The sequence below is a fragment of the Actinomyces respiraculi genome (assembly GCF_014595995.2).
GTDB lineage: Bacteria > Actinomycetota > Actinomycetes > Actinomycetales > Actinomycetaceae > Actinomyces > Actinomyces respiraculi.
The window spans coordinates 459858-575200 of sequence record NZ_CP063989.1 but is presented as its reverse complement, the minus strand read 5'-3'; the positions used below and the strand labels follow the sequence as shown (position 1 = coordinate 575200).

94 protein-coding genes, 3 tRNA genes and 2 pseudogenes (2 of these 99 cut by a window edge) are annotated in these 115343 nt (G+C 71.4%); 31 read left to right on the top strand and 68 right to left on the bottom strand.

The genetic code is table 11. The features are described from left to right. Window positions 1-128: the 5' end (the start) of a mannose-6-phosphate isomerase, class I gene (gene manA, locus ID810_RS02380; protein WP_166856210.1), read on the bottom strand. Its footprint begins 1063 nt before the window's first position; 128 of the gene's 1191 nt are visible here — the first part of the coding sequence; its start codon is at window positions 126-128; the stop codon falls past the left edge of the window. A 179-nt stretch (window positions 129-307) separates the two neighbouring features. On the opposite strand from manA, the gene rfbA reads away from it, so the two are divergent. From rfbA to ID810_RS02340, 8 genes are all read left to right on the top strand, one after another. Continuing rightward, window positions 308-1180: a glucose-1-phosphate thymidylyltransferase RfbA gene (rfbA, locus tag ID810_RS02375; RefSeq protein WP_166856213.1), complete on the top strand. Its 873-nt coding sequence runs from the start codon at window positions 308-310 to the stop codon at window positions 1178-1180. Between the two features lie 181 nt (window positions 1181-1361). Then, window positions 1362-2654 (top strand): ATP-binding protein, encoded by a 1293-nt coding sequence (locus ID810_RS02370; RefSeq protein ID WP_235931557.1) that lies wholly within the window; start codon window positions 1362-1364, stop codon window positions 2652-2654. Window positions 2655-2775: 121 nt separating this feature from the next. Beyond that, window positions 2776-4560, top strand: a complete 1785-nt coding sequence (locus ID810_RS02365) for a phosphotransferase (protein WP_166856217.1) — start codon at window positions 2776-2778, stop codon at window positions 4558-4560. A gap of 6 nt (window positions 4561-4566) precedes the next feature. After that, window positions 4567-5550 (top strand): DMT family transporter, encoded by a 984-nt coding sequence (locus ID810_RS02360; RefSeq protein ID WP_166856219.1) that lies wholly within the window; start codon window positions 4567-4569, stop codon window positions 5548-5550. A 57-nt stretch (window positions 5551-5607) separates the two neighbouring features. Further along, entirely contained in the window at window positions 5608-6480 is an 873-nt protein-coding gene (locus ID810_RS02355; RefSeq protein ID WP_166856220.1) for a LicD family protein, read from the top strand. Window positions 6481-6495: 15 nt separating this feature from the next. After that, a complete protein-coding gene (locus ID810_RS02350; protein ID WP_166856222.1) occupies window positions 6496-7362 on the top strand; it encodes a LicD family protein in 867 nt (288 codons plus the stop codon). Between the two features lie 4 nt (window positions 7363-7366). After that, window positions 7367-8644, top strand: a complete 1278-nt coding sequence (locus ID810_RS02345) for a lipopolysaccharide biosynthesis protein (protein ID WP_188232560.1) — start codon at window positions 7367-7369, stop codon at window positions 8642-8644. Between the two features lie 26 nt (window positions 8645-8670). Then, window positions 8671-9780, top strand: a complete 1110-nt coding sequence (locus ID810_RS02340; protein WP_166856224.1) for a glycosyltransferase family 4 protein — start codon at window positions 8671-8673, stop codon at window positions 9778-9780. 29 nt (window positions 9781-9809) lie between these two features. On the opposite strand, the gene ID810_RS02335 is transcribed toward ID810_RS02340, so the two are convergent. The 7 genes from ID810_RS02335 to ID810_RS02305 form a co-directional block, all read right to left on the bottom strand. Next, window positions 9810-10205, bottom strand: a complete 396-nt coding sequence (locus ID810_RS02335; protein WP_166856226.1) for a DUF2304 domain-containing protein — start codon at window positions 10203-10205, stop codon at window positions 9810-9812. Beyond that, window positions 10202-10942, bottom strand: a complete 741-nt coding sequence (locus ID810_RS02330) for a glycosyltransferase family 2 protein (protein ID WP_166856228.1) — start codon at window positions 10940-10942, stop codon at window positions 10202-10204. Before ID810_RS02330 ends, ID810_RS02335 begins: the two co-directional genes overlap by 4 nt. Then, complete coding sequence (locus ID810_RS02325; protein WP_235931558.1) at window positions 10939-12408, bottom strand: DUF2142 domain-containing protein; 1470 nt, start codon at window positions 12406-12408, stop codon at window positions 10939-10941. Before ID810_RS02325 ends, ID810_RS02330 begins: the two co-directional genes overlap by 4 nt. A gap of 101 nt (window positions 12409-12509) precedes the next feature. Next, window positions 12510-13943: a sugar nucleotide-binding protein gene (locus ID810_RS02320; protein WP_166856232.1), complete on the bottom strand. Its 1434-nt coding sequence runs from the start codon at window positions 13941-13943 to the stop codon at window positions 12510-12512. 76 nt (window positions 13944-14019) lie between these two features. After that, window positions 14020-15315 (bottom strand): DUF2142 domain-containing protein, encoded by a 1296-nt coding sequence (locus ID810_RS02315; protein WP_166856234.1) that lies wholly within the window; start codon window positions 15313-15315, stop codon window positions 14020-14022. Between the two features lie 6 nt (window positions 15316-15321). Then, complete coding sequence (locus ID810_RS12630; protein WP_166856236.1) at window positions 15322-16278, bottom strand: transglycosylase family protein; 957 nt, start codon at window positions 16276-16278, stop codon at window positions 15322-15324. A 127-nt stretch (window positions 16279-16405) separates the two neighbouring features. After that, complete coding sequence (locus ID810_RS02305) at window positions 16406-17542, bottom strand: glycosyltransferase family 4 protein (protein ID WP_166856238.1); 1137 nt, start codon at window positions 17540-17542, stop codon at window positions 16406-16408. A gap of 64 nt (window positions 17543-17606) precedes the next feature. Between ID810_RS02305 and ID810_RS02300 the strand changes: the two genes are divergently transcribed. Both ID810_RS02300 and ID810_RS02295 read left to right on the top strand, forming a co-directional pair. Then, window positions 17607-18749 carry a glycosyltransferase family 4 protein gene (locus ID810_RS02300; protein ID WP_235931559.1) on the top strand — a complete coding sequence of 381 codons (1143 nt, stop codon included), beginning with the start codon at window positions 17607-17609 and terminating at the stop codon, window positions 18747-18749. Then, entirely contained in the window at window positions 18746-19723 is a 978-nt protein-coding gene (locus tag ID810_RS02295; protein ID WP_166856240.1) for a glycosyltransferase, read from the top strand. Before ID810_RS02300 ends, ID810_RS02295 begins: the two co-directional genes overlap by 4 nt. A gap of 664 nt (window positions 19724-20387) precedes the next feature. On the opposite strand, the pseudogene ID810_RS02290 reads toward ID810_RS02295, so the two are convergent. The 8 genes and pseudogenes from ID810_RS02290 to ID810_RS02255 form a co-directional block, all read right to left on the bottom strand. Further along, window positions 20388-21613: pseudogene (locus tag ID810_RS02290) on the bottom strand (IS110 family RNA-guided transposase). A 274-nt stretch (window positions 21614-21887) separates the two neighbouring features. Next, the gene (locus ID810_RS02285) at window positions 21888-23135 is read right to left on the bottom strand and encodes an ABC transporter ATP-binding protein (RefSeq protein WP_235931560.1); all 1248 of its coding nucleotides are present in this window, start codon (window positions 23133-23135) and stop codon (window positions 21888-21890) included. Window positions 23136-23137: 2 nt separating this feature from the next. Continuing rightward, window positions 23138-24004 (bottom strand): ABC transporter permease, encoded by an 867-nt coding sequence (locus tag ID810_RS02280; protein WP_166856242.1) that lies wholly within the window; start codon window positions 24002-24004, stop codon window positions 23138-23140. A 4-nt stretch (window positions 24005-24008) separates the two neighbouring features. Then, complete coding sequence (locus tag ID810_RS02275) at window positions 24009-25127, bottom strand: acyltransferase family protein (RefSeq protein WP_166856244.1); 1119 nt, start codon at window positions 25125-25127, stop codon at window positions 24009-24011. After that, entirely contained in the window at window positions 25124-27010 is a 1887-nt protein-coding gene (locus ID810_RS02270) for a rhamnan synthesis F family protein (RefSeq protein ID WP_166856246.1), read from the bottom strand. The genes ID810_RS02275 and ID810_RS02270 overlap by 4 nt, the downstream gene beginning before the upstream one ends. Before the next feature lie 71 nt (window positions 27011-27081). Next, window positions 27082-27924, bottom strand: a complete 843-nt coding sequence (locus ID810_RS02265; RefSeq protein ID WP_166856248.1) for an NAD-dependent epimerase/dehydratase family protein — start codon at window positions 27922-27924, stop codon at window positions 27082-27084. Window positions 27925-27948: 24 nt separating this feature from the next. After that, entirely contained in the window at window positions 27949-29808 is a 1860-nt protein-coding gene (locus ID810_RS12625; RefSeq protein ID WP_166856250.1) for a rhamnan synthesis F family protein, read from the bottom strand. An 8-nt stretch (window positions 29809-29816) separates the two neighbouring features. After that, entirely contained in the window at window positions 29817-32834 is a 3018-nt protein-coding gene (locus ID810_RS02255; protein ID WP_166856252.1) for an N-acetylmuramoyl-L-alanine amidase, read from the bottom strand. 311 nt (window positions 32835-33145) lie between these two features. Here ID810_RS02255 and rfbB point away from each other — a divergent pair, with 311 nt between their 5' ends. Beyond that, complete coding sequence (gene rfbB / locus ID810_RS02250; RefSeq protein WP_166856253.1) at window positions 33146-34141, top strand: dTDP-glucose 4,6-dehydratase; 996 nt, start codon at window positions 33146-33148, stop codon at window positions 34139-34141. 273 nt (window positions 34142-34414) lie between these two features. Here the strand turns inward: rfbB and ID810_RS02245 are convergent, their stop codons facing one another. Further along, window positions 34415-34897, bottom strand: a complete 483-nt coding sequence (locus ID810_RS02245; RefSeq protein ID WP_166856255.1) for a hypothetical protein — start codon at window positions 34895-34897, stop codon at window positions 34415-34417. A 93-nt stretch (window positions 34898-34990) separates the two neighbouring features. Further along, the gene (locus ID810_RS02240; RefSeq protein WP_166856257.1) at window positions 34991-36049 is read right to left on the bottom strand and encodes a helix-turn-helix domain-containing protein; all 1059 of its coding nucleotides are present in this window, start codon (window positions 36047-36049) and stop codon (window positions 34991-34993) included. 53 nt (window positions 36050-36102) lie between these two features. Between ID810_RS02240 and ID810_RS12310 the strand changes: the two are divergent. Continuing rightward, window positions 36103-36249: pseudogene (locus tag ID810_RS12310) on the top strand (dTDP-glucose 4,6-dehydratase); the annotation flags it as partial. A gap of 170 nt (window positions 36250-36419) precedes the next feature. On the opposite strand, the gene glf reads toward ID810_RS12310, so the two are convergent. The 6 genes from glf to ID810_RS02210 all read right to left on the bottom strand — a co-directional run bounded on the left by glf (window position 36420) and on the right by ID810_RS02210 (window position 46002). Then, window positions 36420-37625, bottom strand: a complete 1206-nt coding sequence (glf, locus tag ID810_RS02235; protein WP_166856259.1) for a UDP-galactopyranose mutase — start codon at window positions 37623-37625, stop codon at window positions 36420-36422. Between the two features lie 52 nt (window positions 37626-37677). Continuing rightward, window positions 37678-39759, bottom strand: coding sequence for a DUF6541 family protein (locus tag ID810_RS02230; protein ID WP_166856456.1), 2082 nt, complete (start codon window positions 39757-39759; stop codon window positions 37678-37680). A gap of 53 nt (window positions 39760-39812) precedes the next feature. Then, entirely contained in the window at window positions 39813-41108 is a 1296-nt protein-coding gene (locus ID810_RS02225; protein WP_166856261.1) for a nucleotide sugar dehydrogenase, read from the bottom strand. Between the two features lie 156 nt (window positions 41109-41264). Then, window positions 41265-43412 (bottom strand): DUF6541 family protein, encoded by a 2148-nt coding sequence (locus ID810_RS02220; RefSeq protein ID WP_166856262.1) that lies wholly within the window; start codon window positions 43410-43412, stop codon window positions 41265-41267. Further along, window positions 43409-44686: a glycosyltransferase gene (locus tag ID810_RS02215; RefSeq protein WP_235931561.1), complete on the bottom strand. Its 1278-nt coding sequence runs from the start codon at window positions 44684-44686 to the stop codon at window positions 43409-43411. The genes ID810_RS02220 and ID810_RS02215 overlap by 4 nt, the downstream gene beginning before the upstream one ends. Then, window positions 44683-46002: a glycosyltransferase gene (locus ID810_RS02210; RefSeq protein WP_235931562.1), complete on the bottom strand. Its 1320-nt coding sequence runs from the start codon at window positions 46000-46002 to the stop codon at window positions 44683-44685. The genes ID810_RS02215 and ID810_RS02210 overlap by 4 nt, the downstream gene beginning before the upstream one ends. Window positions 46003-46110: 108 nt before the next feature. Here ID810_RS02210 and ID810_RS02205 point away from each other — a divergent pair, with 108 nt between their 5' ends. Further along, entirely contained in the window at window positions 46111-47709 is a 1599-nt protein-coding gene (locus tag ID810_RS02205) for an asparagine synthase-related protein (protein WP_166856265.1), read from the top strand. Between the two features lie 137 nt (window positions 47710-47846). On the opposite strand, the gene ID810_RS02200 is transcribed toward ID810_RS02205, so the two are convergent. Next, window positions 47847-48962, bottom strand: a complete 1116-nt coding sequence (locus ID810_RS02200) for a glycosyltransferase family 4 protein (RefSeq protein ID WP_166856267.1) — start codon at window positions 48960-48962, stop codon at window positions 47847-47849. A gap of 74 nt (window positions 48963-49036) precedes the next feature. Between ID810_RS02200 and wecB the strand changes: the two genes are divergently transcribed. Continuing rightward, a complete protein-coding gene (gene wecB / locus ID810_RS02195; RefSeq protein WP_166856269.1) occupies window positions 49037-50113 on the top strand; it encodes a non-hydrolyzing UDP-N-acetylglucosamine 2-epimerase in 1077 nt (358 codons plus the stop codon). Between the two features lie 876 nt (window positions 50114-50989). On the opposite strand, the gene ID810_RS02190 is transcribed toward wecB, so the two are convergent. From ID810_RS02190 to ID810_RS02170, 5 genes are all read right to left on the bottom strand, one after another. Next, complete coding sequence (locus tag ID810_RS02190) at window positions 50990-52312, bottom strand: glycosyltransferase (RefSeq protein ID WP_166856271.1); 1323 nt, start codon at window positions 52310-52312, stop codon at window positions 50990-50992. Beyond that, window positions 52309-53673 (bottom strand): lipopolysaccharide biosynthesis protein, encoded by a 1365-nt coding sequence (locus tag ID810_RS02185; protein WP_235931563.1) that lies wholly within the window; start codon window positions 53671-53673, stop codon window positions 52309-52311. The genes ID810_RS02190 and ID810_RS02185 overlap by 4 nt, the downstream gene beginning before the upstream one ends. An 80-nt stretch (window positions 53674-53753) precedes the next feature. Continuing rightward, entirely contained in the window at window positions 53754-54752 is a 999-nt protein-coding gene (locus tag ID810_RS02180) for a Gfo/Idh/MocA family protein (RefSeq protein ID WP_166856464.1), read from the bottom strand. A 2-nt stretch (window positions 54753-54754) separates the two neighbouring features. After that, the gene (locus ID810_RS02175; protein ID WP_166856273.1) at window positions 54755-55894 is read right to left on the bottom strand and encodes a DegT/DnrJ/EryC1/StrS family aminotransferase; all 1140 of its coding nucleotides are present in this window, start codon (window positions 55892-55894) and stop codon (window positions 54755-54757) included. Further along, window positions 55894-56517, bottom strand: a complete 624-nt coding sequence (locus tag ID810_RS02170; RefSeq protein WP_166856275.1) for an acyltransferase — start codon at window positions 56515-56517, stop codon at window positions 55894-55896. The genes ID810_RS02175 and ID810_RS02170 overlap by 1 nt, the downstream gene beginning before the upstream one ends. 111 nt (window positions 56518-56628) lie before the next feature. On the opposite strand from ID810_RS02170, the gene ID810_RS02165 reads away from it, so the two are divergent. Then, entirely contained in the window at window positions 56629-57354 is a 726-nt protein-coding gene (locus ID810_RS02165) for a glycosyltransferase family 2 protein (RefSeq protein WP_413227880.1), read from the top strand. 21 nt (window positions 57355-57375) lie between these two features. Continuing rightward, window positions 57376-57816, top strand: coding sequence for a DUF2304 domain-containing protein (locus tag ID810_RS02160; RefSeq protein ID WP_166856277.1), 441 nt, complete (start codon window positions 57376-57378; stop codon window positions 57814-57816). 81 nt (window positions 57817-57897) lie between these two features. On the opposite strand, the gene ID810_RS02155 is transcribed toward ID810_RS02160, so the two are convergent. Then, window positions 57898-58770, bottom strand: a complete 873-nt coding sequence (locus ID810_RS02155; protein WP_166856279.1) for a glycosyltransferase family 2 protein — start codon at window positions 58768-58770, stop codon at window positions 57898-57900. A gap of 165 nt (window positions 58771-58935) precedes the next feature. Between ID810_RS02155 and ID810_RS02150 the strand changes: the two genes are divergently transcribed. Together ID810_RS02150 and ID810_RS02145 are read left to right on the top strand one after the other, a co-directional pair. After that, on the top strand, window positions 58936-60228 hold the full coding sequence (locus tag ID810_RS02150) for an LCP family protein (RefSeq protein WP_235931564.1): 1293 nt from the start codon (window positions 58936-58938) through the stop codon (window positions 60226-60228). Window positions 60229-60848: 620 nt separating this feature from the next. Then, on the top strand, window positions 60849-61955 hold the full coding sequence (locus ID810_RS02145; protein WP_235931565.1) for an LCP family protein: 1107 nt from the start codon (window positions 60849-60851) through the stop codon (window positions 61953-61955). Window positions 61956-62029: 74 nt separating this feature from the next. On the opposite strand, the gene galE is transcribed toward ID810_RS02145, so the two are convergent. From galE to ID810_RS02130, 3 genes are all read right to left on the bottom strand, one after another. Next, on the bottom strand, window positions 62030-63028 hold the full coding sequence (galE, locus tag ID810_RS02140) for a UDP-glucose 4-epimerase GalE (protein WP_166856283.1): 999 nt from the start codon (window positions 63026-63028) through the stop codon (window positions 62030-62032). A gap of 652 nt (window positions 63029-63680) precedes the next feature. Next, entirely contained in the window at window positions 63681-64199 is a 519-nt protein-coding gene (purE, locus tag ID810_RS02135) for a 5-(carboxyamino)imidazole ribonucleotide mutase (protein WP_166856285.1), read from the bottom strand. Between the two features lie 29 nt (window positions 64200-64228). Continuing rightward, window positions 64229-65587: a 5-(carboxyamino)imidazole ribonucleotide synthase gene (locus tag ID810_RS02130; RefSeq protein ID WP_413227881.1), complete on the bottom strand. Its 1359-nt coding sequence runs from the start codon at window positions 65585-65587 to the stop codon at window positions 64229-64231. A 34-nt stretch (window positions 65588-65621) separates the two neighbouring features. On the opposite strand from ID810_RS02130, the gene ID810_RS02125 reads away from it, so the two are divergent. The 3 genes from ID810_RS02125 to ID810_RS02115 all read left to right on the top strand — a co-directional run bounded on the left by ID810_RS02125 (window position 65622) and on the right by ID810_RS02115 (window position 68397). Further along, a complete protein-coding gene (locus ID810_RS02125) occupies window positions 65622-66893 on the top strand; it encodes a hypothetical protein (RefSeq protein WP_243856578.1) in 1272 nt (423 codons plus the stop codon). A 102-nt stretch (window positions 66894-66995) separates the two neighbouring features. Then, on the top strand, window positions 66996-67580 hold the full coding sequence (locus tag ID810_RS02120) for a GtrA family protein (protein WP_188232557.1): 585 nt from the start codon (window positions 66996-66998) through the stop codon (window positions 67578-67580). Between the two features lie 97 nt (window positions 67581-67677). Then, on the top strand, window positions 67678-68397 hold the full coding sequence (locus tag ID810_RS02115) for a DedA family protein (protein ID WP_413227882.1): 720 nt from the start codon (window positions 67678-67680) through the stop codon (window positions 68395-68397). Between the two features lie 20 nt (window positions 68398-68417). Here the strand turns inward: ID810_RS02115 and ID810_RS02110 are convergent, their stop codons facing one another. The 4 genes from ID810_RS02110 to ID810_RS02095 all read right to left on the bottom strand — a co-directional run bounded on the left by ID810_RS02110 (window position 68418) and on the right by ID810_RS02095 (window position 72454). After that, the gene (locus ID810_RS02110) at window positions 68418-69482 is read right to left on the bottom strand and encodes a sensor histidine kinase (RefSeq protein ID WP_413227884.1); all 1065 of its coding nucleotides are present in this window, start codon (window positions 69480-69482) and stop codon (window positions 68418-68420) included. A 100-nt stretch (window positions 69483-69582) separates the two neighbouring features. Continuing rightward, window positions 69583-70251 carry a response regulator transcription factor gene (locus ID810_RS02105; protein ID WP_166856289.1) on the bottom strand — a complete coding sequence of 223 codons (669 nt, stop codon included), beginning with the start codon at window positions 70249-70251 and terminating at the stop codon, window positions 69583-69585. 117 nt (window positions 70252-70368) lie between these two features. Then, the gene (locus ID810_RS02100) at window positions 70369-71457 is read right to left on the bottom strand and encodes an adenylate/guanylate cyclase domain-containing protein (protein ID WP_235931566.1); all 1089 of its coding nucleotides are present in this window, start codon (window positions 71455-71457) and stop codon (window positions 70369-70371) included. A 34-nt stretch (window positions 71458-71491) separates the two neighbouring features. Continuing rightward, window positions 71492-72454: a biotin--[acetyl-CoA-carboxylase] ligase gene (locus ID810_RS02095; RefSeq protein WP_166856291.1), complete on the bottom strand. Its 963-nt coding sequence runs from the start codon at window positions 72452-72454 to the stop codon at window positions 71492-71494. On the opposite strand from ID810_RS02095, the gene ID810_RS12275 reads away from it, so the two are divergent. The 3 genes from ID810_RS12275 (at window position 72441) to ID810_RS02085 (ending at window position 77257) form a co-directional block, all read left to right on the top strand. Continuing rightward, window positions 72441-72563, top strand: coding sequence for a type II toxin-antitoxin system RelE/ParE family toxin (locus ID810_RS12275; protein WP_218958479.1), 123 nt, complete (start codon window positions 72441-72443; stop codon window positions 72561-72563). The two genes, ID810_RS02095 and ID810_RS12275, sit on opposite strands and share 14 nt — an antisense overlap. A gap of 114 nt (window positions 72564-72677) precedes the next feature. Then, the gene (locus ID810_RS02090; protein WP_166856293.1) at window positions 72678-73403 is read left to right on the top strand and encodes a Maf family protein; all 726 of its coding nucleotides are present in this window, start codon (window positions 72678-72680) and stop codon (window positions 73401-73403) included. After that, window positions 73400-77257 carry a carboxyl transferase domain-containing protein gene (locus ID810_RS02085; protein WP_195858794.1) on the top strand — a complete coding sequence of 1286 codons (3858 nt, stop codon included), beginning with the start codon at window positions 73400-73402 and terminating at the stop codon, window positions 77255-77257. The genes ID810_RS02090 and ID810_RS02085 overlap by 4 nt, the downstream gene beginning before the upstream one ends. Before the next feature lie 342 nt (window positions 77258-77599). On the opposite strand, the gene ID810_RS02080 is transcribed toward ID810_RS02085, so the two are convergent. From ID810_RS02080 to ID810_RS02055, 6 genes are all read right to left on the bottom strand, one after another. After that, the gene (locus tag ID810_RS02080; protein WP_235931567.1) at window positions 77600-78157 is read right to left on the bottom strand and encodes a MarR family winged helix-turn-helix transcriptional regulator; all 558 of its coding nucleotides are present in this window, start codon (window positions 78155-78157) and stop codon (window positions 77600-77602) included. 91 nt (window positions 78158-78248) lie between these two features. Then, the gene (locus tag ID810_RS02075; protein WP_166856297.1) at window positions 78249-79046 is read right to left on the bottom strand and encodes a hotdog family protein; all 798 of its coding nucleotides are present in this window, start codon (window positions 79044-79046) and stop codon (window positions 78249-78251) included. A gap of 27 nt (window positions 79047-79073) precedes the next feature. Continuing rightward, entirely contained in the window at window positions 79074-79244 is a 171-nt protein-coding gene (gene rpmG / locus ID810_RS02070) for a 50S ribosomal protein L33 (protein WP_166856299.1), read from the bottom strand. Window positions 79245-79294: 50 nt separating this feature from the next. Further along, window positions 79295-79368: transfer RNA gene (locus ID810_RS02065), tRNA-Met, on the bottom strand. A 42-nt stretch (window positions 79369-79410) separates the two neighbouring features. Continuing rightward, window positions 79411-79482 (bottom strand) — tRNA-Thr (locus ID810_RS02060). 119 nt (window positions 79483-79601) lie between these two features. Beyond that, a tRNA-Tyr gene (locus ID810_RS02055) sits at window positions 79602-79686 on the bottom strand. Window positions 79687-79877: 191 nt separating this feature from the next. Here ID810_RS02055 and ID810_RS02050 point away from each other — a divergent pair. Beyond that, window positions 79878-80375 carry a YajQ family cyclic di-GMP-binding protein gene (locus tag ID810_RS02050; protein ID WP_166856301.1) on the top strand — a complete coding sequence of 166 codons (498 nt, stop codon included), beginning with the start codon at window positions 79878-79880 and terminating at the stop codon, window positions 80373-80375. Window positions 80376-81168: 793 nt separating this feature from the next. On the opposite strand, the gene htpX is transcribed toward ID810_RS02050, so the two are convergent. The 21 genes from htpX to ndhC all read right to left on the bottom strand — a co-directional run bounded on the left by htpX (window position 81169) and on the right by ndhC (window position 103992). Further along, the gene (gene htpX / locus ID810_RS02045; protein WP_279586934.1) at window positions 81169-82023 is read right to left on the bottom strand and encodes a zinc metalloprotease HtpX; all 855 of its coding nucleotides are present in this window, start codon (window positions 82021-82023) and stop codon (window positions 81169-81171) included. Between the two features lie 128 nt (window positions 82024-82151). Next, on the bottom strand, window positions 82152-83267 hold the full coding sequence (ald, locus tag ID810_RS02040; RefSeq protein ID WP_166856303.1) for an alanine dehydrogenase: 1116 nt from the start codon (window positions 83265-83267) through the stop codon (window positions 82152-82154). 85 nt (window positions 83268-83352) lie between these two features. After that, window positions 83353-83886 carry a hypothetical protein gene (locus tag ID810_RS02035; RefSeq protein WP_166856305.1) on the bottom strand — a complete coding sequence of 178 codons (534 nt, stop codon included), beginning with the start codon at window positions 83884-83886 and terminating at the stop codon, window positions 83353-83355. Beyond that, complete coding sequence (locus ID810_RS02030; protein WP_166856307.1) at window positions 83883-84209, bottom strand: hypothetical protein; 327 nt, start codon at window positions 84207-84209, stop codon at window positions 83883-83885. The genes ID810_RS02035 and ID810_RS02030 overlap by 4 nt, the downstream gene beginning before the upstream one ends. 24 nt (window positions 84210-84233) lie before the next feature. Further along, window positions 84234-85724, bottom strand: coding sequence for an FAD-dependent oxidoreductase (locus tag ID810_RS02025; RefSeq protein ID WP_166856310.1), 1491 nt, complete (start codon window positions 85722-85724; stop codon window positions 84234-84236). A 186-nt stretch (window positions 85725-85910) separates the two neighbouring features. Continuing rightward, window positions 85911-86066 (bottom strand): hypothetical protein, encoded by a 156-nt coding sequence (locus ID810_RS02020; protein ID WP_166856312.1) that lies wholly within the window; start codon window positions 86064-86066, stop codon window positions 85911-85913. 317 nt (window positions 86067-86383) lie between these two features. Beyond that, on the bottom strand, window positions 86384-87493 hold the full coding sequence (locus tag ID810_RS02015; protein WP_166856314.1) for a polyprenyl synthetase family protein: 1110 nt from the start codon (window positions 87491-87493) through the stop codon (window positions 86384-86386). After that, window positions 87490-89061 (bottom strand): NADH-quinone oxidoreductase subunit NuoN, encoded by a 1572-nt coding sequence (gene nuoN / locus ID810_RS02010; RefSeq protein ID WP_166856317.1) that lies wholly within the window; start codon window positions 89059-89061, stop codon window positions 87490-87492. Before nuoN ends, ID810_RS02015 begins: the two co-directional genes overlap by 4 nt. Then, window positions 89058-90605: a complex I subunit 4 family protein gene (locus tag ID810_RS02005; RefSeq protein WP_166856319.1), complete on the bottom strand. Its 1548-nt coding sequence runs from the start codon at window positions 90603-90605 to the stop codon at window positions 89058-89060. The genes nuoN and ID810_RS02005 overlap by 4 nt, the downstream gene beginning before the upstream one ends. A gap of 13 nt (window positions 90606-90618) precedes the next feature. After that, the gene (gene nuoL / locus ID810_RS02000) at window positions 90619-92625 is read right to left on the bottom strand and encodes an NADH-quinone oxidoreductase subunit L (RefSeq protein ID WP_166856321.1); all 2007 of its coding nucleotides are present in this window, start codon (window positions 92623-92625) and stop codon (window positions 90619-90621) included. 14 nt (window positions 92626-92639) lie between these two features. Continuing rightward, complete coding sequence (nuoK, locus tag ID810_RS01995) at window positions 92640-92945, bottom strand: NADH-quinone oxidoreductase subunit NuoK (RefSeq protein ID WP_166856323.1); 306 nt, start codon at window positions 92943-92945, stop codon at window positions 92640-92642. Beyond that, entirely contained in the window at window positions 92942-93961 is a 1020-nt protein-coding gene (locus tag ID810_RS01990; RefSeq protein ID WP_166856325.1) for an NADH-quinone oxidoreductase subunit J, read from the bottom strand. The genes nuoK and ID810_RS01990 overlap by 4 nt, the downstream gene beginning before the upstream one ends. Then, window positions 93961-94650 (bottom strand): NADH-quinone oxidoreductase subunit NuoI, encoded by a 690-nt coding sequence (gene nuoI, locus ID810_RS01985; RefSeq protein WP_166856328.1) that lies wholly within the window; start codon window positions 94648-94650, stop codon window positions 93961-93963. The genes ID810_RS01990 and nuoI overlap by 1 nt, the downstream gene beginning before the upstream one ends. Further along, on the bottom strand, window positions 94643-96037 hold the full coding sequence (gene nuoH / locus ID810_RS01980; protein ID WP_166856330.1) for an NADH-quinone oxidoreductase subunit NuoH: 1395 nt from the start codon (window positions 96035-96037) through the stop codon (window positions 94643-94645). Before nuoH ends, nuoI begins: the two co-directional genes overlap by 8 nt. Next, window positions 96034-98739, bottom strand: coding sequence for an NADH-quinone oxidoreductase subunit G (locus ID810_RS01975; RefSeq protein WP_166856332.1), 2706 nt, complete (start codon window positions 98737-98739; stop codon window positions 96034-96036). Before ID810_RS01975 ends, nuoH begins: the two co-directional genes overlap by 4 nt. A 3-nt stretch (window positions 98740-98742) precedes the next feature. Beyond that, window positions 98743-100029: an NADH-quinone oxidoreductase subunit NuoF gene (nuoF, locus tag ID810_RS01970; protein ID WP_166856485.1), complete on the bottom strand. Its 1287-nt coding sequence runs from the start codon at window positions 100027-100029 to the stop codon at window positions 98743-98745. Between the two features lie 74 nt (window positions 100030-100103). Then, window positions 100104-100820, bottom strand: coding sequence for an NADH-quinone oxidoreductase subunit NuoE (nuoE, locus tag ID810_RS01965; RefSeq protein ID WP_188232555.1), 717 nt, complete (start codon window positions 100818-100820; stop codon window positions 100104-100106). Then, entirely contained in the window at window positions 100820-102208 is a 1389-nt protein-coding gene (locus tag ID810_RS01960; RefSeq protein ID WP_166856334.1) for an NADH-quinone oxidoreductase subunit D, read from the bottom strand. Before ID810_RS01960 ends, nuoE begins: the two co-directional genes overlap by 1 nt. Further along, window positions 102208-102957 carry an NADH-quinone oxidoreductase subunit C gene (locus ID810_RS01955; protein WP_166856337.1) on the bottom strand — a complete coding sequence of 250 codons (750 nt, stop codon included), beginning with the start codon at window positions 102955-102957 and terminating at the stop codon, window positions 102208-102210. The genes ID810_RS01960 and ID810_RS01955 overlap by 1 nt, the downstream gene beginning before the upstream one ends. Next, window positions 102954-103583, bottom strand: coding sequence for an NADH-quinone oxidoreductase subunit B (locus ID810_RS01950; RefSeq protein ID WP_188232554.1), 630 nt, complete (start codon window positions 103581-103583; stop codon window positions 102954-102956). The genes ID810_RS01955 and ID810_RS01950 overlap by 4 nt, the downstream gene beginning before the upstream one ends. A 49-nt stretch (window positions 103584-103632) precedes the next feature. Further along, a complete protein-coding gene (gene ndhC, locus ID810_RS01945; RefSeq protein WP_166856339.1) occupies window positions 103633-103992 on the bottom strand; it encodes an NADH-quinone oxidoreductase subunit A in 360 nt (119 codons plus the stop codon). Between the two features lie 375 nt (window positions 103993-104367). On the opposite strand from ndhC, the gene ID810_RS01940 reads away from it, so the two are divergent. The 3 genes from ID810_RS01940 to ID810_RS01930 all read left to right on the top strand — a co-directional run bounded on the left by ID810_RS01940 (window position 104368) and on the right by ID810_RS01930 (window position 106939). Then, window positions 104368-104811 carry a bleomycin resistance protein gene (locus ID810_RS01940; RefSeq protein ID WP_166856341.1) on the top strand — a complete coding sequence of 148 codons (444 nt, stop codon included), beginning with the start codon at window positions 104368-104370 and terminating at the stop codon, window positions 104809-104811. Between the two features lie 7 nt (window positions 104812-104818). Beyond that, window positions 104819-105517, top strand: a complete 699-nt coding sequence (locus tag ID810_RS01935; RefSeq protein ID WP_166856342.1) for a demethylmenaquinone methyltransferase — start codon at window positions 104819-104821, stop codon at window positions 105515-105517. 63 nt (window positions 105518-105580) lie between these two features. Next, window positions 105581-106939 carry an isochorismate synthase gene (locus tag ID810_RS01930; RefSeq protein ID WP_166856491.1) on the top strand — a complete coding sequence of 453 codons (1359 nt, stop codon included), beginning with the start codon at window positions 105581-105583 and terminating at the stop codon, window positions 106937-106939. 23 nt (window positions 106940-106962) lie between these two features. Here ID810_RS01930 and ID810_RS01925 read toward each other — a convergent pair whose 3' ends face one another. The 3 genes from ID810_RS01925 to ID810_RS01915 all read right to left on the bottom strand — a co-directional run bounded on the left by ID810_RS01925 (window position 106963) and on the right by ID810_RS01915 (window position 111530). After that, complete coding sequence (locus ID810_RS01925) at window positions 106963-108474, bottom strand: S1C family serine protease (protein ID WP_166856344.1); 1512 nt, start codon at window positions 108472-108474, stop codon at window positions 106963-106965. A gap of 117 nt (window positions 108475-108591) precedes the next feature. After that, window positions 108592-110451 carry a 2-succinyl-5-enolpyruvyl-6-hydroxy-3-cyclohexene-1-carboxylic-acid synthase gene (gene menD / locus ID810_RS01920; RefSeq protein WP_328703755.1) on the bottom strand — a complete coding sequence of 620 codons (1860 nt, stop codon included), beginning with the start codon at window positions 110449-110451 and terminating at the stop codon, window positions 108592-108594. Then, window positions 110448-111530, bottom strand: a complete 1083-nt coding sequence (locus ID810_RS01915; RefSeq protein ID WP_166856346.1) for an o-succinylbenzoate synthase — start codon at window positions 111528-111530, stop codon at window positions 110448-110450. Before ID810_RS01915 ends, menD begins: the two co-directional genes overlap by 4 nt. Before the next feature lie 345 nt (window positions 111531-111875). Here ID810_RS01915 and ID810_RS01910 point away from each other — a divergent pair, with 345 nt between their 5' ends. From ID810_RS01910 to ID810_RS01900, 3 genes are all read left to right on the top strand, one after another. Then, entirely contained in the window at window positions 111876-112832 is a 957-nt protein-coding gene (locus ID810_RS01910; protein WP_413227885.1) for a MerR family transcriptional regulator, read from the top strand. Next, entirely contained in the window at window positions 112825-113784 is a 960-nt protein-coding gene (locus ID810_RS01905) for an ABC transporter ATP-binding protein (protein ID WP_235931568.1), read from the top strand. Before ID810_RS01910 ends, ID810_RS01905 begins: the two co-directional genes overlap by 8 nt. Before the next feature lie 89 nt (window positions 113785-113873). Then, a protein-coding gene (locus ID810_RS01900; RefSeq protein ID WP_166856352.1) for a Tat pathway signal protein crosses the window boundary here: on the top strand, window positions 113874-115343 show its 5' portion. The gene runs 126 nt beyond the window's last position; the window shows 1470 of its 1596 coding nt (coding positions 1-1470); the start codon lies at window positions 113874-113876; its stop codon lies beyond the right edge, outside the window.

The following is a 115343-nucleotide window of genomic DNA, read 5'->3' as shown; positions in this document are numbered from 1 at the left end:
CCGGCCGGGTGGGCGCCGTACCACAGCTCCGCCCAGGGCTCGCCGTCGGGATCGATGCCGAGGAACTCGGGCACGGCCGTGGTGGAGCCCCAGTCGTAGGTCTGTCGCGCGGGTACGAGGCGTTCCATACGCCGAACCGTAGCCTGCCTGTGGCCCTCGCCCGGGCGCCGGGGGCGTGGGGACGGCGGGGCTGGCGGCAGGATGACCAGTGGACGCCCGGCACCTGCTCGTGAACCGCCGTCGTCGTGAGCGCGCCACGCGCCCGATTCCTCCCACACCCGAAGGGCTCTTCGGGGACACTGTGCTCATGCGTGGCATCATCCTGGCCGGAGGCTCCGGCACCCGTCTGAACCCGATCACCCTGGGCACCTCCAAGCAGCTCGTGCCCGTGTACGACAAGCCGATGGTCTACTACCCGCTGAGCACGCTCATGCTCGCGGGCATCCAGGACGTCCTGGTCATCACGACCCCTCACGACGCGGCGAGCTTCCACCGCCTGCTGGGCGACGGCTCGCAGCTGGGCGTCAACCTGTCCTACACGGTCCAGGAGGTCCCCAACGGCCTGGCGCAGGCTTTCGTGCTAGGCGCGGACTTCGTGGGCAATGAGCCCGCCGCCCTGGTGCTGGGTGACAACATCTTCTACGGCCCCGGCATGGGCACCCAGCTGCGCCGCCACACCAACCCCGACGGCGGCGTGGTCTACGCCTACCAGGTGGCGGACCCGACCGCTTACGGCGTTGTCGAGTTCGACGCCGACCGCAAGGCCGTGTCCATCGAGGAGAAGCCCGCGCACCCGAAGTCCGACTACGCCGTGCCCGGCCTGTACTTCTACGACAACGACGTCGTGGAGATCGCGCGCAGCCTCCGGCCCTCGGCGCGCGGGGAGTACGAAATCACGGACGTCAACCGCACCTACCTCGAGGCCGGACGCCTGACCGTCGAGGTCCTGCCCCGCGGCACCGCCTGGCTCGACACCGGCACCTTCGACTCGCTGGCGGACGCCACGGCCTTCATCCGCACCATCCAGCACCGTCAGGGTCTCAACATCGGCTGCCCCGAGGAGATCGCCTGGCGCATGGGCTTCATCGACGACGACGGCCTGCGCGAGCGGGCCGAACCGCTGGTGAAGTCCGGCTACGGCCAGTACCTGCTCGACATCCTCGCGCGCGAGCGGCGCTGAGGGCACGGCGTCCGGACGACGGCGGACCGCGCCCTCGCACGCCCCGCCGTCGCCGACGCGGAGCACCGGACTCGAGCGGACCGGCTTCCGGCAGGATGACCGGCAGAAGTTCGGCAGGATGTACAGTAGAGTCTCGGCAGGACGACCGGTAGAAGGTGTCGCGAGCGAGAGGCGAACATCCGTGCTGACAGACCCCCCGTCCAGCCGTAAGCCAGCGGACAAGTCGAGCGGCTACCTCACGCGCTACGTCGACATCGAGCTCAAGGAGATCCTCACTCACCTGCCCGCGGCGGCGATCGACGGCGCGAAAGGGGTCGGCAAGACGGAGACGGCCTCACGTCACGTCGACCGCGTCCTGCGCCTCGACGCCCCCGACACGCACGACATCGTCGCCATGGACACGCGATCCCAGCTGCTCAGCGCCTCACGCCTGTGCGTCGACGAGTGGCAGAAGTACCCACCGGTATGGGACGCCGTACGCCGCCTCGTTGACGAGCACACCCCCACCCGGTTCGTCCTCACGGGCAGCGCCAGTCCGACGACGTCCTCAGACACCCACTCGGGCGCGGGCAGGATCATCTCCTTGCGCATGCGCCCGCTCAGCCTGGCCGAGCGCGCCGACACCTCGCCGTCGATCAGCCTCGCGGACCTCTTCACCGGAACCGCCACGATCTCCGGCACCTGCTCGCTGAGCGCCGCCGACTACGCCCGACACATCTGCGCAAGCGGTTTTCCGGCGATCACCTCGCTGGCGCCGCGGTGGCGGCGCACCGCCCTCGAGGGGTACGTCATGCGGATCATCGACCACGACATACCCGAGCTGGGGACGACCGTGCGCCATCCCGCGGCCATGAGGTCGTGGATGCGCGCCTACGCCGCCGCCTCGTCGACAACGGCGACCTACTCGACGATCCTTGACGCCGCGACCCCCTCACAGACGGACAAGCCGAGCCGCTCCACGACCAACGCCTACCGCGAGCTGCTCTCCGCGCTGTGGGTCCTCGACCCCGTCCCAGCGTGGCTCCCGGCCTTCACACCCCTCACCAGGCTCACGAAGGGCGACAAGCACCAGCTGTGCGATCCCGGTCTAGCGGCGTACCTGGTCGGAGCGAGCGAGGACGTCCTCCTCAGCGGCAGGGCGGGGACCGCAGAGGTGTTCGGTCGGCTCTTCGAGTCTCTCGCCACGTTGAGCCTTCGCGCCGCGGCCCCGTCCTGTGAGGCGCAGGTGTTCCACCTGCGCACGCGCGGCGGCGAGCACGAGGTCGACCTCATCGTGGAGCGCTACGACGGTCAGGTCATCGCCTGCGAGGTGAAGCTCGCACACACGGTCGACGACCGCGATGTCCGCCACCTGAACTGGCTCAAGGAGGAACTCGGCGACCGCCTCGTCGATCGGGTGGTGATCACGCCGGGCCCCGGCGCCTACCGGCGCCCGGACGGGGTGGCCGTCATCCCCCTGGGCATGCTGGCGTAGCGCTCGCGCGCCCCGCCGTCGTTGTGCGGTGCGACACGTGAGGGCACCGCGTGTTCAACTTGGTGTAACCTCAGGCTGTTTTCGAACACTACGTGGTTCTGCCCACCCGAACGGAGTCCGCATGGCAGCCCCCCTCACCGAGCCCCAGTTCCACATCCTCAACGCGATGCGCGCCGCGACCGGACCGCTGACCCAGCGCGATCTCGCTCAGGCCACCGGCCTGTCCCTGGGTACGGTCAACACCCACGTGCGCAGGATCGAGACCACGGGACTGATCGCCGACCGCTCCCTGACCCCCGCCGGCCTGGAGGCCCTGACCCCCTACAAGGTCGACAACGCGGTCATCATGGCCGCCGGCCTGTCCAGCCGCTTCGCCCCGATCTCCTACGAGCGCCCCAAGGGGACCCTGCGCGTGCGCGGCGAGGTCCTCATCGAACGCCAGATCGAGCAGCTGCACGCCGCGGGTATCACCGACGTCACCGTCGTCGTCGGATACAAGAAGGAGTACTTCTTCTACCTCATCGAGAAGTACGGGGTGGACATCGTCGTCAACCGCGAGTACGCCTCGCGTAACAACAACGGCTCCCTGTGGCTCGTGCGCGACCGGCTCGCCAACACCTACGTGTGCTCCTCGGACGACTACTTCACCACCAACCCCTTTGAGCCCTACGTGTACCAGGCCTACTACTCGGCCCAGTACATCGCCGGCCCCACCGAGGAGTGGTGCATCCAGACCGGCCCCGCAGGCCGCATCACCGGTGCCACCGTCGGCGGCGCCGACACCTTGGTCATGCTCGGCCACGTCTACTTCGACCGCGCCTTCTCCACCCGCTTCAACCAGGTGCTCGAAAAGGTCTATCACCGTCCCGAGACCATCCCGCTGCTGTGGGAGTCGATCTACCTCGACCACGTCAAGGAGCTCGACATGGTGGTGCGCCCCTACCCCGAGGGCGTCATCAACGAGTTCGACTCCCTCGACGAGCTGCGCGCCTTCGACCCCGGCTTCATGGAGAACCTCGACTCGGAGGTCTTCACGCACATCGCCCTGACCCTCGGCTGCGACCCGAACGACGTCAGCGACTTCTACCCGCTCAAGCAGGGCATCACCAACCTGTCCTGCCACTTCAGCGTCGGCGACGACGAGTACGTCTACCGCCACCCGGGCGCAGGCACGGAGAAGATGGTGGACCGCCACGCCGAGTTCGAGGCACTGACCCTGGCCCGTGACGCGGGCGTGGACCGCACGTTCGTCGACGGCGACGTCGACAAGGGGTGGAAGATCTCCCGCTTCGTGCCGGGCTCGCGCAACCTTGACGTCACGATCCCCGACGAGCTGCGCAAGGCGATGCGCCTGAGCCGTCACCTGCACGACGCCGGGGCCGAGATGACCCGGTCCTTCGACTTCGTCGAGGAGGGGCTGCGCTACGAGGCCCTGCTCTCCGACCACGGCCCGATCGAAGTGCCCGGATACCACGAGCTGCGCGAGAAGGTCCTGCGTCTGAAGGCACACGCCGACGCCGACGGCTTCCCCCGGGTCCCCAGCCACAACGACTTCTTCCCCCCGAACTTCCTCGTCGCCCAGGACGGACACATCGACCTCATCGACTGGGAGTACGCCGGCATGTCCGACGTCGCCGCCGACTTCGGCACGATGGTCGTGTGCACCGCCGAAATGGACGAGGCGCTCGCCGAGCAGGCGCTGGAGTACTACTTCAAGCGCGTGCCGACCGCCGTCGAGCGCCGCCACTTCTGGGCTTACGTCGTCCTCGCCGGCTGGTGCTGGTACGTGTGGGCCCTGCTCAAGGAGGCCGAGGGCGACGACGTCGGCGAGTGGCTTCTCACCTACTACCGCTACGCCGTCGACGACATCGACACCCTGCTTGCACAGTACGAGAACGAGGACTGAACCCCCATGCGCTACGGCATCTTCTCCGGGGCCCTGTGGGGCCTTGACACCGTCATCCTGGGCATCGCCGTCCTCCTGGCGCCCTACCTGGGCGCCTCCGAGGCTCCGCTCGCCTCCGCCCTCCTGCACGACCTCGCATGTGCCCTCGTCCTGCTCATCTACATGGGCATCCGTGGCCGCCTGGGTGACACGCTCGCCGCGCTGCGCACCCGCTCGGGCCGCGCCGTCATGGGAGCCGCACTGCTGGGCGGTCCCGTGGGGATGACCGGCTACCTCATCGCCATCAACAACATCGGCCCGGGCTACACGGCGATCATCTCCACCTTCTACCCGGCCGTCGGCACGCTCCTGGCCTTCGTGCTGCTGGGTGAGCGGATGCGCCCACGCCAGGTCCTCGCCCTGCTCGGGGCTCTGGGGGCCATCATCATGATCGGCTGGGGGACGACCGGCGCCGTTGAGGGCGGCTCCGCGGTGGTCGGCGTGCTCGCGGCCCTGGCCTGCGTCATCGGCTGGGGCTCGGAGGCCGTCATCCTCGCCTGGGGCATGCGCGAGGACACGGTCGACAACGAGACCGCCCTGCACATCCGGCAGACCACCTCCGCCACCGCCTACCTGCTCGTCGTGGCCCCGCTCGCCGGCGTCCTCGGCTTCACCGGGAGGGCGGTGCTGACGCCCGCCACCGGGCTCGTGGTACTGGCCGCCCTGGCGGGCACCGCCTCCTACCTCTTCTACTACAAGGCGATCAGCACGATCGGCGCCTCGCGCGGCATGGCCCTCAACATCTCCTACTCGGCCTGGGCGGTGCTCTTCGCCCTCGTCCTGCAGGGCACGGTCCCCACCCCCCTGCAGGTCGTGGGCTGCCTCGTCGTCCTGGTCGGCACCATCCTGGCGGCGACCGCCGACTGGAGCGACCTCGTACTGCTGCGCCGCACGCCGCCCGACGGGGCGGGGGCGCAGCCAACCTCGGTCGGAACCGCCGACGCGCTGTGAGACGATGGCGGCTGCGTCGGCGAGGCCGGCGCAGCCGCCTGCCGAGGGGAACGACGAATGACGCCTGACGCCACTGCCGACCAGCAGATGCTCGACCGGATACACGTCCTGCTCACCCGCATCCTGGCCGAGTTCGACCGGGTGTGCCGCGAGCTGGGCATCGAGTACGCCGTCTACGGCGGCACGGCCATCGGCGCGGTGCGCCACCAGGGCTTCATCCCCTGGGACGACGACGCCGACGTCCTTCTGACGCGCACCGACTACGAGCGCTTCCTGCTCGAGGCACCGGCGCTGCTGGGCGAGGAGTACGACCTGCACAACACCCGCACGGTGGCGCACTTCCCCTTCATGTTTACCAAGATGGTTCTCAAGGGCACGCTCCTCGTGCCGGAGTTCGCCAAGGGCTCGCGCTACCGGATGCCGATGTTCCTCGACATCCTGCCCGTCGATGCGATCCCCGACGACGAGGCCGCCTTCCGCTCGATGAGCCGCCGCTCGTGGCTGTGGGGCCGTCTCCTGTTCCTCCAGGGCACCCCCCGCCCCTACCTCGTGGGGATCGACGGGGTCGCCCGCGCGGCGATCTACACGGCGACGACGGCCGCCCACTGGGCGATGCGCCTGGCCCACGTCACGCCGCGCTTCCTCCAATCCCGCTGGGAGCGCACCGTGCGCCGCTACGAGGACCCCCGGGCGGAGCGGATGGCCGACTTCACCATGCGCGACCCCCACAACTGGGTGGTCACCCGCAGCGAGCTCTTCCCCACCCGCGACGTCCCCTTCGAGGACATCACGGTCATGCTGCCGCGCGAGTACGACGTGCTGCTCACGCGCGGCTACGGCAGCTACATGGAGCTGCCGCCGCCGGACAAGCGCCGCAACCACAAGCCCTTCCTCGTGGACTTCGGCCCCTACGAGACCACGCTCCCCTGACCGCAGGAACTTGCCATGGCCTTCACCCCCTACAAGGACCCCGCTCTTCTACGCGCCGTGCAGCGCGCCACGACCGTCGTGCTGGCGGAGCTGCACCGGGTGTGCGAGCAGCTGGGGCTGTCCTACGTCGTCTACGGCGGCACGGCCATCGGCGCGGTGCGCCACCAGGGCTTCATCCCCTGGGACGACGACGCCGACGTGTGCATGCCGCGCGCGGACTACGAGCGTCTTCTGCGCGAGGCGCCCGAGCACCTGGGCGAGGACTTCGTCCTGCTCGATCCTCGTACGAGCCCGGACTACCCCACGCCCTTCGCCGTGCTGGGACTCAGGGGCACCGAGTTCATCTCCGAGGCCGCCAAGGACCGCACGTTCCGCATGCCCATCGGCGTCGACGTCTTCCCCCTGGACGTCATGCCCACGGCGATGAGCGCCTACCGCCGCCAGAACCGTCGCACGTGGCTGTGGGGGCGCCTGCTCTTCCTGCGGGGGACGCCGCGGCCGTCGGTGTCCCTACCCGCACCCGTGGGTCAGCTGGCAGGCGCCGTCATGCACACCGTCCACTGGGGGCTGCGGGCCGCCCGGGTGAGCCCGCGAGCCCTCCAGAGCCGGTGGGAGCGCGCCGCCCGCAGCCACGAGGGCGAGGACTCCCCCCTGCTGGGTGACTACGCGACCCGCGACCCGCGACGCTGGTCGGTGCGCTACGACGAGCTCTTCCCAGCCGTCGACGGGCCCTTCGAGGACATCACGGTGAAGATTCCCCGCCGTTACGACGCGGTCCTGACCCGCGGGTACGGCGACTACATGACCCTTCCCCCGGTCGAGGAGCGGGAGAACCACCAGCCCCACCACGTGGACTTCGGTCCGCACGACGTCAGGGCCTGAGCGCGTGGCCTCGAGCGAGGGCTCCCAGCTGCGCCGGGACTACGTGTGGAATGCCGCCGCGTCCCTGGCCGCCTCGGTCTTCGTCGTCCTGACGACGGCGGTCGTCAGCCACGTCATCGACATCCAGGCGGTGGGGATCTACGCCCTGGCCATCGCCAACGGCCAGTTGTTCCAGACCCTGGGCATGTACGAGGTGCGCACGTACCACGTCACCGACGTGCGCCGACGTTTCTCCTTCGGCACCTACCTGGCCGCCCGGATCGTCACCGTCGTGCTCATGATCGCCGCCATCGTCGTGCACGCACTCGTCACCGGTAACAGCGCCTCGGCCGCCATCCTCATGATCCTCATCGCCTCTGTGCGCGTCTTCGACGCCTTCGAGGACGTCTTCTACAGCGAGTTCCAGCGGGCCGGACGCCTCGACCTGGGTGGGCGCGCCTGTTTCGTGCGCACCATGGCGACGATGATCGTCTTCTGCCTCATGGTCGTGCTCACGGGCCACCTGCTCGTCTCCACGGTCACGACCCTGGTCGCGTCACTGGTGGTCATGGTGCTCGCCTACGTCCCACCGGCCCGGTCCCTGTACTCGCTGCGACCGTCGTGGGACGCCCGCGCAGTCCTGCAGCTGCTCGCCGAGTGCCTGCCTCTGTTCCTGGCTTCCTTCCTCAACATGTTCATCTTCACCGCCCCGCGCTGGGCGATCGATACCTCCATGGGCGAGGCCGCCGAGGTGGCGCAGGGATACTTCACCGTCATCTTCATGCCGGCGTCGGCCATCAACCTCCTGTCCCTCCTGGTGTTCCGCCCGCTGCTGACGCCCATGGCGACCCGCTGGGCCGCGGGCGACGACGAGGGTTTCCTCACGGCGATCCGCCGAGGCCTGGTGACTACGTTCCTGGCCTCGTTGGTGGTCGCGGCCGCCGCCTACGTCGCAGGCCCGCCCGTCCTGGATCTCGTGTACTCCACGGACGTGTCGGGGCTGCGGCTCGAGCTCATGGTGCTCATCGCCGGTGGCGCGCTCAACGCGGGCGGGGTCATCCTCTACTACGCGCTGAGCACCATGCGCCTTCAGAGGCTCGTCCTCGTCGGCTACGTCGTCGGCGCGGTCGCGGCTGGGGTGCTGTGCCGGATCCTCGTGCCCCCGCTGGGGCTGCTGGGGGCCGCGACGGCCTTCACCGGGTCCATGGCCGTCCTCGCCCTGTGCTTCGCTGCGGGTATCGTCGTCTCGCACGCTACCGCCCGGGACCGGGACCCGCGGGCGACGACGTCGCACGAGCACTGAGCAGCCACCGGGAGGAGCAGCACGCCATGAGGATCGCGATCATCTCGAACAACTACCCCCCGCGCATGGGCGGCCTCGAGCAGCACGCCGCCAACCTCGCCCGCTCCCTGACCGACCTGGGTCACCGGGTCCACGTCCTCACCATCGCCCCCGAGCCGGGCTCGCGCGACGACGACGGCGTGCGCGTGCTCACCGGACGCTCCCACCTGCCCGTCGCCGATGTCATCAGCTTCCCCAGCGTCGGCGCCACCCGCGCCCTCACGCGCTATCTGCGCCGCCAGCGCATCGACGTCGTGTCCACCCACACCCGTTTCTTCCCCATGAGCCTCGTCGGGCTGCTCGCCGCCCACCGGGCCGACCTGCCGGTGATCCACACCGAGCACGGCAGTGGTTTCGTCGCAAGCCCCTCCCCCGTCATCTCGCTGGGCTCGAGGATCGTGGACCTCACGGCCGGACGCTACGTCCTCTCACACGCTCAGAAGGTCCTCGGAGTCTCCCCCGAGGCTGCCGACTTCGCGACCAGGCTCGGGGCGCGCGAGGCCGAGGTGTTCTACAACGCCATCACCCCGCCTCCTGCCGGGCCCACAACGGACCGCCCGGGGCATCTCGTCTTCGTCGGCCGGATGGTGGCGGGCAAGGGGTGGGACACCTTCCTCGAGGCCCTGGCCCGGTTGCGTGCCGACGGCCTCGCCGTGGATGGCGAGGTGCTGGGCGATGGGGCCGAGCTCGCGCTCGCACGCGAGAGAGCCACACAGCTCAGGCTCGACGAGGTCGTCGCGATTCGCGGCCGGGTGCCCCAGCACGAGGTCCAGGCCGCGTTGCGCGGCGCGACCCTCGTCAACCCCACGGTGCTGTCCGAGGGCTTCCAGACGACACTACTGGAGTCGATCGCGGTCCAGGGGCGCGTCGTCACCTTCGTCGTCCCCGGAGCCCAGTTGCTCAGGGAGCAGGGTGCCCCTGTCACCGTGTGCGATGAGCGGAGCACCGAAAGCCTCGTGCGCTCGCTGCGCACGGTGCTGGAGCACCCCGCCCCGGCCGCCCCGCCGGAGCTCATCACCCCGTGGACCTGGCCGGTGCGTGCCCAGCAATACGCGCAGATCGCTGAGCAGGCCGTGCGCGACTGGCACCGGCGCTGACATGAGCCCTACACAAGCGTGGGCTCGCCTCACTCGGAGGGCGGGTCCTCACGCTGCTGCTGTGCCCCCAGCACCTGCATCTCGGAGCGAAGCGCATCCACCTCGGCGCGCAGGAGCGCGATCTCCTCCGCGAGCCGCCGCCGGTCCTCCGAGGACCGTGACAGGTCGACGCTGAAGCGCAGCGAGAGCAGCAGCAGGATGATAGCGCCGACGAAGAAGCCGAGGTTGAGGGGCACCTGAACCCCCAACACCGTCGAGACGGCCTTGAGAGCCCCCGGGATGACGGAGAAGACGACGCTGCCGATCGCGATGACGATCCACCAGGTCGCATACTCCTCCTTCATCCCGGAGTTGCGCATCTTGAGAAACACCGAGACCAGGACGATGAGGCCGAAGAGCAGACCAAGAACGTAGGTCGAGTTCATGCCATCTCCTCGCTGGAAGAGGCCGGCGCGGTGCGTGGGCGGGTGAGCGCGATGCCCAGTGCCATGAAGGCACGCAGGAGAAACTTCGCGGCCTTGAACGGGTTGTGGGAGGGGGCGCCACCGGCACGGGGCCTCATCTCGACGGGCACCTGGACGACCTTCAGCCCGCCGCGGGCAGCGATGACGAGGGCCTCGACCGTGTCGCCGAGGTACTCGGCGGGGAACTCACGTGCGAAGAGCGCGATGGCGCGCCGACTCGTGAGCTTGAAGCCCGAGGTCGTGTCGCTCAGGCGGGTGCGGCACACGCGCGACAGGACAACGGACAGAACGGCCATCGCCCAGCGACGCGGCCCGTGCACCTCGTAGTCACCCTTGCCGGCGAAGCGCGCCCCGATGACGACGTCGGCGTCCTGCTGGCGGGCGGCGGCGAGCAGCGAGGCGATCTCGGCAGGATCGTGCTGCCCGTCGGCGTCGACCTGGACGGCGTAGTCGTAGTCGTGGCGCAGCGCGTAGAGGTAGCCGGCCCGCATGGCACCACCGACGCCGAGGTTGACGGGCAGATCGAGGACGGTGGCACCGGCGTCGCGGGCAATGCGGGCAGTGGCGTCGGTGGACCCGTCTGAGATGACGACGACGTCGACCCCCTGCCCGACGACGCTCATGATCTCCGCCAGCACGCCGGAGATGACCTGCTCCTCGTTCCAGGCGGGGATGAGGACGAGCAGAGAGGGGGTCATACGTCCTCCTCACGGCGGCAGGCGCAGCGGTCCTCGACCGAGCGCAGCACCGCGACGGTGAGGGCGAGGAAGGCGCAGGAGGTGACGGCCCATACGGTCATGGGGGTCACCGGCACGTCCCACCACCACTGCGGTGCGGCGTCGAGGTTGAGGACCCAGTCGGGCGTCACGCCGACGACAAAACGCATGAGAACCGTGTGGTGGGAGAGCACGTGACACCCGACGACGCTCAGACCCAGCCAGGTCGTCTGCGCGCGCGTGAGGCGCAGCGGCTCATCCTCGTCAACCGTCAGCAGGAGGAAGAGGAGGGGGGCGAACAGCGGCAGCACGTAACGCGCCTGATAGGCCTCGAGCTCGCGGAAGACGCCGGCGGCGTAGAAGACGGCCGGCAGGCCGACGATCGCGCCGAGCATGACGCCCACACCCAGCCACTTGCGCCACGAGCCCGAGGTCACGGCCAACAGGATGACGCCGCCCGCGGCGAGGATGGCGAGGATGTAGGGGGCGCGCGCCCACAGCGGCACATCGCCCCAGCCGGGTGCCCAACCCAGGCCCCAGAACCCGCCGACGTACTTCGGCGCCGTCTCGATACCGACGATGAGGCGGTGCAGGAAGCCGCCCTCGGGCCCGGTGGAGCCGACCCCAGGAATGGCGTCAGTGTGACCGGAGACGACCATGGCCCGCACGCCGAGGAAGCCGAGGACGGCGGTGAGGACCATCTCGGGCCACAGGGCGCGTCGCCATCTCACCGCGACAAGCAACGCCACCCCGACGACGAAGAGGTAGAAGGAGGCGTCGTAGCGGCTGGCAAGGGACATGAGAGCGCCAGCGACGGCGCAGGCGATGAGTCCGGCGCGCCGGCGCCCCTCGGATGTCGTCGCCAGGTACATGCCCGTCGCGTAAACGAGGACCCCGGTGATGGCCCATGAGGAGGGGTTGTTGGACGAGATGAAGTAAACCCCGATGGGGCTCCAGGTGATCAGCAGCGCCAGGCCCAGGCGGTGGCGCTGCACGGGGCGCGCCAGGAGGAGCAGGGCGGTGACGAGGCCGACGCACAGGGCGACGTTGAGCCCGCGCATGAGCAGGGCGGAGGTCTGGACGTCCTGACCGATGAGCAGGTGGTGCACGCGGTAGAAGCCGGTGGGGTAGTTGCCGTCGTCGTAGCGGGTGGACCACACGAGGTCGTCATCGCGGTAGCCCATGGCGCAGCCGGCCGAGTTCGTCTTAAAGGCGAAGCACCGCATCGAGCTGTCGGCGACGGCCCGGGGCACCTTGACCACCGGGGCGCCGTCGACGACCGAGGTCTCGCACGACTGTCCCACGGGCCGCGGGCACCAGATGCTCCCCAGGTGGTAGTCGTCGTCGGGAGAGGAGGCCAATGGCGACGAGACGCTCCATCCGATGCCGACGACCAGCGCCAGAACGACGAGAAGACCGCCGACCCAGCCCCGAGTCGGGATCCTCATCCTCCGGGCGCTTAACACACTGCGGCGCCCAGTCTCATCATGCTCCACGTGCTCCTCGTTTCGACTTGTGGGACCGTGTTCCCCAGCCGGGGAGCCTGCACTCATCCTTGTGTCAGGGAGCGCACGTAGGCATCCAGGCGCTCCATGGAGTTGGCGGGGGTGAAGCCGGTCGCCGCGATCCGGCTCAGGTCCAGCGCGGACTTCAGGGGGCGCGGGGCGATGCCCGCCTGCCCGGCATAGTACTCGGAAGTGGTGACGGCGGTGACCTCGTCGGCGCTGTGGCCGACGAGCTCATACACGCGCGTGGCGACGTCGTACCAGGAGACGAGCGGGCCCTCACCGGAGATGTTGTACGTGCCGTAGTCGGCGCCGCTGGTGAGCAGGTGGATGATGCCCGCCACCAGGTCCGTGGTGAAGGTGAGGCGACCGGTCTGGTCGGCGACGACGCTCGGGCGCACTCCCCTGGCGGCGAGTCCCACCATTGTCTTGGCGAAGTTCCTGCCGTCGCCCACCACCCAGCTCGTGCGCACGAGGTAGTGCCTGGGCACCGCGGTGACAGCGGCGTCGCCCCCCGCCTTGGACTGGCCGTAGACACCCAGGGGGCTGGGGGGCTCGTCCTCCGTGTGGGGCTCGATGGTGCCGTCGAAGACGTACTCGCTCGAGATGTGCACGAGTGTCAGGCCGTGCTCGGAGGCGATGCGGGCCAGGACGGAGGGGCCGGTGGCGTTGGCGCGCCAGGTGGCCGGGCGTCCCTCGCCGGTCTCGGAGGCGTCGACGGCGGTCCAGGCGGCCGCGTTGACGACGACGTCGTAGCGCGACCAGTCGATGGCCGCCATCTGAGTGGCGTCGGCGATGTCAACATCGGGCAGGTCGACGCCGGTGACGGTGAACCCGGCCTCGGGCAGCTGCCTCATGAGCTCGCGCCCGAGCTGTCCGTTGGCGCCCGTGACGAGTACACGCCGCCCGGTGTGCGCCGCAGCCGGGAAGGGAGTGACCTCGGCCACCCGGGGGTGGGAGCGGTCCTTGTCGGACAGGATCGCCCTCTCCAGCGGAATCGGCCAGGGCACGGCAGCGGTCTCGTCGGCGAGGTTGAGGAAGGTGTAGCGGGCGTCCGGCGACCAGTGGTCGTTGACGAGGTAGGTGTAGGCGGTGCCCGGCTCGAGGGTCTGGTAGGCGTTGCCCACGCCCTTGGGGACGAAGACGGCGACGGAGGGGTCGATGACCGTGGTGTAGACGGTCCCGAAGGAGGGGCCCTCACGCAGGTCCACCCAGGCGCCGAAGACCTTGCCGGTGGCGACGGAGACGAACTTGTCCCAGGGCTCGGCGTGGATGCCGCGGGTGACACCGACCTCATCGTTGAAGGAGATGTTGTTCTGCACGGGCGCGAAGTCCGGAAGACCGAGGGCGACCATCTTCTCGCGCTGCCAGTTCTCCTTGAACCAGCCCCGGTTGTCGCCGTGAACGGTGAGGTCGAGGCGCAGGAACCCGGGGATGGGGGTCGTCGTCACGCCTAGCGGCTTCGGGGACTCGGTCATCTGGTACTCGTCCTCAGGCTCTGTGTGTCCGCGAGCGGGCGCTGCGGCACTGTGCAGTTTAGCCCGCTCCGGTGACTCAGGTGAGGACGGAGACCATGCCCTCACGTGCCGTCCTGCCGTCACGCGCGGGCCTCGTGACGTTCACGAGCACGACTGCAGTCAGCACGGCGAAGGCGCACGAGGTGATGAACAGCAGCATCATCGGGCTGATGGGCAGGTCCCCCGACCACTGCGGGTCGCCCTTGACGTAGTGCATGAGCACCACCTGCTGGGCGATGACGTGAGCGGTGATGACGCAGGCTCCGGTCCAGATCGCCTGGGGGCGGCTGAGACTCACCGGCTCGTCCTTGTCGACGATCAGGAGCATGAGCAGCGCGGGAGCGAGCAGGGGCAGGACGTATCGCGCTTCGAAGGCCTCGAGCGGCTCGAACACCCCGCCTGCGTAGAGGACGACGGGGAGGAGGGCTCCGGTGCCGATGAGGACCAAGGTCGACAGCCACGTGCGCCACGTGCCCGAGCGCAGGGCCAGGAGGATGAGAGCGCCAACCGCGAGCATGACGAGCACGTAGGGGCTGCGCGGGTCCAGCGAGACGTCGCCCCTCCCAGGGCCCCAGTGCACCCCCCAGAAGCCGCCGATGTACTTCGGGATGGTCATGATGCCGATAAGGAGGCGATGGAGGACGCCCCCCTCGGTGCCGTCGGGGGCTGCCCCGGGCATCGTCTCCGTGCCCCCAAAGGAGAGCATCTCCAGCAGCCCGAGGACCCCGAAGGCCACCGTGATGAGGAGCTCGGGCCACACCCCTCGCGTCCATCGCACGGCGAGCAACAGTGCGATGCCGACGAGGAGGAGGAAGAGGGCGACGTCGTCGCGCGCGGCCATGCACATGAGCGCGCCGAGCGCACCGGTGACGAGCAATCCGACGCGCCTGCGTCCTTGCGCACGGGTGGCCAGGTACATCCCGGCGTTGTACGCGTAGAGGCCGACGACCGCCCAGGAGGTCGGGTTGTCCGAAGCGATGAGGTACAGCCCCATCGGGGTCCACGCGATCAGCGGCACGAGCAGCACCGCCCGCTGCTCATCCCGTGGCGCCAGCGTGTGAAGGGACGCGATGAGGACGACGCCCAGCAGGGTATTGAGGATCCGTATGAGCACGGCCGCGAGCTCGGCGTCGGGGCCGATGAGCAGGGGGCGGACCCAGTGGTACCCCAGCGGGAGAGTGTCGTCGGGGGACGGGGACAGGGGGGAGGACAGCGCCCATCCGACGCCGACGAGCAGCGCGAGAAGGGCAGCCAGGATCGGGAGGGGGCGCAGGCGATGACGTCTGGAGGTCCTCATGGCGGCACCGTGGCCGCTCTGGTCCTCAGCGTCCATCGCTGGTTAGTACAGCCCGAGCCTCGCCGAGCAGGCTCCCCACTGGCCCCAACCAGAGCGGGCCTGAAGGATCTGGGCACGCATGGTCTGCTCCTGGGCACTCGCCTGGTGGGGGTAGCCGGTACCGCCCACGGAACGCCAGGTGGACAGGGAGAACTGGTACATGCCGTAGTAGCCGTTGCCCGTGTTCGCCGTGGGGTTGTTGCCCGACTCGCACTGGGCGAGCTGGAGCCACACCCCCGTCACCGCGTAGGGCGAGGACATCGAGCCGTCTGACTGGAGGTAGTAGGAGCCGACCCACTGGTCGCTGGCCATCTGGCCGTTACCGTACAGGTAGTACCAGGTGCCGCCCTGCGACAGCCAGCCGGTGGCCATGTGGCCGCCGTCGTACAGGTAGTACCAGAAGTCGCCGTCCTTGACCCAGCCGGTGGCCATCTGACCGTTACCGTGCAGGTAGTACCAGGTGCCGCCCTGCGCCATCCACCTCCAGGCCATCTGGCCGTTGTCGTGCAGGTAGTACCAGAAGTCACCGATCTTCGCCCAGCCGGTGGCCATCTGACCGTTGTCGTACAGGTAGTACCAGAAGTCACCGATCTTCGCCCAGCCGGTGGCCATCTGACCGTTGTCGTACAGGTAGTACCAGAAGTCCCCGATCTTGACCCAGCCGGTGGCCATCTGACCGCCGTCGTGCAGGTAGTACCAGAAGTCACCGTCCTGCACCCACTGGCTCGAGACGGCCCGGCCTTCGACGTGGTAGAACCATCGGCCGTCCGCCTCCTGCCACCCGTCAACGGGAACGGAGGCGTCAGCGGCCTCGGGAGCGGGCGTCTCGGAGGCCGAGGGGGATGCGGAGGCGGTGGCCGACGCGGTGGCCGACAGGGGCTGCGCGGCCACCTGGGTGACGGGCAGCGTCAGGAGAAGTGCGCACGCGACAGCAGCGCCAAGACGACGAAGACGGCTCATGAAAGGGCCTTTCTGGGACGGTTGACGGCACGAGCAGCCGACCTCAGTCAGCACAACCGCACCACGGTCTCTCCACGGGATCATACAGAGCGGGTGCCTGCCTGCGCCGTGGAACTGCTCACGGCTCTCAGCGGCGGTGCAGGGCCAGGGCCGCCTCATAGGCCTCGACATGGACGCGGGCCGAGGCCCGCCACGTGAACTGCTCCTCGGCCGCGCGTGCCTGGGCGGCCCGGCCCAGCGCCGCCCGGCGGGCCGGGTCGGCGTCGAGCTCCACGAGGGCACGGGCGATCGCCTCAGCGTCCAGGCCGCAGTAGGCGACGGCGTCACCGCCGACCTCCGGCAGGCTCGTCTCACGCGTGGTGAGTACCGCAGCACCGCAGGCCATCGCCTCGAGCACCGGCAGCCCGAAGCCCTCGGCGATCGAGGGGTAGGCAAGAACCTCGCAGCCGGAGAGGAAGCCCGCCAGGTCCTCCAGGGGAAGGTAGCCCGGCCGCAGCACCGTCATGTGGGAGGGGACCGCGTCGAGCGCCGGCTCGATCCCCTCGTCCCAGCCCTTGCCCCCGGCAAGGACGAGGGCGGGCGGCTCGTCGGCGTCGTGGAAGGCCCGCACCCATCCCTCGATGAGGTTGGGGACGTTCTTGCGCGGCTCGAGGGTGCCGAGGAAGCCGATGTAGCGCCGTCCCTCCAGCCCCAGGCCGGCGGCGACACGCTCGCGTTCGGCGTCGTCCACGGGGTGGAAGACCTGCGTGTCGACCCCGTGGTAGGCGACGTGGAACTTCGAGGCGCCGACCCCGACGAAGCGCAGGGTCTCGTCACGGGTGGCGGCCGAGGGCACGACGAGGGCGTCGGCCCCGCGCACGGCGCGCCGGATCGCCGTCGTGAAGAAGACCTGCTTGAGGCGCGAGTGCGCCTGGGGGTGGGAGAAGAAGGTGGCGTCGTGCAGCGTGACGACGACGGGCACCTGGTGCGCCGCCGGGTAGGTGTAGTGCGGCGAGTGCAGGACGTCCGGGCGGATGCGGTGGATGAGTGCGGGCAGACCGGTCTGCTCCCAGGCCAGGCGCGCGCCGCGGTTGGTCAGGCGCTCAGAGACGGGAAAGAGCCGGGCGCGCGGCGCCTTGGCGCGGAAGTGCTCGACGTCGCGCTCCTGGACGGCCATGGCGAGCTGAAGCCCGGTGTCGAGCAGCTCGGGCACGAGGTCATCGACGTAACGGCCCACACCCCCCAGGTTCGCGGGGATGGCAGTGGCGTCGAGCAGGACCTTCATGCATGCCAGGCTACCGGCAGGGCAGTACTCTCGCGGCCGTGCCCGAGCCCGTATCCTCAAGCACATGACGAGTGACACGAGGACGGCGCCCGGCCCTAAGGTCGCCATGGTCGTCGAGCAGCTGTGGCAGCCCGTGCCGGGTGGCTCGGGCACCTACGTCGTCGAGCTGGCCCAGGCGCTGAGCGAGCGCGGCTGCCGCGTCGCCGGCCTGGCCGCCGCGCACGGGGCCGCCTCCGCCCCGGCGGACCTCGGCCTGCCCGCCTCCATGCCGGTGCGCACCGCGCGCCTGCCGCGCACGGCCCTGTACGAGTCGTGGAACCGGCTGCGCCGGCCGCGGGCGGAGTCCGTCCTGCCGGGCGCCGACGTCGTCCACGCCACGACCTGGGCGGTGCCGGGCACACGCCTGCCGCTGGCGGTCACCGTTCACGACCTCGCCTTCCTGCGCGCCCCCGAGCACTTCACCAGGCGCGGCACCTCCTTCTTCCTGCGCTGCCTGGACCGCACGATCGCCGAGGCCGACGTCGTCATCACCCCCTCGCAGGCGACGGCGGACGACTGCGTGGCCGCCGGCATCGAGGCTGAACGGATTGTGGTCATCCCCCACGGCGTGCGCACGCTGCCGGTCACCGAGGAGCAGGTGCAGGCCTTCCGGGCCGATCACGGCCTGAAGGGTGAGTACGTGCTGTGGACGGGCACGCACGAGCCGCGCAAGAACCTCATCGCGCTGCTGCGGGCCTTCAGCGTCCTCGCCACCGACTACCCGGGACTGGACCTCGTCCTCGTCGGTCCGCAGGGCTGGGGCACCAACGTCGAAGAGCGTCGTCTTGTTGAGGAGTTGGGTGGGCGCGTGCACGTCACCGGCCGCCTGTCCGACGCCGACCTCGCCGCCGCCTACACCGGTGCCCGGGCCTTCTGCTTCCCCTCACACTGGGAGGGCTTCGGGCTGCCGGTGCTCGAGGCGATGGCCTACGGCACCCCGGTGGTCACCAGCCGCGGCACGTGCATGGAGGAGGTCTGCGGTGACGCGGGCCTGCTGGCCCACTCGACCGCCCCTGACAAGATCGCCCGTCAGCTGGCCCGCGCGATCGGTCCCGCGCACGATGAGCTGCGCGCCGCGGGCCTGGAGCGGGCCGCGACCTTCACGTGGCAGGCCTCGGCCGCGGCCCACGAGGAGGTCTACGCGGACCTGGCCGAAGGCGTGCGGTGACGCGGCCGACGGCGCGGGTGGTCCTGGTCAACTGGCGTCGAGCGGACCTCACACTGCGGGCGGCGGGCTCGATCCTGCCTCAGCTGCGGGGCGGCGACCGCCTCGTCGTCGTCGACAACGCCTCCGGTGACGGCTCGGCCGAGACTCTTCGACAGGCGGGGCTCGACGTCGTTGAAACGGCGGAGAACCTCGGTTTCGGGGCGGGCGCCAATGCCGGGGCCGCAGGACTCAGTGAGGACGTGCTCGTCCTGCTCAACAACGACGCCGTGGCCGAGGACGGGTTCCTCGACGCCCTCGTCGGCCCGCTGGACGGTTCCCGCCCCCGGCTCGGAGCGACGACGGCCCTCATGCTGCTGGCGGGCCGGTGGCGTCGGGCTCACGACGGCGAGGACGCCCTCGTGGACGCCCGTGGGCTGCGCTGGACGAGGGCGGGCGAGCCCGCTGCCGCGGCTGGTGAGGGGGTCGTGCTCGTCAACTCCACGGGCAACATCGTCGACGGTTCCGGCAACGGGCAGGACCGGGACTGGCTCACCCCCCTGGACGGGCTCGACGCCCCGGAGGAAGTCTTCGGGGTGTGCGGGGGCGCCTGCGCGGTGCGCACCGATGTGTGGCGGCAGGTGGGCGGTCTGCGCGAGGACCTGTTCATGTACTACGAGGACACGGACCTGTCCTGGTGCCTGCGCGAGGCCGGCTTCGACGTGGCTTTCGTGCGCGGCGCCGTCGTCCACCATGAGCACGCGGCCTCCTCGGGTGCCGGCTCCGACATGTTCGTGCGTGTCAACACGCGCAACCGGCTGCTCGTGGCTGTCGAGCATGCGCCCGCGCGCGTGGCGCTCGCAGCGCTTGCCCGTACGACGGGGCGCATGCTGACGGCGGGCCTGCGGGGCCCGGTCGCCACGGGTGGCGCCCAGGCGCTGCGGGCGTTGCCCTCTGCCCTGCACCGTCGGGCCCTCCGCCGTCGTCGCCCCCGCTGAGCCCACCGACTCTCCGCCCTACAGGTGTGCACCGGTCCAGATGCCGGTCGCGCAACCGCCGGTGTCCAGGGTGCTGGGAGGGGGCGTGCACGCTCATGTGACTGGTGTGATCTGGCGGATCTGGACTTTCCGTTGGTATTGCACCGTTTGGGCTGTTTTGCCTCAAACGGTCTTGTGAGCTCCCATGTGCATGGGCGAGGTCCATGCACATGGGAGCTGAAGCACTCGTGAGCGCCGATCGAGAAAACCGCGTGATTCCGCGGTTTCCGACAGACGTCGACATGCGTGAGCGTGCAAGCCCCGCTGCACACGTCACCGCGGCGGGCGCTGAGCCCGCGGGGGGTGCCCCTATGTGGTGTGTCAAGCGGCGGCGGGTGGCTCGTCCGGGACCCCTGTCGGTCACCTCCATCCTCTGCCTCGTTCCCCCCCCCGTCGTCGATCTCGTTCGCGAACCCTTGATCTCGTTCCCTCAACGAACGAGATCAACCCGCGGGGAACGAGATCAACGCACGGGGAACGAGATCAACCGCCTGCCAACGAGATCAACCCGACGCGCGCCGAGTCCGGTCGCAGGTGTGGGGATCGCGCGAGCTGCCGGAGCGGAGGCGGACTGTGAGAGCGGGAGCGGGCACACGGGCGCGGGGGGGTGTGCCTGTGTGGTGTGTCAAGCGGCGGTGGGTAGTTGCTGGGGTGGTGCTGGTGTGTTGTGGAGGGCTTTGTTGCGGGTCATGGCGTGCAGGGTGAGGATGCGTCGGTGGGCCAGGGCGATGAGGGCTTGGCCCAAGGCGCTTTGCCTTGGGTGATCTTGCGGTCGTAGTAGGCCCTGGAGGCGGGGTCTGAGCGTAGTGAGGCGAAGGCGGAGCCGAACATGGCACGCTTGAGGCGCTTGTTGCCGGCGTGGGAGACGTACTCGCCTCTGATGGAGGTGCCCGATCGTCTGGTGACGGGGGTCAGGCCGGATGTGGGAGGCGAGCTGGGCGCTGGTGTCGAAGGTCCGTCCGAGGGTCTCGGCGAGAAAGACTGCGGCGGCCGGGACCCCTGGCCCGGGCATGGGTGGTGGGGACCTGGCAAGAGAGGGTGGGCCACCCGCCGGGGCCTCGACCTGGCGGGCGATGTCATGTCTGTGGGCGTGCAGGGCGGCCAGCTGTCGGGCCAGGCGGCACCGACGCCGGCGGCACTGGTGCCGGCCACCACCGCGCTCTGGGCCTGAAGCGCGTTGATGATCTTGTTTGCCCACGTGGTGTGGCGCCTGGGCGCCGTGCGCCTCGGGGCCTGGCGTCGATGCGTGCCCGTCCGGCCTTACGCAGGGCGGCGGGGGTGGGCCAGGCGGCGATCACCTGAAAGGACGGCGTCGTGCTCGAGCCAGGGGCCCAGGACCTTGGCCAGGGCGGGGCGGGGCCTGGGTGCGCACGGGCCCCTGGATCCGGTTGGCCGTCTGGTTGACCTGGCGGGCCGGGTCCAGGCCCGGACCCGGTGAGCATCGAGGGTGCGGCAGCGTCCTCGTCCGAGGCGCTGACGGACCTGAGCGTGTGGGCCATGGTGCGGGCCGCCTGGGCGATCACGGCCGCGTCACGCGCGTCGGTCTTGGCGTTGCCCGGACTCAGGTTGGCGATGCGCCTGATGGACAGGCCAGGCAGGGTAGCCCACGGTGAATGCCCATGTCCTGGGCGAGGGCGACCGCCAGGGCGCCTGGTGGTGGCGCACCTGGTCAACCACCACCAGGAGCCGGCCGTGACAGGCCAGCGTCTCGTACAGAACGCGGAGCCTGGCCTCGTCGTTGGGCAGGGCCTTGTCAAAGACCTTCTTGCCCTGGCTGGTCACAGCAGTGGCCCAGTGCTCGCACTTACCGACGTCGATACCGACGAAGACGCCGATGTCATCGACCTTCATAGTGGATGCTCCCTTGCGTGGCAGGACGAGCCAGCCTCTCGGGCGACCAGCCCCGCACCCACGTGTGCGCAAGACCTCACCAGTGGCAGGCCCTTCCCCCGATCAGCGCTCACCAGCACGCCGCACGACGACCGGTGACTCTCGCCCCCCGGATCATTCGGTGAGACAGGGGCAAGACATCATGCCGGCCGCCGCTGGCCCAGCCACCGGTATCCCATCACCGGCGACCACCAACAAGGTAACGGGCGCAGCGGTCGTCGCGGACTCAGGTGGCTCAGCCCTCCGACGGGGGCGGCGTCCGTTGGGGAACGGCGACCATCGGCTGCTCGGGCACCAGGCGCTCGTAGCGGGCGCCCAGCGCCATCACCCCCCCGGACTCCATACGGGGGCCGGGGACGACGTCGAAGGCGAGCGCCTTCTGCAGGGCGTCGATGACGCTTGTGAGGTGACTCGGCTGGATGGAGGCCGAGACGAGGTAGGTGTTCGGGCGCATCATGAGCTGGGGAATGCGCACATCCACGGTGCCGGGCCCCGGCTCGATGCGCTCAGGCTGGAACCCCGCGTCGAGGCCGTGCAGCCCCCACACGATGAAGCCGTCGCGGGTGTCGACGGAGACACCGAAGACCGGGCGCTCGACGGTGGTGTCGGCGTGGTAGTGCAGGCGGATCGTCGCCGGGTCACCGGTTGTCAGGCGGGTCGTGGGCTCACCGTCGGCGTCGAGCAGCTCGATACGGTCGATCTGCGCCTCCCCCGACCCGAAGCGCGTACCGCCGGAGCTGACCTCCTGGGCGCCGTGGGCGACGTCCGCGTAGGAGTCGATGAGCGGCGCCGCGGGGCCGACGTCCTGCAGGCGGCCGTGGTCGAGCCACGCCGCCTCGTCGCAGAAGGTGCGCATCTGCTCCAGGCCGTGGGACACGACGACGACGGTGCGCCCGTCAGCGCGGAACTCGGCGAACTTGTTCATGCACCGGTTCTGGAACTCCATGTCGCCGACGGCCAGGACCTCATCGACAAGCAGGATGTCCGGCTCGACGTGGATCGACACGGAGAACCCCAGGCGCACGTACATGCCGGAGGAGTAGTTCTTCACCGGCTGGTCGATGAACCCGCCCACACCGGAGAAGTCGATGATGTCGTCGAGCTTCGCCTCGATCTCGCGCCGGCTCATGCCGAGGATCGCACCGTTGAGGTAGATGTTCTCGCGGCCCGACAGCTCGGGGTGGAAGCCGGACCCGACCTCGAGCATCGCCGCCATCCGTCCGCGCGAGGTGATGGCGCCCGAGTCGGGAGTGAGGATCTTGGCGATGCACTTGAGCAGCGTCGACTTTCCGGAGCCGTTGTGGCCGAGCAGACCGAAGGTCTTGCCCTCCGGGATCTCGAAGTCGATGTCCCTCAGCGCCCAGAAGTCCTCGTACGTGCCGCGCCCGCGCTGAAGGAACGCGCCCTTGAGCGACTGGTTGCGGTTCTTGTAGACGCGGAAGCGCTTGGAGACGTCGGAGACGGTGATGGCAGGCACGGACACGGTCAGAGCTCCTCAACGATACGCGCGGAGTGACGCTTGAAGAAGGTGATCCCGACGGCGTAGGTGCCCACTCCCCACAGCAGGCAGGCGAGGCTGACCCACGGCGACGGCAGGGCGTAGTCGTACAGGCACGAGCGGAAGGCCTCGAGGAAGGTCTCAGCGGGGTTGAGGCGGAAGATCGTCGTGACCGGGATCGGCCGGCCGTTGATCGACCACCCCATGTCGAAGAGGCGGTTCTGGACGTCGTCGAGCATCGTCAGGGAGAAGACGACGCCCGAGGCGTACATCCACACCTGGTTGAAGATCTGCCACAGGTGGCTGATGTCGCGGAAGTACACCGTCGCGATCGACAGGATCATGCCCAGGCCGATCGAGAACAGCGCGGTGAGCGCAGTGACGACGACGAGCGCCGGGACCATGAGTAGGACTTTCGGCCCGCCCACAACGACGGTGATGAGCAGCAGAACGACCATTTCGAAGAGGAAGTCCACGACGAGGGCGGCCACGGCTGAGTAGACGAGCACCTGGCGGGGGAAGTAGACCTTCGTGAGCAGCCCGGAGTTGCTCACGAGTGCGTTCATGGCGTTCATGACGCCCGAGGACAGGAAGTTCCAGCAGATGACGCCGATGCCGATCCACAGGGCGAAGGAGTCGATCCCCGAGTTGCGTCCGGGCTCCACCCCGCCGCGGAAGACGACGCCGAAGATGAGCGCGAAGACCGCGATCGTCGCCAGCGGGTTGATGAGGGACCACAGGCGCCCCAGGGCGGTGCCCTTGAACTCGGAGGACACCGAGCGCTGGGTGAGCCTGAGGGTGAGGTCGAGAACCCGGCGGGGGCTCTCGTCAGGGTCCACGAGCCTGTCGGCCATCGGCTTACCGCCCTTCCTGCTGATCGGGCCCGGTCACGAGCGCCTGCGGACGCCACCACCGCCCCGCGAACGCGCGGGCGGTCATCGCGACCACCCGGGACGTGAGCCGGTCGAGGGCGACCGCCAAGGCGAGGGTAAGGACACAGACGACGCCGAGCATGACGACGAGCTGGACGGGGTAGAAGCTGCCGTAGTCAAGGCCGGAGTAGAGGAACAGCTTGTAGATGATGACGTGGTGGACGAGGAAGACCGGGTAGGAGTACGTCGATACGAGTGTGACTGCCTCACTCACCGGGCCGATCTGCACCCAGGGGGCGAGCACGGTGAGGATGAGGAAGACGCTGATCCCGACGGCGGTGGTCGCCACGTCCTTCGGGATCGTCCCGACCAGCACGCTGGTGACCACCAGCATCGCCAGTGCTGGCACAACGACGACCGGGGGGACCTTCGTGACGTAACGCACGAGGTACATGCCGAACACGAGCTCGGGCAGGCGCACGGTGAGAATGACCGAGCTGGGGAAGGAGGCGCCGTCGCGCAGGACGTAAAGGCTCGCGAGGTAGAGGCCGAGGATGATCGCCGCAGTCGTCTTGGGCCAGCGCTCGACGCCCGCGAGCAGCAGCGGGAACACGAGGTAGAAGAGGATGATGAAGCCGAGGAACCACTCGCCCAGGAGGTAGGCGGTGTGCACTCCGAAGTTCGCGACGAGTCCATCGACGCCGAGAACAGTCCAGATGAGTGAGCGGGCAGGCGCGACGTTGAGAGGATGGCCCCCCATGTCGACGAAGAAGTACAGGGTTCCCAGCAGCCACGCGATCCAGAACATCGGGTAGATGCCCTTGAAACGCTTCCAGAAGAACACTCGCAGGTTGAGCGGGCCGTGATAGGTCGTGGCCAGTGAGGCGCCGGAGACGATGAGGAACAGGGACACGCCCAGGTCCCCGACGTAGACGCCGAAGGGCTGGTTCGTCAGCAGGTAGCGTCCGTCGGTGAGGAACGGGTTGTTGACGTGCGTGAGCACGATGATGAGCGTCGCGAGCGCCCTGATGAGGTCAAGGGAGAAGACCCTGCGTCTGGGGCGGCTGGTGCCCGGGGACGCTGCGCGGGACGGGGCTGCGGTCATCGGATCATCCTCCGGGTCCTGCGGGCAGCCCGCCAGGCGAGCTTCGCGGCGGGACGCAGCACCGTCGGCACGGCCTGGGCGAGACGGCGCTTGACGACGTCGCGCACGGATCCGGCCGTACGGGCGGTGAAGACCATCTCCCGCTCACGGTCGGCCTTCCAATGGGTGGCCATCGCGGTGGTGAGCTCGCGGGTGTAGAAGCTGAGGTTGGTCAGCTCGATCCGTGCGAAGCGGTCGGACAGCAGCATCCCGCTGAAGTAGCCGGCGTCCTGGGCGACGTAGCAGTAGGCGCGCTCGATCGCGTGGGAGACCGTGCCGTCCTCTGCGAGGGGCTCGGGCGGGAAGTCCTCCCAGTCCCAGCCGAAGTCGAAGATCTTGCGCACGGCGGCGGGGCGGAACCAGAAGGTCGAGCCGAGGGGCGCGATGACCTCCCTCTCCCCGGACACCGGGACGCGGGCGCCGAGATCCTTGAGCAGTCGCTGCGTGCGCTCCAGGTTCGGGCCCCAGGCGTAGGAGTAGATCGGGAAGTAGTCCGCGTGGTTCGGCGGCGGCGGTGTGAGCAGGCCCAGGCGCGGCTCGCGCTCGAAGGTCGCGATGACGTTGCTCACGAAGTCCTTGGTCGGCAGGACGTTCTCATAGCACTTGAGGGCGAAGCCCTCTCCGACCGTTCCGGGCTGGATCTGGGTGACCTTCTTGTCGTGGATGAAGCACACGAGGTCGTAGCCGACGACGAGGTCACGGGCACCGACGAGAAGGGCAGCGACGTCGCGTCCGCGGTTCTCGACCAGATGCACGATGACCCTGCGGCCCAGGCCGGTGGTCATCTCCTCGGCCTGGCGCTTCTTGTCCTGCGAGCCGACGGTGATGATGAGGTCGGCGTCGGCCGGCATGGAGGCGGCGTAGCCGAGGAGCTGGTCGAGCAGCTCCATGTAGTGCACGTGCATGACGAGGGCGATCCGCTGAGTGCCTGCGGGTTCGACGTCGACGGAGCGGGTGGGCAGCACGTAGGTGAGCTGGAGGTTGCGGACGAGGTCGGCGAGCTCGACCGTGCGCAGGAGGTTCTCCCAGATGAGGTCGGTGTCGTAGTCCGTCTCGTCACGCAGGTACTCGTAGAGGTCGAGGGCCGCGTTGCCGACCGTCTGGTCGAGGACATCCTCGTAGTTGTGGAAGAAGGAGCGCCGTTTGAAGATCGGGCAGCGCTTGTCCGCGATGAGCCGCTTGGGGGCGAAGATGACGGGCTGGTTGGTGATGCTCTCGAGGTCCTGGGTGTCGACGTAGGCGCCCGAGGTGAAGCCGAGGTCCTCGAAGCGCTTGGTGAAGGCGATCTCGTGGTAACCGACGGAGGTGACGTAGTCCTCGATCTCAGGCATCTCGTCCCAGTACGACTGGAACGCCTCGCTGGTCACCAGCGAGCGCCGGTAGACGTGGAAGTGCGACTGGAGGTGCCGTGGGATGTAGCCGTAGCTGCTGGACCCGTAGTTGCTGTCGCGGATCTCGTGGAACCAGGTCGGCCCCCAGAAGTCCAGATCGCGCCCGGCCATCTCGTCGAACATCTCGGCGAAGGGGTAGACCGGACCCATGATCGTGGAGTTGAGCAGGACGACCTCGTCGAACTCAGCCAGACGGTCCCAGCCGTAGGAGTCCATGGCGGTCTTGTAGGCCCAGACGTCCAGCCCCGTGTTCTCACGGACGATGATGTGGGGGGTCAGGGTCCCGAGGCGGGCGTAGCCCTTGGCCGACAGGTGACCGTTGACCACGACGATGAGCTCGCTGAGGCTGTGGAGCAGGTCCTCGAGCAGCACCTCGACATAGCGGTCGACAACGCCGTCGGCGTCGAAGAAGAAGAAGACTCCGAGTCGCCTCGGCGAGTCATCGAGGATCATGAACAGGGTCCCTTCGTGCTCGCTCGGCGAGCGTCAGAGTTGGGGTGCACGGACGGCGTATGGGCGCCCGGTCAGCGGGCGTCGGCCTCGAGGATGGCGCGCACCTTCGTGGGGTCGCCCCACACCCCCGGGGAGTCGTACGGGCGGTCCGGGAAGGCACCGTACTCCAGAGTGATGTCGAGACCGTTGTCGCGGATGTAGGCCTCGACGCGCTCCGCGAGGGTCATCGGCAGCCCGGTGCAGGCATTGATGACGCCGGTGACGCTCGTCTGGTCGACGATCGCGGCGATCTGCGCGGCCAGGCCGTCAACGGAGATGAAGTCGTACTTGTTCTTTCCCGTCGTGAACGGGAAGGTCTTCTTGCCCTCGGCGGCGGCGGCCAGGAGCTTGGAGAAGATGGAGGAGCCGAAGGCGTCGTCGCCGACGATGTAGTAGGCGCGGATCCACTGCAAGATGGCGTCGTGCTGCTTGGCCGAGAGCGTGGCCACCTCGCGCAGGGCGTTCTTGGCGATGCCGTAGAGGGAGGCCGGGGCGCAGGGGGTGTCCTCCTGGATGGGACCCTCCCAGTAGCCGACCTCGTGCATCGTGCCCATGACGGCGAGCTGCTTGAGACCTCCGGCGTAGAGGTTCTCGATGAGGTGGAAGTGCTTGGCGAGGTCATCGATGTGGGCCGACGAGGTGTGCTTGAAGCCGTCGCGCCAGGCCATGTGGATGACGACGTCGGGCCTGCCCATCTGGTCGTAGATGTCCTCGGCACCGGAGAACAGGTCGAGCTGGAGCCGTCCGGCGCGGTCGTCGACGGAGTCCAGCCGCAGGTCCACGGCTGTGACATCGAGACCACGGTCGAGGAGGGCACGCACGACATGCCGCCCGATATAGCCACCAGCGCCAGTGACGAGAACCGTCTTACCCATATCCCGGGATCGTAGCAGCCAGGGTCACCGGCTGCGGCCATGGAGTGAGGACAGGCGCTTGGCAGCACCGCCCATGATCCGGTAGACGGGCTTGAGGCTGTTGGCGAGCCCCGGGGCCCGCCGCTCAAGGTCTCGGCGGACGACGGCGCCCAGCGAGGCCCGGGGCCCGCTGCGGGCCGCGAGGTGCGGCACCTGCTCGAAGGGCGAGGCGGGCAGGAGGGCGGCGAGCGCCTGGTAGCGGTGCTCAAGCAGGCCGTAGGCACGCGCGTCGGCCGGGCCGAGCACCTGGCGGCAGTGCAGGCCGGCGCTCAGGCACGCGGGCGCGAGGAGGCCTTCGAGCGTCTCGCCGACCCCGCTCCCACTCAGCGCGTCGGCATCGCTCAGCGCGCCGACGAGGGCGGTCAGGGGCGTGGCGGCGCTCGGGCGCAGCAGGCAGGAGCGCCCATACGCGGCGAGCGGGGTGTGGGCGTCGAGCGGGACGCGGATGCCGGCGCGCCTCGCGAGGGCGCGGGCACGTGAGCGGCCACCGGCCCACCCGTGCCCGTGCTCACGCGAGCCGACGACGGGCAGCACGGGCAGCACAAGACCCAGTGAGGCATGAGTCTCGAAGAGGGCGGCCGCCTCAGCCAGGCGCACAGCGCTGCCGGCGAGCGCGTCGTCGTCGGGGTTGCGCACGGCTTCGCCGACAGCGAGACGCAGGAGCAGCCCGTCGCCGGTCAGGAGGTCGGCGGCGTCGAGAAGGAGGGAGGCCAGCGCACCGAGCCCCGGGCGGCGGGCGTCCACCACCCGAGTGCGAGCGGCGACGTCGGGGGCTGCCAGGAGTGCGCTGTCGACGGCGGCATGGGCCGGCCCGTCGGCGCAGGCGATGACGGCGCGCTCGACGTCGGGCAGGGCGGCGAGGCGGGCGACGGCGCAAGCGGCCTCATCGGGTGAGGTCACGAGCGCGTGGGCGTTCACCGGGCGGGCCGAGCGGGACACCGGCACCGCGGCACCGGTGAGCGTCTCGGTGAGTCCGGCGTTGACGACGAGGGTGCGCGGGGCGCTTGTGCGCACGAGGCCGCCGAGGAGGACGTCCTCGGGGTACCCGGCGTCGACGGCGTCGGCCAGGACCGCGGCCGGGCTCACGCCCTGGTGGTCGAGGTAGAGCGGGTCGTGGAAGAACAGTCGGCGTTTGAGGGCGGGGCACCCGTCGGCGAGAAGGGACCCGGCATCGTCGAGTGACGGGTTGGCGCCGCGGTAGTGCTCAAGGGGGAAGACGGCGAAGGAGGCGTGACCGAGGGTGTGGAAGTGCTCGGTGAAGCGGGACTCGTGGTGGGCGACGGAATCCTTGTAGGACTCGATCGGCGGCATCGTCTCCCAGTAGTCGCGGAAGGCGGGGTCGGCCAGGAGCCTGGGCCTGACCACGAGGAAGTGGGACTGGAGGTGGCGGGGCATGACCCTCTTGGCGAGGAAGGGGTGCGGACGCAGCTCGGCGTGCTCGCTCAGGCCCCAGAAGGAGGCCTCGGGTTGGGCGGCGGCGGCCTCGAGAACAGGTCCCCAGGGGGCGACGGGCGCGAAGAAGGTGTTGTTGGTCAGCACCAGGCCCTCGAGGCCGGCGACGGCCTCCCATCCCAGGTACCGCAGTCCCGCGAGGTACCCACCGACGTCGAAGCCCTCGTTCTCGCGCACGAGCACGTCGTCTGCAACTGCGGTGAGCCGCTGGCGGGCGTCGTCGGACACAGGGCCGTTGACAACGACGAGAACGCGGTCGACGAAGTACCTCATGGAGCCGATGGCGAGCGGGACGTAGTCCTCCACGTGCCCGGCCGGGTCGTGGTGGAGGTAGATCAGCGTACGCGTGCCAACCGTTCCTCGGTGCTCGTCGGCGGCTGACAGAACTCCCACGTGCCGCCTCAGCCCAGCGTCTTCATGAGCGCGACGAGGGTGTGCCCGTAGCCTGCGGCGGCCGCCCAGCCGGTCCCGGCGGGGTTCTCCTGGATGCCCAGATACTCGACGTACGGGGCCGATCCCTTGCGCACGTATGTAAAGCGCGGGTCGGCAAGGGGATGCGCCAGGTCCGACACGGTCACCGAGGCGTCCGCGTAGGCCCTGAGGTGCTGGACCTGGGCGCGCAGCCCGGTGCGCACGTTGGCGAAGCTCAGACCGGGGTTGCCATTGCCCGTCGCGCCAATGCCCCCGAAGTTGTACTGGGTGATCGCGACGTCCCCGCCGAACTGGAGCCACCCGGTCTCGGTCATGACCTGTGCGAACAGGAGCTCAGGGCTCACCCCCTCAGCGACCGCCTCGTCATAGACGATCGCGCAGAAGGACCACAGGGAGGAGGCCCCGCCGCGACCGAGCTCCGCAGCGGGGTAGGTGCGGCCGGAGCCCTGGTACGTGGTCACCAAGGTGTTGATGACCGTGCTGCGAGCGGCCCTCGGGGCGGCCATCACCGGCGTGAGGCTCGAGGTGGGGGTCGTCGTCGGAGCGCTGGTGCGTCCCAGCCAGGCACCGGAGGAGCTGAAGGCGTGCCAGGAGCCGCCGGTGTCGACCGTGCCGGTGGCCATGACGCCGTCGGAGCGCAGGTAGTACCAGGTACTGCCCTGGCTCAGCCAGCCGGTGTCCATCGCACCGGTGGAGGCCAGGTGGTACCAGGTGCCGTCGTCTTTCAGCCACCCGGTGTCCATCGCACCGGTGGAGGCGAAGTGGTACCAGGTGCCGTCCACCTTCTGCCAGCCGGTGGCCATGACGCCGTCGCCACCGAGGTAGTACCAGGTACTGCCCTGGCTCAGCCAGCCGGTGTCCGTCGCACCGGTGGAGGCCAGGTGGTACCAGGTGCCGTCCATCTTCTGCCAGCCGGCGAGCATGGCGCCGTCGGTGCCGAGGTAGTAGCGGGCCCCGTTGACGGTGGCCCAGCCCGTGCGCATCGCGCCGTCGCCACCGAGGTAGTACCAGGTACTGCCCTGGCTCAGCCAGCCGGTGTCCATCGCACCGGTGGAGGCCAGGTGGTACCAGTAGCCGTTGTCTGTCAGCCAGCCGGTGTCCATCGCACCGTCGTCGCCGAGGTAGTACCAGCTCCCCTCCACCTTCTGCCAACCGGTGAGCATGGCGCCGGACGAGTCCAGCAGGTACCAGCTGCCGCCCGCCTTCTGCCAGCCGGTGGCCATGGCACCGTCGTCGCCGAGGTAGTACCAGCTCCCCTCCACCTTCTGCCAACCGGTGAGCATGGCGCCGGAGGAGTCCAGCAGGTACCAGTGGACACCCGCCGCCTGCCAGCCGGTGCGCATGAGGCCGTCGTCGCCGAGGTAGTACCAGGTGCCGGCCACCAGATGCCAGCCGGTGAGGACCCGGCCGTCGGCCGTGACAAGCCGCCAGGTGGAGCCGTAGGACTGCCAGTTGGCCGATGCCGCGGTCACCTGGTCCTGGGCGATGGAGCGGATCGTGCCCATGAGGGAGTAGCCGACGTCGCCGGGGCAGGCGGTGTAGCCGACGTCGCGGTGGGCGAAGATGCGCGGCAGGGTGATGACCTGGCCGGCCTGGTACTTCTCGGTCGAGCGGATGGTGAAGGGCGCGCTGGCCGTGGCGCTGGTGATGCCTGCGCGGGCGAGGAACCAGCCGGAGAGCCTGCCGACCGACTGCAGCTGGGCGGTGGAGGGACTGACCGAGGTGAAGGTGCCCATCATGGAGATGCCCATCGTGCCGGTGTTGGCCCCGTAGGCGTGCCCGCCGATGACCATCTTGCCCGCGGCGGAGCTGAGCGTGCCGTAGCGGCCCTCGTAGACGTTGCCGTACTTGTCGACGAGGAAGTTGTAGCCGATGTCCCCCCAGCCCAGGGTGTTGGCGTGGTAGTAGTAGATGCCCCTGACGATGCCGGGGGCCTGGGCCGCGGTGTAGTCGTTGGTCCCGGCGGTGTGGTGGACGACGACGTGGCCGGCAGTGACGTACTCCGGGTCCCAATCGAGGTAGGCGGCGTTGGCGCCCCACTCGGCGCGGGTGATGACGGGCACGGGCAGGCCGTTGGCAGTGGTGGCCGTGGCCAGCAGCGCGGGCAGCGCGGGGCTCATACCGGTTCCGGTGGAGGTTCCCGCCGGGGACTGCGAGGGGCCGGAGCTCTGCATGGGGCCGGGCTCGGAGGGGAATGTGGCCGTCGAGGTCCCGTCTCCTGGCTGAGCCGACGGCGAGGGTGTGGCGGAGAAGGTCGGGGGTTCCTCCTCTTCGGCGACGCCGGTCTTGTCAGCCTCGACGACCTTCATGTCCTCGGGCTCGAGGACCTCCTCGCCGATGGGCTCGCCCGGCACCAGGGACAGGGACAGGCCCTCGGGCAGGCCGGCGGGGCCGGCGATGACGGCCGCCTGGATGGCGTCGGCACCACCGGTGACGAACTCGTCCGTGCCGGAGGTGGCGGTGGTGGGGTCGAGGTCGTCGCGGCCGGCGTCGGCGGGCTCGTTGAGGTACCAGTCGGTCCACACGCCGTTCTCACGCACACGCAGGTAGATCTGGGTGCCTTCGGGCAGGGCGACCGAACCGGCCCAGGTGAAGCCGGCCACGAGGAAGCCTGCGACCTCAAGCGGCTCGGTGAGCAGGGCGGCGTCGGCCTCGGGGTCGATGGTGCCGGTGAGCGCGGCGAGGGCGTCAGCCAGGGCGACGTCGAGGCGGGGGATCACACCTGTTCCACCGCTCGTACCCGCGGGTACCCGCGTGTCCCGCTGCTCGCCGAGGCCCGCCTCGGCGAGCTCGGTGGCCTCGCCGGCGGGCGTGGTGAGCTCGAGGACCTGGACGGGACCGGCGGAGGCGGCCTCGACCTGGAGGGCCGTCAGGCCTTCCGCGGTGCCTGCCGCCAGGGCCGGGCTACCGGCGAGTGCGGCGGGCACGGTCCCCGCGAGCACAAGGGAGGCGGCGGCGGTCAGGCGGGCGAGTCGCGATACCAGCATGGGTTTCCTTACAACGGGGAACTGGCGAAGGTCACGTACGACAACTGGTGTCTGTGTGACGAATGGGGTCTGAGGGGCAGGATAGACCCATGTGGCCGCCGTCGGGAACCCTGCGTGCCACACATGACGCGCAGCACGACGCCGTGCCGGCTCCACAACGGACGGTACCTCAGCCAGCACCTGCCGACACCCGGGCCCGCTCCCGCTGCGCAGGGCCCCGCTGCGGCCGCCGCTCCCTGTGGCATCATGGCGAGCGAGCTTCCTGCGCTCTGGCGCACCCCGACTCACCCCCGACTCACGGAGCCTGATCCATGCACGTCCTCATCACCGGCGGCGCCGGCTTCATCGGCGCCAACTTCGTCCACCAGACCCTCAACCGCTACCCGGACGCGACGGTGACGGTGCTCGACAAGCTCACCTACGCTGGCAACCGGGCCTCCCTGGCCGACATCGCCGACCAGATCGAGCTCGTCGTCGGCGACGTCGCCGACGCTGACGTCGTCGACCCGCTCGTCGAGCGCGCCGACGTCGTCGTCCACTTCGCCGCCGAGTCGCACAACGACAACTCCCTGCGGGACCCCTCGCCCTTCATCCAGACCAACCTCGTAGGCACCTTCACCCTGCTGGAGGCCGTGCGCCGCCACAAGGTCCGCTACCACCACGTCTCCACCGACGAGGTCTACGGGGACCTTGAGCTCGACGACCCGGCCAAGTTCACGCCGACGACGCCCTACAACCCGTCCTCGCCCTACTCCGCTTCCAAGGCCGGCTCCGACCTGCTCGTGCGCGCCTGGGTGCGTTCCTTCGGCGTCGAGGCGACGATCTCGAACTGCTCGAACAACTACGGCCCCTACCAGCACATCGAGAAGTTCATCCCCCGCCAGATCACCAACCTCATCGACGGCGTCAAGCCCCGCCTGTACGGCGCCGGCGAGAACGTGCGCGACTGGATCCACGTCCTGGACCACAACGACGCCGTGTGGGACATCATCGAGAAGGGCCGGATCGGCGAGACCTACCTCATCGGCGCCGACGGCGAGAAGAACAACAAGGAGGTCGTCGAGCTCATCCTCGAGCTCATGGGCCACGACGCCGACGACTACGTCCACGTCAACGACCGCCCCGGCCACGACATGCGCTACGCCATTGACAACACCCGGCTCGTCGAGGAACTCGGCTGGGCACCCACGTTCACCGACTTCCGCTCCGGCCTGCAGGCCACCATCGACTGGTACCGGGACAACGAGGCCTGGTGGCGCCCGCTCAAGGCCGAGGTCGAGGCCGCGTACGCCGCCCAGGGCCAGTGAGGCGAGCCGCCCAGGGCCGGTGAGGCGCGGGCTGCGTCGTGACCTCGTGGCCTCACAGTCGATCTCGTTCCATCCTGGTCGATCTCGTTCCTCGGGCGAGCGAGATCAACCAGGACGGAACGAGATCAACGAGCGGCGAACGAGATCAACGGACCCCGACCCGCCCCGGCCGGGCTCGTCACGCCCCTGTCACCCTCGGGTCGGCTCGTCCCGGTTCGTCTGCGACACGCACCGGGTTCGCAGCCAGCCACGCTCACGGGAAGAGCGAAACCGCTAACCGCCCAACACCGCCTTGTTCCGCTCGAACCACCTGACGTACCCGCCCATATCAAAAGGCCATCTCAGAGAGCCGGGCTCAACGCGCTCCCGGGCCCCCAGCATCTGGTCGCACAGCCCGCTGTAGGCGTGGGGCCCGGGAGCCCGACCCTCGACAACGCCCCGCGAGATCGCCCACAGCACGCCGTGCACGGCAAGCTCCGAGTATCGCTCGATGACGGCGTGTGCCTGGCGGTCGTCGATGATGGCGACACCGCCCATCATCTGCGCCAGGGCGGCGACCCACGCCTCTCCCCCGTCCCTGCCATCTGATGCCGTACCCAGGCGCTGCTGCCAATCGGCCAGGATCGTCAGGCCCTCCAACTCCTCAATGTCAACGACATCGAAGCCCGCGAGGTCTCTCACCCCGAGGCGATCCAGCTCCTCGGCAACTCCTGACGGCAGCACGTGTTGTCGTTGCACGCCCGCGGCATCGAGCAACCAGTCAACATTGCCCGCACCTCGCCGCGTGCAGCGGCCCTGTCGTGTCCCAGACGAGGATCGCCGTACTCGGCGAGGTGCTCTTCTCAGTACTCACGATGGCAGAACACCGAGCGTCATCTCCGCCGCGCGTCGGGGCGTGACGAGCTGACCGTCAGCGGCCCGAGCGCAGGCCTGGATCCACGCCCGCGGCAGACCCGGCGGTACGACGTCTTCCTGGGGTCGAGCCCCGAGAACACGGTAGAAGTCCGCGTCGACGGGGGTCGTCGTCGTGTCAATCGACGCCAGGTCGAGGCCCGCTCCCTGCGCGACCCTCATGAGCAGGGACCACGAGACCCGGTACTCGCCCGCCAGACGCACCAGCGTCTGGCGCGACGGGCTCTCGTCCCAGGCGCGGCGCACCGCGGCCTCGGGAAGGAGGAGCTCGGCGGCGAAGGCATCGATCAGTTCCTCCGCCTCGCGCGGTGCCGCGTAGTGGCCCGAGGCCTCGTAGGTATCACCTGCGAGGTGGTGGCCGATCTCATGGGCCAGCGTCGTCCGCCGACGACCGGGCTCGACGTCGGCCCCGACGACCGCGACACCAAGACCCGGCTCCGGGGTCAGCGACCTGCCGTCGATCTGCGCCGGCGTCGTCCGGGCCCACAGGCCCAGTCGGGAGGCGACGTCGGTCATGCCGTCCAGGGGCTCACTCCCCGCCTCAAGGTGCTCGCGCGCACGACGGGCCAGGTCCTGGGCCTCCTCGCGGGAACCGAGGCCAGAGCCGCCGAAGGTCAGCGACACCGGCGCGATGAGCCCCGCCTCCCGCAGCTGGCACAGGTCCCTCCACGCGCGGTCGAGGTCGATCTCCGCCTGGACCTCCTCACGTTCATTGCGCGTCGCCGCCTCCCCGACCGGCCGACGCGCCGCCCGGACGTCCGGAGTGGGACGCGCGACGAGGTCGATGAGGTCCACGTCGAGCGCCTCGGCGATCCTCGTGAGCTCGAGCGCCGAGACCTTGCGCTCACCGGACTCCGCACGGGACAGGGCCGTGCGCTCCACACGGCACAGGGCGGCAAGCTGCCCCTGATCGAGCCCTCGGCCCTGGCGGATCCGCCGGATCTGCTCCCCGAGCTGAGCGAAGTCCTTCACCGTCTCCATGTGTGTGATTTTCACACACGCTCATCCGTCGCTCAAGGGTGACGTGACTCCCGTCTCACCTGGAGCACATCGTCGGGCAGGTCGGCTGGAGCCCGAGGTTCACAGACTTCCGCTCGGGCCTGGCGGCCACCATCGACTGGTACCGGGACAACGAGGCCTGGTGGCGCCCGCTCAAGGCCGAGGTCGAGACCACGTACGCCGCCCAGGGCCAGTGAGGCGCGCCGCCCGGGGACAGTAAGGCGCCGCCCGGGGCCAGTGAAGGCGCGGCCCGGGGCCAGTGAAGGCGCGGCCCGGGGACAGTAAGGCACCGACTGGGCCTTGATCTCGTCGCCTCACAGTCGATCACGTCCCGTCCTGGTCGATCTCGTTCCTCGGGCGAGCGAGATCAACCAGGACGGGACGAGATCAAGGAGCGACGAACGAGATCGAAGGGCACGCCGTCCCTCACGTGAGGGACGATGACGTTGTCGACGACACTGAGCGCGGAGCCGATGGCCGCGTGCATGTCGAGGTACTGGTAGGTGCCCAGGCGCCCACCGAAGACGACGCCCTCCTCCCGGGCGGCCAGGTCCCGGTAGGCGAGCAGCCGCCTGCGGTCCTCGGGCGTGCCCACCGGGTAATAGGGCTCATCGCCCTCCTCGGCGAAGCGCGAGTACTCCTTCATGATGACCGTCTTGTCCGCGGGGTAGTCGCGCTCGGGGTGGAAGTGGCGTGGCTCGATGATGCGGGTGTAGTCGCGGTCGAGGTCGGGGTAGTTCATCACCGCGGTGCCCTGGAAGTCGCCGGTTTCAGGGTACTCGGTGGTGAAGTCGATGGTGCGCCAGGCAAGCGCCCCCGCACTGTAGTCGAAGTAGCGGTCGATCGGGCCGGTGTAGACGATCGGGACCCGTCCCACGAGCGCCGCCCGATGGTAGGGCTGCGACTCATCGAAGAAGTCCGTCGACAGCAGCACGTCAATGTCGGGGCTGTCCACCATCGTCTCCAGCCAGGCGGTGTAGCCGTGGGTGGGCAGACCCTCGTAGGTGTCGTTGAAGTAGCGGTTGTCGTAGGTGTAGCGCACGGGCAGGCGCGAGATGACCGAGGCGGGCAGGTCCTTGGGGTCCGTCTGCCACTGCTTGCCGGTGTAGTCCTTGATGAAGGCCTCGTACAGGGGGCGGCCGATGAGGCTGATGCCCTTGTCGTTGAGGTTCTGCGGGTCCTGGCCGGCCAGCTCGCCGGCCTGCTCGGCGATGAGCGCCCGGGCCTCGTCGGGGGTGTAGGAGGCGTGGAAGAACTGGTTGATGGTGCCCAGGTTGATGGGCATGGGATACACGACGCCGTCGTGGGTGGTGTAGACGTGGTGGACGTAGGGCGTGAAGCTGGTGAAGCGGTTGACGTAGCGCCACACACGCTCATTGGAGGTGTGGAACAGGTGCGCCCCGTACGTGTGGACCTCGATGCCCGTGACCGGGTCCGTCTCGGAGTAGGCGTTACCGCCGATGTGGTCCCGCTTGTCGATGACGAGGACCTTGAGCCCCAGCTCGTTGGCGCAGCGTTCGGCAATGGTCAGGCCGAAGAAGCCAGAGCCGACGACGACGATGTCGTAGTTCATACGCAGGCCTCCTGTGACCGCACCCATGCTCCGCTCAGGTTACCCGGCCTGATCAGCCGCAGCCGATGATCCGGTTGAGGGTGAGTGAGCCGGTCGGGGTCGCGACCGTCCCGACGCTCTCCATGCCCTCACTCGGCCAGTGGGCCAGGTCGGCGTCCCAGCGCAGCGGGGCGCTGCCGTGCTCAAGCCCGGAGGGGTTACGGGTCACAGACAGGTAGTAGTCGGCGCCGAGCTCCTCCAGGGCCGCGCAGGCCTGGCTGCCCGGTTCGAGGACGGCGGGGGCGTCGGCGAGCCTGAGCTCGGGGCTGTCCGCGGCGGGCTGGACCCGGGTCCGGTAGACGACGGCGACGCCGTGCTCGATCCACAGGTACGTGCCTCCGAGCGAGGGTGCGGCGACGACGACGGCGCCCGGCGGCAGGAGAGCCGCAAGCTCGCCCTGGGCGGCGAGCTCGGCCTCGGTCACGAGGGTGCCGTAGGCGATGCGCTCGTCATCGTGGATGCTTCCGGCCAGTTGCGCGTGCAGGGGCGCGGCCAGCAGGGCCGTGGCGGCCACTGCCCCCACGAGGGCGGTGGTCCGACGACGAGCGCGCGGGCCGTCCTGGCCGCACCAGCGGGTGAGCAGCAGGTGCAGGCCATGGCCGGCGAGGACGAGCAGGGCGATGACGACGAGGGGCTGCACCCGGGCCTTTTGCAGGTACCACACGGCGCCCAGTGCCCTACCGGGCCACTGGGGACCGCCGGTGAGCACCACGAGCCCCAGCGTCAGCACCCAGGTGACCAGGTGAAGGCGCATCTCGCGCCCGCGGCGGTGTACGGCGACGGCGGCCAGCGCGAGCAGGCCGATCCCCACGGGCAGCCCGTGCCAGGTCAGGGGCCCGTACTGGGGCGTGTCCATCAGCGACTGGGCGAGGGTCGCCAGTGCGCTGCCGCCGTCGCGCTCGTAGCCCAGGACGGAGGCGAGGGGGGCGCGCATCACCCAGGCACCGGCAGCCCCGGCTGCGAGCGCGAGGACGAGGACGGACAGGACCCGTCGGCGTCTCGCGCCGCCCGCGCGCAGGAGGCGGGCCACCCAGGAGACCGCGAGGGCGGCCAGGAGCACGAGGAGGTTGAAGACGGCGCCGCCGTGCGCCGCCACCGCCCCTGCCGCAGCGCCCGCGGCGAGCAGCCCGACGACGAGGCGAGGGCGCCACCCGGCGGCACTGGTGAGCGTGTGGGCGAGGGCGAGAACACCCGGCAGGCAGACGAGGGACAGGGCGTAGGGCCACACGGCGAGCGTCGTGAGCGTCACGGCCAGGGCGCTGGTCGCGGCGGCCGCCAGGGCGCCGGCCGCCAAGGTGAGGGCGCGCGCCCGCCCGGCCGCAGAGCCGGGCGCCGCCACCGCGTCCCCACTGCCCGGGCCCCCAGCCGCAGTGACCCCGACCCTGGCACCCCCGGCCACCGGCGTGCGTGCGCCGACGCAACAGGCGTCGATGAGCCCCACAACCCCCAGCGGCCAGCTGACGGCCCCGACGATGATGACGAGCACGTTGGAGGCCAGTGAGGCCGTGCCGGGAAGCAGTGCGGCCGCGCCGTGCCAGACGGTCGGGTAGTAGACGCGGCGCCCCTGGTAGAGGTCGGCCAGGCCGCCAAGGCTGGAGGCGTCGCCGCCCTCGCGGATCGTCTGGACGGCAGCGAGGTGGAAGACGGCGTCGAAGGCCTGGGGTGGGGTGGCCAGGCCACCGGTCCCCCACCACAGCCCGCCTGCACCGAGGCCGACGGCGAGTGCGAGTCCGCCCAGGAGGATGAGCCGGTCCCGGCCCGGGTGGGACCGGACCCGCGATGGGGCAGGGGCACCGGCGACGGCGTCGGCCCCTAACGTCCCACGGGGGCCGGGCAGCAGTCGCCTGAGTCCGAGGAGCAGCGCGGCGGACACCGCGCTGAGGACCGTGATCGTCACCCAGCCGACCCGCCCCCAGGGCAGGCCCGCGGCGGAGACCCCGAGCTCGGCCACGCCGATGACGGCGCAGGACAGGCCCGTCGCCACCGAGGCGGCCGCCACGCCGCGCAGCCCTCCGGCCCGGGCAATGAGCCAGCCGGGGGCAAGCAGCAGGAGCAGGCCCCACGCGAAGGCGCCGAACACCACCGCCACCGTCATGGCGCTCACACCACCCTCAGGCCCTACGGGCCGGGCTCACACGCACCGGCCGGTCACTGACCGCCGCCGATGACCAGGCGCGGGGTGCCGGCCCACAGGGCGGGGTCGGTGGCGCGTCGGCCGTCGAGCAGCAGGCGCACGCCCGGCAGGTCCGCGGGGGTGAGCGTGCGGTACTCGGGGTGGTCGGCCTGGACGATGACGACGTCGATCTCCCGGCCCAGGTGGTAGGGCTCCCAGCCGAAGGCGGCGAGCTCGTCGTCGGAGAACATGGGGTCCTGGACGAGGACGATGGCGCCCTTGGCGCGCAGGGCGTCGACGGTGGGGAAGACGCCGGAGAAGGCCGTCTCCTTCACCCGTCCGCGGTAGGAGGCGCCGAGAACGGCCACGCGCAGGCCGTTCAGGCGCCCCAGGACCTGCTCGGCCCGGGAGACGACGTAGTCGGGCATGGTGGCGTTGAACTGGCGGGCGGTGCGCACCACCGTCGCGTCGGGGTCCGTGGACAGGTACAGGCGCGGGTAGACGGGGATGCAGTGCCCGCCCACCGCGATGCCGGGCCGGTGGATGTGCGAGTAGGGCTGGGAGTTGCAGGCCTCGATGACCTTCTCAATGTCGAAGCCGGCCTTGTCCGCGTAGACGGCGAACTGGTTGGCCAGGGCGATGTTGACGTCGCGGTAGGTGGTCTCGGCGAGCTTGGCCATCTCGGCGGCCTCGGCGGTGCCCATGTCCCACACGCCATTGGGGCGCGGCAGATCCGGACGCTCGTCGAAGTCGAGGACCCTCTCGTAGAAGCCGACGCCCCGGGCGGTGCCCTCCTCGCTCAGGCCGCCAACGAGCTTGGGGTAACGGCGCAGGTCCTCAAAAACCCGGCCGGTGAGCACCCGCTCGGGAGAGAAGACGAGGTGGAAGTCGCGTCCCTCAACCAGGCCGCTGACCTCCTCGATGAGGGGCTTCCAGCGCCCGCGGGTGGTGCCCACGGGCAGGGTGGTCTCGTAGGACACGAGGGTGCCTGGGGTCAGGTGCTCGGCCAGGCTGCGGGTGGCGGCGTCCATCCAGGTGAAGTCCGGCTCCCAGGTGGCATCGTCGACGACAAGCGGCACAACGAGGACGACGGCGTCCGCGCCGGGGATGGCCTCGGCGTAGTCGGTGGTGGCGCGCAGGGCTCCGGCAGGCACGAGCCGGGCGAGCGCGTCGGCCAGGTGGGCCTCGCCGGGGAAGGGCTCGGCGCCGCGGTTGACCGTCTCGACGGTGGTGGCGTTGACGTCGACGCCGATGACCTTGTGCCCCTTCTCGGCGTACTGGACGGCCAGCGGCAGCCCGATCTTTCCCAGGGCGACGACGGCGATGCGCATGCGAGATCTCCTCACGCCGGACGGCTCCGGCTCGTGTGCCTCAGTGGGCCTGAACAGGCGTCAATGGCCCCCAGGATAGCGAGGCCCTTGCCCCCGCCAGGACCCGGGCCGTCGGCGGCGCACCGCCAGGTGTCAGAGGGCGGCCTCAGGCCGGGGTCAGGCGCCCGTGTCGCAGAGGGTGATCTCCCACACCCGGGCCGTGCCGCCGGCGTCGAGCAGACGGAAGCCGGTGGAGGTGTCGACGTCGTACAGGCCCGGGCGCAGGGTCGCCAGCCACACGCCGTTGAAGAACTGGCTCGAGTCCTCGTAGAAGTACCTGATGCCGTGCTCACGCAGGATCCCGCACACGTGCGGGTCCTCGTGCAGGTCACGCAGGTGCGCGCGCAGGTACAGGCCGTCCGCGTCGGACTCCGCCTGCCCGGCGAACATCCACACCGGCCGTACATCCGCCATGAAGGGCAGCATCGCCGTGCCGGCCACCGGGTCCCCGACGACGTAGGCGTCGTCGGGCAGCAGCAGAGCCAGGCGCCGCATCATGTCGAGCTCGTGGGGGGAGGCGACGAGCCGCTGGTGCCCGTTGTACGGGGAGAAGGCACCCACGACATCGTGGCGCAGCGCAGGCGCCGTCGCCAGGGTGCCGGCCAGGAGCAGGACCGCCCCGGCGCGCGCCGGCAGCGGCAGGGTCTCGGTGAAGCGCTGGACCGGACCGGCCAGCCGCCACGGCACCAGCATGTCCGAGCGCAGACGCAGCCCACGCCGTCGGACACGATCGACGACGGGGGCGAGGCTCGTCAGCGCCAAGGTCACGAGCAGGACGGCCGGTGCCGCCGTCATCGCCTTGATCCGGTGCGGGTTGTTGTAGAAGACGCCCGTCAGCGCCGACAGCACCGGCACGGGAGCCATCGCGGAGACGATGAGCGGCAGGCACGCCACCCAGGCAACCACCACACCGCGGTGACGGTGGCGCACCATCGCCACCGCCGCCCCCGCGAGACAGGCCGCACCCATGGCCACCTGTGTGGCGCGCATCGTCCAGCCGCCTCCCCCGTAGAACAGGACGAGGGCGGAGACGACCTTCTTCCACGCGTGCGTCCACGTACGCGTGGGCCGGCGCCCGAAGTGCGTCTGGAGCGGCCCCGGCAGCGTGACCACCGCGACGACGACGAGCACCACGGCCACGGCCACAGCCACAAGCGCCGCGGCGAGGAGGCGGTCATGGCGGTCCTCGCTGCGCGAGAGCCTCCAGGCCGCCAGGAGCAGCCCGGTCCAGGCCAGGGCTGCCAGCGGCCAGCCGATAATGACGAGGGCCGCCGGGTGGGTCAGGAGCAGGCCGCCCGCCGCCGGGACGATTGCCAGGACGGAGGTGGCCGCGCGCAGTCGGCGCCGGCGCGTCCACAACCAGCGGCAGCGGCGCACCTGCGCCACCGCCCAGGCCGCCACCGCCGGGCATCCCGCCAGGGCCAGGGCGTAGGGCCACACCGCGGTGTCCATGAGCAGGCGCATGGGGAAGATCGGGATGAAGGCGCAGGCCCCCAGCGCCACCCAGGCGGCGCCCCGGATCTCCTCCAGGACCACGCGCACGAGGTAGAGCACGCCTACGAGGTAGACGAGCGGGACGAGCAGGATCATCGTGTTCGTCACCGGAACGACGTCGTCCCAGCCCAGGGACACGAGCGTCGCGATCTCGTGCCACACCATCGGGTAGAAACTCGACGTGCCGTCCATCCCGAACATGCCGGCGTTGCCATTGAGCATGGAGGCGTTGCCGGTGAGCTCGATGAGCCACGCCTGGTTGTAGTGGTAGATCGAGTCCGCGGACTGGATCGGCACCGTTGGACCGCTGCCGGGCAGGACCGGCGCCAGCATGGCCAGCCAGGTTGTCAGCAGCGCCGTCGCCGGAAGCCACCGGGGCCCGGCGAGGGCGGGCACCGAGCCGGTCGGCTCCCCCGGGGCGCCGCCGCCCGACCAGCCCTCGGGCACGCCCGAGGGGTCCAGGGGTACACGCGTCCAGGTGTGCAGTGTCAGACGGCGGCCTCGCAGCGCCAGGATGCTCCAGCGCCCGGCCACCACCAGCAGCGCCCAGGCGAGCATCCAGGCGATGACTGTCGGCAGGTGCCAGCGCACTCCCACCGCCTCGAAGATGACCCCCGCGGACCCCAGCAGGGCGAAGGTGAGCGAGGGGGCGCAGGCGAGCGCCGCCAGGCGGCTACGGGCGCCGGCGGCGAGAAGAATGAGCAGGCCGGGGCCGAAGGTGACGACCGCGAGCGCCGCCAGGATGGGCAGGGCGGAGATCCAGGAGCTCACCACTTCTCCCGGGCCGCTCGCGCCGTCGCCCCGCCTCGGCGCTCGATGACGACCTCGCGCATGAGCCTGGCGACCGCCTGCCCGGTCGCCTCCAGGGAGCGGTGCGTGCGCACCCAGGCGTGCAGACGCTCGGCCCGCTGCCGGCGCTGCCGGTCGGTGAGGGCGGCGTCGGCAGCGAAGGCGGCCTCCATGGCCGCGGCGACGGCCTGCGGGTCGTGGTCGCTGACGATGCCCAGGTCGTCGCGCTCGACGTCCTCGCCGACGGGGCCATGTCCGGCGTAGAGCACCGGGGTACCGCAGCCCAGGGCGGCGAGCACCTTGGTGGGGTAGGCGAAGTCGTATCCAAGGCCCGGCTTGATGGACACCAGGGCGCACACGGCCCCGCGCTGCCAGGCGGCCGCCTCGGCGGGCGGTAGGGGCGGGTGCATGACGACGGCGGGGGCGCCGTCGGCACCGGCGGGCAGGCGGGAGGCGTCCTGGGCAACCGTCTCCCAGTCGGAGCCCTGGCCCAGGAAGAGGATCTGGGCATCGGGCCGTGTGGCGCGCAGGCCTTCGAGCGCGCGCACGAAGACGCCGGCGTCCTGCCATTCGGAGAGGGTGCCGGCGTAGACGGCGTAGGGGCCCGTCAGGCCGATCCGACGGCGGGCCTCGGCGTCGGGCACGGGTCCGGTGGGGTCGAAGACGGAGGTGTCGACGCCGTTGGGCACGACCCGCACCTCGCGTCCGCCTAGGGCGCGCACGTGCTCGGCGACCTCCTCGTTGATGGCGACGACGCGGGCGGCGCCGCGCACGGCGAAGGACTCCATGCGGCGCAGGGCCTCGAGCACGAGGCGGGGGGCGCCCGTGGACTGTGCGGCGGTGGACCACACATCTGGGGCGTACCAGACGTAGGGCACGCGTCTGAGGGCGCAGGCCAGGCGCATGACGACGCCCGTCGTCGGCGGGGGCTCGACGAGGACGGCGTCGGGGCGTGGCTGGGCGAAGAAGCGGCCCATGAGGGGCACGTCGAAGGACACGTAGGGCAGGTAGCCACGCAGGTAGCCGCTGGCGTCGCGCAGGGCGGGCCAGCGCGAGACGCTCACCCCCTGCGGGTCGGTGGGCTCGGGGGCTGACGCGGGGGGCGTCGTCGTCAGGACCCTCACGGGCACGTGGTGGCCCGCCAGCGCCCGCTCGACCCCGTCCAGGCGCAGGGCGGCGGCTGCGGCCTCCGGCAGGTGGATGCGGGTGGCCATGAGCACGCCGCCGCGGCGGCGTGCGGGACGGGGCGGGGTCACGGCTGCGTCCTCTCCGCGTCACGAGGGTCACGGGGGTCGTTGGTGTCGTTGATGTCGTTGATGTCGTTGATGTCGGCGGCGTCGTCAGTGTCATTGGTGTCGTCACCATCATCACTGTCGTCCGGGGAGCCGTCGGGCAGGTCGGGCGCCCATCCGGACAGGTCACGGGCCACGCGCCTGGCACGAGCCAGCCACGTCTGGCCGGGCAGGACCTGGCGGATCCGCTTGCGGACAGCGGCGAGCCGGTCGGGGTGGGCCCGCAGGTCCCTCAGGAGGGCGGCGAGAGCGTCCTCGTCGTAGGGGATGACCCACCCGGCGCCGAGCTCCTCAACGATCCGGGCGGTCTCGGTCCCGGCAGTCGCGACGACGGGCAGCTCGTGGGCGAGGTACTCGTAGAGCTTGTAGGGCACGGCGAAGTCCCAGTACTCGTGCGGCTGCACGAGCAGCACACCCAGGCCGGCCCGCCCGTACAGCGGCTCCAGGTCCGCCCCGGAGGCGTGGACGACATCGTGACGGCCCGCCGGCAGAAGGGGCTCATATGTCTGGCGGGCCTGCTCCCACTCCTCCTGGCGGGTGCACAGCGTCAGGCTCGTGCCCTCAACCGCTTCCACAGCCCGGCAGATGGCCTCAATGCGGTAGTTGCCGCCGAGCACGCCCACGAAGAGCAGGTCGAGGTCCCCGCCGTCCTCAAGGGCGGGCCGCGAGGGGTTGTGCACGGCTAGGGGGTCGGCGCCCGGGGGCAGGGGGTGCGTCATCGCCGCGTCGATGACGGGCAGGTGCTCAGCCATCGCCTCACTGGGAAGGTAGACGTGCAGGCCTGCGCGCCGCCACTGGGCCAGCTCGGTGAGGTAGGCGGCGCGCAGGACCGCGTCGAGCGCCGGGGGAATGTTCTGGCGGAAGCGCGGGAAGCGCCAGTACAGGTCGCGGTAGAAGACGCCCACCTCGAGACCGCGTCGGCGCATGCGGGAGAAGAAGGCGGCGTCCAGGCGCGGGTGCGGGGGCAGGTGGCGCGGCTCGGTCAGCGCGTTGGGGATCGTCGCGTTCTCGGAATAGACGAAGGCGGGCGGCAGCGACGCATCCGTGCGCCTGAAGCGCTCGTAGTCGTCCAGGCGCTGCTCGGCGCGGGCCATCGCCCGTCGTCTGTGGGCGGCGTAGCCGGTGACCTCGACGACGTCGTAACCCAGATCGGCGAAAGCGCGCCTCATCCGCACCGGGCGCAGGCGCGAGGCCGCGGTGCGCTCGGCCAGGGGATAGGGGGCGTGGAAGACCATGAGCGGGCGCTCCCGCTCACCGCGCGCCCCGGGCTGGTCGGTCACGATACGGGTCCCTCCTCGTCCGCAGCGCCGCCGCGCACGGGCGACCCATGACGCCGTGCGACGGTGTGCCACACTAGCAGCCACGCTCCCCTGACGGATGAGGACCTCGTGGACATCGACCTCTCACTCGCCTCCCCGGCGTGGACCGCCGTCGCCGACGGCCTGCGTGTGCGTGCCGACCACCCGTGCACCGCCCCGACCAGCCCCGATGTCCTGCGTGATCACCCGGGTCGGCTCGCCGCCGTCGAGGTCACCGAGGAGCACGTCCTCCTCGCCGTCGACCGCCTGCGCTCCTGGCCCCTGTTCTGGGCGGCCCGGGACGGTGGGCGCCGCCTGCTCGTGACCGACGACCCCGCCGCCCTGCGCTCGGGGCTCGAGTGTCCCGCGCTGCTGGCCCCGGCGGTGGCCGAGATGGAGGACGCCGGCTTCGTCACCGGTGCGCGCACCCTGCTGCGCGGCGTCCACCAGGTCCCCCAGGGCGCCGTCGTCACCATCAGCCGCCGCACCGGTGCCGTCACCCGCGACGACTACGCCTTCGCGGCCTTCAACCCGGACGAGATCACCGACCCGGAGGACTTCGCCGTCGCCTTCCTCGACGCCCTGGGCACGACGATGACGCGCCTGCTGGACAGGCTGGGCGGCCGGCGCCTGCTCCTGCCGCTGTCAGGGGGGCTCGACTCGCGCCTGCTGCTGGCCTGGCTGCTGCGGCACGGTGAGGCCGGTCGCGTCGCGACCTTCACCTACGGGGTGCCCGGCGCCCGTGAGGTGGAGGTCTCGCGCCGGGTCGCCCAGCAGGCCGGTGTGCCGTGGTGCGCCGTGCCCTACGAGCGCCGTGCGCTGCTGGAGCACTGGCACAGCCCCGCCACCGCCGCCTTCCTGTCCGCCTCCCACTGCTGGTCCGCCCTGCCGCACGTGCAGGACTGGTACGCCCTGTCCGTCATGCGCGCCCGGGGCGAGGCCGGGGAGGGCGACGTCGTCCTGCCGGGGCACACGGTCGTCGGCAACATGCACGACAAGCAGCTCCTCGATGCCGTGCCGGTGAGCCGGGCGACGGCGGCCCGGGCGATCATCCACCACCACCACGACCTCCAGGGCCGCCCCGAGCGGGCCGGCGCGGACCCGTGGGTGGCTGTGGCGGTGCGTGAGGCCATGACCCTGGCCGGCTTCGACGGCTCGGGGCGCACGCTGCGCTCCCTGCTGGAGGGCTACAACCTGCGCGAGCGCCAGACGAAGTACATCAACAACTCCGTGCGTGCCTACGAGCACCTGGGCATGGACTGGGCGCTGCCCATGCTCGATGCGGAGGTGTGGCACACGTGGCAGCGGGGCACTGCCGCCGCCACGGCCACCCGTGACCTCTACCGGGTCATCGTTGACCGGCTGTGGGCGCGGGCGACCGGGGCCTCGGAGCCGGAGTCCGCCTACTACGAGGTCACCCGGGTCGACCCGCGCACACGCGCCGGCCTCAAGGGGGTGCTGGCGGCGACCCATCTTCTGCCCGCGGCCGAGCGGGTCTTCTCCACGTGGTCCTCGCTGCACTCCGAGACGGCCTTCGACGCCCTGTTCACGGACACCTCCCGTGCGCGTGCGGCGGTGGGCCTGCTGTCGGGGCGCAAGACCCTGGGGCTGTGGACGCGCGCCTTCCTGCGTGACACGTGGTGCCGCAGCGCCGTGCTCTTCCGGGACTTGCCCGTCGTCGAGGAGTAAAGGCAGCGTCAGGGCGGGCAGCCCGGCGGCGGGGCGGGCGGAGCCGGCGCAGCACGGCGGGGCGGGCACGCCGTCGGACCGGTGCCCGCCGACGACGAAGCGGGTCGGTCCACCGGAGCCGACTCACCGCCGTCGGCTCACCGGAGCCGGCCGGCCGCCTGCTCGTGAACCCGCCGGTAGGACTCACCGACCTGCTGGGAGGCGAAGCGCTGCCCGATCGTGGCGGCGATGTCCCCAGCGCTCGCACCCTCCAACCGCCCAAGGGTGGCGGTGACGGCGTCGGCCCACACGCCGACGGTGGAGCCGGCCGGCACGACAGCGCCGTTGGCCTCCGCGACGTACTCGACCTGCCCGCCGGCGTCGGAGACAACAACGGGACGGCCGGCGACAATCGCCTCGGCGGCGGAGACGAAGAAGTTGTCCCCCCGGGTCGGGCCGAGGAAGAGGTCCGCGGCCTCGAGCTCGCGACGCACCCCCGCGGCGTCGAGCGTGCCCGTCAGGCGCAGCCGCTCCCCGACGCCCCGCTCGTTGGCGCGCGCGGCGACCTGCTCGCGCAGCGGCCCGTCACCCACGAGGGTGAGGCTCGCGTCCGTGCCCCGGGCCACGAGCTCGGCGAGCACCTCAACGCCGGTCAGGGGGTCCTTGCGCTCGACGAGACCCCCGACACTCACGAGCCGCAGGCCCGGGCCCTGACGGCGCTCGGCGACGCGGGCAAGGGGCTCGACGACGCAGGGCACGACGACGGTGGGCGCCTCGAAGCGGGCGCGGCGCACCGGGGCGGCGAGGTAGTCGCACACGGCGGTGACGACGTCGGGGCGGGCCAGCTCGTGGGTGACGAGCATGCGCCCCGCCCGCAGCGCCGGGGTCAGCGTGCCCGGGTTCGTCAGCCCCGACCAGTGCTCGGTGTGCACCCACGGGGTGCGCAGTGCGTGGACGGTGTCGAGCAGGCCCAGGGGCAGCAGGGCGCTCATTGCCATGGAGTGCAGGACCTCGGCGTCCTCAAGGAGGGCGGGCAGGTGCCGGGCCGCTCGGGCCACCGAGACCGGGTCGGCGGGACGCATCGGCACGCGCACCACGCGCAGGCCCTCGATGAGCGCGCGGCGTGTGCCGTCGTCCTGGTGGGGTGGCACGAGGTGGACGATGCGCACGTCCTGGCCCACCTGCCTCATGGCGAGGCAGTCGCGCACGACGAAGCTGCCGGAGGAGGGGGCGACGGCGGTGGGCAGCCACGTGGTGACGACGGTGACGCGCATGCCCAGGAGCCTACAGGCGCCCGCGGGCGTCCGGTCCGGGGTCAGGGGCACTCGGTCTGGGTAGGGTGGGGCGCATGCGCGTGCTGTCCGCCGTCGGGGCCCGGCCCCAGTTCGTCAAGCTCGCCCCCATTGACGCCGCCTTCCGCACGGCCGGGATCGAGCACCTCATCGTCCACACGGGCCAGCACTACGACCCGATGCTCTCCGACGTGTTCTTCACCGACCTGGGCATCTCGGCGCCCGACGTCCACCTCGGCGTCGGCTCCGGCGGCCACGGCGTGCAGACCGGCGCGATGCTCGCGGCGATGGATGGTGTCCTGGACGAGATGCGTCCCGACTGGGTCCTCGTGTACGGGGACACGAACTCCACGCTCGCCGGGGCGCTGAGCGCGGTCAAGAAGCACGTGCCGGTCGCGCACCTGGAGGCCGGGCTGCGTTCCTTCGACCGGCGGATGCCCGAGGAGATCAACCGGGTCCTGACCGACCACGCCGCCGACCTCCTGCTGGCCCCCACCGCCGCGGGTGCCGCCCACCTGGCCGCCGAGGGGCTCCAGGCGCGCACCGTCGTCGTCGGCGATGTCATGACCGATGTCTTGCTGGCCCAGCGTGACGCCCTGGCAGGAGCGCCCTCCCCGGTGGGGTCCGAGCTGGGGCTCGCGGACGGCGCCTACTCTCTGGCGACGATCCACCGGCCGCAGAACACCGACGACGCCGACCGGCTGCACGCGGTGCTCGACGCCCTGGCGGCGGTGGACCACCCGGTCGTCCTGCTGGCCCACCCGCGCCTGGTGGCGGCCTGCGCCGCCCACGGCATTGAGCTGGCCGACCGCGGCGGCCTGCGGGTCCACGCGCCCCTGAGCTACCCGGACCTCGTCGCCTCGATGGTGGCGGCGCGCGGCGTGGTGACGGACTCCGGCGGGCTGCAGAAGGAGGCCTTCCTCCTGCGGGTGCCGTGCACGACCGTGCGCCCGGTCACGGAGTGGGTGGAGACGGTCGAGCTGGGGTGGAACGTGCTCGTCGAGCCGGGCGAGGCCCTGGTGTCCGCCGCCTCGCGCCCGCGCCCGGCCGAGCCCGCCGCCGAGGACGCCCACCCCTACGGCGACGGCCGGGCCGCCGAGCGCGTCGCCGCCGAGCTCCTCACCCGCGCCTGACCCCCGCAGCGCCGGCCCGCTGTAGGCCCGCCGATGGACAACCTGCGCGCACCAGGACGGGTGCCAGACTTTCCTAGCGCATTTGATGCGTTAGTCGGACAACCTGCGCGCACCAGGACGGGTGCGTCCTGCCGCGGCGCCCAGAGGACTCGACGACTGGTGTCGATCTCGTTCCCCAGAAGTTGATCTCGTTCCCCAGAAGTTGATCTCGTTGCCCAGAAGTTGATCTCGTTCCTCCAACGAACGAGATGGAGCGCCAAGGAACGAGATGGATGGGCGAGGAACGAGGTGGAGCGCTGAGGAACGAGATGGATGCACTCGACAACCGCCGTCGCCCCGGCTCCAGGGAAACGGTCGTGTTCCAGGTCGCGTCCACGACGAGTCGGTTGGCACAAGTAGTGCCCCTGAGAGTGGTGTAGCCGCTAGTGTCCACGCGGCGGATATGAACCGCGACCGCCGTCGGCACCACCGCCCAGAGCCGCGGAATCACGCCGTTTCCTCCCGCCAGGTTGAGCCTCTGGGCCGGTCATGTCCGCGCCGTGGACACTGCTCGCGCCGAGGGACTGCCCGCGGGGTTGTCGATGAGCCAGTAGCCGGCCTTCGGACCCTCCTCGAGCCGGAGTCTCGCCTCCTCGGGCTCCCCAGGTCGTCGTCCGGCAGGTGCGGACGACCTCACCTCCGCCCCCACGTGTCACCGATGTCCCGAGGTTCGAACTGTCACCGATGTCCTGAGGCAGAACCGTCGCCGAACTCCTCGGTTTGCGCTCGAAAACACGGCAAAACGCCGTACGTTCGCGAGCAAACCGAGGAGTTCGAGCCAGGCACCCGTCTCCCCCACGCCCCTCTACCAACGCACCCTTCGACCAGCACGCCCTGTTACCGGCGCGGCATGAGGGCGCGCAGGGCGGCGACGAAGTCCCGGTACTGGCGCGAGGCGTCGCTCATGCGGGCCCAGGTCTGCCGGGCGGCCCCGCTCATGGCGGCGTAGCCCTCCTGGCCCAGGTCCATGACGGACTCCACGGCGTCCGCGACCCGGGCGGCGTCGACCTCGACGGGCACGAGACGCCCGTTGACGCCGTCGTGAACGATCTCGCCCGTGCCGCCCGCCGCCGTCGCCACCACCGGCAGGGCAGCCGACTGCGCCTCCATGACGGACACCGGCACCCCCTCGCCGTCGGAGCAGTTGAGGAAGCAGGCGAAGGGGCTCGTCGCGTACAGGCGGCGCACCTCCTCGTTGGGCATATGGCCCGTGAGGGTCACCGGGACCTGCGGCATGAGCTCGTGCGCCCGGTGCCGCAGCACCTCGAGTCGCTCGGGGTCCGCCTCACCCACATGCGTCCACGTCACCGCCCGGCCGCGGCGTGCGAGCTCGGCCACCGTCTCCAGGACAAGGCCGACGCGCTTGTAGGGGGCCGTGTGGGAGCACGAGACGATCGCGAAGGGCTCACCCTCCCGCGGCTTCTGCCGCACGGGCGCCGACGACGCGGGCACGCCCAGCCTCGCCACCTCCACACGCCCGCCCGCCTGCGGGAAGCGGCGGCGCAGGAAGCCCGCGGCGTACTCGGAGATCGGGTAGACCCTGTCGACCGCCTCCATGACGTAGCGGCGCGAGGGCACGTAGCCGCGCGGGGCGTCGGCCTCGTCGACGTCATAGGCGTGCGCGCGGGCCACGACCCTCACCTCGTGCCCTGCCAGCTCGCGGCGGCGCAGCATCCCGCCCAGGGCCGCCCCGGTGAAGAACCAGTAGGAGTAGATGGTCACCCGGTCCCCGGGGCGCAGGCCGAGGCAGGGCATGAGGCGGCGCAGGCGAGCGCGCGCCCCCAGGGCGATGGCCGCGAAACGCACGTCCATGCCGAAGCGCCCCGGGCTGCGCCACGGCGGAGTCTGAACCATCCGCTCGGGCCCCAGGAGGATCTGCACACTGCGCATGAGCGCCTGGGAGCGCCACCCCCCGGGCAGGCGCGAGGCGGGCATGAGGGCACTGCGGGCGTTGGCCGGCAGGGGCCGGGTGCGCCGTGCCCCCTCGCTCAGGCGCACGGGCACGACGAGGACCTCGTCATAGGCCTCGCACAGGACGTCGATCTCCTGCTCGAGGAACTCCTCGCCCACCTCGTAGGGGTAGAAGTCGGTGAGCAGGAGCAGGACGTCGCGCGTTGCGGCCCCGTCGGTACGCTCGGTGCCCGGTGTCGCGGTGCTCATGCATCCTCCCCTGTGGTCGGCGGGTGGGAGGCGGCATCCTCGCCCGCCCCATTGTCACCGGCCCCGCCGTCGGCCCCGTCGTCGGCCTCATTCCCGACGGCGTCCCCGCCGTCGCGCCCGACGCCACGTTCGCCGTCGGCCCTATTGTCACCCGGGTCGGCCGGGCCGCGGGCGTCGAAGCGCCGGGCGGCCTCGTAGGCCATGAGGGTCATGAGGACGAGCAGCAGCCCCATGAGAGCGCCCAGCACGTAGGTCGTGGCCAGCAGCTCCAGGGGAGACAGGGCCAGCCACGCAAGGGGCGCGGCCGCGTACAGGACGGCGAAAGCGAGCATCCATCCCTGGTTGCCGGTGACGACGAACAGGTTCGAGACCGGGGAGGTGATGAGCAGCATGAACAGCCAGGGCGTCAGGGCCCTGGCGAAGTCCCCGGCGTCATGCCACTGGTCGCCGAAGAGGAGGGGAAACAGCCACGGGGAGGCCAGGTAGACGGCCGCGAAGGGCGCAACGCCGACCATCAGGGCGCGCCGCACCAGGGCGTGAACAAGGGGGCGCATCTGCCCCGGCTCGACGACGGACAGGCGCTGGAAGAAGACCCGGGAGACCGCGCCGTTGATGAGGATGAGGGGAGCGTCCAGGACCCGCCACGCCATCTGGAACTGGCCCAGCGCCGCAGTGGAGTAGCCGGCGATGAGCAGCTGGATGCCGGACAGGCGCACGGCGTCGACAAGCGCATTGGGGGCGTTGAGCAACGGCATGCGCCGGTGCGTGCGGGCGACCCGGCGCAGGCTCGGGGCGTCCGGCGGCAGCCTGCGGGCCAGCTCGGGGGCTTGGCGGCCCAGGTTGAGGAAGGCGAAGAGCTGGCCGAGGGTGTGCCCCAGGACGAGGCCGGGCAGCCCGCCCAGGCCCGCCAGCCCCAGGACCAGCTGGCCGCCGGTCAGGCCGATCTGCTGCTCGGCCTGGTTGACGGCGATGACCCGGTAGCGGCTGTGCCGGTTGAACCAGTACTTGAGGACCTCGATGCCGCTCATGAGGAAGGTCGTCAGGCCCACCAGTGGCATCCAGTCTGCCACCTCCTGCCCCCACCAACGGGCGACGACGCCGCGCAGCGGGATGCTGAGGACGGTGACGAGCACACTGGCGAGAAGGACGCAGCACATCGCCAGACGGGTCAGGGCCAGCGCCTCGCTGTCGCGCCGCGGCAGCATGACGGCCATGTCGTAGCGCAGGGCGGCGACGGCGACGGCCACGCCGGCCACCGACGTGTAGGTCGCCAGCATCCCAAGGTCCTCAGGCGTGTAGATGCGCGCCAGGACCAGCGTCATGAGCAGGGAGACGGCCTGCGCGACGGCAGTGCCCGTCACCAGGGTCAGGACGTGCCCCAGGGCCGGGGAGGAGCGCCTGAGGGTGTCCAGGCGCTCGTGTATCCGCGTGAGCAGCCCGTTCAGAGCGCGACCGTCCGGTTCTCGGCCGCCGCAGCCAGGACGGCCTCGACGACACGCAGCGTGTGCACGCCTTCGTCCATGGACACCACCTCGGTGGAGGCACCGGGGCCGGCAAGCACGGCGTCGCGGAAGCGCTCGGCCTCCAGGGCCAGGGGCTCGCGCTTGGCGATGGCGTAGCGGATGACGTCGCCCTCACTCACGCCTCGTACGTTGGCGACCTGCTCCCAGGTGGACTCCACGGTGCCGTTGGCGTGGAAGGTGAGGTCCCCGGTGAGGGTGTCGGCCACGAAAGCACCCTTCTCCCCGGTGACAACCGTGACCCGCTCCTTGAAGGGGGTGAGCCAGTTGATGACGTGGGAGACGATGACGCCGTTGGCCAGCAGACCGCTGGCGACAACCATGTCCTCGTGCTGTCTGCCGGATCGGTGGGCGACCTGGGCGCTGATCGACACGTAGGGGGCGCCTGCGATCCAGGCGGTGAGGTCGACGTCGTGGGTGGCGAGGTCCTTGACGACCCCGACATCGCTGATGCGGGCCGGGAAGGGGCCCTGGCGGCGGGTGAGGACCTGGTAGACCCGCCCGAGCTCGTCGGCGTCAAGGCGCTCGCGCAGCGCACGCAGGGCGGGGTTGCAGCGCTCGACGTAGCCGACCGTGCCCAACAGGCCGCGCTCGGCGAAGGCGTCGCGCACCCGCTCGCCCGCCTCGACGCTGTGGGCGATGGGCTTTTCCACCATGGTGTGCACGCCGGCGTCGGCCAGGGCCAGGGCGACGTCCTCGTGGTAGACGGTGGGCACGGCGACCAGGGCGGCGTCGATCCCGGCGCTGATGAGGGCGTCGACGTCGGGCAGCACCGGCAGGCCGACGGCGACGCCGAAGCGGTCACCGCCCGGGTCGGCGACGGCGACGAGATCGAGCCCCTCGGTGGCGCGGATGACGCGGGCGTGGTGGCGGCCCATCGTCCCCAGGCCGATGAGCCCGACGCGCAGGTTCTGCCCCATGCTCACGCACCCGCCTTCGCGACGGCGGCCACGGCCTCGACGATGCGCTCGAGGTCGGCCTGGCTCAGTGACGGGTGCACGGGCAGGGACAGGCACTCGCGGGCCGCCTTCTTAGTGCCGGGCAGCTCCAGGCCCGGGGCGTAGCGGGCCAGGGAGTCGAGCCGGTGGTTGGGGATCGGGTAGTAGACGCCTGAGCCGACGCCCCACTCCTCCTTCAGGGCCGTCTGGGCGGCGGTGCGCTCGGCAGCCGTGGCCCCCTCGAAGCGGATCGTGTACTGGTGGTAGACGTGACGGTAGCCCTCGGGCACCGCGGGGGTGACGACGCCGCCGACGCCGGCGAGCCCGGCGTCCAGGACGGCCGCGTTGGCCTGTCGCTGGGCGGTCCAGCCCTCCAGCTTGGTCAGTTGGACGCGGCCGACGGCGGCGCCCACGTCCGTCATGCGGTTGTTGAAGCCAACGAGCTCGTTGGCGTACTGGCGCTCCATGCCCTGGTTGCGCAGCAGCCGCACGCGCCTGGCCAGCTCGGCGTCGGCGGTCGAGACCATGCCGCCCTCAAGGGAGGTCATGTTCTTCGTGGGGTAGAAGGAGAAGGAGCCCCACTCGCCGAAGGTGCCCACGGGTGTGCCGTCGATGGCGGCGGCGTGCGCCTGGGCGCAGTCCTCCCAGACCTTCAGGCCATGGCGCTCGGCGATGGCCAGGATCTCGGGCATGTTGGCGGGCAGGCCGTAAAGGTGGACGACCTCGATGGCGACGGTCCGCTCGGTGATGGCCGCCTCGACGCCGGCCGGGTCGAGGGTGAAGGTCACGGGGTCGATGTCGGCGAAGACGGGGCGCGCGCCCGTGGCGGCGACGGAGTTGCCGGTCGCAGCGAAGGTGAAGGAGGGCACGATGACCTCGGTGTCGACCACGGCCGCCGGGTTCGTCTCGTTAAGGGAGGCCAGGGCGGCCAGGTGCTGAGCGGAGGTGCCGGAGTTGACGGCGACGGCGTGGGTGCCGGCGACCACCTGGGCGCTGAACTCCTCCTCGAAGGCCGCCACCTGCGGACCCTGGACAACCATGCCGGAGGCGATGACGGCGTCGACGGCGGCGCGCTCCTCCTGCCCGATAATCGGCTTGGCAGGCGGGATGACGTCGAATGCCATCAGATGGACACCTCTCGGATCGTGTTCTCGAGCTCTTCGAAGACGGTGGACGTGACGGGGCAGCGCCAGCGCGTCACGCCCTCACGGTAGGCAGGGTCGTTGTCGGCGACGGCGACGAGGGGCTCACCGGCCCGCCCCACCCAGCCGATGCGGCGGGCGGGGACCCCGGCAACGAGGGCGTGGGCGGGCACGTCCTTCGTGACGACGGCGCCGGCGGCGACGGTCGCCCAGGCGCCAATGGTCACGGGGGCGACGCAGACGGCGCGCGCACCGACGGAGGCGCCTTGCTCGATGGTGACGCCGACCGGCTCCCAGTCGGCTGCTGACTTCAGGGTGCCGTCGGGGTTGACAGCGCGGGGGAAGTGGTCGTTGGTGAGGGTGACGGCCGGGCCGATGAAGACGCCGTCGGCCAGGCGGGCGGGCTCGTAGACGAGGGCGTAGTTCTGCACCTTGCAGTTGTCCCCCATGATGACGCCCTCACCGATGTAGGCGCCGCGTCCGACGACGCAGCTCGTGCCGAGGACGGCGTGCTCACGCACCTGGGCGAGGTGCCAGACGCTGGTGCCGTCACCGATGACGGCCTCGTCCGAGACATCGGCCGAGTCGACGATCCTCACGCTCACGGGTACTCCTCGTCTGTGTCTGGCCCCACGGCGGCGTCCACCGTCGTCACCCGTGGACCATCGTATGTGCACCCTCGTGGTGGACGACAGCGGCCGTGAGACACTATCGGAATGACCGACACCGGACGCGACGACCACGGCATGCCCGCCTCCTCTCGCACGCTGCGGGTCGTCAACGATGCGTGGCTCATCATCCCCCTTTACAACGAGGCCCCAGTGGTGCGCCGCGTCATCGAGGAGGCGCGCCACGTCTTCCCCCACATCGTCGTCGTCGATGACGGCTCGACGGATGCCTCGGCCGCCGAGGCCGCCACGACGGGCGTCGTCGTCGTGCGCCACCCCGTCAACCTCGGGCAGGGGGCGGCGCTGCAGACGGGCTTCACCTATGTCCTGGAGCGCACGCGGGCCCGTTGGGCGGTGACTTTCGACGCCGACGGCCAGCACTCGGTGGCTGACGCGGCCGCCATGGTGGAGCGCTCGCGGGCCGAGGATCTGGGCTTCGTCCTCGGCTCGCGCTTCCTCGACGGCTCCACGCGGGTCGGCCGGGCCAAGCGTCTGGTCCTGCGCACGGCCGCCGCCGTGTCCTCCCACAGCTCGGGCATGCGCCTGACCGACGCCCACAACGGGCTGCGCGTCATCCGCCGCGACGCCCTCGAGCGCCTCCAGCTGCGCCAGAACCGCATGGCCCACGCCTCAGAGATCGTGCGCCAGCTGGGCGCGACGGGCCTGGCCTGGGCCGAGCACCCGGTGCGGATCGCCTACACCGACTACTCCCGGGCCAAGGGCCAGTCCCTGTGGAACTCCGTCAACATCCTCGTCGACCTGGTCTTCTCCTGAGGGCCGGGCAGGAGCGCATCCATGAGTTCTCAGATCATTATCCAGGTCGTCCTGATCGCCGCCGTCGGCGTGATCGGCTGGCTCATCTACCGCGTCCCGGGCGGCTCGCGTCACCAGGCCGCCCGGCGTCTGGTGACGCTCGGCTTCGTGGCCTTCGCGGTTGTGTCCATTGCCGTGCCAAGCCTCTTGACGCGCCTGGCGCACCTGGTGGGGGTCGGGCGTGGAACCGACCTGCTGCTCTATGCGCTGGCGGTGGCCTTCCTCGCCCAGATGCTCTCCTCCTTCCGCCGCAACGCGGCCCTCGAGCGTCAGGTCACGCGCCTTGCACGCCGGATCGCCCTGATGGAGGCGGCCGACGGCGCCGTCGGAGAGCCCAGTGCGGGCACTCGGGCCGACGCAGGTACTCGGGCCGACGCGGACACTCAGCCCAGCGCGACCGTGACGCAACCGGGACGGGACTGAGCTCCGCACCGGGTGCTCGGCCGAGCCCGCTCGGGTCGGCCGCGACCGGTCAGTGAATGCCCGTGAGTGCTCAGTCGGTGCTCAGTGGGTGCGCCGTGCTCTGCGGGCCAGGCGTACCTCGGCCTCCTCGCGCAGCCGCAGGCCCCCGGTGATCGCCCAGCGCACGGGCGCCTGCCACGGGGCGTCGTAGACACCGCACATGTAGCGTCTGGCTGAGGCGTGGTGCGCCCGGATCATCTTCTCGGGGCGGGCCTTCCAGGAGGCGCCCTGCTCATGGATGACGACCGCCTCGGGCACTTGGATGTTGCGCCAGCCCGCCCGGCTCACACGGGACCCCAGGTCAACATCCTCGAAGAACATGAAGTAGTCGTCGTCGAAGCCTCCCAGGGCCTGCCACACGTGCCGGGGCAGCAGGAGGCAGGCGCCCGAGAGCCAGCCGACCTGACGGACGGCGTCATTGCCGTTCTGGGCGTGGTAGGCGGTGGAGAAGGGGTTGGAGGGCCAGACCCGCGTCAGCAGCGCGTGACCCGCCCCACCCAGGAGGGTCGGCAGGGCGCGCCCGGACGGGTAGACGGTGCCGTCCGAGTTGAGCAGACGCGGGCCCAGGCAGCCGGCCGTCGGGTCCGCCTGCGCGGCCTCCACGAGGAGGTCCAGGCTGCCCGGGCGCCAGATGATGTCCGGGTTGGCGACGACGATCCAGTCCTCCGTCAGCTCCGCGGCGGCCAGGTTGGCGCCACCGCCGTAACCGAGGTTGGCTCCGCTGCGCACGACCCGGGCTCCGTGACGTGCGGCCAGCTCGTCGACGAGGTGGTGCTCGGAGCCGTTGTCGGCGATGACGAGCGTGACCTTCCTCGCAGTCGCCGCGGGCACGGAGGCGAGGAAACGGTCGAGCTCGGCACCAGGGTTGTAGGTGACGGTGACAACCCGGATCGTCCCGGTGGTTTCTGTGGTCACAGGCGGATCCTAGCCGAAGGCTCCACCGCGACAGCGGCCCGGACGGGGCTGTCGGCACCGGGTCACGGCAGGCCCGCGCACCGTCTGCCCGCCTGGGTGATGCCGCCGTCCGCCGCGGGGTGGGCAGTGATCTCCACAGTTTTCCCAGCGGCGTTCCCTATCATCATGCTCGTGCCTTCTTCGCTCCGGCCGCTCGCACGGCATGCCGCGCAGGACCTCGCCCGTCATACCGGGCGCACGATCCTCCTCGTCCTGCTGTCCGTCGTGCTGTTCGCAACGTCGTTCGCGGCGATCAGCTACCACGACCTGCAGAGCCAGGTCAACCGCATCGACGTCAACAACCTCCTCGGCACTGACCGGCCCACCCGCGCCGACGCCGACACCGGCGGCGAGGCGGTGGCGGACAGCTACGCCGGCCGGGCCGTCAACATCCTCGTCATGGGCACGGACACGCGTGCGGGAGCCAACAACATCGACGGCGCCGACGGCAGTGAGGACGTCGCCGTCGCCCGCTCGGACACGGCGATGATCCTCCACGTCTCCGCGGACCGCTCCCGGATCGAGGTTGTCTCCATCCCCCGTGACACGCTCCTGGACATCCCCAAGTGCATGCAGGCGGACGGTACCGAGAGCCACGCCCAGGACGACACCATGTTCAACACGGCCTTCTCCAACGGTGCGGGCGAGAACTCGTCGCCCGAGGCCGTTGCCGCAGGGGCCGCCTGCACGATCAAGACCGTCGAACAGCTGACGGGCATCTTCATCGACGAGTACATGGTCGTGGACTTCTCGGGTCTGTCCACCATGGTCGACGCCCTGGGGGGCGTGCAGGTCTACGTCGAGGAGGACATCTACGACCCCGACCACACGGGGCTCGAGCTCGAGGCCGGCTGTTACCACATGGACGGGCTGACGGCTGTGCAGTACGCGCGCGTGCGCTACGGCGTCGGCTATGACGGTTCGGACCTCAACCGCATTGGCCGCCAGCAGAACCTCATGGCGGCGATGCTGCGCACGGCCCAGCAGAAGAACCTGCTGACCTCGGCCACGGACCTGTACTCCTTCGCCCGCAGCGCGCTGGCGACGCTCACGACCTCGCCGGGCATCGGCGAGCTGACCACGCTGGCGGGTCTGGCCCAGTCCATCGCCTCCATCGGCATGGACAATGTGCGCTTCGTGACGATGCCCGTCGCTCCGGCCCCCTCGGACCCCGACAACCGCGTCGTGCCCTCCTGGGAGGCCGAGGCCGTGTGGGATGCCCTCATCAACGACACCCCGGTTCCCGACGAGTCCGTCACCGTCCAGGGTGACGGGGGCGTGCCCTCGGACTCCGCGAGCACCGATGCCCCGGGCTCAGCAGACGGCTCCACCGACGAGGGCACCCCGGAGGAGGACGCCCAGGTGGGCGCGCCCCCCACCGAGGACCCCGCTGCCGCCTGTTACAACCTCCAGCACTAGGCTCTGCGTCAGTAACCCGCTATGTCACCGACACCCCCGAGCGAGGCCCTCCCGTCATGAGCTCGTCTGACTCGGGCGACCTGCCCCCCTCCTTCACCCCCGGCTCTGGAGCCAGGGGGCGGCGTCGCGAGCGCCGAGAGCGCCGAGAGCCGCCCGCGACACCCTCTCGGGATCTACGCGCCGACGGCGCGGCCGGTCAGGCCCGTCGCCAGGGCACGCCGCCTCCCACCGCCGAGCATCGTCAGGCCCCTCCCCCGCCCGTCGGCGCTAGACGCCAGGCGCCGCCACCTCCCACCGCCGAGCATCGTCAGGCCCCTCCCCCGCCAGCTGCCCAGCGCCAACAATCCCGAGCAGCCCAGCCCCCCGCGCTGCCGCCACGCGACTCCGGTGCCCCGCGCCGCCCCCACTCGTCGCGCGCGCGTGCGGGCTCCTCCGCCGTCCCTCTCGCACCCGGCGGACAGGACGGCGTCGAACGGACCCGGGCGCTGCCGACGGCCGGTGCCGCGCGCTCCGGTGCTCTGCCCCCTGCCCCGCATGCAGCGGCGCCCGGTGGGCAGACCGCCTACCCGGTGCGCCGCTCCGTCCACCAGCCAGGCGCCCACCGTCCGCAGCAGCCCACGGTGCCGCCCACGCGCCAGTTCGCCGCCCGGCCCGCTCAGGCTGCCCAGCCCGCCCAGGCCGCCCGGCCCGCCCAGGCCGACCCCTGGGCGCAGCCTCCGCTCCACCAGGCCGGCCCGCCGGTGCCCCCGCCCCAGCCTGCGCGGCCGCGTCGACGTCGGCGCGGGCGCCCGTTGCGCTGGATCGCCGTCGTCCTCGTCCTCGCGCTGACCCTCGTTGCAGGGCGCATACTGTGGCTCGCGCACCGCGTCGAAGACTCCATCGGGCGCGTGGACGCGCTCTCCGGGGCCGCGGACACAGCCGGGCAGACCTGGCTCATCGTCGGCTCGGACTCGCGCGCCGACGGCACCATCCAGGATGAGACCGAGGGCGCGAGGGCGGACTCGATCATGCTCCTGCACCGTGCGCAGAACGGCACCACGGCGCTCGTCTCGCTGCCGCGCGACACCTACGTCGAGATCCCGGACCACGGCGGGGACAAGATCAACGCCTCCTACTCCTACGGCGGGGCCCCGCTCCTGGTCGCAACGGTCGAGGACCTCACCGGCCTGACCGTGGACCACTACGTCGAGGTCGGTATGGGGGGCGTGACCTCCCTCGTGGACGCCGTAGGCGGTATCGAGGTGTGTCTGGACTACGACGTCGAGGACCCCGACTCCGGGCTCGTGTGGCACACGGCCGACGGCGAGTGCCAGACGGTCGACGGCACGCGGGCGCTGGCCTACTCGCGCATGCGCAAGGCCGACCCCCTGGGGGACATCGGCCGGGCACTGCGCCAGCGCGCCGTCGTCTCCGCCGTCGTCTCGGAGGCGATGAGCACCGAGACGCTCCTGTCGCTCAGTCGTCAGGACGCGCTCGTTGAGGCCGGTGCCTCCACGCTGACGGTGGATGAGGGCATGGGATCCGTTGACCTGGCCAGGATGGTCCTGGCCTTCCGCAACGCCACGGGCAGCGGGCTCATGGGCGCTCCCCCGATCGAGTCCCTCGACTACGAGCCCGGAGGGATCGGCGCGGCCGTACTCCTGGAGAACACGACGGCCCCGGACTTCTTCGAGTCCCTGAGGGATGGGACGCTCACCACCGAGGACTTCAACCAGCTCTCCGGCTGAGTGCCGATGCCCCGGCCACGACGGCGGCCGACCACCCGCGAAGGGTGGCCGGCCGCCGTCGTACGACTGGTGCCTCAGTCGCGCGGGCCGAAGTGCGGGCGGTTCGGGTCCGCCTGCCAGGCGCTGAAGCTGGAGGAGACGATGTCGTCGAGGTCGTACTCGGCATGCCAGCCCAGGACCCGGGTGATGCGCGAGGCGTCACCAATGAGCTGCGGGGGGTCGCCCGCGCGGCGGTCGAGCTCCTCGGGCACGAGGTCCAGGCCGGTGGCGGTGATGCACTTGTCGACCACCTCGCGCACGCTCGCCCCCTTGCCGGTGCCAACGTTGAAGACGTGCTCCTCCATGGGCCGGCCGGAGGCCAGGTAGTCCAGGGCGGCGATGTGGGCGGTGGCGAGGTCGCGCACGTGGATGTAGTCGCGGATGCAGGTGCCATCCGGCGTCGGGTAGTCGGTGCCGAAGATCTTCGGGGTCTCGCCCCGCACGAGGCGGTCGAGGACCATGGGGATGAGGTTGAGGGTCGCCATGTCCCCCAGGTCGTCCCAGCCTGCGCCCGCGACATTGAAGTAACGCAGGCCCGCCCAGCGCAGCCCCCAGGCGCGCTCGGCGTTGGCCATCATCCACTCGCCGATGAGCTTGGTCTCCCCGTAGGGGTTGATGGGGCGGCAGTCGATGTCCTCGCGGACCGTCTCCACGGGGGGCATGCCGTAGACGGCGGCGGAGGAGGAGAAGATCATCTGATCCACGCGGGCCTGCTCCATGGCGAGCATCATGTTGGCCAGGCCGCCGACGTTCTGCTGGTAGTACCAGGCGGGCCGGGTGACGGACTCGCCGACCTGCTTGCGCGCCGCGAAGTGGATGACAGCGGTGACACCGCGGCGCTCCATGAGGTCAGTGAGGACGGCCGGGGCCTCACCGGAGGCGACGTCGAGCTCGATGACGGCGGCGCCCTTGACGCGCTCGGGGCTGCCGTAGGACAGGTCGTCAACGACGATCACCTCCTCGCCGCGTTCACGCAGGAGACGGACGACGTGGGCGCCGATGTATCCGGCGCCACCGGCAACGAGGATGCTCATGGGACCAAGCCTAGACGTGTCGGCAGCCGCCGACCGCGTGTATGGTGTGGCTACACCAGACCCCCAGGCCTCTGGCGCACGCTACGCCCAAATCGGGGGGTCTTTTCTGATGATGGTGCCGTGCCCGCGGGTTATCGGCGCAAACGTGGTGCTTTAGACCGGCGTGTCGTGGTGTTAGTGGTGTGGGCCGGCCCAGTTTTTGCGTGCCCATAGGCCTTCTTCGGGGGTGGGGGTGGTGCCCCAGCGGGTAGCGCGCTGGCGTGACGGCCCCCGCGCCACCAGGCCAGCGCGCTCCCACCAGTTCGTCGTCCCGCAGGTGCGCACGGGCTCAGCCGCCGGCGGCGCGCCACTGGTGTCCACGCGGCGGACATGAACTGTGACCGCCGTCGGCGCCCTCGGCGAGATTCGCGGAATCACGCCGTTTCCTCCCGGCGGGTTGAGCCTCTGGGCCGGTCATGTCCGCGCCGTGGACACTCCATCTACGTCTGCTCCCCCGACTCCACCGACCGGCACGGCGCACACGCCCACACACGCACCGCCAACCCCACGTGTCACCGATGTCCTGGACATCACAGCCGTTCCCGCGTGAGCGTCACGGCTGTCGTCAAGGCACCAGGAAGGACCCGTTCTGGACGGACGTCATCGTCGACGATCAGCCCTGAGCACGGCGCTCGCGCAGGGCCGCGCCCTTGGCGTGGGCGACGCGGCCGAGCTCGGCCTGGAACTCACGCATGGCCGCACGCAGTCGCTGGGCCTCCTCACCCTCCCCGGCACCGAGGATGCGCGCGGCCAGCAGGCCGGCGTTGCGGGCACCACCGATGGAGACGGTGGCCACGGGCACGCCCGCAGGCATCTGGACGATCGACAGCAGCGAGTCCATGCCGTCGAGATGGCGCAGCGGTACGGGCACGCCGATGACGGGCAGCTCGGTGACGGCGGCGAGCATGCCGGGCAGGTGGGCGGCGCCACCGGCCCCCGCGATGATGACGCGCAGGCCCCGCTCACTGGCGCTGCGCCCGTAGTCGATCATCTCGGTGGGCATGCGGTGGGCGGAGACGACGTCGGCCTCGTAGGCGATGGACAGCTCGTCGAGGGCGTCGGCGGCCGCCTGCATGGTGGGCCAGTCGGAGTCGGAGCCCATGACGATGCCGACGACGGGGGTGGTGCTCATGAGGGTCCTTTCAGTGGGGTCGTGGCGGGTCAGGCCTCGCCGCGCAGGATGGCGACGACGGCGCGGGCCCGACGGCGGGCCTCGGCGACCGCCTCGGGCGAGGCCGGTGCCCACGGGTCGCCGGGGACGGTGACGTTGACGTGCCCGAGCTTGCGTCCGGGCCGCCACTGCTTGCCGTAGAGGTGGATCCTGGCGCCGGGGTCGGCCGCGAGCGCCCGCGCCCAGGCGCCGTCGTCGGGCTCCTGCTCACCGCCGAGGAGGTTGACCATGACGGTGGCGGCCGCCGTCGGCTCAGTGGAGCCCAGGGGCAGGTCGAGGACGGCCCGCAGGTGCTGGGCGAACTGGCTGGTGGCCGCGCCGTCCTGGGTCCAGTGGCCCGAGTTGTGGGGGCGCATGGCGAGCTCGTTGATCAGCAGGCGGGTGGGCCGGCCCGGGGTCTCGACGGCGAAGAGCTCGACGGCGAGGACACCCGTGACGTCGACGTGCTCGGCGACGGCGAGGGCGGTGGTGCGGGCGAGCTCGACTGCCGCCGGCTCCAGCCCGGGGGCGGGGGCGATGACCTCGGCGCAGATCCCGTCGGTCTGGATGGACTCGACGACGGGCCACACGGCGCTCTGCCCGCTGGGGCTGCGGGCCAGAAGCACGGCGAGCTCGCGGGTGAAGGGCACGGCCTGCTCGATGAGCAGGCTGGTGACGGCGCCGCCGCCGAGGCTGCCCCCGCCGGTGCCCGCGAGCCCAGCGGCCTGACCGGTGCCGGCGGCGGCGGTGGAGGTGATCCAGGCGGCGGGCTCGCCGTCGTCCAGCTGGGCGGCGCTGCGCACGAGCAGGACGCCGTGGCCGTCGTAGCCGCCGCGGGGAGTCTTGAGGACGACGGGCCAGCCGTGGCTCTCGGCGAAGGACTCGATGCCGGAGCGGATCTGCTCGGCGGTGCCGGTGACTTCGGCCCAGGCGGGCTGGGGGGCGCCGACCTCGGCCATGGCGCGGCGCATGGCGATCTTGTCTCGGGCGAGCAGGAGCGCGTCGGGGCCGGGCTGGACGGAGACGCCCTCGGCGACAAGGGCAGCCAGCAGCGCGGGGTCCTGGTGCTCGTGCTCGAAGGTGAGGACGTCGGCGGGCACGGCCGCCTGCAGCTGTGGGGCGCTGGACGCGTCGACCCGTGAGCCGGTGCCCGCCACGAGCGCGCGCACGGCCTCGGCGTCCCCGGCCGCGCCAACGGGGGCATCGACGACGACCTGGGCGGTGGAGCCGTCGGCCGCCTCGACGAGCGCCCGCAGGTGGATGCCGAGGGCACTGGCCTCCTCCTGCATCATGCGGGCCAGCTGGCCGCCGCCGATGACGGCGACGACGGGGGCGGGACGACGGGCGGCGGCAGCCGTGGGAGCGCTCACGAGGCCAGGCTACCCGGCCGCATAGGCTGGGGCGGTGCCCGACCACATGCCCCCGGTGTCCCCCGCAGCGCCGCCGCGTTCCTTTGAGCCGAGCCGACACGTGTCGCGGCTGCCACGTGTCGTGCAGGTGCTCCTCGTGTGGGCGGCGTGCACCGCCTTCACACTCCTGCTGGCCCGCCTGGGCGCCCAGGACACGCCCGCCACCCCGTGGGCGGGTCCCCGGCCCTCGTGGAGCGAGCACGTGTCCTTCTGGGACTCGGGCTGGTACGCCCGCATCGAGTCCGAGGGCTACCCCACCGAGCTGCCCCTGGATGAGTCCGGCCAGGTGACGCAGAGCACCTGGGCCTTCATGCCGCTGCTGCCGACGCTCGCCGGGCTGCTGTCGTGGACCGGCGCCTCCTTCTACGCCCGGGCGGCGCTGGTTTCCCTGGTCTCCTCGGCGCTGGCCGCGGTGCTCTCCGACCGGTGGCTGGCCCCACGCACGGGCGCCCCGACCTCCCTGTGGGCGGTGGCCCTCGTGTGGTCCGGGCCCTGCGCCCTCATCCTGCAGGGCGCCTACGCCGAGCCGCTGGCCCTGGCCCTCGTGGTTGCGGTGCTGCTGTTGGCGGACCGACGTCGTTTCCTGTCCGCCCTGCCCCTGGTGCCGCTGGCGGCACTGGCCCGGCCGGTGGGGCTGCCGCTGGCGGCCGGGCTGGGCCTGTGGTGGCTGGCGGACCTGCTGCGCTCGCGCGGCGTACTGCCTGCCGCAGTGCGCGCCCCTCTGGAGTCTGCCCTGGGGGCCGGATTGTCGGCGGCTGAGCGGCTGCGCCTGTTCGTGCTGACGGTGGCGGCTCTCGCCTCGGCGCTGCTGTGGCCGGCGCTGGCCTGGGCGGCGACGGGTCGTGCGGACGCCTACACGGCGACGGAGACCGCGTGGCGCGGCTCGCACCTGCTGCCTTTCACGCCCTGGGTGCTGCGCTCAGGCTGGTGGGTGGGCGAGCATCTGGGGCCGGTGCTCCTGGCCGGTGTCCTCCTGCTGGCGGGGGCGGCCCTCGGCTCGCGGGCGCTGCGCTCGACCGGGGCGGTGGCGTGGACCTGGTGCGTGGGTTACGTCCTGTACCTGCTGGTCTTCTTCGACCCGACGAGCTCCCTGCTCAGGCTGCTGCTACCCCTGGTGCCGGTGGGCTGGGCGTTGGCGGGCGCGCTGGAGCGCCACCACGGGCCGCGTGGCCTGGTGCTGGCCCTCGTGGTCGGTATCCTGGGGCAGGTGCTGTGGATCAGCTGGGTGTGGGACGTCGCGAGCGTGTCGATTCAGTGGGTGCCCTGACGGGTCGCGACGCCCCGTGTCGGCCCGGCCCGGCAAGCCCGGCGGGCACAGTCGGCACAGCGCTCACAGCGGGCACAGCGGGCACCCTTTAGGATCGCCCCCGTGCCGAACCCACCTACCTCGACGTCCCCCTCCCCCGTCGGCCTGCGTGCGCGCCTGGTCGCCTGGGCGCGCGAGTTCCTCCAGTTCGGCATCGTGGGGGCCCTCGCCTTCGTCATCGACGCAGGACTGTTCAACCTCTTCCAGCACGGGCCCCTCGGCTTCCTGTCCGGCCACCCGAACACGGCCAACGTGCTGAGCGCGACGATCGCGACCCTCTTCTCCTGGGTCGCCAACCGCCTGTGGACCTACCGGGGCCGTACCCAGGACAACGCCGCCCGCGAGGCGCTGCTCTTCGCCTTCGCGAACGTCGGGGGCGTGCTCATCACGCAGTTCTGCCTCTTTTTCTCCCATGAGGTGCTGGAGCTGACGTCCCCGCTGGCGGACAACGTCGCCGCCTACGTCGTCGGCTTCGCCCTGGGCACCGCCTTCCGCTTCGTCTTCTACCACTACATCGTCTTCACGGGCACGGCCGAGCAGCCGGAGTCTGCCGGGTCGGTGACGGTCGCTGTCGTCGGCGGTGCCCCCGCGACCCGACCCGCCGCTCGAAAGGAGCCGGAGGGTCCGACGGCGCCGCCCCGCCCCTGAGCACCACCCACCCGGCCCGTCCTGAGTGCGCGAACGCACACCGCAGACGTGAGCCGTGATGGTGCCGGTACCGGCTGGCAGTCCCTACCCTGAGGCCGTGCCCGCACTGCTCTCCCTGTCCCACGTTGCCGCCACGACGCTGCCCGCCCTGGGCCCGGACTGGCTCGACCCCGCGTCGATGATCACGACCTTCGTCCAGTGGGTGGGGCCGTGGGCGGTCCTGGGCGTCATGCTTGTCATCTTCGCGGAGACCGGGCTGCTCGTCGGCTTCTTCCTGCCGGGCGACTCCCTGCTGTTCACCCTGGGCCTGTTCGTCCACACGGGCCAGGTGCCGGTGAACATCTGGGTGGTGTCCTCGCTCATGTGGGTCGCTGCCGTTGCCGGAGACCAGACGGGCTACGCCATCGGCCGCAAGGCGGGACCCGCGATCTTCAACAAGCCCGACTCCCGGCTGTTCAAGCAGGAGCACGTCACGCGCACCCGCACCTTCTTCAACCGGCACGGCGGCAAAGCCGTGACGCTCGCGTGCTTCGTGCCGATCGTGCGCACCTTCACCCCCGTGATGGCCGGTGTCGGCCAGATGCGCTACAGGCACTTCGTCGGCTTCAACGTCCTGGGGGCGACGGTATGGGCCTTCGCCCTCGTGTGGCTCGGCTACGTCCTGGGCGGCCACGTGTGGATCCGCGAGAACATCGACGCCACCATCCTCACCATCGTGGGCCTCTCACTGCTGCCGATGGTCATCTCCTGGCTGTCTGCGCGCCTGCGCCGACGTTCAGAGATCACCGAGGGCACCGAGGGCACTGAGCGCGCCTGACCGACCCGGGCGCGAACCCTTCAGAAGCGCTGACGACGTCCCACACTCACAAGCGCTCCCTGCGGCAGGACCTTGTCGGGGTCCAGCGTCTTGGGCACGGAGCTGAGCAGGACGGAGAAGACCGGGGGACGCCGCTGTGACAGCTCGATGCGGCCGCCGTCGGCCTCGATGAGATCGCGCGCGAGCGCAAGGCCCACACCCGTGGAGCCGTGGCCGGAGACCGCGCGCTCGAAGATCGTCGACGCCAGCTCGTCGTCGACGCCCGGCCCCTCGTCCGCGATGTCGATGAAGACGCCGTGCCCGCCGTTGGCGCTGCGCACGCTCACCGTGGTCGTGCCCGCCCCGTAGCGCAGGGAGTTCTCCAGGCAGGTGGCGAGCACCTGGGCGAGCGAGCCGGGGGACGCCAGGACGGGCACGCCCACCTCGTCGCTCATGACGAGGGGGCGTCCCGCCGCCTTGAAGGCCGGTCCCCACTCCTCGCGCTGCTGCTCCAGGACGTCCACGAGGCGCAGCGCCTCCGTCGAGCCTCCGCCTTTGCGGCGGGAGGCCTTGAGCAGGTCCTCGACGACGCCGGTGAGCCGGTCCACCTGCTCGATGCAGGCGCGGGCCTCCTCGCGTACCTCTTCCTGCTCGGCGATCATCTCGATCTCCTCCAGGCGCAGCTCCAGGGAGGTCAGTGGTGTGCGCAGCTGGTGGGAGGCGTCGGAGGCGAACTGCCTCTCGGCGGCCAGGCGCCCGGCCACCCGCTCGGCCGAGCGCACGAGCTCGGCCTGGACGAGGTCGATCTCCTCGATGCCGGAGGTGCGCAGGCGCGGGCGCACCTGGCCGGAGCCGAGCTGCTCGGCCTCCGCCGCCAGGTAGATCAGTGGCGCCTGGATGCGGCGCGAGCCCCTGGCGGCGACGATGTAGGCGGTGACGATGGCCAGGAGCGCCAGGCCGAGGATCGCCAGCACCATGGTGATGATGATCTGCAGCCAGTCCTCGGAGTCGCGCGTCAGGCGCAGGGACAGCAGGACCCAGGCGGAGCCCAGCGGGACCCCCAGCAGGACGACGGCGACCATGACCGCGCCCATCGTCATGAGCATGACTCGTTGTCGCACGTCGTCCTCCTCCCCCGGGCCCGGCCCGGTGCGTGTGGCCCGCCGTCTGGCCGTGCGGCGCAGGCGGCGGCCCGGCTGCAGGGGCTCAGACCATCAGACGGTAGCCCGCGTCCTCGGCGAGCAGGAGGGCGGGATCGTCCTCGTCGTCGTCCAACTTGCGCCGCAGCCAGGTCACGTGCATGGCCAGGGCCTGGTCGGAGCCGGTCGGGTCCTCACCCCAGACCTCCTTGCGGATGTCCTCGGAGTCGACGACGCTGCCGGCGCCGCGCACGAGCACACGCAGGAGCTCGAACTCGCGGGTGGACAGCTGCAGCTCACGCGAGCCCACGAAGGCGCGGTGGGCGGCGACGTCGACCCTGATCTCGCCGGCGATGAGCTCGTCCTCGGTGACCTCGCCCGAGGCGCGACGCACCTGGGCGCGCACGCGCGCCAGCAGCTCGGCCAGGCGGAAGGGCTTGGTGACGTAGTCATCCGCCCCCGCGTCGAGGCCGACGACGTGGTCGGTCTCCTCCGAACGGGCGGTGAGCATGAGGATGGGGGTCGTCAGGCCCTGGGCGCGGACCTGACGGGCGACGTCAAGCCCGTCGATGTCCGGCAGGCCGAGATCAAGCACGATGATGTCGGCGTCCGCGGCCTCTTCCAGGGCTCGGGTTCCAGTACCGTAGGCGCGCACGGTGTAACCCTCGCGGCCGAAGGCGCGGGCCAGGGGTTCAGAGATGGCGGGATCGTCCTCGACAAGCAGCACGGTGGTCATACCCCGGATCGTATGGGACGGTGCCCGCTTGCGCTACGCCCTCGTGAAGATCGCCGGGTCGTCCGCTGTCGGCACAGTTGTCGGCACAGTCGTGCCGGCGGCCTGCGCGGCCGCGTTTCAGGCCTCTTCGAGTGCCCAGGGGACGATGTTTCCCAGACCTTTGGCGACGACCTCTTTGCACTCGCTCACCCGGTATCGGGCGGCGTCGGGCCCGTTCATGATGGCGCGGGCGGTCGCCTCATCCATGCGGATCCCGCCGGGCTCGGCGGTGTCGACCAGGCGCGAGGCCAGGTTGACGGTGGGGCCGAAGACGTCCCCGGAGCGTGAGACGACTCGCCCCTGGACGAGGCTCGCGCGCACGTGCATGGGCACGGGTCCGCTCTGCAGCTCGCGCACGAGTGCGGTGACGACGTCGGCGGCGGTGACGACGTCGTCGGCGATATACATGACGGCGTCGCCGATGGTCTTGACGACGCGGGCGCCGCGGGAGGTGACGACGTTGCGGGCCGTTGTCTCGAAGTCGTTGAGCATCGACTCCAGCTGGAGGCGGCCCATCGTCTGCGCCCGCTGGGTGAAGGCCACGATGTCGACGAAGCCGAGCGAGCGGGTCAGCGGGTAGAGGTCGGGGCCGGCGTCCTCGCGGCCGCGATCGGCGACCTCGGCGTCCGTGCGGCTGAGCAGGGCGGCCAGGTGGCGGCTCCACACGTAGTCGAGCTGGGCGCGCAGGGAGGCGGACACCTCATCGATGTGGTCGAGGACGACGAGCCGGGCGGCGGTGTCGTCCAGCTGCAGGCGCTGGGCGACGTCGGCGACGAAGGTCTCGAGCTGCCAGAGCACGAGGCGGTCCATCGTGTAGGACTGGGCGCGCAGCATCTCGAAGACGCTGGAGGCGGCCAGTCCCCCGCCCGGGGCGGAGGGGGAGGGCAGGCCGTCGTCATTGTCGTCGATGAGGTCGGCGACGCCGCACAGGGCGTCGACGTCCCTCTGGGTGAAGCGCACGTCGTCGGGGTCGACGTCGGCAAAGCCCATGGCGCGCCAGAAGCGGCGGGCGATGTCGGTGCTGGTGCCGGCGCCGTGGGCGACCTGGCGCAGCGTGAGCGTGGGTTGGCCGCCGAGCAGGAGGTGCTCGTGCCTGGTGAGGGTGGAGGGTATGAGCCCGGCACTGTCCTCCCCGGCCCGGTCCGCGGGCTCCCTCTGCTCACTCACCGTCGCAGAGTAGCCCAGGTCACAGAATTGTGCTTCATCCTTCGGGCGTGTGTGCAGGTGAATTGCGCATATGAATCACGTCCCCGGCGGCGACGACCCGTCTGCCCGCACTGGACTCCACCACGAGTCCGGGCTCGAGATCGAGGGCCCGGCCTTCGGCCACGTCGCCGCCGGGCATCTCGACGTGCACCGTCTGCCCCAGCGTGAGGCAGGCCGCACGCAGGTCGCCCAGCAGCGGCGCCCCGGGATCGCCGTCGTCACGCTCCCACTGCGCAGTCCTGGCTGCCAGGGCGACGGCGAGGGGGGCGAGAAGGTCCTGCGGGCGCAGATGGACGCCCGCGAGCGCGAGTGAGCCCGCCCAGGACACCGGCAGACCCGCACGCTCCTGCCCCACATTGAGGCCGATGCCCAGGACGACGGCAGCGGCCTCGTCCCGGCTGACGGGCCTCTGCGTGGGGGCAGTGGGGGCAGTGGGGGCACAGTGCGCCGGGTGGGCCACCTCGGTGAGGAGGCCGCCGACCTTTCGGGCCCGTCCCCAGCCCGCGATCTCCTCGGCGGGGGCCTGGTCCGGGGGTAGGAGGAGGACGTCGTTGGGCCACTTGGTCCAGGCGGTCCAGGTCGAGCCTTCGGCCGTCAGGACTCGGCTCAGGGCGTCGCGGACGGCCAGGCCCGCCACGAGCGGCAGCCAGGGCAGGCGGTCGGCGGGCACGAGGGGTCGCAGAACGACGGAGAGGGTGAGGGCCTCCTGGCCGGGGGTGATCCAGCTGCGGCCGGCGCGGCCGCGCCCCGCGGTCTGGTGCACGGCTCGCAGGGCCGACAGGTGGGGCCAGCGGCGTTGCGCATCACGGGGGTCGCGGGCCAGGGCCTCGATGAGGTCGCTGTTGGTCGAGCCGGTGCGCGCGACGGTGACGAGGGGTGTCAGGGCCGGCGCGGGGCACGGTTCGGCAGGGTCCGAGCCGCTGCGGGCGGGCACGTCGGGCGCGGTGGTCTCGCTCACGCGCACGACGCTAGCCCAGCAGCAGCCCCGCAGGCTCCTGCTGTACGCCATTGAGGTCGACGGCGCCCTCGTCCTGGCTCGCACGGGCAACCACGACCAGCTCCTGTAGGCGCCCGGTACCTGCGGCTCATGCAGGGCCACCCCATGGCCTCCCCCATCGTCAAGAGCAGGCGCTTGGTGCCTGCGGCTCATACCTGGGGGCCGCCCGATTTAGGGTGGGGACGTGAGCCCAGCCGCCCTCGTCCTCGCCTCCCAGTCCTCCGGACGCCTCGCGACGCTGCGCGCCGCCGGTGTCAACCCGCTCGTGCGCATCTCGGAGGTCGATGAGCCCGCCGTGCTCGAGGCTCTCTCCCAGGAGCGCACCAGGAGCGGACGGCCCCAGCCCACGCCTACCGAGCAGGTCCAGGCCCTGGCGCGGGCCAAGGCCCTCGACGTCGCCCACCGCTCGACACCCCTTGAGGACGCCTCCGCCACCGTCGTCGTCGGCTGCGACTCGATGCTGGAGATCGACGGACAGGTCGTCGGCAAGCCGCGCACGAACACCGCCGTCCGCGAGCGCTGGGCCGCCCTGGCCGGCGCCACCGGGGTGCTGCACTCCGGTCACACCGTCGTGCGCCTGGGCGACAGTGCCACTGAAGGGGCCACTGAGGGGGGCACGGAGGGGGCCATCGCGGAGGGCGTGTCCTCCACCGTCGTGCACTTCGGCTCGCCCACTGCCCGGGAGGTCGAGGCCTACGTCGCCACCGGGGAGCCGCAGTGGTGCGCGGGGGCCTTCACCATCGACGGCTACGGCGGCGCCTTCATCGAGGGCGTTGAGGGCGACCCCCACGGCGTCGTCGGACTGTCCCTGCCCCTGCTGCGCCGCCTCCTGGCAGGCCTGGGGGTGACGTGGACCGACCTGTGGGAGCTGCCGGCCGGGTCGGCAGACCGCGAGGCCACGGGCGCATGAGGCGCCTACTGGTCGCCGCCCGCTCGGGCACGGCCCTGCGCCTGGCCCGCAGCGCCCGGGCACTGGGCCTGACCCCCGTCGGCGTTTTCACGGCCGTGGACCGCGACAACCTGTGGTTGCAGGCCCTGGACGACGCCGTCGAGATCGGGGCGTACGACGACGTCGACGCGCTGGTCGCAGCCGCCCTGGACCTGAAGGCCGACGCCCTGCACCCCGGGGTCGGCTTCGCCGCCGAGTCGGCGGCTCTGGCCCGGGCCGTGGGCGCGGCCGGCCTGACCTGGGTGGGGCCCTCGGCTGAGGCGCTGGACCTGCTGACCGACAAGCTCGCCCTGGCCGGCCTGGCCCGGCGCCTGGGCGTGCCCGCTCCCCTGTCCCTGCCGGTGGGCACTGTGGGCACTGAGGACCTTGACGAGGTCCTGGCGCTCGTGCCGGGGCCGGCGGTAGTCAAAACGGTGCACGGCGGGGGCGGGCGCGGCGTCGTCGTCCTGCCCGGAGCGCAGGACCCGGCTCGTGGGCAGCGCGCCCGACACGCGCTCGCCTCGCTCGCGGACCTCGGCCCCCTCATGCTGCAAGAGGCGGTCGGCGGGGCGCGCCACGTCGAGGTGCAGGCCCTGGCGGACGCCTCCGGCCACCTCGTCACCCTGGGCACGCGGGAGTGCTCGGTGCAGCGCCGCTCCCAGAAGGTCCTCGAGGAGGCCCCGGCCCCCTTCCTGACCAAGGGTGTCGTGAGCGCGCTGGAGGAGTACACGCGCGCCCTCCTGGGTGCGGCCGGCCTCACGGGGGCCGCGACCTGCGAGTTCCTGGTGCCGGCCGACGGCGAGCCCCTGCTGCTGGAGGTCAACGCGCGCCTGCAGGTCGAGCACGCGGTGACGGAGGAGGTCACGGGCGCGGACCTCGTGCGCGCCCAGCTGCTCCTGGCGCAGGGTGCGGACCTGGAGCACGCGCTGGACGGCCTGGAGCACGACGGCGGGCGCGTGCCCGTGCGCGGCCACGCGGTCGAGGCGCGCCTGTACGCCGAGGACCCGGACACGCTGCTGCCCGAGTCCGGTGATGTGCTCGGCCTCGCCGTGCCCCTGAGCCTGAAGGCAGAGCGCAGCCGGGCGGCGGCGGGGCTCCCGGCGGGCCTGCCGCGCCTGCGCACGGAGCGCTCGGTCTTCGCCGGGGACGCGCTCGTGCCCGGGGTCTCGGACCCGCTGGCGCTGCTGGTCGCCGTCGGCCAGGACCGGCAGGAGGCGCTGGACGCGCTGGACGAGGCTCTGGCCGAGGTCAGCGTCAGGGGGGTGCGCACGCTCGGGCCGCTGCTGCGCGAGGCCCTGGCCCACCCGGACCTGCGCGCAGAGGACGGCTGCGAGGCCGGCTGGACGGGCGAGGACGAGGACGAGGCCGGCTTGACCGTGACCACCCGCTGGCTCGAGGAGGTGCTGCGCCCGGGCGTCGGCAGCCCGGCAGAAACCACCACGGCGCCCACCGACCCCACCCCGGGCGTCGGCAGCCCGGCAGAAACCACCACGGCGCCCACCGACCCCACCCCGGGCGTCGGCAGCCCGGCAGATGCCACGAACCCGGACGGGGCGCTCGTCCTGCGGGCGCCGATGGCGGGCACCGTCGTCGCCGTCGAACAGGGCCGCATGAGCGAGGGGCGGCCCGTCGTCGTCCTAGAGGCGATGAAGATGCGGGTGCCCGTCCCGGCCCCCATCGAAGGGGACGTGTCCCCCGAGCCCGGCGCCGTCGTCGGCACCACGGTGCGGGCGGGCGAGCGGCTGGCGCTCCTGACCCCAACGGTCCGGACCGCCGGGCCGGCCGCGCCCCCGCCCACCGCAGCCCCGCGCGACGCAACCTCACGGGTGACGGCGCTGGCCGACCCCGGGTCCCTCAGCGACGTCGTCAACGACGACGCCGTGCTCACCGCCCGCCTGCGCCTGGACGGGCGCGAGGCCGTGGTGTGGGCCCAGGACCCGACCGTCAGGGGCGGCACCATCGGCCTGGCCGGGGCCCGGCGCGTCGCCGCGCTCATCGACCGGGCCGCCGACCAGGTCCTGCCCGTCATCTGCCTGCTCGACGGCGGCGGGGCGCGCGTGCAGGAGGGAGTCGACGCGCTCGGGGGTGTCGGCCTCATCCTAGCGGCGCAGACCCGCGCGCACGCACGCACCGTGCAGGTGGGGCTCGTCCTCGGGCCCGCCGCTGGGGGCGCCGCCTACGCCCCCGCGCTGACGGACGTACTCGTCATGGTCGAGGGCCGGGGACAGGTCTTCCTCACCGGGCCCGCCGTGCTCACCTCCTCCACGGGGGAACGGGTGGACGCCGAGGCGCTGGGCGGTGCCCGCGTGCACGCCGAGCGCGCGGGCACCGCACACCTGACGGTCCCAGACGAGGCCGGGGCCTGGCGGGCGGTGCGCCGACTGCTCGCCTACGCCCCCACCGGCACCCGCGAGGTCCGGGCCCTGCCGCTGCGCCCCGGTGGCGCCGGAACCGCCGTGCGCCCCTCCGACGCGGGCACCGTCCTGGTCGTGCCTGAGGACTTGTCCGAGGCCTACGACGTGCGCACGCTCCTGGCCCGGCTCGTCGACCGCGGCGACCTGCTCGAGCTGCGCGGCTCGTGGGCCACGAGCGTGGTCACGGGCCTGGCACGCATCGAGGGCGTGCCCGTGGGCGTCGTGGCAACGCAGCCACTCTCCCTCGCCGGGGCGCTGACGCCGCAGGCCTCGCAGAAGATCACCGAGCACCTGGCGCTGTGCCGCCGGCTCGGGCCTGGGGTCCTCACCGTCGTCGACACTCCCGGCTTCCTGCCCGGGCCCGAGGCCGAGGCCACCGGGACGGTGCGCCACGGGGCCGCACTCGTGGCCGCCTACGCCGCCTTCAGTTCCGAGGGCGGCCGGCTCATCACGCTGGTGACGCGCCGCGCCTACGGGGGCGCCCAGGTGGCGCTCGGCTCGAAGGCGCTGTCGGGCGCGCTCACGCTGGCCTGGCCGGGAGCCCGCCTGGGGGTCATGGACGCCGACAGTGCGGTGAACCTGACCTCCCGTCGCGCCCTGGCGCGGGCCGCGCAGGAGGGCCAGGATGCTGGCGCACTGCGTCGGCGGCTCGTGGCCGAGCAGGAGGGACGGGAGTCGGCTGGGGTGGCACATGAGGCCGGATGGGTTGATGAGATCGTCCGGCCCGGGGCCACGCGCGCCCGCATCGCCGCCGCTCTGACGGCCGGGGACGCGCCTGCGGTGCGACTCGCCCCCTCCGGCTCGCAGCGCCACCCCGGTGACGGCTGGGTGGACTGCGCCTGCGGGCGCCGACACTGGGGGCTCAACGGTGCAGCCGGTTTGCTCGTGTGGCGCCGCTCGCTGCCGCAGGCTCCCGGGAGCATGGGCGACAACGGGCCCGCGGACGGTATCGGTGAGCGCCAGTCTGCCGACCGCGCCGGGGACGGCGGCCCACGGCTGGAGGTCCTGCTCCAGCTGCGTGCGTGGTGGACACACCGGGGCGGCACGTGGGGCCTGCCCGGAGGGGCGGTCGCCGACGGAGAAGAGCCCGCCGAGGCCGCTTTGCGCGAGGTGGAGGAGGAGACGGGGCTGCTGGCCCGGCTACTCGTGCTGGGCGGCGCCCAGATCCAGGAGCACGGGACGTGGCGCTACACGACACTCACGGCTCAGGCACCGTCGGAGGCCGCTTGGGACCTGGTGCTGCCGGTGGACCGCGAGTCCTCGGGGCTGGCGTGGGTGGTTTTGACCGCGAGCACGGGCGAGGACGGCATCAGGCGCTGGGCGCCGCCGCATCCGCCCACGAGGGAGGGCGTGCGGAGCCCACTGCTGCCCGCGCTCTCGGCCGTCTGGGAGGAGCTGGCGGCCCTGCTGCCCCAGCCCTGAGCCGGCGGCGGCCCGTGCTGTGGGGCTTGCACGCTCACGATTTTCGGTCTCCGTCAGATTCCGCGGAATTCTGCGGTTTTCCGTCTCGACGGTTTCGAGTGCTTCGGCTCCCATGTGCATGGGCAACCTCCATGCACATGGGAGCCAAAAAGACGGTTTCCAGCAAAACGGCCCAAACGGCGGAATACCAACGAAAAGTCCGAATCGGCTACATCACACCAGTCACATGAGCGTGCAACACCCACGCTCATGGGTACTACTCCACGCGACGTCCCGGGGCGGGCTCGCGCATCACCAAGGGGATTGCCGCCGCGCGACGGGACTCACCCGCGGCAACGCGCTTTAGACACCTTCGTTCTCGTTGACGAGGGCGCTCATCAGCGCCGTGAAGACCGCGCGCTGCTTGGGCGGGACCCGGTCGATGACGTGGCGGCGCACGCCCGCGAGGTGGAGGGGGGCGGTGCGGCGCAGGAAGGCGAGCCCGGCCTCGGTGAGCTCGGCGACGACGCCGCGCCGGTCGGAGGGGCTGGCGCTTCGCCGCACGTAGCCCTCCTTCTCCAGACGCCCCACAGTGTGGGTCAGGCGTGAGCGCGAGTGACTCACGCGCTCGGCGAGGACGGACATGCGCATGCTCATGCCCTCGGCCTCGGACAGACGCACGAGGATCTCGTACTCATGCAGGGAGATGCCGGCGCCGGCCTCGAGCTCGTGGTTGAGGCGCGCGGTCACGCCAAGGGAGGCGGAGAGGAAGGCGCGCCACGCGCCCATCTCCTCAGCGTTGAGGACGCTGGTGTCCTCAAGGGTGGCCAGGTGCCGCGCGCCTCGCGGCGGTGCGGTGGGAGCCTCCTGGCCGCGGCCGCCTGCGGGGGCCTGCCTCTTCTGGGGCGTGTGCGTGCTCATGGTGCGTCCTGCTCCTCTCCCCATCCAGAAGGTCGTTCAGGATTGAACGATTGCTGAGACAGGTATACCACGCCCGCCCCGGCACACCCGATCAGCGCCTGCGCAGCAGGACGCCGCCCCCACTGAGGACGTCGCCATGGGGCTCCAGCCGCAGCCGCAGCCCCCCAGGGGGGACGACAGCGGGGGCGAGGAAAGGCAGGTCCACCCGCTGCGCCGGAGCCACCGCGAGGCTGAGGGCGGCCAGCAGCGTCCCGTGCGCGACGACGTCAGCCTCCCCCGCTTCCAGGCCCGCGCGAGCGGCGGCCCCGGGGACCAGGTGCAGGGCGTTGCGGTCGCCCGTGGCCCGGGCCCAGGCGGCGAGTTCCGCGGGGGTGAGCAACAGCTCCTGCTCGCCGGCATCCGCCCCAGACAGTGGCGGGGCCGACGGCGAGGCTGTGGCGGTGCGCGCCTCGGCTCCGCCGTCGTGCCGCGCAAGCCAGTGGGTGGCCTCGATGCCGCCATCCACCAGGCTCACGGTCAGGGTGCGCCAGCCGCGCGCCGCAGGCAACCACGCAGGCCGACTGTCAACACCGTCGGTCTCTCCCCCGCCCCGGCGCCGCTGTCCCCCACCGCTGCGGGCGCCCTCCCCCGAGCCACTCAGGGGCACCAGTCGGCAGCGCCGGTGAACGATCCCGTCCCACGTCCCCAGGTGCGGACGCAGGGCGGCCAGGGTCGTCAGTGCCGGCAGGAGGAGACGGGTCGCGCGCGCCGTGACCTCGGCAACGCCGTCGGACTCCCATGTCAGACGGGCCAGGACGGAGCTGAGGCAGTCGGCGATCGCCGAGGGGTCGACGTCGGCCCCCGCGCACGACGAAGCCCCGCCGGTCGGGTGACTGGCGGGGCCGCTCATAGCCGGATGGTACCCGGCGAGGAGAAGTCAGCGGGTCTCGCGGTGCTCCGTGTGCTTGCCGCAGCGGCTGCAGAACTTGCTCATCGCGAGACGGTCGGGGGTGTTGCGACGGTTCTTCTTCGTGATGTAGTTGCGCTCCTTGCACTCCGAGCAAGCCAGAGTGATCTTGGGGCGGACGTCAGTGGACTTGCTGGCCACGTGTCTCTCCTCTGTCTGATCCTCGAGCCAGGGTGTGCTCGAACCTTGCGTAGCGGGGGAGGGACTCGAACCCTCGACCTCACGATTATGAGTCGTGCGCTCTAACCAGCTGAGCTACCTCGCCTTGTTCATGCATGAGGGGCCTTGCCGGCCCCTTGTGCATCAGAGCCTCGAACGAGGATTGAACTCGTGACCTCTTCCTTACCAAGGAAGTGCTCTACCACTGAGCTATCGAGGCAACGAGCCGAATCGTAAGCGGAACCGTCTTGCCTGGGCAAACCGGCGCCGCGTGGACTCGCTCACTGCGGACCGCCCCGTCGGGGGCGCTGACCCTCGGGTCTGAGGACCCTCCGATCATGGTGGCGGGTGAGGGATTCGAACCCCCGTAGCATTCCGCGGCTGATTTACAGTCAGCTCCCATTGGCCACTCGGGCAACCCGCCATGCTCCGCGCTCGCGCTCCGAAGAGCGTTCGCTTGACGCCGTGGAAGAATAGCAAGCCGATGAGCCACGGCGCCAATCTCGGCTGTAGGACCCTGCTCACAGGGCCCCAGGCTCGCACCGCCTCATCCACCACCGCCCGCCTCACCACCGCCTCCGGCCCGCGCCGCACCGGCCCGACGAAAGGACACCCATGGCCTCCGAGTCCTCATTCGACGTCGTCTCCAAGCTCGACCGTCAGGAGGTCGACAACGCCGTCAACCAGACGGCCAAGGAGATCTCCCAGCGCTACGACTTCCGCGGTGTCGACGCCGCCGTCGAGCTCAGCGGGGACACAATCACGATGCGGGCGAACTCCGCCGAGCGCGTCCTCGCCATCCTCGACGTGCTGCAGTCCAAGCTCTTCCGCCGCGGGGTCTCCCTCAAGGCCCTCGACCTGGGCGACAAGGAGCCCCGCCTGTCGGGCAAGGTCTATGCGATGGTCTGTCCGCTCAAGGAGGGGCTGAGCCAGGAGGTCGCCAAGAAGATCACCAAGACGATCCGCGACGAGGGCCCCAAGGGTGTCAAGGCCACGATCCAGGGTGACGAGGTGCGCGTGTCCTCCAAGTCGCGCGACGACCTCCAGGCGGTCATCGCCCTGCTCAAGGGGCTCGACGTCGACGCCGCCCTCCAGTTCGTCAACTACCGCTGAGAACTGGTGCTATCCCCCACGAGAACTGGTGCTATCCCCCACGAGAACTGGTGCTAATCCCGGTCTGGACCGGGCAATGCCGTGCCCGGCTCCCGGCCCAGCCAGTCGATGAGGGCGGGGGGCGCCGTCGTCTGCGCTGCCAGGACGACGACGTTGGCCGCCGTCGTGACACCACCACGGCCAGCACAGCGCGGCCCAGGCCAGCAGGTCCGGTCTCCCCCAGCGCCCGCTCCAGGCCTGTGGAGCCGGTTGCCTTGGCGAGGACAACGGCAATCACCGGCACGAGCGCCCCGCCGCGACGAGCGTCCGAGCTCTCCACCTCCGCCCGGGAGACGTGCAGCCCGCAAGGGCATCCTCAGTCCCCACCTCCACGAGACCGGTGCCGCCACGTGCGCCAACTAGAGCAGCTACTACAGGCAGCCAACGGCCGCGAGCACGTTCGCTGACCCGAGCACGGCGGTCAGGACGAGGCGGACAGACCCTGGGCAGCGGTCCTGTGTGCGTTCAGCGTGCACGGCGGCCTGCTGTGATCGTGACTACTGACGCATGTCGGCACCCCCGGGCCGGCCCCGGCTGCGGACGACGTCGGCACCCCGGGAGCCAGTTCGCGATGCACGGAGGACGACGTCGATCTCGTGCCGTCTCCCCCGGCTTCATGGACCACAGCACCCGGTCTCGCGGGGAACAACACCAGTTCTCGACGGGGATAACACCAGTTTTCGACGGGGATAACACCAGTTCTCGTGGGGGATAGGCGGACACCGGCGGACACCGGCGGGGACCGGCGCGCCGGTCAGTAGCCGGCCATCCGCTCCAGGCGGGCGATGCGCTGATCCATCGGCGGGTGCGTGGTGAAGAGGTTGCGCAACCGGCCGAAGGGGTTGGCGATCATCATCGCGCTGACCGTCTCGACCCGCGGCTCGGGCACCATCGGGGCCGCGGCGATCCCGCCGTCGAGCTTGCGCAGGGCGCTGGCCAGGGCGAGCGGGTCGTGGGTGAGCACCGCGCCGTCGTGATCGGCGTCGTACTCGCGGGTGCGTGAGACCGCGAAGCGGATGAGGCTCGCTGCCAGGGGCGCGAGCAGGGCCAGCAGGAGCAGGACGACGACGTTGCCGTCGCGCCGGCTGCGCCCGCCTCCGAACCACAGGATCATCTGCCCCACCGAGGAGATGACGCCGGCGATCCCGGCGGCCACCGAGCTCGTGAGAATGTCGCGGTTGTAGACGTGGCTCAGCTCGTGGCCCAGCACGCCGCGCAGCTCGCGCTCGCCCAGCAGCTGCAGGATGCCCTGGGTGCAGCACACGGCGGCGTGCTTCGGGTCCCGCCCGGTGGCGAAGGCGTTGGGGCTCATGGTGGGGGCGATGTACAGGCGGGGCATCGGCTGGCCGGCGGCCGCCGACAGCTCGCGCACGATCGCGTGCAGGGCCGGGGCCTGGGCCTCGCTCACCTCGATGGCGCCCATGGAGCGCACGGCGATCGTGTCCGAGTTCCAGTAGGCGTAGGCCGTCTGGGCCACGCCGATGAGCGGCATGATGAACAGCCAGACGCTCGAGCCCGTGCCCCGCGCGAGCAGCCAGCCGAGGGCGAGCAGGAGCGTCCACAGGCCGCCCATGAGGACGACGGTCTTGAGCCCGTTGTGGTGGTTCACAAGCGCACCCTAAGGCACAGGACTGGCCGTGTGCTGAGAGTCGGCTGTACGACGACGTCGTCACACGCCCCCTGGGTCACACGGGACCGGCGCCCCGGGGACAGGGCCGACGGCGTCCGTGCGCACACTCAGGCGAGCAGGGCGCAGACGTCAGCCACCGGCAGGTCCAGCGCCTGCCCGACTCCCGGGGTGTACAGGGCGCCGTCGTGGGTGCTCACGCCACGGGCCAGGTCGCGCCGGGACCGGCAGGCCTCACGCCAGCCCGCGTCGGCCAGGGCCAGCACGTAGGGCAGGGTCGCGTTGGTCAGCGCGTAGGTGGAGGTCTGGGGCACCGCTCCGGGCATGTTGGCCACGCAGTACATGACCCGCCCCTCAACCTCGAAGGTCGGCTCGGAGTGGGTGGTGGGGCGCGAGTCCTCGAAGCAGCCGCCCTGATCGATGGCCACGTCCACCAGCACCGCCCCGGGCCGCATGCGGGTGACGAGCTCGTGGCTGACGAGGTGCGGGGTGCGCTCACCGGCCACGAGCACCGCCCCGATGACCAGGTCCGCACTCAGGCAGGCGGTCTCAACGTCCAGGGGCGTGGAGTAGCGGGTGTGGATGCGCCCGCCGGAGGACTCCTCGATCTGGCGCATCCGGGCGGGGTCGACGTCGTAGACCGTGACGTCCGCCCCCATACCCGCGGCCACCCGCGCGGCAGCCGTGCCGACGGCCCCTCCGCCCAGGACGACGACGTTGCCGCGTCGCACCCCGGCGGCACCGCCCAGCAGCAGTCCGGCACCCCCGTGGGGCCGCAGCAGGCAGTCGGCCCCCACCTGGGCGGCCAGACGCCCGGCGATCTCGGACATGGGCGCCAGCAGCGGCAGGCTCCCATCGTCAGCGGCGACGGTCTCGTAGGCGATCGACGTCGTACCGGCGGCCAACAGGGCCTCGGTCAGGGCTCGGTCGGCGGCCAGGTGCAGGTAGGTGAACACGACCAGGTCGCGACGCAGGAGGTGGTACTCGTCGGGCACCGGTTCCTTGACCTTGATGACCATCTCGGCCTGGCCCCACACCTCGGCGGCGTCGGCGACGACGTGGGCGCCGGCGTCGGCGTAGTCCTCATCGCTGATGCCCGCCCCCAGGCCGGCGCCGGCCTGGACGCTCACGGTGTGTCCGCGGCCGACCAGGGCGTGCACTCCGGCAGGGGTGATAGCGACCCGGTACTCGTGGTCCTTGACCTCAGTGGGGATACCAATTCGCATGTCTGTTACCTCTCCATACTCGGCGACGGCGTTGACCGATCAGCGTCGTCAGTACTGCTCATTCCGACGACGCAGTGGGCGAGTCTCAGTGACGGCGTCTGGCGACCTTGAGCCCTCCGAGGGCCAGAGCAAGGAAACGCTGGTAGGACAACTCCTGCTCGTGCCACAGTTGTTCCCCTTTGCTTAGGGCGTCGGCCGCCTGTTCCACATGCATGAGTGTCAAATACTTCGTCGGCAGGTCTGACGGGTCGTAGTCGGCGCGGTGGCGGGCATCCTGAAGAACGACAAACGCCTCAGCCAGATCCGTCACTCGAGGATCAACATGGTCAAAAGCGATGTGGATGGCGTGCGTGCGGCCCGGGTCGCCGACCGATCGCACCGCTGTAGCTAACTCCGCCAGGTCCTTGTGCGTCACCCACCGGGCGACCGCCGCGTGACGAGTTGTCCACTCCCCCGTCGGTTCTCTTATCAGGTACTGGGCGGCGTGCCGGGACAGCAGGTGGAAGACGGCATAGTAGGCGGTACTCGTCGCCCGGCGCAGAGCCGCCTCCGGGGGCCGCCCGGTGGGGATCTCCCGGTAAGCCTGGTCGAGGAGCCCACGTGGGTGGAGCCCGCTCACGTCTGCCATTCCTCGGGCACGTCGCTATCGTACCCATCGGCAGCCTCGGGCACAGCGGCATCATCGACAACAACGACGCGGACCGGCTGGTCGATGTCAACGTGGGAGGTCACGATGCGCCGCGACTCGCGATTGAGCATCTTGAAGGACTCCAGGTCCCAGTTCTCATCCGGGGTGTGGGTACGGGCCGCCACGGAGACCACAATCGTTGTGCCCTCGGGGCTGTCCTCATCCCAGATGTCGACCTTGACGGGCGTGAGGGCCTCAGGGCGCAGCCCGAGGATCTCTTTGCGGATCACCTCACGCTCGAGCACCGTGTTCATCGCTTCAGTGTGCCACAGCACCGGTCACCGTCCCAGAAGGTGGCGCAGGCGCGCAGGCAGTCGCGCGGGATCGGGCCGGCCGATGAGCGCCACCGGGTCCGCCGGGGCGTCGGCGCCGCGCGAGATCGCCGTCATGGCCTCGCGGGAGACCACCTTGACCCGTTCACGCTCACGCCGCTCGCCGCTGGTGAGCTGCACCGGCCCGTAGTCCTCACCCAGCCGGCGCTCGTAGGCATCGAGCAGCTCCCAGCCCTGCCACGTCGTGTACGGCACGCCCCGCTGCTCAAGCAGGGCCACCACGGCCTCGTGACCCACCTGGGTCTCGTCGTCGGCGTGCAGCAGGCCCGCCTGGGCGTCGGCGACGAGGTTGCCGATGGTCTCCTGCGCGTCCGACTTCGTCGAGCCGATGAGCCCGACCGGGCCGCGGCGGATCCAGCCGGTGGCGTAGACGCCGGTGAGGGGGGTGCCGTCCTCGCCGATCACCCGCCCGCCCTCGTTGGGCACGACGCGGCGCTGGGCGTCGAAGGGCAGGCCCTCGATGGGGCTACCGGCGTAGCCGACGGCGCGGTAGACGGCCTGGGCGGGCCAGTCGCGGAAGACGCCCGTGCCGCTCACGGAGCCGTCGCCGTTGAGGCGGGTGCGCTCGGTGCGCAGGCCGCGCACGTGCCCGCCCTCATCGAGGAGGATCGCGTGGGGGGCCTCGAAGAGGTGGATGTGGATGGTGCGCGAGGCGGTGAGGTCCTCCGGCTCCTGCATGGCGTAGCCCTCGAGGGCCTTGACGACCTGGCGCTGCTGGTTGGAGGCGCGCAGGGCGGCCTCGCTGCCGGCGTCGTACTCGAAGTCCTCCTCGTCAACGGTGACGTCGACGTCGGGCTGCTTGCCGAGCTCGCGCAGCTCCAGGGGGGTGAACTTCACCTGGGCGGGGCCGCGCCGTCCGAAGACGTGGACGTCGGTGACCGGGGAGGCGGCCAGGCCCTCAACGACGTTGGCGGGGATCTCGGTGGTCATGAGGTCCTCGGGGTGCTTGGCGAGCATACGGGCGATGTCGAGGGCGACATTGCCCACGCCGATGACCGCGACCTCGCGGGCGGACAGGTCCCAGGTGCGCGGGTGGTCGGGGTGGCCGTCATACCAGGAGACGAAGTCCGCCCCGCCGAAGGACTCGAGGGCGTCAATACCCGGGATGTCGAGCTCGGCGTCCGTGTCCGCGCCGGTGGCCAGGACGATGGCGTCGTAGTGCTGGCGCAGCTCGGCGACACTGATGTCGCGGCCGACCTCGACATTGCCGATGAGGCGGATGCCGCCGCGCTGGAGGATCTTGTACAGAGCGACGATGATCTGCTTGATGCGCGGGTGGTCGGGGGCCACGCCGTAGCGCACGAGGCCATAGGGGGCGGGCAGCCGCTCGAGGAGGTCGATGCTGACGTCCAGGCCCGATTTGGACAGGATGTCCGAGGCGTAGATGCCGGCAGGGCCGGCGCCGACGACGGCGACTGACAGGGGACGGGTGCTCACGTATGCGTTCCTCCGGGCGAGTGGCGCCGTCGGGAGACGGCTGATCCGCCGCCCAGTGTAGGGACCGGCACCCGGCTCGTTCGGACCAGCCGCACACCGCCCGTGTCCACACAGCGGACATGAACCGCGATTCCCGACGACGCCGCCGCCGCCCGACGTCCCGCACTCACGCCACTGCGCCTACGCTCAGCGCGCCGAGGCACCGGTCATGTCCGCCGCGTGGACACGTCCGGGCGCCCTCCGCGTGGGCGCAGCCAGGTCGTAGAGCACCGCAGCGGCGAAGGAGACGGGCAGGACGATGACCGACAGGACGAGGGCGCGTGTCTGGTAGCTCTTGATCACCGGGGGAGGAGGCCATGCCCGCGGCCAGGAGCAGGAAGTAGCACAGGGGCGAGACATGGGGGCGACCCAGCGCCTCCACGAGCCGAGCTCCGCGGCACCGGCCTCGGTGCGGAGCATGGTCGCCGGCGAGGAGCACCAGTCAGCCAAGGCCCACCTCCTTGAGGGCGACGGCGCGCAGCAGGTCGGCCATGCGCGGCGTCCTGCGCGTGACGGAGACAACGACGCCGCCCGCCCCGGTCACGGCCGTCCAGGAGCGGGGCGAGGCCTCCGTCGAAGACGTCGGCGAGGAGGACGGCGCCCGACCCGGGTGGGGCCGCTCAGGCCGCCCGGTCCACCAGCAGGTGGGCGAACTGCTCCATGGCGGCGCGCACGAGCGCCGCCCGCTCACGGGTGTCGGCCAGGGCGGCTTCGCGCTCAGTGGCATCGGTGACGCCCTGGGCGTCCAGACGCTCGACGGCCCCCGCGACGGCGGCCTCCTCCAGGCCCGCCAGCACCGTGACGGCCTCCTCGGCCCAGCGCATCGCCATCCGGCGGGTGCGCTCGAGCACCGGGTGCTCACGCAGCCGCGCCACGACCTCGGCCAGGGCCTCGTCCGACGACAGGTTCGTCGAGGACAGGGTGGACAGGATCGACTGGCCCTCGGCGTCGAGCTCGCCCGCCGCCAGGGCGCGGCGCAGCAGGAGCACCGGCATCGTGTCCACGCCCTCGCGCAGGTCAGTGCCCGGGGTCTTGCCGGTGGTGGCGGAGTCGCTCGTGAGGTCGATGACGTCGTCGGCGAGCTGGAAGGCGACGCCGATCTTCTCCCCGAAGGCCTCGACGACCGCCTCGGCGCGCGCCCCCGCGCCCGTGAGCATGGCGCCGTAGCGGGCGGAGACGGCGATGAGGGAGCCGGTCTTGTCCGCCAGGACCTGGATGTAGTGCTCGACCCGGTCCACGCCGACGGGCACGGGCAGGGTCTCGTGGAGCTGGCCCATGCACAGGCGCTCGAAGGTCTTGGCGTGGGCGAGGACGGCCTGGGGCCCCAGGGCGGCGACGAGCTGGGAGGCGCGCGCCACAAGCACGTCCCCGGTGAGGATCGCGGCGGAGTTGCCCCAGACGGTCTGGGCACTCGGGGCGCCGCGGCGCAACGGGGCGTCGTCCATGACGTCGTCGTGGTAGAGCGTGGCGATGTGGGTGAGCTCGACGGCGACGCCGGCGTCACGCACCTGCTCCCCCGTGGCCAGAGCCGGGTCGCCGAGCTGGGCGGTCAGGAGGGTCAGGACCGGGCGCAGCCTTTTGCCGCCGGCGGCCGCGAGGTGGGAGGTCGGCGGGTTGATGGTCTCGTCGGCACTCGAGACCACCGTCATGAGACGGCTCTCCACGGCCTGAAGGGCCGCTGAGATCCGGCCCTCGAGCTCAGGGGCGTTCAGCGGCATCGATCCGATCACGGGGCGAGCATAGCCGCGGAGCCCAGTAGCGTGAGCAGCGGTTGGGGCAGGATGCCGACGACGAGGGTGAGCACAACCGCCACGGTGACGGCCGCCGCCACCGGACCGCGCGAGCCGACGACGACAACCCCCTCACCCTCGCTCTGGCGGAAGTACATCAGGACGATGAGGCGCATGTAGAAGAAGGCGGTTGCCGCGGAGGACACGACGGCGGCGACGACGAGCCAGACGCCACCACCCAGGGCGGCGGACAGGAAGAGCTCGTACTTGGCGACGAAGCCGGCGGTCAGCGGGATGCCCGCGAAGGACAGCATGAAGACCGTCATGGCGGCGGCCAGCCACGGGGCGCGCTGGCCCAGGCCCCGGTAGGAGTCGAGGTCGGTGGCCTCGGCCCCCGCCGCCCCGCCGTGACTCACGCGCACAAGCGAGATGATCCCGAAGGCGCCGACGGTGGACACGCCGTAGGCGAGGGAGTAGAGCAGCAGCGCGCTCAGGCTCAGCCGGTTGATGGAGATCAGGGCGATGAGCATGTAGCCGGCGTGGGCGATGGCGGAGTAGGCGAGCATGCGCTTGATGTCGCGCTGGATGATGCCGACGACGGTGCCCACAAGCATCGTGAGGACCGCGATGGCGCTGAGCACGGCCCCGAGCTCCTCGGTGACGGTCATGCCGATGAAGACCAGGACGCGCACGAGGGCGAGGAAGGCGGCGGCCTTGACGCCGGCGGCCATGAAGCCGGTGACGGGGGTCGGCGAGCCCTGGTAGACGTCCGGGCTCCAGGAGTGGAAGGGGGCCGCAGCGATCTTGAACAGGAGGCCGACGAGCAGCAGGACCAGGCCCGCGGGCACGATCCAGCCCGGTCCCACGCCCTGGGTGAGTCGGCTCACCTGCGCGATCTCGCTGTAGTCCACGGAGCCGGTGGCCCCGTAGAGCAGGGCGGAGCCGAGCAGGAGGAAGGCTGAGGAGAAGGCGCCCAGGACGAAGTACTTCAGGGCCGCCTCCTGGCTGAGCAGGCGGCGGTGGCGGGCCATGGCCGCCATGATGTACAGCGGCAGGGAGACGAGCTCAAGCATGACGAACAGGGCGATGAGGTTGCTCGCCTGCGGGAAGAGCATCATGCCGCCCAGTGAGAACATCGTCAGCGGCAGGGCCTCGGTGCCCATCCAGTCGGCGTGCAGGGACTCGGTCTCCTCGGCCCGGCCGGGCCGGTCTGCCGCCTGGGCGGCGAAGGCGCCGTCACCGGCGCTCGTGCGGTCCGCCATGGTGAGCACGGCGAGCAGCCCGATGACGAGGATGATGCCCTGTGCGGCCACGCCGAAGGGGTCGATGTCGAAGCCGTTCGCGATCTCGCCCGTCATCGGCGTCTCGCCGGCGACGAGGGCCCACTGGCCCGCGAGCAGCACGAAGGAGCCCATGATCGCGGCGAGGGCGAGCACCGTCTGGACGCTCAGCCGCAGGCGTCGCGGCACGAAGGCCTCCACGAGCACGCCCAGGACGGCGGTGCCGAGGATGACGAGGGCGGGGGCGAGGCCGGCCCAGTAGATCGCCGGTTCGGTGAAGGTGCTCACTTGGCGGTCCCTTCGGTGGTGACGGTGGCGGCCGCGACGTCGCCGGCCGGGGCCTGGACCATCGTCGTGGCGACCTGCTCGGCGACGCCGTCGAGCGTCGTCGTGAGGAAGGAGGGGGCGAGACCCAGGATGAGCATCGCGAGGACGACCGGCACGAGGATGGCCTTCTCACGGCCGTCGAGGTCGCTGGAGCCGACGCGTGCCGGGGCGGGGGCGCCGGTGAAGACCCGCTGGTAAGGCAGCAGGACGTACAGGGCGGCGATGACGACGCCGAGGACGGCGGCGACGCCGAGGGTCACGGACTCGGAGAAGGTGCCGGTGAGCACCAGCCACTCGGGCACGAAGCCGCTCAGGCCCGGCAGGGCGATGGAGGCCAGTCCGGACACGAGCCAGGTGCCTGCGAGCACCGGTGTCACCCGCGCCATGCCGCCGAGCTCGCTGATGAGCACGGTGCCGGTGCGGCGGGCGAGGAAGCCGGTGGTCAGGTACAGGCCGGCGATGGACAGGCCGTGGGCCACCATGTAGACCATGGCGCCGGTGGCCGCGGCCTGGGAGCCGATGAAGATGCCCAGGACCATGAAGCCGAAGTGGCTGACCGAGGTGTAGGAGATGAGCCGGTAGAGGTTGTCCTGCCCGATGGCGGCCAGGGCTCCGTAGAGGATGGAGATGACGGCGAGGACGAGCACCACGGGGGCGGCCCAGGCAGAGGCCTCGGGAAAGAGCGGCAGGACGAGGACGATCATCCCGTAGGTGCCGATCTTGTCCAGGACGCCGATGAGCAGGATCGAGGTGCCCGGGGTGGCCTGCTCGGCGGTGTCGGGCAGCCAGGTGTGCACCGGCACCATGGGGGCCTTGATCGCGAAGGCGATGAAGAAGCTGAGGAAGAGCAGGCGCCCGACGTGGGTGGGCACGAGCGGGATGGTCTGCGCCAGGCGCTCGAAGAGATAGGCACCGGCGGAGTCGTCAGCGTAGAGCAGCAGGCACACGACGCCAACGAGCATGATGAGTCCGCCGGCCAGGGAGTACAGGAGGAACTTCATGGCCGCGCGCCTGCGGTCGGTGCCGCCGAAGCGTCCGATGAGCAGGTAGACGGGCACGAGCATCGCCTCGAAGGCGACATAGAAGAGGAAGACGTCGCGGGCCGCGAAGATGACGACGACGAAGGCCTCCAGGGCCAGGACCAGGCCGGTGAACAGCGCCTGGCGGTCCGCGGGAACCTCACCCCAGGAGGCGAGCAGGACCAGGGGCACAAGCGCGACGGCCAGCAGCAGCATGGCCAGGCCGAGGGCGTTGAGGCCCAGTGCCCAGGAGATCCCGAAGTGCGGGATCCAGGCGTGGGTCTCGGCGAGCTGGGTGGAGGCCCGGGAGGAGTAGTCGAAGAGGGTGGCGGCCCACACGCCCAGGCCGAGCTCGACGACGGCGACGGCCAGGCCGAGGGTGCGGGCCCAGGGGCGCAGCACGGGAAGGGTCAGGAGGAGCGCGCCGACGGCCGGCACGAGCACCATGGTGGTGAGCACCGGGAACGCGGAGTCGATGATCAGCATGTGGCGTTTCCTCTCAGAGGCGGCCGGCGAGGACGGCGACGAGCGCGATGAGCGTGCCGACGAGCGTGTAGGCCGCGTAGGTGCGCAGGTACCCGGACTGGGTGAGTCGGACCAGGCGGCCGAGGCCGGCGGTCCCCACCGCCAGGGTCTCGACGGCGCCGTCGACCACGTAGCGGTCGGTGGCGGTGGCGGCCAGGACGAGGCCCTGACCGGGGCGCATGGCGATGGCCTCGTTGACGGCGTCCTGGTACATGTCGTGGCGGGCGGCCTCGACGAGCACGTTGCCGGGCTGGACGACGGTCTCGACGGGGCGGCGCACGTACATGGCCCAGGCGATGAGGGCGCCGATGACGACGACGGCGAGGGTGGCCGCCATGATGACGTGCACCGGCAGGACCGGGTGTCCGTGCTCGGCGTGGCCGGTGACAGGCTCAAGCCAGGTGACGAAGGCGTCGCCAATAGTGAGCAGACCGCCCAGCGCGACGGAGAAGACGGAGAGGATGACGAGCGGGGCGGTCATGAGCCAGCCGGACTCGTGGGGGTGGACCTCGCCCTCGATGTCCGCGGCGGTGGTCCAGCGGGCCTGGCCGTGGAAGATCATGAAGAACAGGCGGGACATGTAGAAGGCGGTCAGGCCCGCGCCGATGAGGGCGACGCCTCCCAACAGCCAGGGCGCCAGGCCCTCGCCGATGAAGGCGGTCTCGATGATCTTGTCCTTGGACCAGAAGCCGCTGAAGGGCGGGATGCCGAGGATGGCGAGCCAGCCGATCCCCATGGTGATCCAGGTGATGGGCATGGCTGTGCGCAGGGCCCCGAAGCGGCGGATGTCGACCTGGTCGCTCATGGCGTGCATGACGCTGCCGGCGCCGAGGAAGAGCTGGGCCTTGAAGAAGCCGTGGGTGAGCAGGTGGAAGATCGCGAAGGCGTAGCCGGCGGGGCCCAGGCCCGCGCCGAGCATCATGTAGCCGATCTGGCTCATGGTGGAGGCCGCCAGGACCTTCTTCATGTCGTCCTTGGCCGCACCGATGACGGCTCCGAGCAGGAGGGTCAGGGCGCCGACGACGGCGACGGCCAGCTGGGCGGCGGGCGCGCCCTGGAAGATCGCACCGGAGCGCACCATGAGGTAGACGCCGGCGGTGACCATCGTGGCGGCGTGGATGAGCGCCGAGACGGGGGTCGGTCCGGCCATGGCGTCGCCGAGCCAGGCCTGGAGGGGGAACTGGGCGGACTTACCACAGGCGGCCAGAAGGAGGAAGAAGCCGGTGGCGGTGAGCCAGGCGGTGGGGATGGCGCCGTCGGCGGCCATACCCAGGACGTCGTCGAAGGCGACGGAGCCGGCCTGGTAGACCATCGCCATCATCGCCAGGAGCAGGCCGAGGTCGCCCACGCGGTTCATGACGAAGGCCTTCTTGGCGGCGGTGGCGTTCTCACGGCTCTTGGCCTGCTCGCGCTGCGGGGCGTCGGCGTCGGCGGTGTTCCAGAAGCCGATGAGGAGGTAGGAGGCCAGGCCCACGCCCTCCCAACCGACGAAGAGCACGATGTAGGACGAGCCGAGCACGAGCGTGAGCATCGCGGCGACGAAGAGGTTGAGGTAGGCGAAGAAGCGGCGGCGGTCGCGGTCGTGCTCCATGTAGGCCACGGAGTACAGGTGGATGAGGGCGCCGACGAAGGTCACGAGGGTGACGAAGGTGAGCGACAGGGGGTCCAGGCGCAGGCCGACGGTGACGTCGAGGCTGCCGACGCTGAACCACTGCCACAGGTCGAGCTGGAGGACACGCTCATCGGCGGGCAGGCCGAGGACCTGGACGAGGATCGCCAGGCCGAGGCCGGCGCTGACAACGGCGGCGGCCAGGCCCAGCCAGTGGCCCCAGCGGTCGCTGCGGCGCCCGAGCAGGAGCAGCAGGGCCGCGGAGCAGGCCGGTACGGCGATGAGGAGCCAGGCCAGTGAGGCGGCGCCGGTGGCGGGCAGGGCCGCGGCGTGGGCCGTGGGGGCCGCCAGTGCGAGGGAGGTGCTGGTCATTCCCGGGTTCCCTCTCAGTGCTGAAGCAGGTTCTCGTCGTCGACCGACGTGGACCTGCGGGTGCGGAAGATGGACACGATGATGCTCAAGCCGATGACGACCTCGGCGGCGGCCACGACGATGATGAAGAAGGCGAAGACCTGGCCGGTGAGGTTGCCGTGCAGCCGCGAGAAGGCCACGAGGGCGAGGTTGACGGCGTTGAGCATGAGCTCAACGCCCATGAGCTCGATGATCGCGTTGCGGCGCAGGAGCACCGTGAGGGCACCAAGGGCGAAGAGCACGACGGCGAGGACGACGTAGGCGGTGATGGGGAGGCTCACTTGCTCTCCTCCTTCGCGTCGGTGGGCAGGGCGGCCGGTTCGTCCTGCGCGGTGCCGACCGGGTCGTCCTGCGGGGTGCCGGCCTCGAGCGCCGGGGCGGCGAGGGGCTGGACGACGGCCGGGGCGGCGGCGCCGGGCATGGAGGCCATGCCGGACTGCCCGACGGAGGCGTCCATGCGCCCGGTGATCTCGCCGGAGCGCTGGGCGGCGGCGAGCTCGGGTGAGACCTCGGCAAGGTCGAGGGCCTGGCCGCGCACGCGCAGGACGCGGGGCACGGCCTCCTCGACGGCCTCGCCGTCGGCGCCCAGGGCCGGGGCGGCGGCCGCGTTGGTGGCGGCGTAGACACCGGTCATGGTCTTCTGACCGGGGTGGGCGCCGGTGTTCTTGTAGGCCTTCATGCGATCGAGCATGAGGGAGCGCTGGGTGATCTTGGCGCGGATGCGCTCGCGGTGCGTGAGGGTCAGGGCGCCGGTGGCGGCGACGATGAGCAGCAGGCCGGTGAGCTCCATGGTGACCACGTGCTCACCGAAGAGGACGACGGCGAGGTAGCCGGGGGTGGCGGCGGCCGAGTCGACCAGGCCGCGCGGGGTGGGGAAGACGGTACGGGCCACGACCGCGCCGACGAGGAGGGCGAAACCCAGGGCCGCGGCGACCATGGCGGCGCGACCAACGCGGCCACCGGTGCCGACGACGGGCTCATCGCCCCCGACGCCCACGAGCATGACGACGAAGAGCACGAGGGTCATGACGGCGCCGGTGTAGACCACCACCTGGACGACGCCGAGGAAGGGCGCCTCGTTGGCCATGTAGAGGATCGCGAGGCCGATCATGACGCCGATCATGTTGACGGCGGCGGTCACGGCCCGGCGCGAGACGAGCAGGCCGATGGCGCAGGCCACGCACAGCAGAGCGACGACGGCGAAGAGCACCGTCTCCCCGGTGCCCATGGTGCCGGTGGCAGTCAGGGCGGCTGGGAGCGTCTGCGTGGAGAGCAGGTCGGGACGTGCGGTAGCCATCAGTGGACGGCCTCCTTGGCGAGGTTCGGGGCCGCGACGGTGCGCGCGGTGGCGAGCGTCGGGTCCTCGGGGCGGTGGGCGCGGACCCAGTCGACCTGGGCCTGGGTGGGGCCGGTGACCTCACCGCGGTAGTAGTCGCCGTCCTCGGTGCCCTCAACCATGGGGTGGGGGGCGTCGAGGGCGCCGTCGGGCACCGGGGCGAGCAGGTCCTGCTTCTCGTAGATGAGGCCGGTGCGGTTGGGTCCGACGAGCTCGTCGATCTCGTTCGTCATGGTCAGCGCGCGGGTCGGGCAGGCCTCGATGCACATGCCGCAGAAGATGCAGCGCAGGTAGTTGATCTGGTAGACGCGGCCGTAGCGCTCGCCGGGCGAGTACTGGGCGCCGGGGGCGTTGGAGCCGGCCTCGACGTAGATGGCGTCGGCGGGGCAGGCCCAGGCGCACAGCTCACAGCCGATGCACTTCTCCAGGCCGTCGTCGTAACGGTTGAGCTGGTGGCGCCCGTGGTAGCGGGGCATGAGCACCGGGCGGATGAAGGGGTACTGCTCGGTGACCGTGGGACGGAAGATCGAGGACAGCGTCACGCCGTAGCCGGCGACGGGGGCGAAGACGCGCCCGAGGAGACCGGGCTCGTCCGGCAGCCACTGGTCGTGGTCGGTGCCGGCCTGGGGTGCGGGGGTCTGGTCAGTCATCGTGTCCCTCCTGGACGGGTGCCTCGGAGACGGCGGTGGTGGCTGCGACGGCGGTGCCGGCAAGGGCGGCGCCCGCACGGCGCTGAGCGCGCGGCGACAGGGGCAGGGACTGGCCGGGCAGCGGCGGGACGGGGAAGCCGTCGGCGAAGGCGTCGATCTCGTCGGCCGGGGTGACGACGTCGTCGTCCACCTGCCGTGCACCGGTGCCCGCCCGCCCGTCAGTGGAGGGCAGGAGGAGCAGCACGAGCATGGCGACGAGGAAGATGACGGCGAGGATGAGCAGGAGCGTGCGCGGCGAGCCGAGGGCGAAGGCACGGTAGCCCTGGACGAGGGCGACGATGACGAACCAGGCGAGGGAGACCGGGATGAGGAGCTTCCAGCCCAGCTGCATGAAGCGGTCGTAGCGCAGGCGCACGAGCGTGCCGCGGGTGACGATCATGAGGATCATGACGCCCCAGACCTTGCCGGTGAACCACAGCATGGGCCACCAGCCGGTGTTGAACCCGTCCCAGAAGGAGGCGAGGATGAAGGAGCGCCAGCCGCCGAGGAAGAGCGTGACGCACACCGCGGAGACGTTGAACATGTTGATGTACTCGCCCAGGTAGAACCAGGCGAACTTCATCGAGGAGTACTCGACCATGTGACCGGCGACGAGCTCGCCCTCAGCCTCGGGCAGGTCGAAGGGCAGGCGGTTGACCTCACCGACCATGGAGATGACGTAGATGAGGAAGCTGGGCAGCATCGCCAGGCCCCACCACAGACGCTCCTGGGCGCTGACGATCCCGGAGGTGGACATGGTGCCGGAGGCGAGGAAGACGGTGAGGATCGCCAGGCTCATGCTCAGCTCATAGCTGATGACCTGGGCGGCCGAGCGCACGGCGCCGAGCAGCGGGTAGGTCGAGTGGGTGGACCAGCCTCCGAGGATGAGGCCGTACACGCCGAAGCCGGTGACGGCCAGGATGTAGAGCACGGCGACGGGGAAGTCCGTCATCTGCAGGGGTGTGGAGTGGCCGAAGATGCTCACCTGCGGCCCGAAGGGGATGACCGCGTAGATCATGAAGGAGCTGAAGGCCGTGATGAAGGGTGCCAGCAGGTAGATGAACTTCTCGGCCCCCTTGAGCCAGAAGTCCTCCTTCATGATGAGCTTGGTGGCGTCGGCGATGAGCTGGGGCAGGCCGAGGAAGCCGTTGACGTTGGGACCCGGGCGGGTCTGGACGCGGCCCAGGACGCGCCGCTCGGCCCAGATCGCCAGGATCGTCGAGACGATGAGGAACAGCATGATGAACACGGCCTTGATGAGGCTGAGCCACCAGGTTTCCTCGGAGAAGTCGGCGGTGACGCCACCGACCGTGGCGAGGGCCGTGTGAAGAACAGTCGCGGTGCTCACCGGACCACCTCCGTGTCGTTCTCGGTGCGGGCAGCCGGGCTGACGACGACGGCGCTGCCGTGGTGGGCACCCAGGCTCTGGCGCACGGTCGAGCCGGCCGAGCACTCGGGCAGCCAGACGGCACCGTCGGCGACGCCTCCGACGACGGCGGGCAGCTCGATGGAGCCGGTCCGCGTGGACACGCGCACCGTGTCACCGCCGCTGACGCCCAGCGTCGAGGCGATGTCGGCGCCCAGGCGGGCGACGGGGCGCAGGGCCGTGGCGGCGAGGAAGGGCTCGCCGTCCTGGAGGCGACCGTCGTCAAGCATCGGCTTGTGGGTGGCGAGCAGGGCGGCCAGGCCGGTCACACCCGGCTGGCCGACCTCACCCGACTCGGCCGGGGCGTCCTCGGGGGCGGTCAGGACCGCGTCACGCGGACCCCGCCACAGGCCCAGGCCCGCCAGCTCGGCGTGCAGGGTCGTCAGGGACTCGCACCCCAGGTCGGTACCCATCTCCTGGGCCAGCATGCCCAGGACCTGCCGGTCGGTGCGGGCGCGCGAGGCGTGCGCCTGACCGAAGGGACGCACGCGCCCCTCCCAGTTGACGAAGGTGCCGTTCTTCTCGACGGCGGGGGCCACCGGCAGGACGACGTCGGCGTGCTCGGAGACCTCCGAGCGGCGCACCTCGAGCTGGACGGTGAAGCCGGAGCAGGCCAGGGCCGTGCGGGCCAGGCCGGGGTCGGGGAAGTCGCGCAGGTCAACGCCGCCGACGACGGCTCCGCCGAGCTCGCCGTCGGCCAGGGCGGTGAGGATCGCGGTGGTGTCGCGGCCGGGCGTGGCCGGCAGGGGGCTGCGGGCGTGCAGGCCGGTGGTCTCGACGCCCCAGGCCTGCTGGACGCGGGTGCGGGCGACGTCGTCGGCCACGGGGTGCCCGCCGGGCAGCAGGTGCGGCAGGAGACCGGCCTCGATACCGCCGCGCTCGCCGGAGCGGCGCGGCACCCAGGCCAGGCGGGCGCCGGTGGAGGTGGCCAGGGCGTCGACGGCGGCGAGCAGGCCGGGCACGGCCGCGGCGCGCTCGCCGACGAGGATGGTGGCCCCCTCGCCGCCGAGGGCCTCAACGAGCGCCGGGTGGCTCGTGGCCAGCTGGGCGACGGCGTCGGCCTCGCCGCCGGGGGCGGTGAGGATGGTCTGGGCGTTGAGCTTGCTGGCGGCGCGGGTCAGGACGCTGGTGACGCTGGCGACCGCCACGCCGCCGGCGCGCACGCCCTTGCGCAGGCGCAGGAAGAGGGAGCCGCACTCGTCCTCCGGCTCGAGGCCCACAAGCAGGACCTGCCCTGCGGTCTCGAGGCTGCGGTAGGTGACGGCGCCCAGGCCCGTGCCGGCGACGCGGGCGGCGAGGAAGGCGTCCTCCTCGGCGCTGTGGTCGCGCACGCGCTGGTCGATGTCGTTGGTGCCGAGCACGGTGCGGGCGAAGCGGGACCAGGCCCAGCCGTCCTCGAGGGTGAGGCGGGCGCCGGGCAGGAGCCCCACGCCGCCGTTGGCGCGCGCCTGCTCCAGGCCGCGGGCGGCGACGTCGAGGGCGTCGGACCAGCTCGTGGGGACGAGCTCGCCGGTGGCCTCATCGCGCACGAGCGGCACGCTCAGGCGGTCAGACAGGCTGGACCAGGCGAAGGCGAAGCGGTCCTTGTCAGTGATCCACTCCTCGTTGACCTCGGGGTCGTTGCCGGCCAGGCGGCGCAGGACGACACCGCGGCGCATGTCGACGCGGATGGCGGAGCCGGAGGCGTCGTGCTCAGTCACCGAGTCCGTGGAGACCAGGTCCATGGGGCGCGAGCGGAAGCGGTAGCGGGCGCTGGTGAGCGCACCGACGGGGCAGATCTGGATGATGTTGCCGGAGAAGTAGGAGGCGAAGGGCCGTCCGGACACGTCGAGCTCGTCGTTGCCGAGGGGGCCGTAGGCGCGGCCGTCGACGACGCCGGGCTCGCCGCCGGGGCCGGCGAGGTCGGCCTCGGGGGCGAGGTAGGACTCGCCGCGCACGGTCTCGAGGGCATCGAGGTCCACGCTCGGGTCGGTGAAGTCCAGGACGGTGGAGTCAAAGCGGCCGATCTGCTCGGAGTACAGGCCGCCGGTCAGCTCGCCGCCGACGTGGCCGGCGCCGCGTCCCTGCAGGGTGATGAAGGCGTCGCCGGGGATCTGGGCGGCGAAGCGCACGCAGCGCTGGCACAGGATGCAGCGGTCGCGGTCGAGCAGGACGTTGCTGGTCAGGCGCAGGGGCTTGGGGAAGGCGCGCTTGACGTCGGTGAAGCGGGTGACGGACTGGGCCCCGCTGGCCATGAGCTCGAGGGCCTGGTTCTGCAGGGGGCACTCGCCGCCCTTGTCGCACACGGGGCAGTCGAGCGGGTGGTTGATGAGCAGCAGCTCCATGGTGCCGGCCTGGGCACGGGCGGCCTGGGCGCTGGTGGCCTGGGTGCTGATCTCCATGCCCTCGGTGGCGGTCATGGCACAGGAGGGTTGGGGCTTGGGCATGGGCCGCACGACGCCGTCGCGTCCGGGCATGGCGACGTCGACGAGGCACTGGCGGCAGTTGGCCGACGGCGACAGCAGCGGGTGGTCGCAGAATCGCGGGATGCGAACGCCGACCTTCTCGGCGGCGCGGATGAGCAGGGTGCCCTTCTCCACCTCGACGGGGATGCCGTCGATCGTGATGTTCACGAGGTCAGTCATGTCTCACCGTGCGCTTTCAACCGTGTCGTTGACGACCGAGGAGGCCGCGTAGGGGAAGAGCTCGCGGGCGGCGGTGGTGTACCCGGCCTCGAACTCGCTGCGGAAGCGGGCGATGCCGGAGCGCACCGGGGTGATCGCCGCGTCACCGAAGGCGCAGAAGGAACGTCCGCCGATGCTGTCGGTGATGGACTCGAGCTTCTCGACGTCGCCGGGCAGGCCCCTGCCGGCCTCCAGGCGCTCGAGGATCTGGCGCATCCAGTAGGTGCCCTCGCGACAGGGGGTGCACTTGCCGCAGGACTCGTGCTGGTAGAACTCCACCCAGCGGGTGACGACGCGCACGACCGAGACGGTGTCGTCGAAGACCTGCAGGGCGCGGGTGGCCAGCATGGAGCCGGCGCCGACGATGGACTCGTAGTCGAGGGGGACGTCGAGCTCGTCGGCGGTGAACAGCGGGGTGGAGGAGCCGCCGGGGGTCCAGAACTTCAGCTCGTGGCCCTCACGGATGCCACCGGCCATGTCGATGAGCTCGCGCATGGTGATGCCGAAGGGGGCCTCGAACTGACCCGGGCGGCGCACGTGGCCGGAGACGGAGAACAGGCCGTGGCCCGACGAACGCTCAGTACCCATGGAGGCGTACCACTCGGGCGAGTGGCGGAAGATGCCGGGGACCTGGCAGATCGACTCGACGTTGTTGACGACCGTGGGGCGGGCGTACAGGCCGGCAACTGCCGGGAAGGGTGGCTTGAGCCGGGGGTGGCCGCGGCGCCCCTCAAGGGAGTCGAGCAGGGCGGTCTCCTCACCGCAGATGTAGGCGCCGGCACCGGCGTGGGCGGTGATGCTCAGGCTCTGGGCGCCGTCGAGGCCGAAACCGGTGTCCAGCAGGCCCGCCTCACGGGCCTCACGCACGGCCGCCAGGAGTCGGCGGTAGACGTGGGCGGTCTCGCCGCGCAGGTAGACGAAGGCGTGGTCGCAGCCGATGGCGCGCGAGGTGATGGCGATGCCCTCGATGAGCGCGTGGGGGTTCGCCATGAGGGTGGGGATGTCCTTGCAGGTACCGGGCTCGGACTCGTCGGCGTTGACGACGAGGTAGCGGGGGCCGCCGTCGGGAGCCGGCAGGAAGGACCACTTGAGGCCGGTGGGGAATCCGGCGCCGCCGCGGCCGCGCAGGCCGGAGGCCTTGACGGCGCCCACGAGCTCGTCGGTGGTCAGGGTCGTGGCCTTGGCCAGGCCCTCGTAGCCGCCGTGGGCGCGGTAGGCCTCCAGCGTCCAGGAGCGGTCCTTGTCCCACATGTCGCTGACGATGGGGGTCAGGGTGCCGGGCGCGGTGAAGGCCGGCGCCTGGGGCTCAGGGGTCTGCTGCTCGCTCACTTGCTGTCCTCCTCGACCGCGGTGGGGGCCGTCCAGCCGTGCTCACGGGCCAGGCGCAGGCCGCGCAGGCTCGGCTCTCCGGCGCCGGGTCCTTCGTCGACGCGACCGTCCTCGAAGCCGGCCAGCAGCCTCTCGTTCTCACGGAAGGTGGGCAGGGTCTCGGGGCCGCGGGTGGGGGTGACGTCCTCACCCCGCTCCAGGCGGGTGACGAGGTCGACGGCGCTGGCGGGGGTCTGGTTGTCGAAGAACTCCCAGTTGACCATGACGACGGGGGCGTAGTCGCAGGCGGCGTTGCACTCGACGCGCTCGACGCTGATGCGCCCGTCCTCGCTGGTCTCGTCACTGGCGAGGCCGGTGTGGGCGGACACGGCATCCCAGATGTCGTCGCCGCCCATGACGGCGCACAGGGCGTTGGTGCACACGCCGACGTGGTACTGCCCGGCGGGGTGGCGGCGGAACTGGCTGTAGAAGGTCGCCACGGCGGAGACCTCGGAGCGGGTCAGGCCCAGGGCGTCGGCGCACAGGGCGATGCCGCGCGGCGCGACGTAGCCGTCCTCGCTCTGGACGAGGTGGAGCATGGGGATGAGGGCACTGCGTTCGTGACCCGCGGGGTAGCGCGAGGTGATTTGGGCGAACTCGTTGCGCAGACGGGCCTCGTCCTCGGGCGTGTAGCCGAAGGCGCCGGTGGTGCTCGGGGTGTGCTGGGTGGTCATCAGCGGTCCACGCCTCCCAGGACGGGGTCGATCGAGGCCAGGGTGGGCACGAGGTCGGCGATCATGCCGCCCTCACCCATCGTGGCCAGGGACTGGAGGTTGGAGTAGGAGGGGTCGCGGAAGTGGACCCGGTAGGGGCGGGTGCCGCCGTCGGAGACGGCGTGGACGCCCAGGACGCCCTTGGCGTGCTCGACGGTGCGGTAGACCTGCCCGGCGGGCACCTGGAAGCCCTGGGTGACGAGCTTGAAGTGGTGGATGAGGGACTCCATCGAGGTGCCCATGATCTCGCGCACGTGCTCCAGGGACTGGCCCTGGCCGTCGGTGGCGATGGCCATGCGGGCGGGCCAGGCGATGGTGGGGTCGGCGACCATCGTCGTGTTGGAGGGGTCGTCGCCGCGCGCGGTGACGGCGTCGAGGCGGTCCAGGGCCTGGGAGATGATCCGCAGGGACTGGTCGCACTCGTCGAAGCGCACGAGCTGGCGGTTGTAGAGGTCGGAGCGCTCGTAAGTGGGGACCTCGAAGTCGTAGGTCTCGTAGCCGCAGTAGGGCTGGATCTTGCGCATGTCGAGCGGGTAGCCGGCGGCGCGGATGCACGGGCCGGTCAGTCCCAGGGCCAGGCCGTGGGCGAGGCTGATCTCGCCGATGCCGATGAAGCGGTCCTTGAGGATGGGGTTCTCCAGGAGCAGGGCGCGCAGCTCGCCGAGGTCGTTCTTCACCATCGGCATGATGGAGCGCACGAAGTCGCTGAAGCCCTCGGGCACGTCCTGGGCGAGGCCACCGGGGCGCACGTAGGCGTGGTTCATGCGCAGGCCGGAGACCATCTCGAAGGCACGCAGGATGTGCTCGCGCATGCGGAAGGCGATGGTGAGCAGGGTGGAGCCGCCGAGCTCGTTACCGCCGGTGCCGATGGCGATGGCGTGGGAGGCGATGCGGTTGAGCTCCATGAGCACGACCCGCATGATGGTGGCCTTCTCGGGAATCTGGTCGGTGATGCCGAGGAGCTCCTCGACGGCGAGGGCGTAGCCGACCTCCTGGAAGAAGGGCGCCACGTAGTCCATGCGGGTGACGAAGGCCTCGCCCTGGACCCAGGTGCGGTACTCGATGTTCTTCTCGATGCCGGTGTGCAGGTAGCCGGTGCCGACGCGCACCTCGGTGACCTTCTCGCCGTCGATCTCCAGCAGCAGGCGCAGAACGCCGTGGGTGGAGGGGTGCACGGGGCCCATGTTGACGACGATGCGGTCGTGCTCGAGGCGGTCGTGCTCGTCACGCGTGGCGATCTGGTCGGCGATGTCCTGCCAGTCGCCGCCCTCGGCGGTCCACTGGGGGGCGCCCTCGGCGAGGGAGTCGAGCGCGGGGCGGGAGGCCCGGGGGGTGGAAGCGGTGCTCATCAGCGGTACGACCTCCGGGAGTCAGCGGGCGGCGTGGTGGCGCCCTTGTACTCGACGGGGATGCCGCCGAGCGGGTAGTCCTTGCGCTGCGGGTGGCCGACCCAGTCGTCGGGCATCGCGGAGCGGGTGAGGTTGGGGTGGCCGTCGAAGACGATGCCCATGAGGTCCCAGGTCTCGCGCTCGTGCCAGTCGTTACCGGGGTAGATGCTCACGAGGGAGGGCACGTGGGCGTCGCCGTCGGGGGCGGTGACCTCGAGGCGGATCTGGCGCCCGCCGTGGGTGAGGGAGACGAGCTCGTAGCAGGCGTGCAGCTCGCGCCCGGTGTCGTGCGGGTAGTGCACGCCCGTGACGCCCAGGCACAGCTCGAAGCGCAGGTCCTGGTCGTCGCGCAGGGGGCGGGCGACGTCGAGCAGGTGCTCGCGGGTGACGAAGAGGGTGAGCTGGCCGTGCTCGATGACGACCTTCTCAATGGCGTCGGCGGGCTCGGTGCCGGCCTCGGTGAGGTCCTCGATCAGGGCGTCGACGGCGTCGTCGAACCAGGAGCCGTAGGGCCGGGTGGCGGCGGGGGCGAGGGTGACGACGCTGGTGGTGCCGCCGTAGCCGGTGGTGTCACCGGCGTCGGAGGCACCGAAGTGGCCGGCGTGGGTGGCGATGACCTCCAGGCGCAGCTCGGGGCGGACCTCACGTCCGGCGACCTCGGGGACCGGGGCGGGGGCCTCGACGGCGTTGCTCTCGGGTTCGGTGCTCACGCGAGCTCCCCCTTCATCTCGGACAGCGGGGTGGCGGCGAGGGCGGCGGCCTCGACGGCGCGGGCGATCTCCTCGCGGTGACGGAACAGGGGCTTGTTCTCGATCTGGCGGGTGAGCTCGAGCATGGCGTTGATGAGCATCTCGGGGCGCGGCGGGCAGCCGGGCAGGTAGATGTCCACGGGGACGACGTGGTCGCAGCCCTGGACGACGGCGTAGTTGTTGAAGATGCCGCCGCTGGAGGCGCAGGCTCCCATGGAGATGACCCACTTGGGCTCGGGCATGGAGTCGTAGACGTTGCGGATGACCGGCGCCATCTTGTGGGAGACACGGCCGGAGACGATCATGACGTCGGCGTGGCGCGGCGAGGCGCGGAAGACCTCCCAGCCGAAGCGGGACAGGTCGAAGCGGGGGCCGGCGGTGGCCATCATCTCGATGGCGCAGCAGGCCAGGCCCATGGTGACGGGCCACAGGGAGCGCGCCTGGGCCAGGCCCGCAAGCTTCTCGACGCTGGTGAGCAGGAAGCCGGGGCTGTCAACCGACTCGGCGGCCTCGGCGCGCAGGTCCCCGCGCTTGGAGGGGATGTCGAGCATCTTGGCCCGGTATGCCTTGAACTCTGTCTTGTCCATGCTGTGGCTCGCTGTTCTTCGTGGGTGCGACGTCGTGCGGGCGGCCGGGTCAGTCCCAGTCAAGGCCGCCGCGGCGCCACTCGAGGACGTAGGGCACCGTGATGAGGGCGATGAAGAGGAGGGCCGCGAGCATGCCGAAGATGCGCAGCTCGGCGAAGGCCGTCGCCCAGGGGTAGAGGAAGACGACCTCGACGTCGAAGATGATGAAGGTCATACCGACGAGGTAGAAGCCGACGGGGAAGCGCCCGTGCTCGGTGTTGGAGGGCGTGGGGTCGATGCCGCACTCGTAGTTGGCGGTCTTGACCCGGTTGCGCTTGTTGGGGCTCACGATGGCGCTGAGCACCAGGCCTCCGGCGGCGACGACGAGGGCGACCGCTGCCATGATGAGCAGGGAGACGTAGGGGTTCATGCGTGCAGCACCGTCCTTGTCGAGCTCGGGTGGTCAAGGACGACAGCGACCCGCAGCAAGGGGCGCGGCGTACACGTGTTGGCACTCACGGTCCTGCGCACCTCCTCAGGGCTTCTGCCTCGTCGTGGGGTCCTCGACGCGGCCCCGGGCAGAAGGGGCCGTCACGGAATGTACCCAGGCGGCGCCGACGCTCTGGCCAGGGCTGCCACTGGGAGACTTTCCGTTGTCATCGTAAGGAAGTGTCGCACGCAACCCCTTTTTCGGGGCAGGTTCACCACCGCGATTTAGCACCTTGCCGCCTGACGAATTTACGACCCCCGCGGCAGGACCTGGGTCCCAGTTGCTCCCGTCAGGCACAGCCGACAGACTCGAAGGATGAGTGTTGAGCCCACCCATGAGGACGCTGACGTTCCCGCCCTGGTCCCCGAGCTGAGCGTGAGGGACCTCGACGCCTCCCTCGAATTCTGGTGTTGTCTCATCGGTTTCACGATCAGGTACACCCGCCGCGAGGAGGGCTTCGCCTACCTGGCTCTGGGACGCGCTCACGTCATGCTCGACACGCTGAGCATCGAGCGCTCGTGGCTGACCGGCTCCCCTGAGCCGCCCTTGGGCCGGGGCATCAACCTGGAGATCTGGGTGCCGGACCTGGAGGTTGTTCTCGGGCGCCTGGCCTCCTCGGGCTGGCCGCTGTTCCTCGAGCCCGAGGAGGTCTGGTACCGGGCCGACGACGTGCTCCTCGGGGTGCGCCAGTTCCTTGTCCAGGACCCCGACGGCTACCTGCTGCGCCTCCAGACGGACCTGGGCCGGCGTCCGGCATGATGTGCCCATGACCCGAGCCACCCTCGCCAAGGACCCCCGTCAGGTCGCCGGCATGTTCGACGCCGTCGCACACCGCTATGACCTGACCAACGACGTCATGAGCTTGTGGCAGGTGCGCGTGTGGCGCCACGCGACCCGTGCGGCCGTCGCCGCCCGCCCCGGCATGCGCGTCCTCGACCTCGCCGCAGGCACCGGCACCTCCAGCGTCGGCTACGCCGAGGACGGCGCCGAGGTTGTCGCCTGCGACTTCTCCATCGGGATGGTCTCCAAGGGCAAGGCTCTCCACCCCGAGATCGAGTTCGTCGCCGGGGACGCCACTGCGCTACCCTTCGCGGACGCCTCCTTCGACGTCGTCACCATCTCTTACGGGTTGCGCAACGTCCAGGACACCGTCCGGGCCCTGTCGGAGATGAGGCGGGTGACCCGCCCCGGCGGCCGCGTCGTCATCGCCGAGTTCTCCACCCCCGTCTACCGGCCCCTGCGCGAGGCGTACCGCTTCTACCTGGGCAGCGCACTGCCGGCCGCGGGACGGCTGCTGTCCTCCAACACGCACGCCTACTCCTACCTGGGCGAGTCCATCCTCGCCTGGCCGGACCAGGAGGCCCTGGCCGCCCTCATGCAGGAGGCCGGGTGGCGCGATGTCGCCTACAAGAACCTGTCCGGCGGCATCGTCGCGGTCCACCGGGCCACCAATCCCGCCGCCTGAGCCGTGGCGGACGGCACCGGGGCGGCCCCCTGCCCTCTCGTGGTCGAGGCCACCGCCGTGCGCATGGCCCCCGCCCGTCTGTTCTTCCGCACCGACCGGCTCGTGGATGACCAGGTCCGCGGCCTTGGTCTCGACACGGAGGGCGGGCTCATGGGCCTGCTCGCCGGGCGGGGCGACGCCGTCTCCTGGGTGCGTCATGACCGCGGTCTCGTCGGCTGGGGGCGTCTGCTCGAGATCGAGGCGCGTGGCGCGGCGCGGGTGGATGACCTGCGTGCGGCCTGGCGCGAGGTTGTCTACGCCTCCTGGTGGCGCGACCCGCTGGTGCGCCCGGGTACCGGGCCGGTCGCCTTGGGCGCGATCACCTTCTCGGCGCGCTCGGTTCAGCGCTCGGTGCTGCTCGTGCCGCGTGTGCTCGTCGGTCTCGACGAGGAGGGCGCCTGGGTGACGACGGCGGCACCCAGCGGGCAGGAGCCGGCGTCGGCGGCGGAGGTCGTCGCCGAGATTCTGGCCAGGCGGGCGGGTGGTGCGGGCGCCGGGACCGCCGTCGGCACCCGTCCTACCGGGGGTGCTGCCACTGGGGCCGACGTGACGACCGGAGCCCGCACGCAGACCGAGTACCTCGCCGAGCTGCGCGCTGTGCAGGAGCACATGCGGGCCGGCGAGGCGGACAAGGTGGTCATCGCCCGTGACGTGCTCGTCACCCCCGCGCGGCACCTGCCCACCGGCGACCTCCTGGGCCGCCTGGCCCACGACTACCCCTCCTGCTGGACCTTCAGCATCGACGGGATGGTCGGGGCGACCCCCGAGCTGCTCGTGCGCCTCCGCCAGCGGCGGCTCGAGAGCCGTGTCCTGGCGGGCACAGCCCGCCGTCGGCCCGGTAGCGCGGCCGAGCGGGAGGCCGAGGCCGCGCGCCTGGCGGCCTGGCTCGAGGCGGACGGCAAGAACAACCGCGAGCACGCGCTGGCACGCGCCTCGGCCATCGAGGCGCTGGAGCCGCTGTGCTCAGTAGTCGAGGCCCCGGAGCGCTTCGTCCTGACCCTGCCCAACGTCCTGCACCTGGCCAGCGACATCTCCGGCGTCGTGGCCGGGGACACCGGCGCCCTGTCCCTTGTCAAGGCGCTGCACCCGACGGCCGCCGTCGGCGGCACTCCCACCCCGGCCGCGGTGGCGCTCATCGACGAGCTCGAGGGCATGGACCGGGGGCGTTACGCGGGGCCCGTCGGCTGGGTGGACTGGCACGGCGAGGGTGAGTGGTGCATCGCGCTGCGCTCGGCCGAGCTCAGCGGCCCGGGGGCGGGGCCCGGCGCGCCGGCGCGCGTCTTCGGCGGGGGCGGCATCATGCCGGACTCCGATCCTGAGGACGAACTCGCCGAGACCCGCGCCAAGATGCGCCCGGTCCTGTCCGCCCTCGGCGCCGACTGAGCCCCGGGTCCCGGCCGAGGCCCTCAAGAATCCGTGCGCTCGGCGAGCGTCGCGGTCATCTCCAGGGTCCGGCCATCGCGCACCACCGTGAGCGTGACGACGTCGCCGGCCGAGTACTGGCGCACAAAGCCCGTCAGCGCCACCGACTGGCTGGTCGCCTTGCCATTGATCGCCGTGATGACGTCGCCCTCTTTCAGGCCGGCCTCGTCCGCCGGCGAGCCGGGCTCGACCGCGCCCACGAGCGCACCCGCGTAGGTCTCACCCTCAGTCATGGCGTCACCGTTGGTGATGGACAGCCCCAGGTAGGCGTGCGTGGCCGTGCCGGTCCCGATGAGCTGGTCCGCGACCTTGGCCGCGAGGTTCGACGGGATGGCGAAGCCGATGCCGATCGACCCGGAGTCGCTCGACCCGGTCGAGGCAATCGAGCTCGTGATGCCGATGACCGCGCCGCTCGCGTCGAACAGCGGCCCGCCGGAGTTGCCGGGGTTGATGGCCGCGTCGATCTGGATGGCGTTGGTGACCACCGGGGAGGCGGCGGCGCGCGAGGGCATGCCCGGCTCGAAGCCACCGCCCGGGGCCTCAGACTCACCCCCGTTCTCCTCACGGCTGGTGACGACCGGCCGGTTGAGGGCCGAGACAATGCCCGTCGTCGCGGTGGAGGACAGGCCCAGGGGGTTGCCGATCGCCATGACGTCCTGGCCGGTGGCGACGGCGTCGGAGTCACCGAAGCGGGCGACCGTGAGGTTGTCGGGGCTGTTGACGAGCTGGATGACAGCCAGGTCCGTGGCGGCGTCGGAACCGGTGAGCTCAGCCTCGTAGATGCGCCCGTCTGCGAGGGTCGCCTGGATCCGGGAGGCACCGGCGACCACGTGGTGGTTAGTGAGGATGTGCCCGGCGGCGTCGTAGACGACCCCGGAGCCGACGGCGGTCCCGGAGGCGGTGGTCACCGTGATGGAGACGACCGAGTTGGCGACGGCCTGGGTGACGGACTGCCAGTCGGGTGAGGTTCCGGTCTGGGCGACAGGCTGCGTGGTCCCACCGGTGTGCTGGGCGCCGGCGCTGACCGTGGCCGCGGGGGCGGGGGCGCCGTCGAGATAGTGCTGGGCGGCGACGGTGCCACCGCAGGCGAGCATCGCACTCACGAGGCTCACGGCGACGATGCCGCCCCAGCCGGGTCCCCGGCGTCGGCGGGCGGGTGTCTGAGGGCCGTCGCCTGCCGCAGTGGCCGGGCCGACCGGCCCCACCGGGGCGCCGGACTGCGCGGCGGCCCAGGTCGGGCGGGCGGCGAAGGGGTCCGGGGCGGAGGAGGTGGCCGAAGAGCCCGACGCCCGCGCGAAGGAGTACCCGGCGGGAACCTGCGGCACTGAGGTGTAGGGGCTCGTCGGCGCATGGAACGAGCCTGAGGCGACGGAGCCCCCGACTGTGGCGCTCCCGGCACCCCCAGCGCCGCCGGCGCTACCGGCCGACCGCGGGTCGCCGGCACCACCGGTCCCGGCCGCGTCCTGCCCGGTGTTCAACTCGTCGTTCGTGCTCATCCTGTCCTCCTCGGGCCCGTGGCCCCGTGTCGCAAACGCTTGAAGGAAACTCCTGACGTCTGAACTCTCACCGACCTCGGCCTGGGACTTTGCTGAGAGCGAGTGAGGTCAGCCCGCTCAGAACGCCAGGTGAACGACACTCAGACCCCCGACCGGACGCGCCAGAATCTCGTCGAGGGCGGTGAGGGTGCCCGGCTGGTGCACGTGCGCGCCCAGTGCCGCCGCCAGGGCGGCGACCTCGGTGGCCTGCGGCGTGGTGAGGAAGCGCTCGACCACCTGCGCCTCCAGCGCGCCGGGGTACTCCAGGGTGGAGAAGATCGCGCCGCCGTGGTCGTCGAGGACGACGACCTGGAGGTCGGGCTCGCTCTCCAGCGTCCCGCGGCCCAGGCTCATGGCGTCGTGGAGGAAGGTGAGGTCCCCGACGACGACCCGCACCGGTTCCCCCGCCGCCAGGTGCAGGCCCAGGGCCGTGCCGAGTGTGCCGTCGATGCCCGCCAGGCCGCGGTTGGCCACCGCACTCGGGGCGGGCCCCTCGGCGGGTCGGGCGAGGCGGTCGAGGTGGCGCACGGCCATGGAGGAGCCGACGACGAGGAGCGGGGCCCCGGGACGCAGCCCGGCCTCCCACACGGCGACGGCGGCCGCGGCACTGGTGAGAGCACCCGGCTCGAGGGCCGCCGGAAGGGCGGCGACGGCGTCGGCCCACTGCGCGGACCACCCGGCGGGGGCGGGGCGCAGGCCCAGGGTGCCGGACAGGTGCGCGGCGCCGGGGGCTCCGGTCAGGTCCGCGGGCAGCGGGGTCACGCGGGTGGCGGCGCCTGCGACGTCGGTCCAACGCGGGGTGGAGGCCAGGACATCCACGGGGATGTCGGTGCGCGCGAGCAGGGCGCTGACGGGGCGGGTGAGGGAGGGGTGGCCCAGGACGAGGACGTGCTCAGCCTGCGCGGCGAGCTCCTGGCCCGCGGGGGTGGCCAGCAACTCGGCGTAACGGGTCAGGGCGAGGTGGCCGCCGCGGGCACCCGAAGTGGGCTCGGCCAGCAGGGGCCAGCCCAGGTGCTCGGCGAGGTCGCGGGCGAGGGCGCCGGTGCCGTCCGGGCTGTCGCCGGCGACGACGAGGCCACGCTCAGCGGGGCCCGGGACCGCCAGGGCCGTCGGGGGCTGCCCGGGCACAGGGGCCGGCTCGTGGGCGGCGGGCCGGTGGGCGGCGGGCCGGCCGGGACCCCGCCCACCCGCCGTCGGCTCGATGGTGTCGTCAGCGACCGCTCCCCAGACACCGGATTCCGGCAGCTCATGGGCGGCCTCGATCCCCAGGACCGCACCGGGCACGGGCACGAGCGGGGGCCGCAGGCGCACGTTGAGCTGGGCCGGACCGGGGTCGTGGCTCAGCCCACCGCAGGCGGCCTCGACGGCGCGCCGCACCTGCCCCATGATCGCCGTCGTCCCCCGCTCCTGGCCCAGGTCGGCGGTGATGTCGGCGGGCAGGTCCACCACGAGCCGCGTCGCCGGCTCGAACAGGCGCGTCTGCTCCGTGGTCTGGGAGGCCCCCGTGCCGACGAGCTCGTGGGGGCGGTCGGCGGAGATGACGAGCAGAGGCACCCCGGCGGCGTCGGCCTCGAGGACCGCGGGGTGCAGGTTGGCCACAGCCGTGCCGGAGGTGGTGACGACGGCGGCCGGCGCGCATCGGCCTGTCAGGAGGGCGGCACGGGACATCCCCAGGGCGACGAAGCCGACGCTGCGCTCGTCCAGGACGACGCGCACGCGCAGCAGCCCCTGGGCCTGGGCGGCGGCCAGGACGGGGACGAAGGGGGCCGAGCGCGATCCGGGGGACAGCACGAACTCGCGCACGCCCGCGCGCACGAGGGCCGTGAGAACCGCGTGGGCGGCGAGGACGGAGGGGCTCTGGGCGGGTGCGTGCCCGGTGGCCGGGCCGGCCTGCTGGGCAGTACCGCCCGGGGCGGCCTCGGAGCTCACAGAGCTCACAGGGGGATCTCTCCGACGAGGGCGCCGCCGCCCGCCTCCCGCTCGCGCCGGGTCCGCAGGGCCCCGATCATGTGGCCCAGGCGCGTCTGCCAGCGTTCGGTGAGCTCGGCGTCGGCGCGCGCGGCGGCCAGCAAGGTCTCGGACACGTGCGGGGTCCTCACGGGCAACCGGCCGGCCCGGGGCACGGCGCTGGGGACGGCAACGTCGGTGGTGAGCAGGGTGACGGTGCCCAGGCCGCAGGCGTGGGTGAGGTCGGGCAGGGCGGCCGCGAGCGCGCTGCCGGCGCCGATGCCGACGCTTGTGTCCAGCGCGGAGGAGACGACGGCGGGCAGGGCCAGACGCTCGGCGAGCGCAAGGGCGCGGCGCACGCCGCCCAGCGGGGCGGCCTTGAGCACGACGATGTCGGCGGCGCCCAGGCGGCGCACGGCGAGCGGGTCGTCGGACAGGCGCACGGACTCGTCGGCGGCCAAGGGCACGCGGACGCTCTCGCGCAGGGCGGCGAGGTCCTCGACGCGGGCGCAGGGCTGTTCGGCGTACTCAAGCCCATCGGCCGCCTCGTCCATGAGGGGCAGGACCCGGCGGGCGGTGTCGAGGTCCCAGGCGCCGTTGACGTCGATGCGCACGCGGCCGTCGGGGCCGATGGCGTCGCGCACGGCGCGCAGCCGCTGGATGTCGGCGGCCAGGGCGTCGTCGGCTCCGGCGACCTTGACCTTGGCGGTGGTGGCGCCGGAGGCGGTGACGAGGGCGCGGGCACGGTCCTCGCCGACCTCGGGGATGGTGACGTTGACGTCCACGGTCTCGCGGTGGCGGGGCAGGTCGGCGTAGCCGGTGTGGGCCTGCTCGAGGGCGCTGGCGAGCCAGGGGGCGCAGGCGTCGGCGTCGTAGTCCCAGAAGGGCGCGACCTCGCCCCAACCGGCGGGCCCGTGCAGCAGGATGCCGTCGCGTCGGGTGATACCGCGGAAGCGGGTGCGCAGGGGCAGTTCCCACACGAGGGCCCGGTCAATGCCGTCGAGCAGACCGGTGCGGTCGAGCTCGCGGAGGGCGGCGAGGTTGATCGCTCCTGCGGCTGCGTGGGTCATGTCCGCAGGATAGGGCAGCGATCCGGACTACCCCGCCTACCCCGCGCAGTTCGGACCACGTCGGCGCAGTTCGGACCACGTCAGCGCAGTTCGGACCACGTCGGCGCAGTTTGGACCACCGTATTGGTATAACGAGGTGGTCCAAACGGGGCAAGGTGGTCCAAAATCCTGGCGCGTGGTCCAAACTGCGCGGGGCGAGATCGCCGCTGGCGCCGTCGAGCTTGCACCCCACCTCGCGCACCGCGACAGCTCACCCGGGAGTGCACGGACACCCAGCGTGTGCTTGCACCCCACCTCGCGCACCGCGACAGCACCCTTGACAGCGACGTTGCGTCACTGTGTGAGATACCGACCGTGAGAGTCAAGGAGATGGCCGACCTGGCCGGGACCACGACGCGGGCCGTGCGCCACTACCACGCGCTCGGCCTGCTGCCCGTGCCCGCCACCCGCGGCATGCAGCGCGATTACGGCTTCGAGCACCTGGCCCGCCTCCTGCGCATCCGCTGGCTCAGCGAGTCGGGCCTGTCGCTCGAGCGCATCGCCCAGATCCTCGACGACGAGGCGGCGCACCCGACACGCCCGACGCGCTCCGCCGAGCCCACGCCCCCAGCACGCCCGACGCGCTCCGCCGACTCCCCCGCCGCCCCGCTGCCGTCGCGCCCGGAGGACACGACGCTCGCCGACCTGCGCGCCACGCGCACCGAGATCGACCGGCGCATCGATGAGCTGCTCCACCAGCGCCGACGCATCGACCAGCTCATCGCCAAGGCGTCGAGCGGCGAGCGGCTGTCCCCGCTGCCCTCCTCCCTGGAGACCTTCTACTCCGACCTCGAGCAGCGCCTGACCTCCCCCGGTGCCGTCCGCATCCTGCGCAACAAGCAGCACGCCATGACGCTGCTGGCCGGCACCGGCCTGTTCCCGACGACGACCATCGACCTCGCCCTCGACGACTTCGACACCGCCGAGCGCGACGTCATGGCAGATCTGTTCGAGCGGTTCAACGCTCTCAAGGGACTCGACCTGCGGGACCCGCGCACCGATGACTTGCGCCGCGGCCTCACCGCGGACCTGTGGGGGCTGCTCGAACGGCACAAGCAGGTCTCGCACGACCTGCTGCGCACGCTTCCGGGCGGCAGGTTCTCCGCACGCCTGTGGTCCACCTACGGCCTGCTCCTGCGCGTCGCCTACCCCGACCCCCTCCAGCAGGCGGTCGTCCGGGACCTCCTGGCCCTGATGGCCGCGGACCCCACGCTCATCGATGTCCTCGACCCCACCGTCAGACAGGAGTGGCTCCATGCCTGAGCCCACACGCCCCATCGAGGTCTCCGGGCTGGTCAAGCGCTTTGGCCGCGTCACCGCCCTGGACGGCCTCGACCTCAGCATCGAGCCCGGCACCGTCCACGGCTTCCTCGGCCCCAACGGTGCAGGCAAGTCGACGGCGATCCGCACCCTGCTCGGCCTCTACCAGCCCGACGCCGGCTCCGTGCGGGTCCTGGGAGAGGACCCGACGACGCAGGCGGCCGCCATCAACCGCCGCCTGGCCTACGTGCCCGGCGACGTCGCCCTGTGGCCCAACCTCACCGGCGGCCAGGCCCTCGACGCGCTCGCGGGCCTGCGGGGCGCACGGGACACGGCGGCGGAGGCCGAGCTCATCGAGCGTTTCGACCTCGACCCGTCCAAGCGCGTACGCACCTACTCCAAGGGCAACCGGCAGAAGGTTGCGCTCGTCGCGGCCCTGTCCGCCCCCGTCGACCTGTTCATCCTCGACGAGCCCACGAGCGGGTTGGACCCCCTCATGGAGCGCGTCTTCACCGAGGTTGTGGCCGGACTGAGGGCGCGCGGGGCGACGGTGCTGCTCTCCAGCCACATCCTCGCCGAGGTGCAGGCCGTGTGCTCGCGGGTGACGATCATCAAGGGGGGCAGGGTCGTCCAGGACGGGGATCTGGCCGCTCTGCAGGCGCTGACGGACATCCGGGTGAGCCTGGGGGTGGAGGCGGCAGCCGTGCCTGACCTGCTCAGTGCCCTGACGGCGGCCGGCTGCGAGGCGGGTTCGGTGAGTCGTTCCGACGACGGCGACCGCAGCCGTCTGGTCCTCCAGGTCCCCTCCGCGCTGCTGCCGCCGGTCCTGGCGGAGGTGTCCGCCCGGGGCCTGGTGGATGTGCGGGTGGAGCCGGCGACCCTGGAGGACCTGTTCCTCTCCCACTACGAGAGTGCACCCTCCCGGCAGACCGGTGTGCGTCGGGTGCTGTCGTGAGCACCGAGCGCATCAAGAGAGCGCCCGTCGCGGGGTCTCCCGGGCGGCCCCGCCGGCACACACTGCAAGAACTGCAAGGTGTGCAGGGTGTGCACGGCGCCGTCGTGCTCCTGCGTGTGCTCACCCGCCGACGCAGGAGGGTCGCAGCCGTGTGGCTGCTCGTGCTGTGGGCCTTCGTCGCCGTCGCACCACCGAGTTATGAGCGCACCTACCCGGACGCGGCCTCCCGCCGGGCGGTCATCGACCTCGCCACCGCCTCCCCGGCAATGAGCGTCCTGATGGGCCGCCTACCCTCCCCCGGGAACCTGGGGCAGGTCTTCGCCTGGGAGACCGGCGCCTATGTCCTGTGGTGCGCGGCGCTGCTCGCCGTCGTCCTCACGGCCTCAGCCACGCGGGGCGAGGAGGACTCCGGGCTGGTCGAGCTCACCCGCGGCGCCGGTGCGGGCCGCTGGGCACCGCTCGTCGCGCCGGCCGCGTGGGTCGCAGCGCTGCTGACCGTCCTCAGCGTCGGCACGGGCCTGCTCCTGACCGCGGCGGCACTGACTGTTGCGGAGATGACGGTCGCGGGCGCCTGGGTGTACGCGGCCCAGCTGCTCGTCGTCGGCCTGGTCTTCGAGGCCGTGATGCTTGTGCTCGCCCAGCTCTTCCGGGAGCCGACGGCGGTGCGCGGCGCAGGGCTGCTGGGCTTCGCCGTCGCCTTCGCGCTGCGGGTGGTGGCCGACACGACCGGGACGTCATGGCTGAGGTGGTTCACCCCCCTGGCATGGCGCGACCTCGTCGACCCTTATGGCGCCAACGACGGCGGGGCCCTCGTCGTCGGACTGGGCGTGGCGACGGCGGCCGGTGGCCTGGCGGCGCTGCTCCACCACCGCCGGGACACCGGTGCCGCCCTGCTGCCGGAGCTGACGGCCTCTCGCCGTCGTCGGCGTGTGCGCGGGCCGCTGGATCTGCTGGTGCGTCTGGGCGCCCGGAGCGCGATGTGGTGGCTGGTGTCGCTGAGCGTGCTCACCGTGCTCTTCACCGGCATGGGGGCGGCGATGGGCGACGCGCTGCGAGCCTCGGAGCAGGCGGCGGCCGCGCTGGCCGCCCTCACCGGGCCGGGCAGCATCGCCGCCACCTACCTGCTGCTGGTGGCCGAGTTCAACGTGCTGCTCGTCGTCGTCGCCGTCGTCCTGCGCGCACTGGGTGCGGTGACGGACGAGCGCGGCGGGCTCACCGAGATGGTGCTCGCCCAGGGCGTCTCGCGCAGCCGCTGGTACTGGGCGCGCGTGATCGACGCCGCCGCGCTGGGCGCGGTGATGCTGGTGGTGACGGCGGGGGCGACGGCGGCGGTGGCCGGCTCGCAGTTCCCCGGTGAGCAGGCGGCGCAGCGGGCCTGGACCTACACCCTGTCCCAGGGCGTGGGGATGCTGGCAGTGCTCGGGGCCGTCTTCGCCCTGGTCGGTCTGGCGCCCCGGCTGGCCGGCACCTCCTGGGCGGTGGTGGCGTGGAGCGTCTTCACGGTGTTCCTCGGGGGCCTCCTCGATCTGCCGCGGTGGCTGCTCGGCGTGTCTGTGCTC

Coding starts and splice junctions, on each gene's coding strand:
- ID810_RS01915 (WP_166856346.1), bottom strand. CDS start 111,530: ATGACCCACGCAGCCGCAGGAGCGATCAACCTCGCCGCCCTCCGCGAG.
- ID810_RS01925 (WP_166856344.1), bottom strand. CDS start 108,474: ATGAGCACGAACGACGAGTTGAACACCGGGCAGGACGCGGCCGGGACC.
- nuoI (WP_166856328.1), bottom strand. CDS start 94,650: ATGACTGACCAGACCCCCGCACCCCAGGCCGGCACCGACCACGACCAG.
- ID810_RS02365 (WP_166856217.1), top strand. CDS start 2,776: ATGGCAGCCCCCCTCACCGAGCCCCAGTTCCACATCCTCAACGCGATG.
- galE (WP_166856283.1), bottom strand. CDS start 63,028: ATGAGCATCCTCGTTGCCGGTGGCGCCGGATACATCGGCGCCCACGTC.
- ID810_RS02315 (WP_166856234.1), bottom strand. CDS start 15,315: ATGGACGCTGAGGACCAGAGCGGCCACGGTGCCGCCATGAGGACCTCC.
- nuoL (WP_166856321.1), bottom strand. CDS start 92,625: ATGACCAGCACCTCCCTCGCACTGGCGGCCCCCACGGCCCACGCCGCG.
- ID810_RS02320 (WP_166856232.1), bottom strand. CDS start 13,943: ATGACCGAGTCCCCGAAGCCGCTAGGCGTGACGACGACCCCCATCCCC.
- ID810_RS02255 (WP_166856252.1), bottom strand. CDS start 32,834: ATGCTGGTATCGCGACTCGCCCGCCTGACCGCCGCCGCCTCCCTTGTG.
- nuoF (WP_166856485.1), bottom strand. CDS start 100,029: ATGTGGGACAAGGACCGCTCCTGGACGCTGGAGGCCTACCGCGCCCAC.
- ID810_RS12630 (WP_166856236.1), bottom strand. CDS start 16,278: ATGAGCCGTCTTCGTCGTCTTGGCGCTGCTGTCGCGTGCGCACTTCTC.
- ndhC (WP_166856339.1), bottom strand. CDS start 103,992: ATGAACCCCTACGTCTCCCTGCTCATCATGGCAGCGGTCGCCCTCGTC.
- ID810_RS02190 (WP_166856271.1), bottom strand. CDS start 52,312: ATGAGCACCGCGACACCGGGCACCGAGCGTACCGACGGGGCCGCAACG.
- ID810_RS02200 (WP_166856267.1), bottom strand. CDS start 48,962: ATGCGCGTCACCGTCGTCACCACGTGGCTGCCCACCGCCGTCGCCCCC.
- purE (WP_166856285.1), bottom strand. CDS start 64,199: ATGAGCACCACCCCCGTCGTCGGCATCGTCATGGGCTCCGACTCCGAC.
- ID810_RS02335 (WP_166856226.1), bottom strand. CDS start 10,205: ATGAACTCGACCTACGTTCTTGGTCTGCTCTTCGGCCTCATCGTCCTG.
- ID810_RS01905 (WP_235931568.1), top strand. CDS start 112,825: ATGCCTGAGCCCACACGCCCCATCGAGGTCTCCGGGCTGGTCAAGCGC.
- ID810_RS02350 (WP_166856222.1), top strand. CDS start 6,496: ATGGCCTTCACCCCCTACAAGGACCCCGCTCTTCTACGCGCCGTGCAG.
- ID810_RS02325 (WP_235931558.1), bottom strand. CDS start 12,408: ATGAGGATCCCGACTCGGGGCTGGGTCGGCGGTCTTCTCGTCGTTCTG.
- ID810_RS01930 (WP_166856491.1), top strand. CDS start 105,581: ATGGCCCCCGCCCGTCTGTTCTTCCGCACCGACCGGCTCGTGGATGAC.
- ID810_RS02080 (WP_235931567.1), bottom strand. CDS start 78,157: ATGAGCACGCACACGCCCCAGAAGAGGCAGGCCCCCGCAGGCGGCCGC.
- ID810_RS02360 (WP_166856219.1), top strand. CDS start 4,567: ATGCGCTACGGCATCTTCTCCGGGGCCCTGTGGGGCCTTGACACCGTC.
- ID810_RS02150 (WP_235931564.1), top strand. CDS start 58,936: ATGCTCGTGCCTTCTTCGCTCCGGCCGCTCGCACGGCATGCCGCGCAG.
- rfbA (WP_166856213.1), top strand. CDS start 308: ATGCGTGGCATCATCCTGGCCGGAGGCTCCGGCACCCGTCTGAACCCG.
- ID810_RS02340 (WP_166856224.1), top strand. CDS start 8,671: ATGAGGATCGCGATCATCTCGAACAACTACCCCCCGCGCATGGGCGGC.
- glf (WP_166856259.1), bottom strand. CDS start 37,625: ATGAACTACGACATCGTCGTCGTCGGCTCTGGCTTCTTCGGCCTGACC.
- nuoE (WP_188232555.1), bottom strand. CDS start 100,820: ATGACCACCCAGCACACCCCGAGCACCACCGGCGCCTTCGGCTACACG.
- ID810_RS02300 (WP_235931559.1), top strand. CDS start 17,607: ATGACGAGTGACACGAGGACGGCGCCCGGCCCTAAGGTCGCCATGGTC.
- ID810_RS02110 (WP_413227884.1), bottom strand. CDS start 69,482: ATGCTCATGACGATGGGCGCGGTCATGGTCGCCGTCGTCCTGCTGGGG.
- ID810_RS01940 (WP_166856341.1), top strand. CDS start 104,368: ATGAGTGTTGAGCCCACCCATGAGGACGCTGACGTTCCCGCCCTGGTC.
- ID810_RS02165 (WP_413227880.1), top strand. CDS start 56,629: ATGACCGACACCGGACGCGACGACCACGGCATGCCCGCCTCCTCTCGC.
- ID810_RS02330 (WP_166856228.1), bottom strand. CDS start 10,942: ATGACCCCCTCTCTGCTCGTCCTCATCCCCGCCTGGAACGAGGAGCAG.
- ID810_RS02270 (WP_166856246.1), bottom strand. CDS start 27,010: ATGATCCTCGATGACTCGCCGAGGCGACTCGGAGTCTTCTTCTTCTTC.
- ID810_RS02005 (WP_166856319.1), bottom strand. CDS start 90,605: ATGCTGATCATCGACTCCGCGTTCCCGGTGCTCACCACCATGGTGCTC.
- rfbB (WP_166856253.1), top strand. CDS start 33,146: ATGCACGTCCTCATCACCGGCGGCGCCGGCTTCATCGGCGCCAACTTC.
- ald (WP_166856303.1), bottom strand. CDS start 83,267: ATGCGAATTGGTATCCCCACTGAGGTCAAGGACCACGAGTACCGGGTC.
- ID810_RS01950 (WP_188232554.1), bottom strand. CDS start 103,583: ATGGACAAGACAGAGTTCAAGGCATACCGGGCCAAGATGCTCGACATC.
- ID810_RS02280 (WP_166856242.1), bottom strand. CDS start 24,004: ATGGCCGACAGGCTCGTGGACCCTGACGAGAGCCCCCGCCGGGTTCTC.
- ID810_RS02275 (WP_166856244.1), bottom strand. CDS start 25,127: ATGACCGCAGCCCCGTCCCGCGCAGCGTCCCCGGGCACCAGCCGCCCC.
- ID810_RS02180 (WP_166856464.1), bottom strand. CDS start 54,752: ATGGGGCAGAACCTGCGCGTCGGGCTCATCGGCCTGGGGACGATGGGC.
- ID810_RS02230 (WP_166856456.1), bottom strand. CDS start 39,759: ATGACGGTGGCGGTGGTGTTCGGCGCCTTCGCGTGGGGCCTGCTCCTG.
- ID810_RS02225 (WP_166856261.1), bottom strand. CDS start 41,108: ATGCGCATCGCCGTCGTCGCCCTGGGAAAGATCGGGCTGCCGCTGGCC.
- ID810_RS02105 (WP_166856289.1), bottom strand. CDS start 70,251: ATGACCACCGTGCTGCTTGTCGAGGACGATCCCGCCATCTCTGAACCC.
- ID810_RS02030 (WP_166856307.1), bottom strand. CDS start 84,209: ATGAACACGGTGCTCGAGCGTGAGGTGATCCGCAAAGAGATCCTCGGG.
- wecB (WP_166856269.1), top strand. CDS start 49,037: ATGCGCGTGCTGTCCGCCGTCGGGGCCCGGCCCCAGTTCGTCAAGCTC.
- ID810_RS02175 (WP_166856273.1), bottom strand. CDS start 55,894: ATGGCATTCGACGTCATCCCGCCTGCCAAGCCGATTATCGGGCAGGAG.
- ID810_RS01975 (WP_166856332.1), bottom strand. CDS start 98,739: ATGACTGACCTCGTGAACATCACGATCGACGGCATCCCCGTCGAGGTG.
- ID810_RS01960 (WP_166856334.1), bottom strand. CDS start 102,208: ATGAGCACCGCTTCCACCCCCCGGGCCTCCCGCCCCGCGCTCGACTCC.
- ID810_RS02160 (WP_166856277.1), top strand. CDS start 57,376: ATGAGTTCTCAGATCATTATCCAGGTCGTCCTGATCGCCGCCGTCGGC.
- ID810_RS02305 (WP_166856238.1), bottom strand. CDS start 17,542: ATGAAGGTCCTGCTCGACGCCACTGCCATCCCCGCGAACCTGGGGGGT.
- ID810_RS01935 (WP_166856342.1), top strand. CDS start 104,819: ATGACCCGAGCCACCCTCGCCAAGGACCCCCGTCAGGTCGCCGGCATG.
- ID810_RS02075 (WP_166856297.1), bottom strand. CDS start 79,046: ATGAGCGGCCCCGCCAGTCACCCGACCGGCGGGGCTTCGTCGTGCGCG.
- ID810_RS02085 (WP_195858794.1), top strand. CDS start 73,400: ATGAGGCGCCTACTGGTCGCCGCCCGCTCGGGCACGGCCCTGCGCCTG.
- ID810_RS01990 (WP_166856325.1), bottom strand. CDS start 93,961: ATGGCTACCGCACGTCCCGACCTGCTCTCCACGCAGACGCTCCCAGCC.
- ID810_RS02355 (WP_166856220.1), top strand. CDS start 5,608: ATGACGCCTGACGCCACTGCCGACCAGCAGATGCTCGACCGGATACAC.
- ID810_RS02050 (WP_166856301.1), top strand. CDS start 79,878: ATGGCCTCCGAGTCCTCATTCGACGTCGTCTCCAAGCTCGACCGTCAG.
- ID810_RS02265 (WP_166856248.1), bottom strand. CDS start 27,924: ATGGGTAAGACGGTTCTCGTCACTGGCGCTGGTGGCTATATCGGGCGG.